118 protein-coding genes, 4 tRNA genes and 1 pseudogene (1 of these 123 only partly in view) are annotated in these 112,104 nt (G+C 69.8%); 86 read left to right on the forward strand and 37 right to left on the reverse strand.

All coding sequences use genetic code 11. From position 1 onward, the window contains the following. The 4 genes from ABZ862_RS03300 to ABZ862_RS03315 form a co-directional block, all read right to left on the reverse strand. A partial coding sequence (locus ABZ862_RS03300; protein WP_360951461.1) for a 2-oxoacid:acceptor oxidoreductase family protein occupies positions 1-764 on the reverse strand: 764 nt, incomplete at its 3' end. 272 nt (positions 765-1,036) lie between these two features. Beyond that, entirely contained in the window at positions 1,037-1,696 is a 660-nt protein-coding gene (locus ABZ862_RS03305; RefSeq protein ID WP_360953033.1) for a response regulator transcription factor, read from the reverse strand. Between the two features lie 235 nt (positions 1,697-1,931). Next, entirely contained in the window at positions 1,932-3,353 is a 1,422-nt protein-coding gene (locus tag ABZ862_RS03310; protein WP_360951464.1) for a sensor domain-containing protein, read from the reverse strand. Positions 3,354-3,480: 127 nt separating this feature from the next. Then, positions 3,481-4,794: a sensor domain-containing protein gene (locus ABZ862_RS03315; RefSeq protein ID WP_360951466.1), complete on the reverse strand. Its 1,314-nt coding sequence runs from the start codon at positions 4,792-4,794 to the stop codon at positions 3,481-3,483. Between the two features lie 376 nt (positions 4,795-5,170). On the opposite strand from ABZ862_RS03315, the gene ABZ862_RS03320 reads away from it, so the two are divergent. The 12 genes from ABZ862_RS03320 to ABZ862_RS03375 all read left to right on the forward strand — a co-directional run bounded on the left by ABZ862_RS03320 (position 5,171) and on the right by ABZ862_RS03375 (position 17,208). Then, complete coding sequence (locus ABZ862_RS03320; RefSeq protein ID WP_360953036.1) at positions 5,171-5,575, forward strand: NADH-quinone oxidoreductase subunit A; 405 nt, start codon at positions 5,171-5,173, stop codon at positions 5,573-5,575. Next, positions 5,566-6,279, forward strand: a complete 714-nt coding sequence (locus ABZ862_RS03325; protein ID WP_360951469.1) for an NADH-quinone oxidoreductase subunit B family protein — start codon at positions 5,566-5,568, stop codon at positions 6,277-6,279. Before ABZ862_RS03320 ends, ABZ862_RS03325 begins: the two co-directional genes overlap by 10 nt. After that, positions 6,276-7,934: an NADH-quinone oxidoreductase subunit C gene (locus ABZ862_RS03330; protein ID WP_360951472.1), complete on the forward strand. Its 1,659-nt coding sequence runs from the start codon at positions 6,276-6,278 to the stop codon at positions 7,932-7,934. Before ABZ862_RS03325 ends, ABZ862_RS03330 begins: the two co-directional genes overlap by 4 nt. Next, positions 7,931-8,899: a complex I subunit 1 family protein gene (locus tag ABZ862_RS03335; RefSeq protein WP_360951475.1), complete on the forward strand. Its 969-nt coding sequence runs from the start codon at positions 7,931-7,933 to the stop codon at positions 8,897-8,899. The genes ABZ862_RS03330 and ABZ862_RS03335 overlap by 4 nt, the downstream gene beginning before the upstream one ends. Beyond that, positions 8,899-9,525 carry an NADH-quinone oxidoreductase subunit I gene (locus tag ABZ862_RS03340; RefSeq protein WP_360951478.1) on the forward strand — a complete coding sequence of 209 codons (627 nt, stop codon included), beginning with the start codon at positions 8,899-8,901 and terminating at the stop codon, positions 9,523-9,525. The genes ABZ862_RS03335 and ABZ862_RS03340 overlap by 1 nt, the downstream gene beginning before the upstream one ends. After that, a complete protein-coding gene (locus ABZ862_RS03345; RefSeq protein WP_360951481.1) occupies positions 9,522-10,214 on the forward strand; it encodes an NADH-quinone oxidoreductase subunit J in 693 nt (230 codons plus the stop codon). Before ABZ862_RS03340 ends, ABZ862_RS03345 begins: the two co-directional genes overlap by 4 nt. Beyond that, complete coding sequence (nuoK, locus tag ABZ862_RS03350; protein ID WP_360951484.1) at positions 10,214-10,594, forward strand: NADH-quinone oxidoreductase subunit NuoK; 381 nt, start codon at positions 10,214-10,216, stop codon at positions 10,592-10,594. The genes ABZ862_RS03345 and nuoK overlap by 1 nt, the downstream gene beginning before the upstream one ends. Then, the gene (locus tag ABZ862_RS03355; RefSeq protein WP_360951486.1) at positions 10,591-12,585 is read left to right on the forward strand and encodes an NADH-quinone oxidoreductase subunit L; all 1,995 of its coding nucleotides are present in this window, start codon (positions 10,591-10,593) and stop codon (positions 12,583-12,585) included. Before nuoK ends, ABZ862_RS03355 begins: the two co-directional genes overlap by 4 nt. A 6-nt stretch (positions 12,586-12,591) precedes the next feature. Next, a complete protein-coding gene (locus ABZ862_RS03360; RefSeq protein WP_360951489.1) occupies positions 12,592-14,166 on the forward strand; it encodes an NADH-quinone oxidoreductase subunit M in 1,575 nt (524 codons plus the stop codon). Then, positions 14,163-15,662 (forward strand): NADH-quinone oxidoreductase subunit N, encoded by a 1,500-nt coding sequence (locus ABZ862_RS03365; RefSeq protein ID WP_360951492.1) that lies wholly within the window; start codon positions 14,163-14,165, stop codon positions 15,660-15,662. Before ABZ862_RS03360 ends, ABZ862_RS03365 begins: the two co-directional genes overlap by 4 nt. A gap of 293 nt (positions 15,663-15,955) precedes the next feature. Continuing rightward, positions 15,956-16,819 (forward strand): zinc metalloprotease HtpX, encoded by an 864-nt coding sequence (htpX, locus tag ABZ862_RS03370; protein ID WP_360951495.1) that lies wholly within the window; start codon positions 15,956-15,958, stop codon positions 16,817-16,819. Next, positions 16,816-17,208, forward strand: a complete 393-nt coding sequence (locus tag ABZ862_RS03375; RefSeq protein WP_360951498.1) for a YccF domain-containing protein — start codon at positions 16,816-16,818, stop codon at positions 17,206-17,208. The genes htpX and ABZ862_RS03375 overlap by 4 nt, the downstream gene beginning before the upstream one ends. Positions 17,209-17,455: 247 nt before the next feature. On the opposite strand, the gene ABZ862_RS03380 is transcribed toward ABZ862_RS03375, so the two are convergent. After that, a complete protein-coding gene (locus tag ABZ862_RS03380) occupies positions 17,456-18,700 on the reverse strand; it encodes an APC family permease (protein WP_360951501.1) in 1,245 nt (414 codons plus the stop codon). Between the two features lie 188 nt (positions 18,701-18,888). Between ABZ862_RS03380 and ABZ862_RS03385 the strand changes: the two genes are divergently transcribed. Beyond that, complete coding sequence (locus ABZ862_RS03385) at positions 18,889-19,155, forward strand: GlsB/YeaQ/YmgE family stress response membrane protein (RefSeq protein WP_360951504.1); 267 nt, start codon at positions 18,889-18,891, stop codon at positions 19,153-19,155. An 87-nt stretch (positions 19,156-19,242) separates the two neighbouring features. Here ABZ862_RS03385 and ABZ862_RS03390 read toward each other — a convergent pair whose 3' ends face one another. Then, complete coding sequence (locus tag ABZ862_RS03390) at positions 19,243-19,731, reverse strand: YajQ family cyclic di-GMP-binding protein (RefSeq protein WP_360951507.1); 489 nt, start codon at positions 19,729-19,731, stop codon at positions 19,243-19,245. A 222-nt stretch (positions 19,732-19,953) separates the two neighbouring features. On the opposite strand from ABZ862_RS03390, the gene ABZ862_RS03395 reads away from it, so the two are divergent. After that, positions 19,954-20,035 (forward strand) — tRNA-Tyr (locus tag ABZ862_RS03395). A gap of 174 nt (positions 20,036-20,209) precedes the next feature. Here the strand turns inward: ABZ862_RS03395 and ABZ862_RS03400 are convergent. From ABZ862_RS03400 to ABZ862_RS03475, 16 genes are all read right to left on the reverse strand, one after another. Continuing rightward, positions 20,210-21,589, reverse strand: a complete 1,380-nt coding sequence (locus ABZ862_RS03400; protein ID WP_360951510.1) for a site-specific integrase — start codon at positions 21,587-21,589, stop codon at positions 20,210-20,212. Between the two features lie 59 nt (positions 21,590-21,648). Then, entirely contained in the window at positions 21,649-21,834 is a 186-nt protein-coding gene (locus ABZ862_RS03405) for a helix-turn-helix domain-containing protein (RefSeq protein ID WP_360953039.1), read from the reverse strand. 165 nt (positions 21,835-21,999) lie between these two features. Next, complete coding sequence (locus ABZ862_RS03410) at positions 22,000-23,229, reverse strand: DUF3631 domain-containing protein (RefSeq protein ID WP_360951513.1); 1,230 nt, start codon at positions 23,227-23,229, stop codon at positions 22,000-22,002. Continuing rightward, on the reverse strand, positions 23,226-23,567 hold the full coding sequence (locus ABZ862_RS03415) for a hypothetical protein (RefSeq protein ID WP_360951516.1): 342 nt from the start codon (positions 23,565-23,567) through the stop codon (positions 23,226-23,228). Before ABZ862_RS03415 ends, ABZ862_RS03410 begins: the two co-directional genes overlap by 4 nt. An 86-nt stretch (positions 23,568-23,653) precedes the next feature. After that, the gene (locus ABZ862_RS03420; protein ID WP_360951519.1) at positions 23,654-24,544 is read right to left on the reverse strand and encodes a bifunctional DNA primase/polymerase; all 891 of its coding nucleotides are present in this window, start codon (positions 24,542-24,544) and stop codon (positions 23,654-23,656) included. Then, positions 24,541-24,888, reverse strand: a complete 348-nt coding sequence (locus ABZ862_RS03425; RefSeq protein WP_360951522.1) for a hypothetical protein — start codon at positions 24,886-24,888, stop codon at positions 24,541-24,543. Before ABZ862_RS03425 ends, ABZ862_RS03420 begins: the two co-directional genes overlap by 4 nt. Positions 24,889-24,978: 90 nt before the next feature. Then, positions 24,979-25,278 (reverse strand): hypothetical protein, encoded by a 300-nt coding sequence (locus ABZ862_RS03430; RefSeq protein ID WP_360951525.1) that lies wholly within the window; start codon positions 25,276-25,278, stop codon positions 24,979-24,981. A 13-nt stretch (positions 25,279-25,291) separates the two neighbouring features. Beyond that, complete coding sequence (locus ABZ862_RS03435) at positions 25,292-25,603, reverse strand: hypothetical protein (RefSeq protein WP_360951528.1); 312 nt, start codon at positions 25,601-25,603, stop codon at positions 25,292-25,294. A 175-nt stretch (positions 25,604-25,778) separates the two neighbouring features. Then, the gene (gene traB, locus ABZ862_RS03440) at positions 25,779-27,848 is read right to left on the reverse strand and encodes a plasmid transfer protein TraB (protein WP_360951531.1); all 2,070 of its coding nucleotides are present in this window, start codon (positions 27,846-27,848) and stop codon (positions 25,779-25,781) included. An 18-nt stretch (positions 27,849-27,866) separates the two neighbouring features. Beyond that, positions 27,867-28,478 carry a plasmid transfer protein TraA gene (traA, locus tag ABZ862_RS03445; protein ID WP_360951534.1) on the reverse strand — a complete coding sequence of 204 codons (612 nt, stop codon included), beginning with the start codon at positions 28,476-28,478 and terminating at the stop codon, positions 27,867-27,869. A gap of 17 nt (positions 28,479-28,495) precedes the next feature. Next, entirely contained in the window at positions 28,496-28,993 is a 498-nt protein-coding gene (locus ABZ862_RS03450) for a hypothetical protein (RefSeq protein ID WP_360951537.1), read from the reverse strand. 59 nt (positions 28,994-29,052) lie between these two features. Continuing rightward, entirely contained in the window at positions 29,053-29,394 is a 342-nt protein-coding gene (locus tag ABZ862_RS03455; protein WP_360951540.1) for an RRQRL motif-containing zinc-binding protein, read from the reverse strand. Then, positions 29,394-30,335: a DUF2637 domain-containing protein gene (locus ABZ862_RS03460; RefSeq protein ID WP_360951543.1), complete on the reverse strand. Its 942-nt coding sequence runs from the start codon at positions 30,333-30,335 to the stop codon at positions 29,394-29,396. The genes ABZ862_RS03455 and ABZ862_RS03460 overlap by 1 nt, the downstream gene beginning before the upstream one ends. Further along, a complete protein-coding gene (locus ABZ862_RS03465) occupies positions 30,332-30,619 on the reverse strand; it encodes a DUF6303 family protein (RefSeq protein ID WP_360951546.1) in 288 nt (95 codons plus the stop codon). The genes ABZ862_RS03460 and ABZ862_RS03465 overlap by 4 nt, the downstream gene beginning before the upstream one ends. Beyond that, positions 30,619-30,924: a hypothetical protein gene (locus ABZ862_RS03470; RefSeq protein ID WP_360951549.1), complete on the reverse strand. Its 306-nt coding sequence runs from the start codon at positions 30,922-30,924 to the stop codon at positions 30,619-30,621. Before ABZ862_RS03470 ends, ABZ862_RS03465 begins: the two co-directional genes overlap by 1 nt. Next, positions 30,921-31,187, reverse strand: a complete 267-nt coding sequence (locus tag ABZ862_RS03475; RefSeq protein WP_360951552.1) for a DUF6284 family protein — start codon at positions 31,185-31,187, stop codon at positions 30,921-30,923. Before ABZ862_RS03475 ends, ABZ862_RS03470 begins: the two co-directional genes overlap by 4 nt. Before the next feature lie 946 nt (positions 31,188-32,133). Here ABZ862_RS03475 and ABZ862_RS03480 point away from each other — a divergent pair. Together ABZ862_RS03480 and ABZ862_RS03485 are read left to right on the forward strand one after the other, a co-directional pair. Beyond that, positions 32,134-32,979: a sigma-70 region 4 domain-containing protein gene (locus ABZ862_RS03480; RefSeq protein WP_360951555.1), complete on the forward strand. Its 846-nt coding sequence runs from the start codon at positions 32,134-32,136 to the stop codon at positions 32,977-32,979. A 2-nt stretch (positions 32,980-32,981) separates the two neighbouring features. Then, a complete protein-coding gene (locus ABZ862_RS03485) occupies positions 32,982-33,788 on the forward strand; it encodes a hypothetical protein (RefSeq protein WP_360951558.1) in 807 nt (268 codons plus the stop codon). Between the two features lie 309 nt (positions 33,789-34,097). Here ABZ862_RS03485 and ABZ862_RS03490 read toward each other — a convergent pair whose 3' ends face one another. The 3 genes from ABZ862_RS03490 to ABZ862_RS03500 form a co-directional block, all read right to left on the reverse strand. Continuing rightward, complete coding sequence (locus ABZ862_RS03490; protein ID WP_360951561.1) at positions 34,098-36,170, reverse strand: hypothetical protein; 2,073 nt, start codon at positions 36,168-36,170, stop codon at positions 34,098-34,100. A 300-nt stretch (positions 36,171-36,470) separates the two neighbouring features. Further along, positions 36,471-37,127: an NAD(P)H-binding protein gene (locus ABZ862_RS03495; protein WP_360951564.1), complete on the reverse strand. Its 657-nt coding sequence runs from the start codon at positions 37,125-37,127 to the stop codon at positions 36,471-36,473. 226 nt (positions 37,128-37,353) lie between these two features. Further along, a complete protein-coding gene (locus ABZ862_RS03500) occupies positions 37,354-38,637 on the reverse strand; it encodes an amidohydrolase family protein (protein WP_360951567.1) in 1,284 nt (427 codons plus the stop codon). Between the two features lie 312 nt (positions 38,638-38,949). On the opposite strand from ABZ862_RS03500, the gene ABZ862_RS03505 reads away from it, so the two are divergent. The 8 genes from ABZ862_RS03505 to ABZ862_RS03540 all read left to right on the forward strand — a co-directional run bounded on the left by ABZ862_RS03505 (position 38,950) and on the right by ABZ862_RS03540 (position 43,961). Continuing rightward, positions 38,950-39,022 (forward strand) — tRNA-Thr (locus ABZ862_RS03505). A gap of 46 nt (positions 39,023-39,068) precedes the next feature. Then, positions 39,069-39,141 (forward strand) — tRNA-Met (locus ABZ862_RS03510). Between the two features lie 88 nt (positions 39,142-39,229). Beyond that, positions 39,230-39,394 (forward strand): 50S ribosomal protein L33, encoded by a 165-nt coding sequence (gene rpmG / locus ABZ862_RS03515; RefSeq protein WP_003948671.1) that lies wholly within the window; start codon positions 39,230-39,232, stop codon positions 39,392-39,394. 127 nt (positions 39,395-39,521) lie between these two features. Continuing rightward, positions 39,522-39,977, forward strand: coding sequence for a MaoC family dehydratase N-terminal domain-containing protein (locus ABZ862_RS03520; protein WP_360951570.1), 456 nt, complete (start codon positions 39,522-39,524; stop codon positions 39,975-39,977). Positions 39,978-39,984: 7 nt separating this feature from the next. Then, a complete protein-coding gene (locus ABZ862_RS03525; protein ID WP_360951573.1) occupies positions 39,985-40,413 on the forward strand; it encodes a MaoC family dehydratase in 429 nt (142 codons plus the stop codon). Positions 40,414-40,538: 125 nt separating this feature from the next. Continuing rightward, complete coding sequence (locus ABZ862_RS03530; RefSeq protein ID WP_360951576.1) at positions 40,539-41,108, forward strand: TetR/AcrR family transcriptional regulator; 570 nt, start codon at positions 40,539-40,541, stop codon at positions 41,106-41,108. A gap of 149 nt (positions 41,109-41,257) precedes the next feature. Continuing rightward, positions 41,258-42,709 (forward strand): DHA2 family efflux MFS transporter permease subunit, encoded by a 1,452-nt coding sequence (locus ABZ862_RS03535; protein WP_360951579.1) that lies wholly within the window; start codon positions 41,258-41,260, stop codon positions 42,707-42,709. 196 nt (positions 42,710-42,905) lie between these two features. Next, the gene (locus tag ABZ862_RS03540; protein WP_360951582.1) at positions 42,906-43,961 is read left to right on the forward strand and encodes a UDP-N-acetylmuramate dehydrogenase; all 1,056 of its coding nucleotides are present in this window, start codon (positions 42,906-42,908) and stop codon (positions 43,959-43,961) included. On the opposite strand, the gene ABZ862_RS03545 is transcribed toward ABZ862_RS03540, so the two are convergent. Together ABZ862_RS03545 and ABZ862_RS03550 are read right to left on the reverse strand one after the other, a co-directional pair. After that, positions 43,951-45,018: an adenosine deaminase gene (locus tag ABZ862_RS03545; protein ID WP_360951585.1), complete on the reverse strand. Its 1,068-nt coding sequence runs from the start codon at positions 45,016-45,018 to the stop codon at positions 43,951-43,953. The genes ABZ862_RS03540 and ABZ862_RS03545 overlap by 11 nt on opposite strands. A 315-nt stretch (positions 45,019-45,333) precedes the next feature. Continuing rightward, entirely contained in the window at positions 45,334-46,560 is a 1,227-nt protein-coding gene (locus ABZ862_RS03550) for a pyridoxal phosphate-dependent aminotransferase (RefSeq protein WP_360951588.1), read from the reverse strand. A 257-nt stretch (positions 46,561-46,817) separates the two neighbouring features. Here ABZ862_RS03550 and ABZ862_RS03555 point away from each other — a divergent pair. From ABZ862_RS03555 to ABZ862_RS03645, 19 genes are all read left to right on the forward strand, one after another. Then, positions 46,818-46,890, forward strand: a tRNA-Trp gene (locus ABZ862_RS03555). Positions 46,891-46,998: 108 nt separating this feature from the next. After that, positions 46,999-47,289: a preprotein translocase subunit SecE gene (gene secE, locus ABZ862_RS03560; protein ID WP_360951591.1), complete on the forward strand. Its 291-nt coding sequence runs from the start codon at positions 46,999-47,001 to the stop codon at positions 47,287-47,289. Positions 47,290-47,367: 78 nt separating this feature from the next. After that, entirely contained in the window at positions 47,368-48,291 is a 924-nt protein-coding gene (gene nusG / locus ABZ862_RS03565) for a transcription termination/antitermination protein NusG (RefSeq protein ID WP_360951594.1), read from the forward strand. A 201-nt stretch (positions 48,292-48,492) separates the two neighbouring features. Next, complete coding sequence (gene rplK, locus ABZ862_RS03570) at positions 48,493-48,927, forward strand: 50S ribosomal protein L11 (protein ID WP_031167035.1); 435 nt, start codon at positions 48,493-48,495, stop codon at positions 48,925-48,927. 109 nt (positions 48,928-49,036) lie between these two features. Beyond that, positions 49,037-49,762, forward strand: a complete 726-nt coding sequence (gene rplA / locus ABZ862_RS03575; RefSeq protein WP_360951598.1) for a 50S ribosomal protein L1 — start codon at positions 49,037-49,039, stop codon at positions 49,760-49,762. A 176-nt stretch (positions 49,763-49,938) separates the two neighbouring features. Further along, positions 49,939-50,859 carry a hypothetical protein gene (locus tag ABZ862_RS03580; RefSeq protein WP_360951601.1) on the forward strand — a complete coding sequence of 307 codons (921 nt, stop codon included), beginning with the start codon at positions 49,939-49,941 and terminating at the stop codon, positions 50,857-50,859. Positions 50,860-51,300: 441 nt separating this feature from the next. After that, positions 51,301-51,831 (forward strand): 50S ribosomal protein L10, encoded by a 531-nt coding sequence (rplJ, locus tag ABZ862_RS03585; protein WP_360951604.1) that lies wholly within the window; start codon positions 51,301-51,303, stop codon positions 51,829-51,831. A gap of 114 nt (positions 51,832-51,945) precedes the next feature. Next, positions 51,946-52,326, forward strand: coding sequence for a 50S ribosomal protein L7/L12 (gene rplL / locus ABZ862_RS03590; RefSeq protein WP_360951607.1), 381 nt, complete (start codon positions 51,946-51,948; stop codon positions 52,324-52,326). Positions 52,327-52,604: 278 nt separating this feature from the next. After that, complete coding sequence (locus tag ABZ862_RS03595; protein ID WP_360951610.1) at positions 52,605-52,790, forward strand: hypothetical protein; 186 nt, start codon at positions 52,605-52,607, stop codon at positions 52,788-52,790. 263 nt (positions 52,791-53,053) lie between these two features. After that, entirely contained in the window at positions 53,054-56,539 is a 3,486-nt protein-coding gene (gene rpoB, locus ABZ862_RS03600; RefSeq protein WP_360951614.1) for a DNA-directed RNA polymerase subunit beta, read from the forward strand. 94 nt (positions 56,540-56,633) lie between these two features. Further along, the gene (locus tag ABZ862_RS03605; protein WP_360951617.1) at positions 56,634-60,557 is read left to right on the forward strand and encodes a DNA-directed RNA polymerase subunit beta'; all 3,924 of its coding nucleotides are present in this window, start codon (positions 56,634-56,636) and stop codon (positions 60,555-60,557) included. Positions 60,558-60,816: 259 nt separating this feature from the next. After that, a complete protein-coding gene (locus tag ABZ862_RS03610; protein ID WP_360951620.1) occupies positions 60,817-61,401 on the forward strand; it encodes a DUF1707 and DUF4190 domain-containing protein in 585 nt (194 codons plus the stop codon). A 370-nt stretch (positions 61,402-61,771) separates the two neighbouring features. After that, entirely contained in the window at positions 61,772-62,143 is a 372-nt protein-coding gene (gene rpsL / locus ABZ862_RS03615; protein ID WP_003948652.1) for a 30S ribosomal protein S12, read from the forward strand. Positions 62,144-62,145: 2 nt separating this feature from the next. Then, the gene (gene rpsG / locus ABZ862_RS03620) at positions 62,146-62,616 is read left to right on the forward strand and encodes a 30S ribosomal protein S7 (RefSeq protein WP_073792897.1); all 471 of its coding nucleotides are present in this window, start codon (positions 62,146-62,148) and stop codon (positions 62,614-62,616) included. A gap of 39 nt (positions 62,617-62,655) precedes the next feature. Further along, on the forward strand, positions 62,656-64,782 hold the full coding sequence (gene fusA, locus ABZ862_RS03625) for an elongation factor G (RefSeq protein ID WP_360951623.1): 2,127 nt from the start codon (positions 62,656-62,658) through the stop codon (positions 64,780-64,782). Between the two features lie 156 nt (positions 64,783-64,938). Beyond that, positions 64,939-66,132: an elongation factor Tu gene (tuf, locus tag ABZ862_RS03630; RefSeq protein ID WP_360951626.1), complete on the forward strand. Its 1,194-nt coding sequence runs from the start codon at positions 64,939-64,941 to the stop codon at positions 66,130-66,132. 193 nt (positions 66,133-66,325) lie between these two features. Next, a complete protein-coding gene (locus ABZ862_RS03635; protein WP_360951629.1) occupies positions 66,326-66,676 on the forward strand; it encodes a hypothetical protein in 351 nt (116 codons plus the stop codon). A 40-nt stretch (positions 66,677-66,716) separates the two neighbouring features. Continuing rightward, positions 66,717-68,756, forward strand: coding sequence for a hypothetical protein (locus tag ABZ862_RS03640; protein ID WP_360951631.1), 2,040 nt, complete (start codon positions 66,717-66,719; stop codon positions 68,754-68,756). Then, complete coding sequence (locus tag ABZ862_RS03645; protein ID WP_360951633.1) at positions 68,753-69,319, forward strand: hypothetical protein; 567 nt, start codon at positions 68,753-68,755, stop codon at positions 69,317-69,319. Before ABZ862_RS03640 ends, ABZ862_RS03645 begins: the two co-directional genes overlap by 4 nt. On the opposite strand, the gene ABZ862_RS03650 is transcribed toward ABZ862_RS03645, so the two are convergent. Next, positions 69,298-70,236: a hypothetical protein gene (locus tag ABZ862_RS03650; RefSeq protein WP_360951636.1), complete on the reverse strand. Its 939-nt coding sequence runs from the start codon at positions 70,234-70,236 to the stop codon at positions 69,298-69,300. The genes ABZ862_RS03645 and ABZ862_RS03650 overlap by 22 nt on opposite strands. A 141-nt stretch (positions 70,237-70,377) precedes the next feature. Further along, on the reverse strand, positions 70,378-72,396 hold the full coding sequence (locus ABZ862_RS03655) for a hypothetical protein (protein WP_360951639.1): 2,019 nt from the start codon (positions 72,394-72,396) through the stop codon (positions 70,378-70,380). Positions 72,397-72,884: 488 nt separating this feature from the next. Between ABZ862_RS03655 and rpsJ the strand changes: the two genes are divergently transcribed. The 35 genes and pseudogenes from rpsJ to ABZ862_RS03830 all read left to right on the forward strand — a co-directional run bounded on the left by rpsJ (position 72,885) and on the right by ABZ862_RS03830 (position 96,745). Further along, the gene (gene rpsJ, locus ABZ862_RS03660; RefSeq protein ID WP_003948644.1) at positions 72,885-73,193 is read left to right on the forward strand and encodes a 30S ribosomal protein S10; all 309 of its coding nucleotides are present in this window, start codon (positions 72,885-72,887) and stop codon (positions 73,191-73,193) included. A 17-nt stretch (positions 73,194-73,210) separates the two neighbouring features. Next, a complete protein-coding gene (gene rplC, locus ABZ862_RS03665) occupies positions 73,211-73,855 on the forward strand; it encodes a 50S ribosomal protein L3 (RefSeq protein WP_360951642.1) in 645 nt (214 codons plus the stop codon). An 8-nt stretch (positions 73,856-73,863) separates the two neighbouring features. Beyond that, the gene (gene rplD / locus ABZ862_RS03670) at positions 73,864-74,517 is read left to right on the forward strand and encodes a 50S ribosomal protein L4 (protein ID WP_360951645.1); all 654 of its coding nucleotides are present in this window, start codon (positions 73,864-73,866) and stop codon (positions 74,515-74,517) included. After that, positions 74,517-74,936: a 50S ribosomal protein L23 gene (gene rplW / locus ABZ862_RS03675; protein ID WP_360951648.1), complete on the forward strand. Its 420-nt coding sequence runs from the start codon at positions 74,517-74,519 to the stop codon at positions 74,934-74,936. The genes rplD and rplW overlap by 1 nt, the downstream gene beginning before the upstream one ends. 50 nt (positions 74,937-74,986) lie before the next feature. Further along, the gene (gene rplB / locus ABZ862_RS03680; RefSeq protein WP_360951651.1) at positions 74,987-75,823 is read left to right on the forward strand and encodes a 50S ribosomal protein L2; all 837 of its coding nucleotides are present in this window, start codon (positions 74,987-74,989) and stop codon (positions 75,821-75,823) included. A gap of 12 nt (positions 75,824-75,835) precedes the next feature. Continuing rightward, the gene (gene rpsS / locus ABZ862_RS03685; RefSeq protein WP_030619138.1) at positions 75,836-76,117 is read left to right on the forward strand and encodes a 30S ribosomal protein S19; all 282 of its coding nucleotides are present in this window, start codon (positions 75,836-75,838) and stop codon (positions 76,115-76,117) included. A 39-nt stretch (positions 76,118-76,156) separates the two neighbouring features. After that, on the forward strand, positions 76,157-76,504 hold the full coding sequence (rplV, locus tag ABZ862_RS03690) for a 50S ribosomal protein L22 (protein ID WP_307128872.1): 348 nt from the start codon (positions 76,157-76,159) through the stop codon (positions 76,502-76,504). Next, on the forward strand, positions 76,504-77,334 hold the full coding sequence (rpsC, locus tag ABZ862_RS03695; RefSeq protein WP_030317320.1) for a 30S ribosomal protein S3: 831 nt from the start codon (positions 76,504-76,506) through the stop codon (positions 77,332-77,334). The genes rplV and rpsC overlap by 1 nt, the downstream gene beginning before the upstream one ends. A 5-nt stretch (positions 77,335-77,339) precedes the next feature. Then, on the forward strand, positions 77,340-77,759 hold the full coding sequence (gene rplP / locus ABZ862_RS03700; RefSeq protein ID WP_360951656.1) for a 50S ribosomal protein L16: 420 nt from the start codon (positions 77,340-77,342) through the stop codon (positions 77,757-77,759). Next, positions 77,759-77,983 carry a 50S ribosomal protein L29 gene (gene rpmC, locus ABZ862_RS03705; RefSeq protein ID WP_018564811.1) on the forward strand — a complete coding sequence of 75 codons (225 nt, stop codon included), beginning with the start codon at positions 77,759-77,761 and terminating at the stop codon, positions 77,981-77,983. Before rplP ends, rpmC begins: the two co-directional genes overlap by 1 nt. After that, positions 77,983-78,270 carry a 30S ribosomal protein S17 gene (rpsQ, locus tag ABZ862_RS03710; RefSeq protein ID WP_131564577.1) on the forward strand — a complete coding sequence of 96 codons (288 nt, stop codon included), beginning with the start codon at positions 77,983-77,985 and terminating at the stop codon, positions 78,268-78,270. The genes rpmC and rpsQ overlap by 1 nt, the downstream gene beginning before the upstream one ends. A 160-nt stretch (positions 78,271-78,430) precedes the next feature. Further along, positions 78,431-78,799: a 50S ribosomal protein L14 gene (gene rplN / locus ABZ862_RS03715; protein ID WP_003998823.1), complete on the forward strand. Its 369-nt coding sequence runs from the start codon at positions 78,431-78,433 to the stop codon at positions 78,797-78,799. Positions 78,800-78,801: 2 nt separating this feature from the next. Continuing rightward, positions 78,802-79,125 (forward strand): 50S ribosomal protein L24, encoded by a 324-nt coding sequence (rplX, locus tag ABZ862_RS03720; protein WP_360951661.1) that lies wholly within the window; start codon positions 78,802-78,804, stop codon positions 79,123-79,125. After that, positions 79,125-79,682 (forward strand): 50S ribosomal protein L5, encoded by a 558-nt coding sequence (gene rplE / locus ABZ862_RS03725; protein WP_360951664.1) that lies wholly within the window; start codon positions 79,125-79,127, stop codon positions 79,680-79,682. The genes rplX and rplE overlap by 1 nt, the downstream gene beginning before the upstream one ends. 5 nt (positions 79,683-79,687) lie before the next feature. Then, complete coding sequence (locus tag ABZ862_RS03730) at positions 79,688-79,873, forward strand: type Z 30S ribosomal protein S14 (protein ID WP_003948630.1); 186 nt, start codon at positions 79,688-79,690, stop codon at positions 79,871-79,873. Positions 79,874-80,117: 244 nt separating this feature from the next. After that, a complete protein-coding gene (rpsH, locus tag ABZ862_RS03735) occupies positions 80,118-80,516 on the forward strand; it encodes a 30S ribosomal protein S8 (RefSeq protein WP_360951667.1) in 399 nt (132 codons plus the stop codon). 24 nt (positions 80,517-80,540) lie between these two features. After that, the gene (gene rplF / locus ABZ862_RS03740) at positions 80,541-81,080 is read left to right on the forward strand and encodes a 50S ribosomal protein L6 (protein WP_360951669.1); all 540 of its coding nucleotides are present in this window, start codon (positions 80,541-80,543) and stop codon (positions 81,078-81,080) included. Positions 81,081-81,083: 3 nt separating this feature from the next. After that, positions 81,084-81,467: a 50S ribosomal protein L18 gene (gene rplR / locus ABZ862_RS03745; RefSeq protein WP_360951672.1), complete on the forward strand. Its 384-nt coding sequence runs from the start codon at positions 81,084-81,086 to the stop codon at positions 81,465-81,467. A gap of 36 nt (positions 81,468-81,503) precedes the next feature. Next, positions 81,504-82,109 (forward strand): 30S ribosomal protein S5, encoded by a 606-nt coding sequence (gene rpsE / locus ABZ862_RS03750; protein ID WP_003992370.1) that lies wholly within the window; start codon positions 81,504-81,506, stop codon positions 82,107-82,109. A 2-nt stretch (positions 82,110-82,111) separates the two neighbouring features. Continuing rightward, complete coding sequence (gene rpmD / locus ABZ862_RS03755; protein ID WP_360951675.1) at positions 82,112-82,294, forward strand: 50S ribosomal protein L30; 183 nt, start codon at positions 82,112-82,114, stop codon at positions 82,292-82,294. A 2-nt stretch (positions 82,295-82,296) separates the two neighbouring features. Next, positions 82,297-82,752: a 50S ribosomal protein L15 gene (gene rplO, locus ABZ862_RS03760; RefSeq protein ID WP_360951678.1), complete on the forward strand. Its 456-nt coding sequence runs from the start codon at positions 82,297-82,299 to the stop codon at positions 82,750-82,752. 256 nt (positions 82,753-83,008) lie between these two features. Further along, positions 83,009-84,322 (forward strand): preprotein translocase subunit SecY, encoded by a 1,314-nt coding sequence (gene secY, locus ABZ862_RS03765; protein ID WP_360951681.1) that lies wholly within the window; start codon positions 83,009-83,011, stop codon positions 84,320-84,322. After that, a complete protein-coding gene (locus ABZ862_RS03770; protein WP_360951684.1) occupies positions 84,322-85,005 on the forward strand; it encodes an adenylate kinase in 684 nt (227 codons plus the stop codon). The genes secY and ABZ862_RS03770 overlap by 1 nt, the downstream gene beginning before the upstream one ends. Before the next feature lie 172 nt (positions 85,006-85,177). Next, positions 85,178-86,014: a type I methionyl aminopeptidase gene (map, locus tag ABZ862_RS03775; RefSeq protein WP_360951687.1), complete on the forward strand. Its 837-nt coding sequence runs from the start codon at positions 85,178-85,180 to the stop codon at positions 86,012-86,014. 187 nt (positions 86,015-86,201) lie between these two features. After that, positions 86,202-86,423 (forward strand): translation initiation factor IF-1, encoded by a 222-nt coding sequence (gene infA, locus ABZ862_RS03780; protein ID WP_003948620.1) that lies wholly within the window; start codon positions 86,202-86,204, stop codon positions 86,421-86,423. Between the two features lie 61 nt (positions 86,424-86,484). Further along, entirely contained in the window at positions 86,485-86,598 is a 114-nt protein-coding gene (gene rpmJ / locus ABZ862_RS03785) for a 50S ribosomal protein L36 (protein ID WP_003998809.1), read from the forward strand. Between the two features lie 190 nt (positions 86,599-86,788). After that, positions 86,789-87,169, forward strand: coding sequence for a 30S ribosomal protein S13 (gene rpsM, locus ABZ862_RS03790; RefSeq protein ID WP_143627879.1), 381 nt, complete (start codon positions 86,789-86,791; stop codon positions 87,167-87,169). 67 nt (positions 87,170-87,236) lie between these two features. Next, complete coding sequence (gene rpsK / locus ABZ862_RS03795; RefSeq protein WP_003956432.1) at positions 87,237-87,641, forward strand: 30S ribosomal protein S11; 405 nt, start codon at positions 87,237-87,239, stop codon at positions 87,639-87,641. Between the two features lie 172 nt (positions 87,642-87,813). Further along, on the forward strand, positions 87,814-88,836 hold the full coding sequence (locus tag ABZ862_RS03800; RefSeq protein WP_003966937.1) for a DNA-directed RNA polymerase subunit alpha: 1,023 nt from the start codon (positions 87,814-87,816) through the stop codon (positions 88,834-88,836). A gap of 162 nt (positions 88,837-88,998) precedes the next feature. Then, positions 88,999-89,496 (forward strand): 50S ribosomal protein L17, encoded by a 498-nt coding sequence (rplQ, locus tag ABZ862_RS03805; RefSeq protein WP_360951691.1) that lies wholly within the window; start codon positions 88,999-89,001, stop codon positions 89,494-89,496. A 167-nt stretch (positions 89,497-89,663) separates the two neighbouring features. Then, positions 89,664-90,518, forward strand: a complete 855-nt coding sequence (gene truA / locus ABZ862_RS03810; protein ID WP_360951694.1) for a tRNA pseudouridine(38-40) synthase TruA — start codon at positions 89,664-89,666, stop codon at positions 90,516-90,518. 144 nt (positions 90,519-90,662) lie between these two features. After that, positions 90,663-92,245, forward strand: a pseudogene (locus tag ABZ862_RS03815) (glycosyltransferase family 2 protein). 77 nt (positions 92,246-92,322) lie between these two features. Continuing rightward, positions 92,323-93,303, forward strand: coding sequence for a glycosyl hydrolase (locus ABZ862_RS03820; protein WP_360953042.1), 981 nt, complete (start codon positions 92,323-92,325; stop codon positions 93,301-93,303). Beyond that, on the forward strand, positions 93,300-95,141 hold the full coding sequence (locus ABZ862_RS03825) for a glycosyltransferase family 39 protein (RefSeq protein ID WP_360951697.1): 1,842 nt from the start codon (positions 93,300-93,302) through the stop codon (positions 95,139-95,141). The genes ABZ862_RS03820 and ABZ862_RS03825 overlap by 4 nt, the downstream gene beginning before the upstream one ends. After that, positions 95,138-96,745, forward strand: coding sequence for a glycosyltransferase family 39 protein (locus ABZ862_RS03830; protein WP_360951700.1), 1,608 nt, complete (start codon positions 95,138-95,140; stop codon positions 96,743-96,745). The genes ABZ862_RS03825 and ABZ862_RS03830 overlap by 4 nt, the downstream gene beginning before the upstream one ends. Positions 96,746-96,852: 107 nt before the next feature. On the opposite strand, the gene ABZ862_RS03835 is transcribed toward ABZ862_RS03830, so the two are convergent. Then, on the reverse strand, positions 96,853-97,731 hold the full coding sequence (locus tag ABZ862_RS03835; RefSeq protein WP_360951703.1) for a hypothetical protein: 879 nt from the start codon (positions 97,729-97,731) through the stop codon (positions 96,853-96,855). 557 nt (positions 97,732-98,288) lie between these two features. On the opposite strand from ABZ862_RS03835, the gene rplM reads away from it, so the two are divergent. From rplM to glmM, 3 genes are all read left to right on the forward strand, one after another. Then, entirely contained in the window at positions 98,289-98,732 is a 444-nt protein-coding gene (gene rplM, locus ABZ862_RS03840) for a 50S ribosomal protein L13 (protein WP_360951706.1), read from the forward strand. Between the two features lie 42 nt (positions 98,733-98,774). Next, positions 98,775-99,287, forward strand: coding sequence for a 30S ribosomal protein S9 (rpsI, locus tag ABZ862_RS03845; RefSeq protein ID WP_360951709.1), 513 nt, complete (start codon positions 98,775-98,777; stop codon positions 99,285-99,287). A gap of 250 nt (positions 99,288-99,537) precedes the next feature. Next, positions 99,538-100,896 (forward strand): phosphoglucosamine mutase, encoded by a 1,359-nt coding sequence (glmM, locus tag ABZ862_RS03850; RefSeq protein ID WP_360951712.1) that lies wholly within the window; start codon positions 99,538-99,540, stop codon positions 100,894-100,896. Positions 100,897-101,221: 325 nt separating this feature from the next. Here the strand turns inward: glmM and ABZ862_RS03855 are convergent, their stop codons facing one another. Next, entirely contained in the window at positions 101,222-102,160 is a 939-nt protein-coding gene (locus tag ABZ862_RS03855) for a DUF389 domain-containing protein (RefSeq protein ID WP_360951715.1), read from the reverse strand. Positions 102,161-102,197: 37 nt separating this feature from the next. Beyond that, on the reverse strand, positions 102,198-103,187 hold the full coding sequence (gene coaA, locus ABZ862_RS03860; RefSeq protein WP_360951718.1) for a type I pantothenate kinase: 990 nt from the start codon (positions 103,185-103,187) through the stop codon (positions 102,198-102,200). Positions 103,188-103,440: 253 nt separating this feature from the next. Between coaA and glmS the strand changes: the two genes are divergently transcribed. Next, positions 103,441-105,288 (forward strand): glutamine--fructose-6-phosphate transaminase (isomerizing), encoded by a 1,848-nt coding sequence (glmS, locus tag ABZ862_RS03865; RefSeq protein ID WP_360951721.1) that lies wholly within the window; start codon positions 103,441-103,443, stop codon positions 105,286-105,288. A 73-nt stretch (positions 105,289-105,361) separates the two neighbouring features. Here the strand turns inward: glmS and ABZ862_RS03870 are convergent, their stop codons facing one another. The 5 genes from ABZ862_RS03870 to ABZ862_RS03890 all read right to left on the reverse strand — a co-directional run bounded on the left by ABZ862_RS03870 (position 105,362) and on the right by ABZ862_RS03890 (position 109,684). Then, positions 105,362-107,152, reverse strand: a complete 1,791-nt coding sequence (locus tag ABZ862_RS03870) for an insulinase family protein (RefSeq protein ID WP_360951724.1) — start codon at positions 107,150-107,152, stop codon at positions 105,362-105,364. A 17-nt stretch (positions 107,153-107,169) separates the two neighbouring features. Further along, positions 107,170-108,087 carry a hypothetical protein gene (locus ABZ862_RS03875; protein WP_360951727.1) on the reverse strand — a complete coding sequence of 306 codons (918 nt, stop codon included), beginning with the start codon at positions 108,085-108,087 and terminating at the stop codon, positions 107,170-107,172. Between the two features lie 348 nt (positions 108,088-108,435). Beyond that, positions 108,436-108,630, reverse strand: coding sequence for a DUF397 domain-containing protein (locus ABZ862_RS03880; RefSeq protein ID WP_360951730.1), 195 nt, complete (start codon positions 108,628-108,630; stop codon positions 108,436-108,438). Next, entirely contained in the window at positions 108,627-108,824 is a 198-nt protein-coding gene (locus ABZ862_RS03885; RefSeq protein ID WP_360951733.1) for a DUF397 domain-containing protein, read from the reverse strand. Before ABZ862_RS03885 ends, ABZ862_RS03880 begins: the two co-directional genes overlap by 4 nt. 8 nt (positions 108,825-108,832) lie before the next feature. Continuing rightward, complete coding sequence (locus ABZ862_RS03890; RefSeq protein ID WP_360951736.1) at positions 108,833-109,684, reverse strand: helix-turn-helix transcriptional regulator; 852 nt, start codon at positions 109,682-109,684, stop codon at positions 108,833-108,835. Between the two features lie 232 nt (positions 109,685-109,916). Here ABZ862_RS03890 and ABZ862_RS03895 point away from each other — a divergent pair, with 232 nt between their 5' ends. The 4 genes in view from ABZ862_RS03895 to ABZ862_RS03910 are tightly spaced (at most 43 nt apart) and all read left to right on the forward strand, a layout consistent with a single transcriptional unit that may run on beyond the window. After that, positions 109,917-110,408, forward strand: coding sequence for an ATP-binding protein (locus ABZ862_RS03895; RefSeq protein WP_360951739.1), 492 nt, complete (start codon positions 109,917-109,919; stop codon positions 110,406-110,408). Between the two features lie 24 nt (positions 110,409-110,432). Beyond that, complete coding sequence (locus ABZ862_RS03900; RefSeq protein ID WP_360951742.1) at positions 110,433-111,368, forward strand: hypothetical protein; 936 nt, start codon at positions 110,433-110,435, stop codon at positions 111,366-111,368. A gap of 10 nt (positions 111,369-111,378) precedes the next feature. Continuing rightward, the gene (locus ABZ862_RS03905) at positions 111,379-111,750 is read left to right on the forward strand and encodes a holo-ACP synthase (protein ID WP_360951745.1); all 372 of its coding nucleotides are present in this window, start codon (positions 111,379-111,381) and stop codon (positions 111,748-111,750) included. Positions 111,751-111,793: 43 nt separating this feature from the next. After that, positions 111,794-112,104, forward strand: partial view of an NAD(P)H-hydrate dehydratase gene (locus ABZ862_RS03910; protein WP_360951748.1) — the start only. The gene runs 1,129 nt beyond the window's last position; 311 of the gene's 1,440 nt are visible here — the first part of the coding sequence; it begins with the start codon at positions 111,794-111,796; its stop codon lies off the right edge, out of view.

A 112,104-nucleotide genomic window follows, 5' to 3' on the forward strand; every position in this document is an offset into this window, starting at 1 on the left:
GGAAACGCGGATGCGGCCGGCGCCACCTCGTAGGAGACCGCGAAGTCCTCGGTCGTCTCCCCGAAGTTCCAGCCCGCCCGGAACGCCGTGACGTTCGCCTCCGCCAGCTGAGGCTTCTTGGCGAACTTCGACCTCAGGAACTTGAGCGTCCCCTCCGTCGGCCGGTGGTACATCCAGCTCAGCAGGCCCAGCGCGAACATGTTCTTGCAGCGCTCGGCCTCTTTACGGGTGAGGTCGAACTCCTTCAGCGCCTCGACGGTCAGCGTGGTCAGCGGCACCGGATGGATGCTGTATCCGTCCAGCGAGCCGTCCTCGAGCGGACTGGCCGCGTAGCCGACCTTCTGCATCGCCCGCTTGGTGAACTCGTCCGTGTTGGCGATGATCTCCGCGCCGCGCGGCAGATCGCCGATGTTGGCCTTCAGCGCGGCCGGGTTCATCGCGACGAGCACGTTCGGCGCGTCGCCCGGCGTGAGGATGTCGTGGTCGGCGAAGTGCAGCTGGAACGACGAGACGCCGGGGAGGGTACCGGCAGGGGCGCGGATCTCGGCCGGGAAGTTCGGCAGGGTGGACAGATCGTTCCCGAACGACGCCGTCTCGGAGGTGAAACGGTCGCCCGTGAGCTGCATGCCGTCACCGGAGTCACCGGCGAACCGGATGATCACCCGGTCGAGCCGCCGGACGTCCTTCGGCCGCACCGATGCGCGCTGTTCTCCTGGCACGGCTCCGTCGGCCTGCTCCGCTGGGCTGCTGACCTGGCTGGTCACTGAACTGGACCTCCCTCGAGGCGGGTGTCTGGGAGCGGCCTTCCCGCAGGCGTTCCCAGCCCCAACCCTACGTCCGTTAGGGTCGCCTTCCCTCGGCCGTTCGGATGATGGACGACACACTGAGACGACACGCCGAGACGGGCGCCCGGACGCCGCTCCCGGCGGGTACCGGACGCCGCTCCCGGCGGGTACCCCGGGCGCGGCGGGTGGAGCCGGGCGCCGCCGGGTGCCGCCGGGTGTCCATGCCCGTTATCTGACACAGTGTCAGATCATCAGGAGTTCAGGTAGGTCAGCACCGCCAGGACACGCCGGTGGTCGCCGTCACTGGGCGACAGGCCGAGCTTCAGGAAGATGTTGCTGACGTGCTTCTCGACCGCCCCGTCGCTCACCACGAGCTGCCTGGCGATCGCGGAGTTCGTACGGCCCTCGGCCATCAGCCCCAGCACCTCCCGCTCCCGCGGGGTGAGCCCGGCCAGCACGTCCTGCTTGCGGCTGCGCCCGAGCAGCTGCGCCACCACCTCCGGGTCCAGCGCCGTACCGCCCGACGCCACCCGGACCACCGCGTCCACGAACTCCCGGACCTCCGCCACCCGGTCCTTGAGCAGATAGCCGACACCATGACTCGATCCGGCGAGCAGCTCGGTGGCGTACCGCTCCTCCACATACTGCGACAGCACCAGCACCCCGAGCCCCGGATGCGCCTTCCGCAGCTGGACCGCCGCCCGCACGCCTTCGTCGGTGTGCGTGGGCGGCATCCGTACGTCGGCCACCACCACGTCCGGCAGCTCACCCTGCGCGTGCAGGTCCGTCACGGTCTTGATCAGCGCGTCCCCGTCGCCGACACCCGCCACGACGTCATGTCCCCGGTCGGTCAGCAACCGGGTCAGGCCCTCCCTGAGCAGCACCGAGTCCTCGGCGATGACGACCTGCACCCTGTCCTCCACGATCTACGGCCCCCCAGCCAGGTTTCGCGCGCCCCGGCCTTCTCACAGCGGCCGCGGGGCAGTCCGCAGGGCCAGCATCCCAGCATCGGGGCGGGTGCGCGCCGATCGTGGGGGAGTACGGGCGCCGAGGTGCGCGATTTTCGGCCGCGCGGGGCCGGGGGCCGGGGGCGGACGGGCTGTCGTCGAGGGCAGGGGAGGGGAGGGGGCGGACCGCTCGGGCGGTTCAGCCCCGCCAGGGAAGTTCCGCCGTGATCCGGGTGGGGCCGCCGGCCGGTGAGTCCACCACCAGGACACCGTCCACCGCGTCCAGCCGCTCGGCGAGACCCGCGAGTCCCGATCCCCCGGTCGCACCGGCGCCGCCGTGCCCGTCGTCCTCGACCTGGAGCAGCAGCCGGTCGTCGGACCGCCACACGTCGACCGAGGCGTTCCGCGCCCCGCTGTGCTTGCTGACGTTCTGCAACAGCTCGGAGACCGTGAAGTACGCGATCCCCTCGATCGCCGCCGCCGGCCGCCGCGTCAGATCCACGTCCACCCGTACCGGGACGGTGCAGCGGGAGGCGACGGCGGAGAGGGCGGCGTCGAGCCCGCGGTCGGTGAGGACGGCGGGGTGGATGCCGCGGGCGAGGTCGCGCAGTTCCTGTAGCGCGAGCTTCACCTCGCCGTGCGCCTCGGTCACCATGCTCGCCGCCGCGTCCGGGTCCTCGAGCAGCTTCTCCTTCGCCAGGCCCAGATCCATGGCGAGGGCGACGAGGCGGGCCTGTGCGCCGTCGTGCAGATCGCGCTCGATGCGCCGCAGGTCCGCCGCCGCCGTGTCCACGACCACGCCCCGGTCCGACTCCAGCTCCACCACCCGCGCCGACAGCCTCGACGGCCCGAGCAGCCCGTGCACCATCAGCCGGTCCACCATCGTCAGCGCCCGCACGATCCACGGCGTGGCCAGCGTGAACAGCAGCCCCACCAGCGCCGTCACGGTGACCTCGAAGGGGTTGTCCAGGTAGATCTGGTGGTGTGCGTCACCGTAGAGCTGCATTCCGTCCTGCCCGCCGAACACCGGGTACGTCCAGAACCACAGCGGATACGTCAGGAGCCCCCAGCCGCACGTCCAGAAGGTCACCGCGACGGAGAACGAGAACACCGACCACGGGAACTGCAACACCGCGTACGACAGCGCCCGCCACGACGTGCCGCTCTTCAGCACCGCCCCCATCCACCCCAGCGGCCCCGCCTTGCGCACGCGCAGCGGCTCGGGGGCGCCCACCTCGAGCCGCAGCAGGTGCCGGGCCCGCGCCCGCTCCAGCGCACCCAGACCCCGGCAGCCCGCCAGCGCGGCCGCCAGCACCGGGACGCCGAGGAAGGTGATCAGCAGGCCCGCTCCGAGCGACACCATCGTCACCGCGTAGACGAACAGGGTGATGCCGAGGGGCAGGCTGAGGAGGACGTAGCACAGCTCACGCCAGCCGCGCGCCTCGAACGGCGCCCGCACCACGGCCGGCAGCCGCCGCCACCAGCCGTGGCCCCCGCGGTGATCGCCGTACTCCCCGTAGCCCCTGGAGCCCCGGTGACTCCCGTAGTCCCCGAAGTCTCCGTGGTTTCCGAAGTCCCCATAGTCCCCGTAGTCCCCGTAGTCCCCGAAGCGCGTGGCCATCGCCGTCGTCCGTTCTGCTCGTCCCGCGGTGCTGCCGCCCGCGGTTGCCGTGACCTTGGTTCCACCCTGCTCGTCCGCGCGGCGCCGGACCATGGAGTCCGTGGGCCTCTTCGTGCGGGGGTTTTCCCTACCTCGGAGCGGCGGAGCCCCTGCCCGGGGACGACGTGCCGCCGGGCTCGGGCACCCGGTTCCGCCAGGGCAGCTCCGCCGTGATCGTGGTGGGGCCGCCCTGCGGGGACTCGACGGCGAACAGCCCGTCCACCGCGTCCAGCCGGTCGGCGAGCCCGCGTATGCCGGAACCACCGTCGAGACGCGCACCGCCCCGGCCGTCGTCCCACACCTGGATCAGCAGCCGGTCGTCGGTCCGCCACACGTCGACGGAGGCGTTTCGTGCCCCGCTGTGCTTGCTGACGTTCTGCAGCAGCTCGGAGACCGTGAAATAGGCGATGCCCTCGATGGCGGCGGCCGGTCTCTCGTCCAGCTCCGCCGTCACCTGCACGGGGACGGTGCAGCGGGAGGCGACGGCGGAGAGGGCGGCGTCGAGCCCGCGGTCGGTGAGGACGGCGGGGTGGATGCCGCGGGCGAGGTCGCGCAGTTCCTGTAGCGCGAGCTTCACCTCGCCGTGCGCCTCGGCGACCATGGTCGCCGCCGCGTCCGGGTCCTCGAGCAGCTTCTCCTTCGCCAGACCGAGACCCATGGCGAGGGCGACGAGGCGGGCCTGTGCGCCGTCGTGCAGATCGCGCTCGATGCGCCGCAGGTCCGCCGCCGCCGTGTCCACGACCACGCCCCGGTCCGACTCCAGCTCCGCGATCCGCTGCTCCAGCTCGTCCGAGGGCGACAGCAGAGCCTGCACCATCGCCCGGTCCGCGTTGGCCAGCCCCCGCGCCAGGAACGGCAGCACCGGCCACAGCACGAACAGCGACGTCAGGGTCACCGTGAAGGTCAGCACACCCCAGGGCAGCCGGATGAGGTCGTACAGCACCGTGCGCCAGGCCACCGGGTCCTTCAGCGCCATCCACAGCCGCTGGAAGACCCCTTGTCCGTCCTGCCCCCGTTGTCCCGTCCGGCCCTTCTTCCGGGCCCTCGGTCCCTTTCCCCAGGGCAGCGGGCTCGGCTCGTCGATCCGCACGCCGAGCAGCGCTCTTGCCCTCGCCCGCTCCAGCCGCCCCAGCTGCCGCGCACCCCACAGCGCCGTCGCGAGCAGCGGGAACCCGACCACCGTCACCGTCAGCCCGCCGCTCACCGACAGCGCCGTCACCGCGTACACGAACCCCAGCAGCGCCGTCGGGAGATTCGTCAGCAGATGCGCGATCTCCTTCCAGGTGTGGGCGTCGTAGGCGAGGCGGGGCGGCGGCACCGGGTCGTCACCGTCACCCGGTCGAGCGGTGCGGCCCGCCGTGTACGGGCGTGCCGGGCCCGGGGCGGGGATACGTTCGGTCATGGGGGCCAGCCTGCCGTGCCGCACGCCCCCGCGCCATGAGGTCCCCCGCCGTGCACGACGGGGGAAAACCCCACTACCGGGTTCTCTCTGCCGCAGGACTGCCGACCATCCCTTTATCAGGGCCTAGACTCCCGTGCGTACAGATCGTCGAACACGGGGTTCACAGGAGTCACACGGCGTACGCCGACCAGGCCGTCCAGGCCTACCAAGTCGTCCGAGCCGTTGAGGCCGTCCGGCAGGCCCGTCGGCCTGACACGGCGGAGGCGGCGGGCGCGACGGGCGTGGCTCCGCCGGGACCCCCACGAGACCAGGGAGCGAGGGACCCACGGTGCGGGAGACGTTGCCGAACACGCTGCCGGACGGGCTGCCGGACGCGCTGCACGGTTCGACCGTCGTCGTCGCGGCCGATCCGGCGGGCTACTTCCGGTCCTACTCGGTGCTCGGGCTGCTCGCGGTCGTCGGCGTGCTGTTCGTCGCCGTGGCCTTCGGCGCCGGACGGCTGCTGCGGCCCGTGGTCCCCACCCCCGAGAAACTCCTGACCTACGAGTGCGGCGTCGACCCCGTCGGCGAGGGCTGGGCCCACACCCAGGTCCGCTACTACGTCTACGCCTTCCTGTATGTGATCTTCGCAGTCGACTCGATCTTCCTCTTCCCCTGGGCGACGGTCTTCGCCGCCCCCGGCTACGGCGCCACGACCCTCGTCGAGATGTTCGTCTTCCTCGGCTTCCTGGCCGTCGGTCTGCTGTACGCGTACAAGAAGGGCGTCCTGACATGGACGTGACCCCGAACACCGGCGGGCGGCAGCCCGTGGCACTGCCGGCGCCCGGGACCGCCCCCGCCGGTGACAGGGGGAAGCTGGGCGTGCTCTCCCGGCTCGCCCCCGAGCCGATGAAGGTGGTCCTCAACTGGGGCCGCCGCTACTCCCTGTGGGTCTTCAACTTCGGCCTCGCCTGCTGCGCGATCGAGTTCATCGCCGCGTCGATGGCCCGCCACGACTTCATCCGCCTCGGCGTCATCCCCTTCGCCCCGGGGCCGCGCCAGGCCGACCTGATGATCGTCTCCGGCACGGTCACCGACAAGATGGCCCCCGCGGTCAAGCGTCTGTACGAGCAGATGCCCGAGCCGAAGTACGTCATCTCCTTCGGCGCCTGCTCCAACTGCGGCGGCCCCTACTGGGACTCCTACTCCGTCACCAAGGGCGTCGACCAGATCATCCCGGTCGACGTCTACGTCCCCGGCTGCCCGCCCCGCCCCGAGGCCCTCCTCCAGGGGATCCTCAAGCTCCAGGAGAAGATCGCCGCCGAGTCGCTCGGCGAGCGGTACGGCGACGGCGGCGCCCGGACGCGCACGGCCGCACGGCCGTCGGCGGCAGCGTTGCAGAGCGGGCTGGTGACCCCGCCGCCGGCGCCCGACCTGCCCGACCGGTCCTCCCAGCCGGGCCGGGCTCCTCAGCAGGGCGGGACCACGGAGGACGGACGACGATGACGACGCCGCCGCCCTCCGGCCCCGGCTGGCTGCCCGCCCCCGCCGGGGAACTCTTCGGCCCCGAGGCCACGGCCGAGGAGTCCTACGAGATCCTGACCGTCGACGTCCCGCCCAGCGCCTGGCTCACCGCCCTGGAGACGGCCCGCGACCGGCTGGGCTGCACCTATTTCGACTGGCTCAGCGCCGTCGACGAGCCGGCCACCGGCTTCCGGATCTGTGCCCACGTCGTCGCCCTGTCCCCGGTCCGCCGCCTCCTCGTCCGGACGACCGTCCCGCACGAGGCACCCGTCCTTCCCACCGCCGTCGCGGTCTACGCCGGCGCCGGCTGGCACGAGCGCGAGACCCACGAGATGTTCGGCGTCGTCTTCGAGGGCCACCCCGGTCTCGGTCACCTCCTCCTTCCCGAGGGCTTCGAGGGCCACCCGCTGCGCAAGGACTTCGTCCTCGCGGCCCGCGTCGCCAAGTCCTGGCCGGGCGCCAAGGAACCGGGCGAGTCCGACCACGGCGGGCCCAAGCGCCGCCAGATGCTTCCCCCGGGCGTCCCCGACCCCAACGAGTGGGGCCCCCTGAAGGGCCAGCTCCCCCCTGCCCCGACCCGCCCCGCCCGTGCCCGCGCCACCGGCGACCGCCCGGTACGCCGCTCCCGCACGGCCGCCGAAGGCTCGGCCGGCCAGCCGGGCCCGGCAGCGGCGGCGACGTCCTCTGCCGCCGCGGACAGCGCCACCGGCGTGGACAGTGCCGCCGCAGCGGCTTCGGGACCCGGCACGACCGGTGGTGCCCCGGCCCCGGCCGGCCCCCGCCGCGCCCGCAGCGCCGCCGGAGGCTCAGCCTCCCAGCGGCCCCCGGCCCCGGACACGACGCCCGGCACCGCCACCCCGCCGGCTCCACAGCCGCTGCCGGCCGCACCGGCCCCCGGACCCCGAGACGCCCAGGCACCGAAGCCGTCCCAGGCACCCGTGGCACCCGGCAGCGACGAGCGACCCGGCGACCTGGAGGGCCCGCACGACACCGCGGGCCCGCACCGCACCGAGGGCAGCCAGGGTGCCGAAGGGATCCAGGACGCCGAGGGCCAGGTGCCCCACGGCGCCGCTCCCGCTCCCGGGACCCCCGCACCCCGCCGGTCACGCAGCGCGAGCCAGGGCTCGGCCTCGCAGCGCACCCCGCACCCCGCGGCGGACGAGCCGGGCTCCCCGCCGCCGCCCGCCGACGCGCCCCGCAGCTCGGACGCCCCGTGGCACCACCCCCGCCCGGCCTTCGACGACGCCGCACCCGCGTCCGCGCCACCCCGGTCACCGTCCGAGGAACCCCGGTCACCGTCCGAGGAACCCGGGAACGAAGGGTCCGCGAGCGAGGCGTTCGGGGGTGAGAAGTCCGCGAGCGAGACGTCCAGGAGCGAGAAGTCCAGGGGCAAGGGGCCCGCGAGCGAGGAGCCCATGGGCGAGGAACCCCGGCCCGAGGAACCAGGGACCGACGGCACCCCGGCAGAGGAAATCCCCGCAGAGGACCTGCCGGCCGACGAGAACCCCTCCGCCGAGGCTCCGGCCACCGGCGCCCCGGACACCCCACGCCCCGCCGCGGACTCCGCATCTCCCGGCAACCACGGCACCCCCGGCACGCCCCGCACCCCCGAAGACCCCGCAGGAGGCCCGCAGTGAACGACGTGCTCGACGTCGCCCTGCGACTCGTGGTCGTCTTCGTCGTCTTCCTCACCTTCCCCCTGATCGTCGGCCAGACCGAGCACAAGGTGATGGCCCATATGCAGGGCCGCGTCGGTCCGATGTACGCCGGCGGTTTCCACGGCTGGGCCCAGCTCGTCGCCGACGGCGTGAAGTTCGCGCAGAAGGAGGACGTGGTCCCCGCCGGCGCGGACCGCCGCATCTTCCAGCTCGCCCCGGCCGTCGCCCTCCTGCCGTATCTGCTCGTCCTGCTCGCCGTCCCGATCGGCCCCGGCGAGGGCGCCGTCGGTCAGGTCCTGGACGCCGGCATCTTCTTCGTGCTCGCCGTCATGGGCGTCGGCGTCCTCGGCTCACTCATGGCCGGATGGGCCAGCGCCAACAAGTTCTCCCTCCTCGGCGGCCTGCGCACCGCCGCTCAGCTCCTCGCCTACGAACTGCCGATGCTCCTGACCGCCGCCTCCGTCGCGATGGCGGCCGGCACGGTCTCCCTCCCCGGCATCGTCGACGCCTTCCACTGGTGGTGGCTGCCGTGGCAGATCACCGGCGCGGTCGTCTTCTTCGTGGCGGGCCTCGCCGAACTCCAGCGCCCGCCCTTCGACATGCCCGTCGCCGACTCGGAGATCATCTTCGGCGCGTACACCGAGTACACCGGGCTGCGTTTCGCTCTGTTCCTCCTCGCCGAGTACGCGGGGATCGTGGTGCTCAGCGGCCTGACCACCGTCCTCTTCCTGGGCGGCTGGCACGGCCCCTGGGGCGCCGACGGCCTCGGCTGGCTGTGGACCCTGCTGAAGACCGCGCTCCTCTCCTTCGTCGTCATCTGGCTGCGCGTCACCTATCCCCGGCTGCGCGAGGACCAGCTGCAGAAACTCTCCTGGACCCTCCTCATCCCCCTCTCCCTCGCTCAGATCGCCCTCACCGGCATCGTCAAGGTGGTGATCTCCTGATGGCCGAGCCAGTGCCGTCCACCCGGCCCCGCATCCCCGGCGCCGGCCTCGCCAAGGGACTGGCCGTCACCTTCCGCACCATGACGAGGAAGACGGTCACCCAGCAGTACCCGGAGGTCCAGCCCGACCTCCCGCCCCGCACCCGCGGGGTCATCGGGCTGTTCGAGGAGAACTGCACCGTCTGCATGCTGTGCGCCCGCGAGTGCCCCGACTGGTGCATCTACATCGACTCCCACAAGGAGACGATCCCCGCGGCCGCCCCCGGCGGCCGGGAACGCAGCCGTAACGTCCTCGACCGCTTCGCCATCGACTTCTCCCTCTGCATGTACTGCGGTATCTGTATCGAGGTCTGTCCTTTCGACGCGCTGTTCTGGTCCCCGGAGTTCGAGTACGCCGAGACCGACATCCGCGACCTCACGCACGAACGCGACAAGCTCCGCGAGTGGATGTGGACCGTCCCGGCCCCGCCCGCCCTCGACCCCGGTGCGGAGGAGCCCAAGGAGATCGCCGCCGCCCGCAAGACCGCGGAGAAACTGTCGGCCGCCGCCCAGCCCGAGCCGGCACCCGAACCCCGGCCCCGCACCGCACCGCGAACCCGCCCCGAGCCACAGGAGGGAGACGAGTGAGCCTCGCCGCAGCCGCCACCACGGCCACCGCGACAGCCTCGCAGGCCACGGCCGCCACCGGGACCCACGGCTTCCTCTCCCCGACCGGCGTGGAGATCGCCTTCCTCCTCGTCGGCCTGGTCACCTTCGGCGCCGCCCTCATCACCGTCACCACCCGTCAACTGGTGCACGCCGCCCTCTGGCTGGTGGTCGCCCTCGGCGGCCTCGCCGTCGAATACCTGCTGCTCACCGCCGAGTTCATCGCCTGGGTACAGGTCCTCATCTACGTCGGTTCCGTGGTCGTCCTCCTTCTCTTCGGACTGATGCTCACCAAGGCCCCCATCGGCCGCTCCCCGGACGCCGACTCCGGGAACCGCTGGGCCGCCCTCACCGTGGCCGTGGCCGCCGCGGCCGCCCTGATCTGGGTGGTCACCGACGCCTTCCGCGCCACCTGGATCGATCTCGACGGCCCGGCCGCCGGCTCGACCCAGGTCACCGGAGCGAGCCTCTTCCAGAACTGGGTACTGCCCTTCGAGGCGCTCTCCGTCCTCCTCCTCGCCGCGCTGGTCGGCGCCATCGTCCTGTCCCGCAAGGCCAGGGCGGAGGCGGAGAACAACTCTCCCCCCTTGAACTCCCGACCCGTCCCCGAGAGTTCCCCGTCCGTCCCGGATGTCCGGAAAAATCCGGCCGAGCAGGAAGGGGCCCGCTGATGCACCTCGCCTATCCCGCCGTGCTCTCCGCCCTCCTGTTCTGCACCGGTCTGTACGGCGTACTCGCCCGCCGCAACGCGATCCTCGTCCTGATGTCCGTCGAGCTGATGCTCAACGCCGTCAACCTCAACCTGGTCGCCTTCGACGTGTGGCTCAGCAAGGCCGCCCACGAGACCCTGCACTCCGGCCAGGCCCTCACCCTCTTCACCATCACCGTCGCCGCCGCCGAGATCGGCATCGGCCTGGCGATCGTCCTCGCCGTGTACCGCAACCGCGGCACCTCGGACATCGACCGGCTCCGCGACACCGCCGAGGGCCATGAGCCCGACGGCACCGACAGCGAGGCCTCCGCGGCCGAGAAGGCCGAGGCCACCGCGTGACCACCACCACCCTCGCCGTCCTCGTCCCCCTCCTCCCGTTCCTGGGCGCGGTCGCCGGCCTGCTCCTCGGCCGCACCGCCCCCGGCTTCGTCCGACCGCTCGCCGTCCTGCCGGTCCTCACCTCCTTCGTGCTGGCCGTCCTGGTCGCGGCCCGCCAGGGCGGCGGACACGCGGTCGACGCCGCCACCGAACTCACCCCGACCGGCTCGGTCCCCATCGAACTGGCCCTGCACATCGACGGCTTCGCCGCCCTGGTCGCCGTCGTGGTCGGCGTCGTCGCCACCTGCGTGCAGATCTACTCGACCGCCTATCTGCACGACGACCCGCGCTACCCCTCCTACGCCGCCCTCGTCTCCCTGTTCACCTCCGCGATGCTGCTCGTCGTCTACTCGGGCGACCTGATCGTGCTGCTGGTCGGCTGGGAGGTCATGGGCATCTGCTCCTACTTCCTGGTCGGCCACTACTGGGAGACCCCGGAGGCCCGCGCCGCCTCCATGAAGGCATTCCTCGTCACCAAGCTCGGCGACGTGCCGTTCCTGATCGGTCTGTTCGCCCTCGCCACCGACGCCGGCTCCTTCCGCATCACCCGCGTCCTCGCCGCGGTCGCCGACGGCCGCCTCGGCCACCCGACGCTGATCGCCCTGCTGCTCCTGGCCGGTGTGGCGGGCAAGTCCGCGCAGTTCCCGCTGCACACCTGGCTCCCTGACGCGATGGCGGGCCCGACCCCCGTCTCCGCCCTGATCCACGCCGCGACGATGGTCGCCGCCGGTGTCTACTTCGTCGCCCGCCTCCTCCCGGTCTTCGAGGCATCCTCGGCCGCCATGGTCGTCCTGTCAGTGATGGCGGGGATCACGATGGTCGGCTCCGGGCTCGCCGCACTCGCCCAGGACGACATCAAACGCGTCCTCGCCTACTCGACGATCGGCCAGCTCGGCTACATGACCGGCGCCCTCGCCGTCGGCGACCGCGGGGCCGCCGTCTTCCACCTCCTCACCCACGGCGCCTTCAAAGCGCTGCTGTTCCTCGCGGCCGGCGCCGTCATCCACGCCTCCGGGACCAACTCGCTCAGTGCCATGTCCCGCATGGGCCGGCTGCGCGACCGCGTCCCCGACGCCTACTGGACGATGACCGTGGCCCTCCTCGCGCTCGCCGCGATCCCGCCGTTCAGCGGGTTCTTCTCCAAGGAGTCCGTGCTCGGCGCCGCCGAGCACGTCGCCACCGGCCACACCGGGCACGTACCCGGCGCCACCGGCTGGATCGTCCTGATCACCGGCCTCACCGCCGCCCTGCTCACCGCCGCGTACGCGACCCGGCTGTGGCTGCTTGCCTTCCGCGGCCAGGGCACCGAGGCGCCCGACCACGGCCGCCAGCCGCTCGCCATGACCGCCGTGCTGTGGGTGCTCGCCGTCCCCTCCCTGGCCCTGGGCGGACTCGCCTACCGCACGCTGCCCGACTGGTTCGACGGCCAGGACCTCACCCCGACCCTCACCACCTCCGTCCTCGGCACGGGCCTCGCCCTGGCAGGCGGCGTCATCACCTACGGAGCCTGGCGCCACGCCACCGCGCTCAGGTCCGCCGTCCCGCTCGGCGCGGTCGCCGCCCACCCCGGGGCCGACGCCGCTCAGGTGGAGGCCGAAGCCATCGCCTCCCACGCCCCCGCCTACGGCGACATCGCCTCCGCACCCGACCCGGCAGACCCGGGACGGCTGCTGCTCGGCCCGCTGCACCGCCCCGCGGCCGCCGGCTTCCGCCTCGACGCCCTCTACACGGCGGCGTTCGTCCGCCCGGTCCAGGCCGGAGCGGAACTCGTCCGGTTCCTCGACCGCGAGGTCGTCGACACCTACGTACGCGGCACGGCCGCCCTGCCCCGCTGGCTGGGCACCGCCGTACGACGTGCCCAGACCGGCAATGTGCAGACCTATGTGAGCGCGCTGCTCGCCGGCACCGTCGTCCTCACGGTCGCCGTCGTCCTCGTCGCCACGGGAGCGTGAGCAGACGTGATCGATATCAACGAGTCCGTGATGCAGTTCCTTCTGGCGTTCGTCGTCGTCGGCCCGCTCATCGGCGCCGCCGCGGCCCTGCTGCCCGCCCCGCCCGGGCTGAAGGGGAAGTCGCCCGAGCAGGCCGTACTGCGGCACGGCGTCACCGTGACCGGCGTCGTCCTCGCCGCCGCGATCGTCCTCGCGCTCGGCTTCGACCACGACCGTCCGTCGAAGATGCAGGCCACGACCGACATCAGCTGGATCCCCGCACTCGACGTGCGCATCCACCTCGGCATCGACGGCATCTCCCTCCCCCTTCTGGTCCTGACCGCGCTGCTGACCTTCCTCTGCGCGCTCTACACGTACTTCAAGCCGCCGGCGGGACCCTCCCCGAAGGCACTCGTCGCGCTGCTCCTCCTTCTCGAGACCGGCACCCTCGCGACCTTCGCCGTCCTCGACCTGCTGCTGTTCTTCCTCGCCTTCGAGACCGTGCTCATCCCGATGTACTTCCTCATCGCCCGCTGGGGCGGTGCGGGACGGGACCGCGCCGCGTGGAAATTCATCCTCTACACGGTCCTCGGCTCCGTCGTCATGCTGCTCGGCCTGCTCCTGATCGGAATCAAGGCGGGCACGTTCGACATGATGGCACTCGCCACTGACAACGGTCGGTCGCTCACCACATCCGTGCAGGTCATCGCCGTTCTGGCCATCGGGATCGGGCTCGCCGTCAAGACCCCGATGTGGCCGCTGCACAGCTGGCTGCCCGACGCCCACACCTCCGCGCCGACCGTCGGCTCGGTCCTGCTGGCCGGTGTGCTGCTGAAGATGGGCACGTACGGGTTCGTCCGCATCCTGCTCCCGGTCGCACCCGACGGCTTCCGCACGTTCGCGCCGTACCTCGCGGCCTTCGCCGTCGTCGGGATCGTCTACGGATCCCTGGCCTGCCTCGCCCTCGTCAGGCAGGGCGCGAAGGGCGACCTCAAACGGCTCATCGCCTACTCCTCCGTCGGCCACATGGGGTTCGTGCTGCTCGGCATCGCCACCATGACCCCGACCGGCGTCAACGGCGCGCTGTTCGCCAACATCGCCCACGGACTCATCACCGGCCTCCTCTTCTTCCTGGTAGGCGCCCTCAAGGACCGCACCGGCAGCACCGACCTCGACACCCTCGCCGAGACCACGGGCGCTGCCCTCTACGGCCGGGCACCGCGCCTCGGCGGCCTGCTCGCCTTCGGTGCCGTCGCCTCCCTCGGCCTGCCCGGCCTCGCCGGATTCTGGGGCGAGATGCTCGCCCTGTTCGGCGCGTTCACACCCGGTGCCGGTCTCGACCGCGGGGCCTTCCTCACCTTCATGGCGGTCGCCGCGTTCGGCACCCTGCTGACGGCCGCGTACATGCTCGCCGTCGTCCGCCGCGTCTGCATGGGCCCCGTACCGGCCCAGGCCCCCGAACTCGCCGATGTCCACACCTACGAGTTCGCGGCCTGGAGCCCGCTCGTCGCCCTCACCGTCGTGGCCGGGCTGTGGCCGAAGGCCCTCCTGGGCCTGACCGACCCGGCCGTGCAGCAGCTCCTCGCAGGAGGCACCCGATGAGCTCCCTCGTCCAGTCCGTCGACTGGCTCGCCGTCGCGCCGCCCGTCATCGCCGCCGCGACCGGCCTCGCCGTCCTCGTCGCCGACCTCTTCCTGAGCGAGGCGCGCAAACCGCTCCTCGGCTGGGTCTCCGTCACCGGCCTGGCCGTCGCCGCCGCCTTCCTGCTGCCCCTCCTCGACGGCGACCGCAGTACCTTCTGCCTCACCGGGCAGCCTCAGGCCTGCAGCTACACGGCGGACCGTTTCACCCTCGTCATCCAGCTCCTCGCCCTGGGCGGAGCCCTCCTGGCAGCACTCCTGTCGGTCACCGGGCTCAAGGACGCGCGCGGCGGCATCCCCGAGGGGGAGTTCTGGTTCCTGCTGCTCTCCTCCGCCGCCGGCGCCGCCCTCCTGCCCGCCTCCCGTGACCTGGCGACCCTGATCGTCGCCCTGGAGGTCGCCTCCCTGCCCGCCTTCGCCCTGGTCGGCATGCGGCACGGCGACCGGAAGTCCTCCGAGGCGGCACTCAAGTTCTTCCTCTCCTCGGTCACCGCCACCGCTGTCAGCCTGATGGGCATCAGCTTCGTCTACGCCACCACCGGCTCCCTGTACCTCACCCAGGTCGCCGACCGCCTCCCGCACGTCGACGGACAGTTCCACACCCTCGCCCAGACCGGCGTCGTCCTCACCCTCATCGGCTTCGCCTTCAAGACGGCCGCCGTCCCCTTCCATTTCTGGGTGCCCGACACCTACGTCGGCGCGCCCCTGCCGATCGCCGCCTATCTGTCGGTCGTCGGCAAGGCCGTCGGTTTCTCCGGCCTGATCCTCGTCACGGTCGTCGCTTTCCCGTCGTACGCCGACGTGTGGGGCCCGGCGCTCGCCGTACTGGCCGCGCTCACCATGACCGTCGGCAACCTCGGAGCCTTCCGGCAGCAGACCACGCGCGCGTACAGCGCGGTACGGCTGCTCGCCTGGTCGTCGGTCGGCCAGGCCGGCTACCTCCTGGTGCCGATCGCCGCCGCCGGATACTCCGGCGACGCCGAGAAGTCGATCGGCTCCACCGTCGCGTACGCCCTCATGTACGCCGCCGTGAACCTCGGCGCCTTCGCCGTGGCCGCACTCGTCGGCCGTACGAAGTCCCTCAACCGTGTCGCCGACTACCGCGGGCTGTACGCGTCCAACCCCCTGGCCGCCCTTCTGCTGGCCTTCTTCCTGCTCTGCCTGGCCGGGCTGCCGCCCGGGGTCATCGGCCTGTTCGCCAAGGTCACCGTCTTCTCGGCCGCCGTCGACGCCGGTCTCGGCTGGCTCGCCGTCGTCATGGCCGTCAACGTCGCGATCGCTCTCTTCTACTACCTCCAGTGGACGGCCCTGCTGTTCCGCTCCCCTGAGGGCGAGCCGCAGAGACACCGCGTCCCCGCGCCCCTCACCGCCGCGATCGCCCTGACCGGGGTCCTCGGCATCGCCCTCTCGGGCGCCCCCCAACTGGTCCTGCGTTTCACCGCGACCGGTCTCTTCTGACCCACGGACACACGACACGCGCGCGTGCGGCAAAGCAGGCCTGCACGCGCGCGTGCCGTCGTGTGCCCCTCACCCGGACGGCGGAAGCCGCGGCGGACAGGCCCGGGGAACTAGTGACCCCCGCCTGGCGTTGACCAGTGCGGAAGGGTCCACTGGACGTGGCACCACAGCGCCGGTGGCACCGCGGCACCACGAGAACGATGAACACGACGAAGCAGAGCTGACCAGCCACGCGACCAGCAAGCCACACCCAGGCAAAGGGTTCCCCTGCTGCACGACTTGGAGGGCGTACCGTGCACCGCCGGCACAACGGGCTCAGGACCGCAGTACTCCTCGGGGGTCTGTCGGCACTCATCATCCTCATCGGCAGCCTCTTCGGCCGCACGGGCCTGGTCGTAGCGGTCCTCGTCGCCCTCGGCACCAACGCGTACGCCTACTGGAACAGCGACAAGCTGGCACTGCGCGCCATGCGCGCCCGTCCGGTCAGCGAGTTCGAGGCCCCCGCCCTCTACCGCATGGTCCGCGACCTCTCCACCCAGGCCCGCCAGCCCATGCCGCGCCTGTACATCTCCCCGACCGAGGCACCCAACGCCTTCGCGACGGGCCGCAACCCGCGCAACGCCGCGGTGTGCTGCACCGAAGGCATCCTGCGCATCCTCGACGAACGCGAGCTGCGCGGCGTCATCGGCCATGAGCTCAGCCACGTCTACAACCGCGACATCCTGATCTCGTCGGTCGCCGGAGCCCTCGCCTCGGTGATCATGTTCCTGGTCAACTTCGCCTGGCTGATCCCCATCGGCCGCTCGGACGACGACGACGGCCCCGGAATCCTCGGCTTCCTGCTGATCATGCTTCTGGGCCCCCTCGCGGCCACCCTCATCCAGCTCGCCATCAGCCGCTCCCGGGAGTACGAGGCCGACGCGTCCGGCGCCCAGATCACCGGCGACCCGCTTGCCCTCGCCAGCGCACTGCGCAAGCTGGAGACAGGTACCCAACAGCTCCCGCTGCCCCCGGAACCACGGATCGAGACCGCCAGCCACATGATGATCGCGAACCCGTTCCGCCCGGGCCAGGGACTGTCCAAGATGTTCTCGACCCACCCGCCGATGGCGGACCGCATCGCCCGGCTCGAGCAGATGGCAGGTCGTCAGCAGTGAAGACAATCCTCAACATCATCTGGCTGATCCTCAGTGGCTTCTGGCTGTTCCTCGGCTACCTCCTCGCCGGAGTGCTGCTGTGCATCACGATCATCGGAATTCCATTTGGCGTTGCTGCTTTTCGTATCGGGCTCTACGCCCTGTGGCCCTTCGGGTACACCACCGTCGAGCGCCGTGACGCCGGGGCGCCGTCCTACATCGGCAACGTCCTGTGGCTGGTGCTGGCCGGATGGTGGCTGGCCCTCACCCACCTCGTCACCGGTCTGGCCCTCTGCCTGACGATCATCGGCATCCCGTTCGGCATCGCCAACTTCAAGCTGATCCCCGTCTCGCTGTTCCCGCTGGGCCGCGAGATCGTCCCGACCGACCAGCCGTTCGCGACCCGCTGACAGCCTGACAGCCTGACGGCGCGGGTGCGGCCGTAGGGCGGAGGCTGTCCGCACCCCATGACCGCCGGCCGGTCCTCCTCAGGTCCGGCCGGTTGTCCACAGGCCCGGCCGGTTGTCGGCGGCGGAGTGCATCATGGACCCGTGACCGGCTCCCCGGCCGCCGTACGACCCCTCAAACGGTGACCCGGCGTCCGCGGCGTCCCCTGCGGCACCGCCCACGCCGTACGGCCACACGGGTCCTACGACGTCAGGCCGCCGCCCACCGCCGTACGCCGTAGGCCGCCGCACCCACCGCCAGCACACCCGCGCCCACGATCACCGAGACCCACGGCAGGGCGAACGCCAGCGTCGCACAGCCGAGCAGCCCCACGACGGGGACCACCCGCGACAGCGGAGCACCCTCCAGCGTCCACGCGGAGGCGTTGGCCACCGCGTAGTAGGCCAGTACACCGAAGGAGGAGAACCCGATCGCGCCCCGCACATCCACCGTTGCGGCCAGGACGGCGACCACCGCGCCCACGGCCAGCTCCGCCCGGTGCGGTACCCGGAAACGGGGGTGCACGGCCGCCAGCGCACCCGGCAGATACCGGTCGCGGGCCATCGCCAGCGCCGTCCGCGACACCCCCAGGATCAGCGCGAGCAACGACCCGAGAGAGGCCACGGCCGCACCCGCCCGCACCACGGGCACCAGACCCGGCACCCCGGCCGCCCGCACCGCGTCCGCCAGTGGCGCGGCGGCACGCCCTAGGCCTGTCGGCCCCAGCACGGAAAGGACGGAGAGCGCCACACACGCGTACACCACCAGGGTGATGCCCAGCGCCAGCGGGATCGCGCGGGGGATCGTGCGCGCCGGATCCCGCACCTCCTCGCCGAGCGTCGCGATCCGCGCGTAGCCGGCGAACGCGAAGAACAGCAGCCCCGCCGCCTCCAGCACGCCCCCCGCCGCCCCCGAGGACCGGCTGAGGCCCAGCCGCCCGGCGTCCGAGGCGTCGGATCCCAGACACACCACCACCACGGAAGCGAGGACCGCCAGCACCACCGCCACGATCACCCGCGTCAGCCAGGCCGACTTCTGCACACCGCGGTAGTTCACCGCGGTCAGCGCCACGACGGCCGCCACGGCCACGGCGTGTGCCTGCCCCGGCCAGACGTACGCCCCCACGGTGAGCGCCATCGCGGCGCACGAGGCCGTCTTGCCGACGACGAACGCCCAGCCCGCCAGATATCCCCAGAACGGTCCGAGCCGCTCCCGCCCGTACACGTACGTTCCGCCCGACTGCGGATACCGCGCGGCCAGCCGGGCCGAGGAATCCGCGTTGCAGTACGCCACGACGGCCGCCACCGCGAGGCCCAGCGGCAGCGCCGGCCCCGCCGCACGCGCCGCCGGACCGAGGGCGGCGAAGACGCCCGCCCCGATCATCGAGCCGAGCCCGATCACGACGGCGTCGCGGACACCCAGGCTGCGGCGCAGTGAGCTGTCGGACCGTGTCATGGCCCGCACCTTACTGACCTGTGCAACCACCGGGTGCCGCCATGACGTCCTCCCCGGCAACACGGCACGAACACATGCGAGACCACCGTAAGCGGGACGCCGTACGCACAACGGGGCACAGCCTGTCCAGGACGGAGATCACAGCGCCGGGACAGTGCGTGCACAGCACGGAAGGGCAGGTTCACGGCATGACCGTCATAGGCTGGATCATCCTGGGGCTGTTGGCCGGAGCCATCGCCAAACTCTTGCTGCCGGGCCGCGATCCGGGCGGCTTCATCGGCACGACCCTCATCGGCATAGCGGGAGCGTTCATCGGCGGCTGGATATCGGCCCGCTGGCTGGACCACCCGGTCACCAAGCACTTCTACGACACCGCGACCTGGGCCTCGGCGATCGGCGGCGCGCTCGTCCTGCTGATCCTCTACCGCATCCTCTTCGGCAACTCCCGCGACTGACCGCCCCGGACCCCGTTCCGCGGACGGGAAGGGCGGGCGCCGCACCCGGCGCCCGCCCGCCCTGCTGCCGTCCCGAGGACCGGTGCTCTACCGGTAGTTGACGAACTGCAGGGCGAACTCGAAGTCCTTGCCCTTCAGAAGCGCGATCACGGCCTGGAGGTCGTCGCGGTTCTTGGAGCTGACGCGGAGTTCGTCACCCTGCACCTGGGCCTTGACGCCCTTCGGCCCCTCGTCACGGATGATCTTCGCCACTTTCTTCGCGTTCTCCTGGGAGATGCCCTCCTCGATCGTCGCGAAGATCTTGTACTCCTTGCCGGACAGCTGCGGCTCACCGGCGTCCAGCGCCTTCAGTGAGATACCGCGCTTGACCAGCTTGGACTGGAAGACGTCGAGGACCGCCTTGACCCGGTCCTCGGAGTTCGCCTCCATCAGGATCTTCTCGCCGGACCACGAGATCGAGGCACCCACGCCCTTGAAGTCGTAGCGCTGCGAGATCTCCTTGCCGGCCTGGTTGAGGGCGTTGTCGACCTCCTGCCGCTCTACCTTCGAGACGATGTCGAAACTGGAGTCGGCCATGTCCTGTGGCTCCTTGTATCCGGGTGCTGTCGGGGTGCGTGTCGGCGCGCGTGGGGAGCCGCCGAACCCGGTGTGATCCCGGGCCGCATCCGCACAAGCCTAGCCACCCGGGGCCGCCCGGGCGCAGCTCAATCGGGTGGCGAAGCACCCCTCGACATCGGGTATTGTTTACGTCGTTGCCAGGGAGGACCACCGCAAGGCGGTTCGAACGGCAACACCCCCGGCGGTGTGCCCGAGCGGCCAAAGGGAGCAGACTGTAAATCTGCCGGCTTCGCCTTCCCAGGTTCGAATCCTGGCGCCGCCACTTTGGGGAAAACCCCCTCCGGCCAGCCATCACGGCAGGTCGGAGGGGGTTTCTCGTTGTCGGACCCCGTTCGATTCGCCGTGGACGAAACGCGGACGTGTCTCACTTGATGCCGCTCATATCCCACCGTCGATCAGCACGTCTCCCCCAGGTGTCCCCCGGGGGAAGGCATGATCACGTCGGTTCGTTCCACTCCTGCAAGGCCGCTTCGATCCGCCCGTTCGCGCGCTCCCTGCTCTGGTCGAGAACCTTGGCGTACACCTTGTGCAGCACCGCGACACTGTGGCCGGCGCGGCGGGCGCACTCCATCGCGTCCACGCCGGAGCTGAGCCAGAACGACACTCCGGCGTGCCGTAGGTCGTAGGGGCGGCGTGCCAGCAGTGAGGCCGTCTCAGCCTCACTCAGCACGTGCAGGCGTGCCCTCGCCCATACCTCCCCGTAGCCGGTCTCCTGTAGCAAGCCGTTGCGGTTGGTACGGAACAGCCGACCGTCCGGCGCCGTGCCGTGCGTGGCGATGTGCTGCCGCAGCATGCGGACAAAGTGCGGCGGGATGGGCACCGGCCGGGAGTCCTTCTCCGCGCGGGCCTTCAGGTGCCGCGCCTCGTGCGCGGTCCCGTCGTCCGTCCAATTACGTCCGGCCCGGACGATGCCCTGTCGCAGCGTGAGCATGCCCCATCCGGATTCCGGGAGGTGGCATTGTGCCTCACGCAGCGCGGAGGCTTCCGCCGGTCGCATGGCCGCGTAGTACAGGCACCCGAAGAACGCTTCCAGATGCCGCCCGCGCGGCCCCTGCTCCCGTACCCCGGCCAGGAGCGCACGCACCTGGCGCGGATTGGCGACACTCTCCGGGTCCACCTGCTCCACCGACTTCGGGGCGGTCCACTTCACGGTCGTGAGCGGGTTGACCGGGATGCTGAAGTACTTCTCTTCCACGGCGATCCCCAGAACGTCGCTCAGGCATGCGCGCTTCCTTTTCGCGGTACGCGGTGAAGCAGCCTTCCCGTCCAGCCGCAGCGACAAGGCGTCCAGGGCGAGACGCACGGTCGCGGGATCTTCCAGCGCGGACACTGGCACGGAGTGCTTGGCGATCCACGCGAGGGCGCGGGCAACGTCGTCCGGCGGCGTCTCGTCCCAGCGGTTCCGGTTGTAAGCCCACCCGTAGAGCGCCCGCCGCAGCAGGGCGGCGTCGGGCATGCCCGACTTCGTCTTGACGAGCGAGGGCGTGATGGTGGCCAACGCGTCGGCGTAGTTCTTCCGCGACTTCGCGGGGGCCGACGCCCACTTGCGGTCGACGTACGTGCGGCTGTGCTCGTACCAGGTGATGGAACCCTGCTTCGCGCGCAACTCGGAGACAGGCAGTCCCGTTTCCTCGTCGAACTGGTCGCCGCGGCGCACAGCCGACATGAGTTCCGAGCGGCGCCCCTCAGCCTGCACCTTGAGCGTGTAGCTCTTGGAGTGCTTGTGCTCCCCGACCAGCCAACGGAGGCGGTAGGGCTTAGGGCGGTCCCTGCGTACTTCGATGGAGTAGAGACGGACGTCATAGGTCAGTGACATGCAAACTCCTGAGGGGCCCGCCGGAAGCGGGCCCCTCATGTCTCGTGTGCCGGGGGAGATCAGGCAGCGTCTTCCATGGACGACCACCAGGCGTCAAGGTCGGTGCGGCGGCAGCGAAGCTGACCGTTGGGAAGCTTGATCAGCTTCGGGGCCTTGCCCCGGGCGCGCATGCGGTAGAAGGCGGCGCGGCTCATCTCGATCTCTTCGAGGACTTCAGGGAGCTTGAGCATCTTGGGGCGTGCCACGGTGCGACTCCTTGTCACGGCTTCCTTCTTCTGGAGGATCCGCCACGTCCGCCACGCCGCCACATCGCAGGTCAGCGCCTTGATCATGTGGCGGATAGCGGTTTTGTGGCGGATAGGTGCCGCCACACCCCGCAGGGTGCGGCGGCATCGGGGGCGCCGGTGCGGTCAGCCGGTGAGGGCGGGCTGTGTGGCGGTTTCCGTAGCCGTGTGGCGGATGGCTGTGGCGGTATCCGCCACGGATTCACCCCCGCTGACCTGCGGTGTGGCGGACGTGGCGGACGTGGCGGATTCCTCGGGGGACGGGGGACAGTAGCGGGTCCAGGCGTCCGTGAGGTCTTCCGCGTAGTACCCCTTGGGGAAGCCGGATGGGGTGCGGATGCCGCGCGGCTTGATCGGCTTGTTGCCGGGGGTGACGTACTGGCTGAGCAGCCGGGCGAGGCTGCGGGCGTTGATCGGTTTGTCGTCCAGGTCGCCCCACGGGCTTTCGTCCATGCGCAACAGGCATTCGATGATTGCGGCGGTCGGCATCCGGTCGCTGCCGCAGAACACCTTGTCGCGCAGGTCGGTCAGCAGCCGGACCCCCAACGATGCTTCGTCGTTGTCGTGGGCGGCGTTGATCAGTTCCAGGCAGGCGATGCGGGCCCGCTCGGGCCACTCCCCGCCAGCTGCGTCCGCGACGGCGAGGAGGGGTTCCCACACGTCTGCCGGGCGGTCTGTGACCCCGTCGGGCATGTCGGGCCAGGCTTGGGCGACCTGGTCGCGGACGGTGTCGGCCCACTTGGCGAGCCGCTCGCGCAGGGCGTGACCCTGCTTTTCGTGGGTGCGCTGCCGGTAGGGCTCGACCTTCTCGTTCGGGGCGCGCTTGCGCATCCGGACGATGACCGCGCGGGTCAGTACGGTGTCGGGCAGCGAGCCGAGTCCGGCCATGGCGACGGCGCAGTAGGAGTTGAAGACCTGTGCGCTCTGGTTGGAGCCGTCGCCGACGCAGCGCAGGGCGCCGCCGATGCGCCGGTATCCGGCGTTCAGGAAGCCGCGCAGGGCCTCGTCCGCCCCGGCCTTCGGGCCGAAGATGGTGTCCACCTCGTCGAACAGCACCGTGGGCAGACCCTCGGCGGCGTCGACCAGCCGATAGAGGGCGTTGGCGGACGCGGACACCGTGGCGACCGGGCGGGGCGTGAGGAGTTCCACGATCTCCAGGGCCCGGGACTTGCCCGACCCCGGTTCCGGGGACAGGAACGCGATCCGGGGCGTGGTCTCGAAGCAGTCGATGAGGTGGGCGTGAGCGTCCCACAGGGCTACGGCGACGTAGGCGGCTTCGGTGGGGAAGACGTTGAAGCGCCGGTGGAAGGCTTCCACCTCGTCGAGCAGCGCGGCCCCGTCGATGATGGGGGTCATGCGGCGTTCCTCCGTTCGGTGCGTGCGGCCGGCACCCCGGTGCAGGCGGCTTTGTGAGCGGCGTACTCCCGAGCGAGCGCGGTCACGGCGTCGGCTCCGGTGGCGGCGTTGGTCTGTCCGCAGCCGCACACGTAGGCGGCGGTGGGGGTGTCGCCGGGGCGGGTGGACCAGCGGGCACCGTCCCCGTGGTGGCGGTAGACCGGTGGGGCGTAGATGCGGATACCGGGCCGCTCCGGGGTGGGCTCGTCGGTGTTGTGGCGTGCCTCGTTGCTGCGGAAGCGGTCACGGCGAAGGGCAGTGACGACGCCCTTGCGGGCGGCGCCTGTCGGCTCGCCCACGGCCGTCGGGGGCGTATCCGGTCGGGCGGGGTGCGGGCCGGTGGGGTGTGGGGGTTGGCCTTCCAAGCGGGGGCGGGGTGGGGTGGTCATGCGGTGGTCCGGGGGCGTGCGGTGCGCTGCGAGGCGTCCAGGGCGCTGCGGATGGTGGCGCGGCACTCGGCCGCGGTGAGTCCGGCCGCCTCCCCCTCCTCTTGGAAGGCCACCTCTGCCACGTGCCGGGGGAGGTCGCCCCATGCGACGAAGCGCCCCACCTTGAACGCGGACCGGTTCAGCGTGGTGTTGCGCAGCCCGTCCGGGGCCGCGGCCACGCTCGCGCACTCCGCGTCCAGCGCGGCGAGGGCAGCGCGGCTTCCGTCGACCGCGGGCAGCCGCAGCACGCCCACCGGCCGGCGGGGCGCCGGTTGCAGGAGCGTGTGCAGCCATACGGGCAGCGCGGCCACCGGGTGCGAGCCGAGCGCCTCGTACGGCCCGGCGGGGGTGATGCTCCCGGCGGCGACGACGTAACCGCCCCACGCGCGGGTGTCGACCGAAGCGGCGACGGTGCCCGCGGTATTGGCGAGCCGGACCCCGGCCGGGGCGGTGAAGTACAGGTGCGTCCCGCCGCTCGCGGTCCGCACCCGGTGGGTGGTGGGCACGGCGTGTCCGGCGCGCTCGCAGAGCGCTGCGAAGGTCACCGCGCCGCAAGGCGCGTCCGAACTGCCCTTGTGCTCCGGGGTGTCCAGATCGACGACCAGCAGCCCGGACGGGCCGGTCGCGATACCGACGTTGAACGGCGCCCGGGACCAGGCGGCGCGGATGCGGCCGGGGTCGACGGTGGCGCGCTGCTCCCACTTGCGGTGCCCGTGCTCGCACGGCCCGGTGCCGGTGCAGGACTGCTCACCGTGCAGCGCGGGCCGCTTGGTGCCGGGGCGCAGGGGGAAGACGTGCCGGCCGCGTTCGGCGGCGTCCAGGGCAGCGTGCAACAGGTGCTCGCTCATGCGGCCGTGTCTCCGTCCGTCCACAGGCTGAGGATGCGGTCGTTGAGGCTGTTGCCAGCAGCGGTGACGGCGGTGGGGTCGCCGGTGCGGACGGCGTCGAGCAGGGCGGCGAACTCGGGGGTGGGACCGGGGTCCTCGATGCCGTCCAGGTCGCGGGCCAGGGTGCGCAGCAGGGACCAGGTGAGGTAGCGGTCGAGGAACATGCGGTGCTCGGTGAGTTCGAGCGGGGCGCCGACGGTGACCAGGGTGAGGATCAGGCTCCCGTCGGGGCGTGGCTCGATGCCGGTGCTGACGACCCGTTTGGTGTCGTCGGGCAATGGCGGATGGATGCCGTGGTCGGTCATGCTGGAGACCTCCAACAGGTCTGTAGTGGACGGGTTGGGCAAGGGCGGCCCCGGATCTTTGGCGAGACGAGGGGGCCGCCCTTGGCGTGGTCAGGGGTGGGCGGGGAGCGGGGGCGTGTCGGGGGTGAAGGTGACGGTCATGGCGCCGCCGGTGGGGTGCCAGCCGTGGACGGTGATGCGCAGTTCGTCGTGGGCCTGGTCGCGGCGGTCGCAGATCAGCCGTCCGTCGTCCAGCAGGGCCCAGGGGGTGGTGTCACAGCCGTAGTCGGTGGTGAGGTCGGCCAGGGCGTCGCCGGGGTCGTCGTAGTGGTGGCCGTATTCGTTGTCGGTGTTCTGCGCGCGGCACAGGTCGCAGATGGCGACGACGCAGGTCAGGGTGATGAAGGCCATCGGTGGTGTCCTGTCAGGTCTTGTCGCGGGTGAGTTTGAGGGTGATGCCGCCGACGCCGACGGGTCCGGCGGTCTGGGCGATGTCGGCGGCGAGGTGGGTGCCGAAGTCGAGCAGGGCCATGAACATGGCGACCATGCCCCAGCAGCCGACGGCTCCGGCTCCGGCGAGGGCGAGGGGGATGAGGTAGCGGTGCAGGGGGCGTCCGGGGGTGGGGGTGGTGGTGTGGACGACGATGACGACCGGGTGTCCGGTGTCCTGTGCGCGGCGGTAGGCGTCGGCGGGGATGTGCGGGGCGATGATCCCCGGCGGCTCGTGGTCGGGCATGACGGAGGCTCCCTTTCCGGGTGGGCCGCGGGCCCGCGTGTCGTGGTGTGACACGGGGCGCGGGCGGGTGTGACGGGTGGGTGTGACGCGGGTGTGACGGGGTGGTGTGAGGGCGCGTCACACCCGCGTCTGCCTAGGGGTTTGGGTGTGACGGGGCCGTCACGTGTGACGGGTGTCAGGCGGCGGCGAGGGCGGGCACGATGCGCCACCGGCCGGCCGCACTGGTCGCCTCCAGCCGGCCGTCCAGGGCGGCTTCCTTCAGCCGCTTGGACACCCATGAGCGGGAGAGGCTGTGTGCGTCGCACCAGTCCATGAAGTCGACCGGGCCCACGACCATCCGGCCGTCCCGCTCGAACTCCTCCAGCGCGAGGGCGAACAGTTCCCGTGCCTCGTCGGGCGAGGGCTTGTGGCCGTTCTCCTGTCCGAAGATCGGCGCGTCGTCGCCCGTCTCGTCGCCCGGCAGGTCGGCTTCCGGGTCGATGCCGGCGTCCTCGGTGTCGATGAAGAGTCCGTGCGTGTGCTGCATGTCGTCCTCCTCGTCGACGGCCCGCAGCACGGCGGCGGGCGGGGCGGTGTGGTCGGGGGTGGTGCGGCCGGTGTAGGCGCGTCCGGCGACCGCGGCGACCGCCCCGGCGGTGACCGGGTCCGCGGTGGCGCCCTCCCGCAGCGCCCACGCGGCGAGCCGTTCCATGACCGGCACCGCGCGGGCGGGGAAGGCGAGGGTGCGGCCCGGCGAGGGGTAGCGGTCCTCCGGGATGCCCGGGGAGACGGTGTAGCAGTAGCCGGGGCGCCGGTTGCCCCACGCCCCCGGGTGCGCCCCGGCGTCGATGACCGCCTCCGGCAGGGAGAATCCCTCGTCGCGGGGGTCGCAGCCGAGCGCGATCACGGACGGCAGAGACGCCCGCGTGGAGGTGGACATCTGGTCGTACGAGGGGCGCTGAAGCGACACGATGAGGGAGACGCCGGCGGAGCGGGCTTCCTGCGCGATGCCGGTGAACGTGTCGTCGCCGAGGTTGCGCAGGGTGTTGGCGGCTTCCTCGAACCAGGCGACCAGGAACGGCATTCCCGCGCAGCCGCACGCCCGCCCGCTCCGGCAGGAGTGCTTGCGGTCGGTCTGCTGCTCGGCTGCGGCGGGGACCCACTGGCGGTAGCCGTGGGCGCCGAGCCAGCGGGTGCGGGCGGGGATGACGGCCTTGACGGCTTCCACCATGACTTCGGTGTCCGCGCCGCCCTCCGCCGACCAGTCCATCCCCGGCCGCAGCGGAGCGAAGTCCTGGAACGCTTTGGGGTCGGACACCCACAGCAGCGCGTCCCGGCGGGAGAGGATCTCCGTCATCAGGTTCAGCGCGGTCTCGCCCTTGCCGGACCCGGTACCACCGGCGATCAGGACGTGCGTGCTGTTCCGCTTGGTCTCCGGGTCGCCCGGAAGCCAGATCACCAGCGGTGAGCCGTCGTCGTAGCGGCCGATGACCAGCGGCTCGGCGATCGAACCACCCAGGTCGGACGGACCTTCCCACTCCATCGGCTGGGACAGCATGTCCTCGGGCACGATGACCAGCTCACCGCGGCGCGAGGAGTCGGGGGAGGGCAGGTAGCGCACCGCGGACACGGGGAGGTCGAGCGCGGACGCGATCCGGGCCAGGGCTTTGGACACGTCCTCGTTGGTCTGCTCGCCCGGCTCCAGCGCCACGGGCGCGGTGACCCGGTTGGGTTCCACCTTCGCCTGGCCGATCTGCGCACGGGCCAGCCCGACCTTCTCCAGCAGACCCTTGTCGCCGCTCGCGCCCTGGGCGTCGGTGTCGTTGCGGCGCAGGACCATGCGGACGTTCCAGGACAGGGCCACGACCGGCCCGCCCATCAGGTACAGGTCGTCCAGAGGTCCGGCGGTCGGTCCGGCCAGGCAGGCGGCGGTGACCCACGCGGATCCGGCGGCGACGGTGATGGCGGAGTGCAGGCGGCGCTGCTGACTCGTCGACTTCCCCGCCCACCAGGTGGCGCCGGTGAGGGCGACGGAGGCGAGGGTGAGGCCGACGCCGGCCGGTGCGGAGGCTTCCCACCGCACCGAGCCGAGCGCCCCGGCCAGGCCGGTACCGGCCCAGCCGATCCACGGGGGAAGGTGCGGCTTGACCCTGTGCAGGAGGTAGGCGCCCACGCTTCCGCCCGTGCCGTGGGCGTACGGGTCGGGCAGGTAGGCGGCGGTGCCGTCGTGGCCGTAACCGGCGGAACGGCTGTGGTGACGTGCCATGGTGGTTGCTCCCTCCCCTTACTGCTGGGACCAGTTGATGACGGGCTGCTGGGGCTTGCGGGCGCGGTGGCGCACCCGGTTGATCTCCTCCTCGAACTCCTGCTGAAAGGCCGCGTAGGTGGCAGCAGCGTTCTTCGCCGCGTCCCGCAGCGAGTCCGCCGACCGCTGCATCTTCCGGGCCACCTTCTGCGCCCGGATACGCGAGCCGAACGCGCGACCCTGCGGGTCGGGGACGGTGCCGAGCACGCTCTTCAAAATCTCCGCGCCCATCGACACCTCGATGGACAGCGTCACCGCGGCAGCCCGCAGCGTGTTGCAGTACTGCCGCACCTGCGCCGGAGAGGTGAACTCCGGCGGAGGCAGCAACGTCTGCCCGGCCGACCCGCCCCGGGCCCCGCCGCGGGAGCCGGGGCCGTGATGGTTCGTGGTCTTGTTGACGGTGATGTTCAGGGGCGGGGCGAATGAGCTGCCCAGCCCTCCGACGAAGCCGCCGGCGGCGGCCCCGGCGTTGGCGAACTTGTTGCCCTTGTCCCCGCTCCGGCGCGGGGGGTTGGGCCCGCGGAACGGCTGCTGGGCCTGCCGGTCGGCGAAGTCGCGGGCCTGGCGGGCGGAACTGCGGTTGTCACTCATCGGTCGGTCTCCTCAGGTCAGTGGGTGCGGCGGACGACGAGCCAGATGCTCTGAGCAGCGACCAGGACCAGCAGCCACAGGATTTCGAGCGGTCCGGCGAGGGGGCCGAATCCGGCGGCGGCGGCGAACCAGGCGCCGGTGAGGGTGGCGAGCAGGGCGAGTCCGATCCGCCAGGCGAGGGCGGTGCCGGTGCCGGGGCGGCGGCGCTGCATGACCAGCACCCCCACCGTCGGGGTGGCGGCGAGGGCGGCGAGAATTGCGCCGGTCCACGGGGCGAGGGCGTGCAGGATGCCGGCCGTGGCGAGGGCGAGTAGGGCCAGGACGGTGGGGGCCAGCGTGCGGCGCGAGCGCCATAGCAGGCGGCCGACCCATCCGGCGATCTCCCGGCTGAGGGAGGGCTGTTCGGGGACGACGATGAGGAAGGGCTGCGCGCGGTGCCCGCGGCGGCCGGGGATGTGGACGGTGTGGATGCCCGCGGCCGTCTTCACAGCGTGGGCACGGGTACGGCTGGACACAGCAGGAACTCCACTTCGGGAGGCGGACGGGTTGGGGTGGCTGTGCTGTGCTGTGTGGTTCAGGCCGCAGCGGCCTCGTCGTCCGGGTAGGCGCACCCGCCGCACATGCCGAGCGACGGCGGGATGACGTACCCGGCATCCGCCCGGCAGCGCGGGCAGGTGCGGCGCGCGAGGTTGGCCCTGGCCAGCGCCGCCCACCTGGCCGGGGTCATGGGACGGACCGGCAGGGCGAGGTCGACGCGGTAGAGGTAGGCGACCAGCGGGCCGCGACGGCGGCGCGGCCGTTCGAGCTGAGCGGCCACGTCCTGGCCACCGGGCCGGAGCCCGGCCGCTCTCAGCTGGCGGCGGGTGGCCAGGCCGTCGGGGGCCAGATGCCACCGGTAGACAGGGACGGCACCCATCAGCGGCTCGCGATCGCGAGTTCAGCCCCACCGGCGGCGGGGGTGCGGTGTTCGGCGTAGCGGGCGGACACCCATCCCACCGACCAGCCGCACAACTCGGCCGCGGCCCGCACCGGCAGACCGGCATCGAACGCCGCCCGCACCGTCACCCGGGCCGTCTCCTCGCCCTGCTTCTGCGCGGCGGGCCCGGCGGCGAGTAGGGCGGCGCGTTCACGCTCGCGCCACTCGGCCTCCGTACGTTCAGCGCGTTCACGCTCCAGCCGGAGCCGTTCACGCTCGCGCTCGGCGCGTTCACGGTCCTCCCGCTCGGCCCGCTCGCGGGCCTCTTCCCGCTCGCGTTCCTCGCGGCGGGCGCGCTCGGCACGCTCGGCCTGTTCGCGGGCCAGACGGGCTTCGTGTTCACGCTGTTCACGCGCTAACAGGGCGGCATGCTCGCGTTCTTCGCGGGCCCGCCGCTCCGCCTGCTCGCGCCGCTCCACGGCGGCCCGCTCCCGGGTCTCCCGTTCGGCCTGCCGGCGGGCTTCCAACTCGGTCGCGGCCCGCGCGATCGCACGCCGGTAGGCCAGCCCGGTTTCTGCTGTCACGATCAGCAGGAGCGGGGCGACCGCGTGCACGGCCACCCCGACCATGTCCCGGTCCAGGGCGGACGCTGCGACGTTCAGGGCCAGCGTCATGCAGCCGGTCATCCAGCGCAGCGCCACCGGCCAGCGTCCGCCGTGCCCGCCCAGCCGGGCCAGCACGGCATCCAGCCGGACGACGATGACCACGGCCGCGTCGACCACGAGCGGCAGGATCGGAGCCGTCCACCGCCACCGCTCCGGCGTGTGTGCCGCCGCGAGCGGGGTCACGGTGAGGATGGAGTAGAGCATGGCGCCCGCCACGATCAGCCATGTCCCGGCCGACAGAGCGCGCTCCGCTGAACGGATCTGTTCGGTGTTCACGCGGGCACCCCCGTCCGTGAACGCACCCGCACCGCGGCGATCAGCACGATCGGGGAGGCAGGGTCGGCGGGGTCCGTGCTGCCCTCCGCCCACTCCCACAGCGCGCCGGGCACCTGCTCGAAGCCGAGCACGGTGAGCGCGTCCGTGCGCTGCGTGAACGTCGGGACCGCGCCACCCTCGGTGAACCAGTGCTGCGGCCACCCACCGACGCGACCCCGCAGGATCACGTACAGGCACCACCGGCCGCCGCGCTCGGACATCTGCGCCGTGAACGTCTGCCCCATCACATCCACCCCCGGCGGCGGTTCTCGGCGCGGCTGCACTGCTCCGGGCGGGTGCGCGGGCCGGTGTGCCAGCAGAACGGCGGAAGGGCGTCGGCGGCGTAGAACACGCGGATGGCGGCGCCCTCCGGCGCGTCCGGCAGCGGGTAGACCCTGCCGTCCTTGAGGGAGCCCAGCAGCCGGGCGCCGTGGTGCTCGCAGCCGTCCGCACCGCCGCCGACCGCGTCCAGCACCCTCACCACGACCGGACCGCCGCACGGCGTCGGGTCGTCCGGGTGAGCGGCCGGACACCGGACGGTGCCGCTCATGCCGCACCGTCCGACAGGATCACCGATGCGGTGTTCGCCAGGTCCCGACGCGCGGCCAGCACCCGCCGGCGCGCCCGCCGCAGCCGCCGGGCGTCCAGCTCGGACGGGATGCGGTCCAGGGTGATGATCTGCGCGTCCAGCAGCTCGACACCCGCCAGGATCAGCGGCATCTCCTGCTCGATCGCGTCCAGCTTCGCGGCCGTCGGCTCGCGGTCGTGACCGTCGGCGGTAACAACCGCCTGAACAGCACCGATGTGCTTCATGGGTCGTGGTTCCTCTCACAGGGGACGGCCCAAAAGGCACCCCCCGGAGTAGGCGCTCCGGGGGGTGCGTGCCGTCATGGGTGGGATGCCGCAGGTTGCGGCGGGTTCAGCGTTCGCTCACACCCGGTACGGGCGCGGGCGAGGGGGACGGACCGGCAGCGGCGGCTTCGTCTTCTCGTGCTCCGCGCCGGCCATCAGCGGCCACCGCGCACACGGGCGTTGTCCTCGCTGCGCTTGTTCGCCGCGGCGTTCCTGCGCGACAGTTCCTCGCGCTCCGCGTCTGTCAGACTCGTCATGCAGATGCCTCCAACTAGGCGTCTGTACGCGGGTCCCGGGGTGCCACCCGGGACCCGCTCCCGTATCCGGGGCCAGGGGGTTCCGGCTCCCCGCCTCCCGTCCGGACGACCACCGCGCAGGGCGCGGGCCGCACGGACGGGAAGAGGCAACCGCCCGCAGCGTCCAGCGCTGCGGGGCCAGGAAGAGGCGGACCGGCAAGAGCACAGGCGCCGCCGGCCGGTCCTCGCGGCGGCGCCCCAGATATGTCGTCGGTACACACCGACCTCCCGCAAGTAGCAGGGACACGGCTTCACCGGCACACCGTTGCCACGGAGTACCGGCCCCGAGCCGGGAACATCGGGCGCGTCAACGCAACTGCGCTGACGTCGGCGGCATTCACCCGGCCGCCACGGGGACGGGGAGTCGTGTCCCCGTCGAACTAGGCACTCTGTTCAGTTCTCAAGTAACTGGCGCTTCCTTCGTACTCACCCCCGCGGGCTTTCCTCCGGGCACTGTTAATGCAGGTCAAACGGCCGTGACAGCACCTTCCCCGTCTTGCTTAGGGGGGGTTGCGGTCTTGCCTGTTAGGTACCGTAGGCAAACTCGAAGCTGTGCGCAACCCCCTCTCGCGGTAGAGTTGCTAGGCCCCCTAGGCGGCGATGGGAGAGACGTGCAAGACGACATGGATCGGGTCACGGGGATCACGGACCCCGTTGACCGTGCCAAGACTGCAATCGACCTGATGGCGCGGTATCAGAGCCGAGTGAACGAGCTGTCCCGCATCCGGCGGGAAGCGATCGAAGAAGCTCAGGCGTCCGGCATGACGCAAGCCGAGATCGCGAAGCGACTGGGTGTCAGCCGCGGCAGGGTCGGTCAACTCGCCGCGTCGGGTCCCCCGCCGGAGCGTGCTTTCTTCGGCACGGACCTGGTCACCGTGTCGCTCGGAGGCAAGTACGAGGCAGGCAAGGGGCCCGACCAGCACCCCAGCGAGGTAGTCACCCGTGAGGACCTCAACAACTTCGAGCACCTGCGGAAGTTGCTGGGGGGCATGAAGTTGGACACGCAGTATGAGGTGATTCCGCCCACGGGAATCGTCAACCTCAACCGGGACAACCATGTCGTCATCTGCGGCCCCCGTCTGTCCCCGATCGTGGCGCAGGTACTCGAAGGTGACGACAACCTTCGGTTCGCCAAAGACAGCGCATGGCACCTGGTCGACCAGGTGGCCGGGAGGGAATTCCGGTCACCCCAGGACGAAGACGGGTCGGCTGGCGACGTCGGATACCTGGGGCGACTTCCCCGCCTGGACGGGAAGGGGACGTTCATCTACATCGCAGGCGTCCACGCCATCGGAGCGAACGGGGTCGTTCACTTCCTGGAGAACAACCTCGCAGAGCTGTACCGCGAGGTTCGTACACGGCGCTTCTCCACCCTGGTTTCGTGCCGTTATGACCCGAAGACGCTCGAAGTGTTGGAGAGTCGACGCGTCACCCCGTTGTACCGACATGAGGGCTGATCATGCGCGTCGCCATCGACACCCAACCCGGCGGAACCGCTCCCAACGAAGACTGGGCGGCCGGTACGCCAACACTTGCCGTTGTGCTGGACGGGCTCAGTACGGCGGGTCTGGATACGGGGTGCCGGCACGGCGTTCCCTGGTATGTGACCCGCCTAGGCAGTCAGCTTGTCGCCGCACTCGCCGACCCGGCACTTTCGCTCGTGACCGGTCTGGCGAGGGCGCTCGAACAGGTGGCGGCGATGCATCCTGAGTGCGACCTTGGCAACCCCGGCACTCCCTCGGCAACGGTCGCGGTCCTGCGAGAACGGGAAGGGTTCCTTGACCACCTTGTCCTGGCCGACTCCCCGGTCGTCCTCGAAGGGCATCAGGACTTCACCGTGATCACAGACCTTCGCGTCGACGAAGTGCTTCCTGAGCTGCGGGCCGAAGTCGAGCAGCACGAGACCCATACGGCAGAGCACAGAGCGGCCCTACAGCGATTCGTGACCGCGCAACGACAGACCCGGAACACACCTGCCGGCTACTGGGTGGCCGCAGCCGGTCCGGCGGCGGCAGACCACGCGCTTGTGGGCAGCACCCCCATCACGGAAGTGCGCGCCGCAGCGGTCCTGTCCGACGGTGTGTCTCGTCTCGTCACGGAGTACTCCATGGCGACCTGGTCCGAGGTCTTCTCGACTCTGCGGGCCGGGGGTCCACGGCAGCTGATCGAAGCCGTCCGGAAGGTCGAAGCCACGGACCCGACCGGGCTGCGGTGGCCGCGCTACAAGTCGGGTGACGACGCAACGGTTGTCTTCTGTCAGTGGTGATCTGGCCGGAGACGGGGAGGTCGCTTCCCCCAGGTGTCCCCCGACCGTACAACGCCAGCGCAACCACGCAGGTCACGGGCGGGGGACACGGCCCGCTGTAAATCTGCCGGCTTCGCCTTCCCAGGTTCGAATCCTGGCGCCGCCACACGACCGAAAGGGTCTGTGACCAGCAGCAATGCTGATCACGGGCCCTTTTGGCGTTTGTGGGGCGGTGGTGGGGCAGGCCGACGGTGTTGTCCGAAGCGCGGAACGCGCGGCCGGTGCACCGGTGGGTGCGGTGGCCGCGCGTTCCAGGGACGTCGGAGGTGCTCAGTTCTTGACGCGCTCGTCGTCGGCGGCCGAGGCGTCCCGCTGGGTCGGGATCGCCGCCAGGGAGCGTGCCGCGGCGCTCGTCCGGCGGTCGTCGGCCGCCGCGCACAGCGCCTGGGCCGCCTCGTCGAAGCGGACCGCGGACGGCGGGTCGGAGGGGCCCAGCAGGTGCAGCTTGAGCTCGGTGCGCGCCGCGCTGTAGGTGTCCTTCTCGGGGTGTCGCACGGAGTCCAGCAGGGCCGGCATGCCGGAGGCGTCCGGCGTGAGGACGGCACCGGCCCGGACGGTGGGAAAGGCGTCGCGGAAGTCCTGCTCGTCAAGGCCGCTGGTGTTGGCGACGGCGTACGGCTTCTCGCTCGCCAGGTAGTCGGATATCACGCTGGAGACATCGCTGATCAGCAGGTCCGCCACGTTGAAGCAGGCGTAGACGGTCGGCCGCGCCTCGACGACGATGCGGTGCTCCCAGGCGGGGAACGAGGCCCAGTAGGCGCCTTCCCAGGCGCTGGTGGCGGTGGCCACGGCAGCGGCCCGGCCGGGCTCCGGTACGGGCTGGAGCAGCATCCGCTCGACGTCGTCCGCGCCGGACCGGAACGAGGACGTGGTCAGCCGTTCGAGTTCGGCGGTCCGCCGGGCCAGTTCCGCCGCCGCGGCGGGCGCGGGCCGCTCATCGGGGTGTTCCGCGGCACGCGCGGCGTTCGCGGCGTGGATCATCTCCTGGATCCGGGCGTTCGCCAGTCCCGCCCGGCGGTCGACCGAGCCGGTCAGCGGGTGCGGCTTGTACAGGAGCCGGACCCCGGGGTCGGCCAGCAGGGAGCGGACGATGTTCTCGCCGGCCTCGATGACCGACGTGTTGCCCGGGTTGCCGTCCCAGCCCTCCCAGGTGGGGGCGTAGAGAACCGTGGTGTACCGCCCCTTGGGCGCGCCGGCGTACGGCGCGATCGCGTCCAGCTGCGGGCGGCCGATCTCCACGATGTCCCTGTCGTCCACGCCGACGTCCGCCGCGGCGTACCGCTCGCGTGCCGCGGGGCCGGCCACCCACACCTCGTCGTACGCCTTGGCGTACGGGTTGCAGCTGGACAGCTTGTCACTCTCGCCGTGGTTGACGAACGCGTGTTTGATGGTGGGGATCCGCAGCACCTGCGAGGTCTTGCCCGAGTTCGACGGGTGGATCAGCACCTTCAGCGTCGAGTGCTCCAGCCGCATCAGGTCGGCGACCTTCGGCAGGCACACGATCGGGATGTCGGTGGAAGCGATCTTGCTCACCATGAACCGCTCACGCAGCACGATCAGCGGACGGCCCTCCAGCCGGGCCAGCGGCTCCAGCCACATGTTCGCCTGGTAGACCGAGCTGGTGCCGCCGGAGAAGTACATGCCCACCGTCGGCCGGTACTCGGCGAGCCATGCGTCCAACCACTCCAGCGCCTGCTCGCCGGTGACCGGCCTGCGGGCCGGCCGCAGCCGCAGCAGCAGCGTCACGACGGCCGTCAGCGTGAGCACGGCGGACAGGGCGATCCCCGCGGCGGACCAGCGGACCGAGTCCGTCGCCGCGGTGACCAGCATTCCCGCCGTCGCGGGCAGGCCGAAGACGAGGAGGCGCTGTCCGGAGCGCTGCATCAGCAGCGCCGGGGAAGCGGGGCTCAGCCGTAGCGGCGAGGCGTCGATGTTCCGGGTCAGCACGGGCAGCATGCGGGTGCGGCGTACGAGGATCGCGGCCCCCTGGCACGCGAAGTGCAGGGTGTAGAGGAGCAGCAGGCCGAGGACGACGACCACGTACCTCCGCTCGTAGTCCTGCACCTCGAGGCGGAGCAGGCTGATCACCAGCAGAAGGTCCCGGACGGCTTGTCGCACCAGAACGGTCGCATGCAGCTTCCCGAGGGCGGAGACCGTCGGCCGCTGCCACCGGTGAAGGGCGAGGTCCGCTGCGAGTCCGACGGCGCTGGCCGCCACGAGCAGCGGGAGGCTGGGGAGAAAAGCACCCACCGCCTGCGCGGCGAACGACAGACCGAGCACCGCGGGGAGGGCGAGGCGTGCCGCTGCGGTGCGCAACCGAGCGAGCAGGAACGATGCTGACACTTCGTGAGCTCCAGGCGACTCAACATGCTCGGGCACGGACTCGCCTGCCGGTGCGATCGGAGGCCGCGGACGGGAAGTCGGTGCGCACGAGTGTTCCCTCTGCGAGAGAATGGCCGAACTTTACCCGCGATGGTCAGAAAGTTCGCTGTCAGTTCGCTGAGAATTAACTGTGCCGTTGAATTGCGGCCCGGTTGAGCCTGGTTGACCCGGCCCCTCGACGGTCGTTGACGGTACGCCGTGAGACGTACCGGCCCGTCCGACCGGGCGGACGGGGGATTCCGCCCGGTCGGACGGCCGGGTTCAGTTGCCGGCCACCGACTTCACCGCCACCGGCACCGGGGTGGACCCACCGATCAGTTCCAGCCTCAGCCCGGCCGTCGCCGACGATTCCACCAGTTCGGCCAGTACGGCCGCCACATCGTCGCGCGGTACGGAACCGCGGCCGGTATGCGCCTCCAGACGCACCAGACCGGTACCGGCGTCGTCCGTCAGGGCACCGGGGCACAGGATCGTCCAGTCCAGGGCGTCCAGGCCGCTGACGTAGGCGTCCGCCTCGCCCTTGGCGCGCAGATAGACGTCGAACACGTCGTCCCCCGAGTGGGCCGGGTCCGCGCCCATCGAGGAGACGACGACCATACGGCGTACGCCCGCGCGCACCGCCGCGTCGGCGAACAGCACCGCCGCCGCCCGGTCCACCGTGTCCTTGCGCGCCACGCCGCTGCCCGGACCCGCGCCCGCCGCGAAGACCGCCGCGTCCGCTCCGCGCAGCCGCTCCGCGACCTCGTCCACCGACGCCGACTCCAGGTCCAGTACGACGGGTTCGGCCCCGGCATCCCGCAGGTCAGCGGCCTGCTCCGGTTTGCGGACGATGCCCGCCACCTCGTATCCGCGCGCCGCGAGCAGCCGCTCCAGCCGCAGCGCGATCTGACCATGACCTCCAGCGATGACTGTGCGCATGTCTTCGACCGTACGCCGGGAGTGCCCCTGCCGCCGCCGCATCCGTCAGGCCGCGCCGCTCCCGGACCGGACTCCGGGCGCCCGCGACCGGCGTGCACGACGGGTAGCCGCGACGGCAGCGGCGGTGCCGGGCAGCACCGACGGGCAGCCGCCGTGGGCAGCCGCCACGACGGCCCGCCACGACGGCCCGCCTCGGCGGTGCACCATGACTGCTCCTGGCCGTCCGTCACGACAGTTCGCCCCGCCCCTGCCGCGGCAGCCCCAGTTCCGCCGCGACCGCCGAGTCGCAGTACTCCCGTACCGCGCTCGTCCGCGCCACGACCCGGCCCCGGTGCACGACGATCCGGCTGTACGCCAGCGACAGCGCCGCGTCCAGCCGGTCCCCGCGTACGGCCAGCAGCTCCGCCGGGAAGCCCGCCTCCACCCGCACCTCGGGCAGTCCGAGCACCGTGCGCGCCGACGCGCCGACGGCGTCGTACGCGTCCTCGGCCCGCAGACCGTGCCGGGAGGCGAGCAGATAGGCCGCCTCCAGCGGGTCGCCCCGGCCCACCGGATTGGAGACGTCCCGCAGGGCACCGCTGCCCGCCGCGACGCGTACCCCGGCCGCCCGCAGCAGCCGTACCGGAGCCGTGCCCCGCCCGTCGACGGCGCCGCAGCTGCCCTGCGGCAGGCACAGCACCGCCACACCGGCGGCCGCCAGCTGGTCCGCCGTACGGGCCGCCACCTCGGCCGGAAGGCGGCCGAGGCCGCCGCACGGGCTCAGTGTCACCCCGGGCCGCAGGCCGCCCGCCATGGCGGCGAGCCGGGCGAGCCGCGCCGGATCGGTGGCGTCGGTGTGCAGGTCGACGGGGCGGCCGTACTCGGCGGCCACCTCCAGGACCGCCTCCGCGTAGCCCGTCGGATCGGGGTCCGCGTCCGGGCAGCCGCCCACCACGGCCGCGCCCATCTTCACCGCGTCCCGCAGCACGGCGAGGCCGTCGGCCCCGGCCAGCCCGGTCAGCAGGCGGGGCATGGCCACCGCGGTCAGCTCGGTCAGGCCGCGCAGCGAGCGCCGCGCGCGCAGTACGGCGCCCAGCGCGCCGAGCCCCTGGACGTCGCCCACGCGCACATGCGCCCGCATCGCCGTCGCGCCGTGGCCCAGCTGCAGCAGAGCGGCCTCCGTCGCCCGGCGCTGGACGTCGTCGGGGTCGTACGAGACGGGGCCGTCGTGCTCGGCGGTCAGGGCGGTGTCGCCGTGGGCGTGCGGTTCGGCGGGGGCGGGCAGCAGGAGATAGCCCGTCAGGTCGATCCGGCCGCCCGGGGCGCCGGTGTCGTCCGAGGTCAGGCTGCCCGCCGTGCCGACCGCTTCGATCCGCCCGCCGCCCAGCCGTACGTCCACGGTCCTGCCGTCCGTGAGGCGCGCCCCGCACAGCAGCAGCACCGGCGGGTCCGCCGAACCGGCCTCCCCGGCGGCGTCGACCGCGCCGGCCGAGCCGGACGCGGCGGCCGCACCGGTTGTGCGGAAAGACACAGGAGGGGACACGTGAGGGGACGCCGGGGAGGACGCATGGGGGGACATATGGGGTGGCCGAGGCTGCGGCCGGCTGTCGGGCATCGCACTCCAAGGGATCACCGCGCAAGATCACGCAGAGTGAGTCGAGCCTAGGACGGTGATCCGTCCCCGGCGCGGAAGAGCGCAATAGTCGTACCGGTGTGGTCCTCTGCGAGGGGCGGCTCACGGCATGGCGCGAGGTGCCCGGGAACGCTGCCGTACGACCCCGGCGAGACGGCGCGAAACGGATTTGGGTGAACGGCTGCCGAGCGTGTAATGTCTTCATCGCTCGCCCCAATAGCTCAGTCGGCAGAGCGTCTCCATGGTAAGGAGAAGGTCTACGGTTCGATTCCGTATTGGGGCTCTGGTGTGTGAGGTTCCCGCCGTCAGGCGGGGCCCGATCGCATCACAGCGGTGTAGCTCAGTCGGTAGAGCAAGCGGCTCATAATCGCTGTGTCACCGGTTCAAGTCCGGTCACCGCTACACACAGTAGCCGATTGCGGGGTCGGTCCTCCGATCGGCTACTCTTTCTTGCGTTGAACAACCTACCCGTTCGTCAAGGAGCACTCACGTGGCTGCCACCGACGTCCGCCCGAAGATCACGCTGGCCTGCGTGGAGTGCAAGGAGCGGAACTACATCACCAAGAAGAACCGGCGTAACAACCCGGACCGTCTTGAGATGAAGAAGCACTGCCCGCGTTGCAATGCGCACACCGCGCACCGCGAGACGCGATAAATCAGGCTCGTACACGAGGCCGTCCCCACTCCGGGGGCGGCCTCGTGTCGTTTCGGCCATGGCTCCGGCATGTGCCGGACCCTGGCCGTGGACACGCAGACCCGATGACACCAGGAGGTACCGGGCCATGGCGCTCGACCAGTCCTTCGTGGGGCGGACCTACCCGCCCACCGAGCCCTACGAGGTGGGCCGGGAGAAGATCCGTGAGTTCGCTGAGGCCGTGGGGGACACCAACCCCGCGTACACGGACCCGGAGGGCGCCAAGGCGCTCGGGCACCCCGATGTGATCGCCCCGCCGACCTTCGTGTTCTCGATCACCTTCAAGGCCGCCCGCGACGTCATCGCCGACCCGCAGCTCGGTCTCGACTACAGCCGCGTGGTGCACGGCGACCAGAAGTTCGCCTACAGCCGGCCGGTGCGCGCCGGTGACCGGCTGCGGGTCACCTCGACGATCGAGGCGGTCAGATCCATGGCGGGCAACGACATCCTGGACGTCCGGGGCGAGGTGCACGACGAGGCGGGCGAGCACGTCGTGACCGCCTGGACGAAGCTCGTGGCCCGTGCGGCCGACCAGGAGGCGTGAGGAACCGATGACCGCGAAGATCTCCTACGACGAGGTCGAGGCCGGCACCGAGCTGCCCGCCCGGACCTTCCCCGTGACCCGCGCCATGCTCGTCCAGTACGCGGGCGCCTCCGGTGACTTCAACCCCATCCACTGGAACGAGAAGTTCGCCAGGGAGGTCGGGCTGCCGGACGTCATCGCGCACGGCATGTTCACCATGGCCGAGGCGATCCGTGTCGTCACCGACTGGGTGGGCGACCCGGGGGCGGTCGTCGAGTACGGCGTCCGCTTCACCAAGCCCGTCGTCGTCCCGAACGACGACCAGGGCGCCGTGATCGAGGTCAGCGGCAAGGTCGCCGCCAAGCTCGACGACAACACGGTGCGCGTGGACCTCACGGCGACCAGCGCGGGCCAGAAGGTGCTGGGCATGTCGCGGGCGGTCGTGCGACTGGCCTGACGGCGGGGGCGGGGCCGCCGGCGGCGCGTGAGGAGCGTTCCTCGGCGCGGGCGGCCCTCACCTTGCCGGAACGCCGTCGGGTGTGCCGCTTGACGTAGTTAGTGATTGAGTACTAACTTACTCGCATGGTCAGGATGAGCGCAGCGGAGAGGCGCGAGAGCGTCATCCGCGCGGCGATGACGGAATTCGCCCGCGGCGGCTATCACGGGACGTCCACCGAGGCGATCGCCAGGCGTGTCGGGGTCTCGCAGCCGTATCTCTTCCGGCTCTTCCCGGGCAAGAAGGCGATCTTCCTCGCGGCGTCGGAGCGGTGCGTGGAGGACATCATCCGGACCTTCGAGGAGGCCGCGGACGGGCTGGAGGGCGAGGAAGCCCATCAGGCCATGGGGCACGCCTACGGCAAGGTCATCGTGGAGCAGCCCGAGCGGCTGATGATGCAGATGCAGATGTACCTCGCGGTCGCCGCCGCCGAGCAGGAGGGCGACCGGGAGTTCGGCGAGGCCGTGCGCGCCGGCTGGACGCGGCTGTGGGACAGCCTGCACCTGCGGCTCGGCGCGGACATCGAGCAGACCACGGTCTTCATGGCGTACGGCATGCTCATCAACTGCCTGGTGGCCATGGGGTTCCCCCCGGAGCACCGGGTCTGGCAGGGGGTCTACCCGGAGGTCCGGGCCGCCGGCCAGGTGGAACGGTAGGCGTACCGGAGGAGCGCGACGCGCCACGAGAAGTGACGCGCCACGAGAAGCGACGTGCCACGGGAGAAGGGCAGGCGATCGTCCGCCCTTTTTTCTTCGGCGCGAAAGTTAGTCAGCAATTACTAACCGAAGATCTCCGTGGGGGAGACATGTCACAGCAGACCACCACCACCCGTCGCGGGGGCGCCGCCTGGGCCCTCGTCATCACCAGCGTCGCCGGATTCATGGCGTCCCTCGACAACCTCGTCGTCACCACCGCCCTGCCCTCCATCCGCGAGGACCTCGGCGGAGCCCTGGACGACCTCGAATGGACCGTGAGCGCCTACACGCTCACCTTCGCCGTCCTGCTGATGTTCGGCGCCGCCCTCGGCGACCGCTTCGGCCGCCGCCGCCTCTTCCTCGCCGGACTCACCGTCTTCACCGGCGCCTCCGCCGCCGCGGCCATGTCGTCGGGCATAGACGCCCTCATCGCGGCCCGCGCCGTGCAGGGCGTCGGCGCCGCGATCATGATGCCGCTGACGCTGACCCTGCTCACCGCAGCCGTGCCCGCCGCCCGGCGGGGCATGGCCTACGGCATCTGGGGCGCCGTCAACGGACTCGCCGTCGCCTCCGGACCCCTCATCGGCGGCAGCCTCACCGAGCACGTCTCCTGGCACTGGATCTTCTGGCTCAACGTCCCGCTGGGCGTCGCCCTCCTCCCGCTCGCCCGGCTGCGGCTCGCCGAGTCCCGCGGCACCGGCGCCCCGCTCGACCTCCCCGGCACCCTGCTCGCCAGCGGCGGACTCTTCGGCATCGTCTACGGCCTGGTCCGCGGGCCCGCCGACGGCTGGAGCAGCTCCCTCGTGCTGACCGGCCTGTTCGCCGGGGCCGCGCTGCTGACCGGGTTCGTCGTCTACAGCACCCGCGCCGAGAACCCGATGCTCCCCATGCGGCTGTTCCGCTCCCGCGCCTTCTCCGGCATCAACGCGGCCAGCCTGCTGATGTTCCTCGGGATGTTCGGGTCGATTTTCCTGCTCAGCCAGTACATGCAGGGCGTCCTCGGCTACTCGCCCACCGAGGCCGGGCTCCGGATGCTGCCCTGGACCGGTATGCCGATGCTCGTCGCGCCGGTCGCCGGAATCCTGTCCGACCGCATCGGCGGCCGCCCGGTCGTCGCCGCCGGACTGTTCCTCCAGGCCGCCGGGCTCGCCTACACGGCCGCGGTCGTCACCGCCGACGCCTCCTACGGCGTTCAGCTGCCCGGTCTGATCATCAGCGGTATCGGCATGGGCCTGTACTTCGCTCCCGCCGCCAACCTGGTGATGTCCAGCGTCCGCCCGCAGGAACAGGGCATCGCCTCCGGCGCCAACAACGCCCTGCGCGAGGTCGGCGGCGCCCTCGGCATCGCCGTCATGTCCTCGATCTTCTCCGCCCGGGGCGGCTACGAGTCCGGCCAGGCCTTCGTCGACGGACTGCGGCCCGCGCTGGTCACCGGCGCCGCAGTGGTCGCCGTCGCCGGTGTCGCGGCCCTGTTCATCCCGACCGGCCGCCGCATCGCGCAGTCGGTCACCGCAGGGGAGCGGGAACCGGCCGCCACGGTCCTCCAGGACGCCGGGCACTGACGGGACACGCCGGCAGGACACCCGTGACGAACGGGCACGCGCGCGCAGGGCCACGCCACCACCGGCGTGGCCCTGCACGCGCGCATCCGCATCCGCACCCGTCGCAGTCCCCAGGGCCCCGGCCCCGTACGCGGACCTGGGCCGTGCGACCGCGCGACGAACCGGGCTGTCGGCGCGATCTCGTAGTCTTGGGCGCGTGCAGGAACTCCACGACGCCCCCCTCGCCCCGCTGACCACCTTCAGGCTGGGCGGCCCCGCCGACCGGCTCGTCACCGCGACCACCGACGCCCAGGTGATCGACGCCGTCCGCGAGGCCGACGACAGCGGGAACCCGCTGCTGCTCATCGGCGGCGGCTCCAACCTCGTCATCGCGGACAAGGGCTTCGCGGGCACCGCCGTCGTCGTCGCCACCAAGGGCTTCACCCTCGACGGCACCCGGCTGGAGCTCGCCGCGGGCGAGGTGTGGACCGACGCCGTCGCACGCACCGTGGAGGCCGGACTCGCCGGTATCGAATGCCTGGCCGGCATCCCCGGCTCGGCGGGCGCGACCCCCGTCCAGAACGTCGGTGCGTACGGCCAGGAGGTCTCCGCCACGATCACCGAGGTGGTCGCCTACGACCGCAGGACCCGCGAGACGGTGGTCCTCACCGGCGAGGAGTGCGGTTTCTCCTACCGCCACAGCCGTTTCAAGGCCGACCCCGACCGGCATGTCGTGCTCCGCGTCCGCTTCGGACTCGAGGACGCGGGCGGTCTCTCGGCTCCCGTCAAGTACGCCGAGACGGCGCGTGTCCTCGGCGTGTCGCCCGGCGACCGGGTCCCGCTCGCCGACGCGCGCGAGACCGTCCTCGAGCTGCGTGCCGGGAAGGGCATGGTCCTCGATCCCGAGGACCACGACACCTGGTCGGCCGGGTCGTTCTTCACCAACCCCGTCCTCACCGACGACGAGTTCGCCGCCTTCCACGCGCGCGTGCGGCAGCACCTCGGCGACGGCACGGAACCGCCCGCCTACCCCGCGGGGGAGGGCCACACCAAGACGTCGGCCGCCTGGCTGATCGACAAGGCGGGCTTCACCAAGGGATACGGCACCGGCCCCGCCCGCATCTCCACCAAGCACACCCTCGCGCTCACCAACCGCGGGGACGCCACCACCGAGGACCTGCTGGCACTCGCCCGCGAGGTCGTCGCAGGCGTCCACCGCGCCTTCGGGGTCACCCTCGTCAACGAACCGGTGACGGTCGGCGTCAGCCTGTAGAGACGCCGGCTCGCGTCAGCCCCGTCGGCGTGGCGAGCCAGTCGTCCACCCCCGACAGCAGCGTCGCCTTCGTCTCCTCCGGCGCCGCCGACGCGCGGACCGACTGCCGGGCCAGCTCGGCCAGCTCCGCGTCCGTGAAGCCGTGATGGTGCCGTGCGATCTCGTACTGTGCCGCCAGCCGCGAACCGAACAGCAGCGGATCGTCCGCGCCGAGCGCCACCGGGACCCCGGCGTCGTAGAACGTGCGCAGCGGCACGTCCCCGGGCTTGTCGTACACCCCGAGCGCCACGTTCGACGCCGGGCACACCTCGCAGGTCACCCCGCGTTCCGCGAGCCGTGCGAGCAGCGCGGGGTCCTCCGCCGCGCGCACCCCGTGGCCGATCCGGTTCGCGGCCAGGTCGTCCAGGCAGTCGCGGACCGAGGACGGGCCGGTCAGCTCGCCGCCGTGCGGGGCCGACAGCAGACCGCCCTCGCGCGCGATGTGGAACGCGCGGTCGAAGTCCCGTGCCATGCCGCGCCGCTCGTCGTTCGACAGACCGAAACCGATCACCCCGCGGTCCGCGTAGCGCACCGCGAGCCGGGCCAGTGTGCGGGCGTCCAGCGGATGCTTCATCCGGTTGGCGGCCAGCAGCACACGCATCCCCAGACCGGTGTCCCGTGACGCGCTCTCGACGGCGTCCAGGATGACCTCCAGCGTCGGGATCAGACCGCCGAGCCGGGGCGCGTAGGACGTCGGGTCCACCTGGATCTCCAGCCACCCCGAGCCGTCCCGCACGTCCTCCTGCGCCGCCTCACGGACCAGCCGCTGTATGTCCTCCGGCGTCCGCAGGCACGAGCGCGCCGCGTCGTACAGCCGCTGGAAGCGGAACCAGCCCCGCTCGTCCGTCGCCCGCAGTCTCGGCGGCTCCCCGCTCGTCAGCGCGTCGGTCAGCGCGTCGGGCAGCCGTACGCCGTGCTTGTCGGCGAGCTCCAGGACGGTGTCCGGCCGCATCGAGCCGGTGAAGTGCAGATGCAGATGGGCTTTGGGCAGTTCAGCGACATCACGTACACGCTCCATCCGAGGATCCTGCCGTACGCGACCGCCATCCCGGTAGCCGTTTCACCGTCCGTGGGATTGCTCGCACACCCGCTCGTATACCCGCCCGCGTACGTGTCCCCCGTGTACGCACCGGCCCGCGTACGTGCCCGCCGGTGCCCGCGTCTGTGCCTGTGCCCGTAGGGACACGCGCCCGTGGCCGCACACGCGCGCGGGCCGTCTGTCCCGGCTCGTCGAACCCGTCCGCGAAGGGCCCGTGGCCGCACACGCGCGCGGGCCGTCTCCCCGGAAGGACCTGGGGAGACGGCCCGCACGTGTACGTGTGCCGGACCCGTGTCAGTCCCGCGCCTCCGCCAGCAGCTTCTGGACGCGGCTCACGCCCTCGACGAGGTCCTCGTCACCGAGGGCGTAGGACAGCCGCAGATAGCCCGGCGTGCCGAAGGCCTCACCCGGGACGACCGCCACCTCGACCTCCTCCAGGATCAGCGCGGCCAGCTCGACCGTGTCCTGCGGGCGCCTGCCGCGGATCTCCTTGCCGAGCAGGGCCTTCACGGACGGGTACGCGTAGAACGCGCCCTCGGGCTCCGGGCAGATCACGCCGTCGATCTCGTTGAGCATCCGCACGATCGTCCGGCGGCGCCGGTCGAACGCCTCGCGCATCGTCGCGACGGCCTCCAGGTCACCGGAGACGGCGGCCAGGGCGGCGACCTGTGCGACGTTCGACACGTTCGACGTGGCGTGCGACTGGAGGTTCGTGGCGGCCTTGACGACGTCCTTCGGGCCGATGAGCCAGCCCACCCGCCAGCCGGTCATCGCGTACGTCTTCGCCACACCGTTGACCACGATGCACCTGTCGCGCAGCTCGGGCAGCAGGGCGGGCAGCGAGGTGAACGTCGCGTCGCCGTAGACCAGGTGCTCGTAGATCTCGTCCGTCAGCACCCACAGGCCGTGCTCCACGGCCCAGCGGCCGATCGCCTCGGCCTCCTCGGCGCCGTAGACCGCGCCGGTCGGGTTGGACGGCGACACGAACAGCAGGACCTTGGTCCTCTCGGTGCGTGCGGCCTCCAGCTGCTCCACGGACACGCGGTAGCCGGTCGTCTCGTCGGCGACCACCTCGACCGGCACGCCGCCGGCCAGCCGGATCGACTCCGGGTACGTCGTCCAGTACGGCGCCGGGACGATGACCTCGTCACCCGGGTCGAGGATCGCGGCGAACGCCTCGTAGATGGCCTGCTTGCCGCCGTTGGTCACCAGGACCTGCGCCGGGTCGACCTCGTAGCCGGAGTCGCGCAGCGTCTTCGCGGCGATCGCGGCCTTCAGCTCGGGCAGGCCGCCCGCCGGGGTGTAGCGGTGGTACTTGGGGTTCTTGCACGCCTCGACGGCGGCCTCGACGATGTAGTCCGGGGTCGGGAAGTCGGGCTCGCCGGCACCGAAGCCGATCACCGGACGCCCGGCGGCCTTGAGGGCCTTGGCCTTGGCGTCCACGGCGAGGGTGGCGGACTCGGAGATCGCGCCGATGCGCGCGGACACCCGGCGCTCGGTCGGAGGGTTTGCAGCGCTCATGGGGTCCATCGTTCCAGACCCGAAACGTCACCGGCACACAGGTTTCACGGACCGAACAGTTCGGGCAAAGGTTGAACATCCGTCCGGATCGGCGGCCCGGCCGGGGCGGTGTCCGGCTGTCCAGGGCCGGACCGGCACTTTCTGTTCGACGACCGGCGCCGGAGCACGTACACTCTCACCTCGTTGGCCTCCGACGGCCGAGATCGTCCGGTGCACACCGAGCACCCGGTCGGATGCGGTACGTTGGGGGAGCACAAAGGGTCGTAGCTCAATTGGTAGAGCACCGGTCTCCAAAACCGGCGGTTGGGGGTTCAAGTCCCTCCGGCCCTGCTACACACACCGCCAGGATGTGTGCACAAGGTACGTACTAGCGATGCACCGCCGTGCGGCTCCGACCGGGCGCGGCACGGCCACGACCCGGAATCAGGTGAGGACGTTATGACGGACGCCGTGGGCTCCATCGATACGCCTGATGCCCAGGACGAGCTCTCCGAGTCGACGCGGAAGAAGGCCCGCAAGGGCGGCAAGCGCGGCAAGAAGGGCCCGCTGAAGCGCCTCGGCACCTTCTACCGGCAGATCATCGCGGAGCTTCGCAAGGTCGTCTGGCCCACGCGTCATCAGCTCACGTCGTACACCACAGTGGTGATCTTCTTCGTCGCCATCATGATCGCCCTGGTGACCGTGATTGACTATGGGCTCAACCACGCGGCCAAGTACGTCTTCGGCTGAGTCCAGAGCGAAGGGCGCCGTGGTACCGGCGCCCCTTTTCGCATGTTCCATCTCTGTATCCAGGAAGAAGCAGCCATCGTGTCTGACCCGAACCTGAACCACGCCATCGAGCCGGACGAAACGGTCGATGACGAGCTCGACATCGTCGAGGGCTCGGACGAGCAGGACGAGTTCGAGGCTGCTGACGCCGAGGCGGGCAAGCCGGCCGAGGAGGACGCGCTGCACGTCGAGGGCGACGACGAGGACGAGGCGCTCACCGCCGAGGAGACGGACGAGGCCGCCGAGGAAATCGGCGAATCGGACGCCGACGAGAGCGAGATCGACGAGACCGAGACCGAGGCCGACGAGGTCGAGGCTGCCGAGACCGAGGAGCCGGCGGAGCCCGTCGACCCGGTCGCGGCGCTGCGCGACGAACTGCGCGCCCTGCCCGGCGAGTGGTACGTGATCCACACGTACGCCGGTTACGAGAACCGGGTGAAGACCAACCTGGAGCAGCGCGCCGTCTCGCTGAACGTCGAGGACTACATCTTCCAGGCCGAGGTGCCGCAGGAAGAGGTCGTCCAGATCAAGAACGGCGACCGCAAGACCATCCGCCAGAACAAGCTCCCCGGTTATGTCCTGGTGCGCATGGACCTGACGAACGAGTCCTGGGGCGTCGTGCGCAACACGCCCGGCGTCACCGGCTTCGTGGGCAACGCCTACGACCCCTACCCGCTGACGCTGGACGAGATCGTCAAGATGCTCGCCCCGGAGGCCGAGGAGAAGGCCGCCCGTGAGGCCGCCGAGGCCGAGGGCAAGCCGGTGCCGCAGCGCAAGGTCGAGGTCCAGGTGCTGGACTTCGAGGTCGGCGACTCGGTCACCGTCACCGACGGCCCCTTCGCCACCCTCCAGGCGACCATCAACGAGATCAACGCCGACTCCAAGAAGGTCAAGGGCCTGGTGGAGATCTTCGGCCGCGAGACCCCGGTCGAGCTGAGCTTCGACCAGATCCAGAAGAACTAGCTTCGCGGGCCCGTCGCCGGGCCTGCCGCAGCCGTCCTTCTGGACCCCTTGCTTCCGCGCAGGTCAGGTGTCGCTCACGCGTTCGCCTGACCTGCGCGGTTTTTGGCCGCGCATCCGTACCCGTTATCGTTGTGCGGTATGCCTGCGTCCGGGTGGTTCCCGGAAGCCGGCAGGACCCGAATGGAAAGGACCCGGAGAGCTATGCCTCCCAAGAAGAAGAAGGTCACGGGGCTCATCAAGCTCCAGATCAACGCCGGTGCGGCGAACCCGGCTCCGCCGGTCGGCCCCGCGCTGGGCCAGCACGGCGTCAACATCATGGAGTTCTGCAAGGCCTACAACGCCGCGACCGAGTCGCAGCGCGGTTGGGTCATCCCGGTGGAGATCACGGTCTACGAGGACCGTTCCTTCACCTTCGTGACCAAGACGCCGCCGGCCGCCAAGATGATCCTCAAGGCCGCGGGTGTCGAGAAGGGCTCCGGCGAGCCGCACAAGACCAAGGTCGCCAAGATCACCGAGGCGCAGGTCCGCGAGATCGCCCAGACCAAGATGCCCGACCTCAACGCCAACGACCTGGACGCCGCGTCGAAGATCATCGCCGGCACCGCCCGCTCCATGGGCATCACGGTCGAGGGCTGACCTCACCCCGTAGCAGTGACGCGGTGGTGACCGAAGCGCACCGCCGCACGTGGCAGGGCCTGCTCGGCCCGTACACCACGACTCCTCACAGAACACACAGGAGCAAGTTGTGAGCAAGCGCAGCAAGGCTCTCCGCGCTGCGGACGCCAAGATCGACCGGGAGAAGCAGTACGCCCCGCTCGAGGCCGTCCGTCTCGCCAAGGAGACCTCCACGACCAAGTTCGACGGCACCGTCGAGGTCGCCTTCCGCCTGGGTGTCGACCCGCGCAAGGCCGACCAGATGGTCCGTGGCACCGTGAACCTTCCGCACGGCACCGGTAAGACCGCCCGGGTCCTGGTCTTCGCGACCGGTGACCGTGCCGAGGCCGCGCGTGCCGCGGGCGCCGACATCGTCGGTGCCGACGAGCTGATCGACGAGGTGTCGAAGGGCCGTCTGGACTTCGACGCCGTCGTCGCCACCCCGGACCTCATGGGCAAGGTCGGCCGCCTCGGCCGCGTCCTCGGCCCGCGTGGTCTGATGCCGAACCCGAAGACCGGCACCGTCACCCCCGACGTCGCCAAGGCCGTCACCGAGATCAAGGGCGGCAAGATCGAGTTCCGCGTCGACAAGCACTCGAACCTGCACTTCATCATCGGCAAGACGTCCTTCGAGGACGCCCAGCTGGTGGAGAACTACGCCGCGGCGCTGGAAGAGATCACGCGTCTCAAGCCGTCCGCCGCCAAGGGCCGGTACATCAAGAAGGCCGCCATCAGCACCACCATGGGCCCCGGTATCCCGGTGGACTCGAACCGCACCCGCAACCTCCTCGTCGAGGAGGACCCGGCCGCCGTCTGAGCCCCGCGCTCCGACCGGTAGCCGCGTCAGGGACGCGACAAAAAGGGACGGGCCCCGCAACCTTCCGAGGTGCGGGGCCCGTCTTTTCCTGTGTTCGCGTTGTCAGTGCCGGGTGCCAGGATGCACGGCACGGCAATCTCCCAGAGGTGGCAGGGATGACAGGGGCGGGAAGAAGCATGAACGGCACGGCAGCACGGCGCGCGGGTCTCTCGCTGGCGGTGGTGACCGCCCTGACGGGCGTGGCCGCCTGCTCCTCCGGAGCCGCCACGGGCTCCGCGGAGAACGGCAAGGCCGCTCACAAGGGCACCACGCACGTCAGCCCGATCAGCGCCCTCCGCTCCGCCGAGCGGTCCACGGACAAGGCCGACTCCGCCCGGGTCGAGTCGTCCGTCGTCATGGGCACCCTGATGTCCATGACGGGTCACGGCTCCCTCGCCTGGGGCGACGGCCTCACCGGCTCGCTGACCCTCACCTACACCGGCGGGACCACCGCCGAGACGATGCGCAGCCTCGGCAACACGACCATGGAGGCCCGGTACCTGCCGGACGCGTACTACGCGCACATGGGCGACGCCTTCGCCCGGCAGGCCGGCGGCAAGCACTGGATCCGGTACGCCTACCAGGACCTGGCGGACCTGGCCGGAGGCTCCGGGGCGTATCTGAAGGACCAGATCCAGAACACCACCCCGAACCAGTCGGTGAAGCTGCTGCTGGCCTCCGGCGACGTCAGGAAGACCGGTCAGGAGAAGGTGCGCGGCGTCGCCACCACGCACTACTCGGGCACCGTGAACCTCGCGGACCTCGCGGGCAGGACCTCCGACCTCACCGCCGCCCAGATGGAGAGTCTCAAGAAGCAGCTCACCCAGGCCGGTGTGGAGACCGAGCGGGTCGACATCTGGGTGAACGCGGACGATCTGCTGGTCAAGAAGACCGAGCAGGCCGACACGGCGAACGGACGGATGACCCAGACCGCGTACTACAGCGACTACGGCGTCAAGGTCGACGTCCGGAAACCGCCGGCGGGGGACACCGAGGACTTCAAGGCGCTGATCGGCAAGCAGGGCGGCACGGGCACCGGGACCGGCACAGGGCTGTGAGAGGGGCGGCTCCACCCGGCCCCGGAAACGGGACACCCCGGAAACGGGACACCCCGGAAACGGGACGTCCGCGGAAACGGGACACCCTGGAAACGGAACGCCGCCCGAAACGGAACGCCCCCGGCGCGGGAGCGCCCCCGCCTCCGGAGAGCACGCGAACGGATTTGCTTGACAGCGATTCGTTCGCGTACCCTCCTGAAGAAGCCAAAGACCGCTGGTCGTTGCCGCGTGCTCCCACGAGGACGCGGTGGCCGAAGGATCCGCTGACTGCGGACGACCCGCGCAGGTGACTGTGGATGTGCTCCCGGAGATCGCCACCGTAGAGGTGTGCGACCAGCCGGTCGAGCCACGCCCCGTGCGCCTGCGCCGGGGCGTTTCGTTTTCCCCAGACCTCCTTCGGGCCCGCGCGGTCAGAATCACCCGGAAGGAGGCCGAGGCTCTATGGCGAGGCCCGACAAGGCTGCCGCGGTGGCCGAGTTGACGGACCAGTTCCGCAACTCCAACGCCGCCATGCTGACCGAGTACCGCGGTCTCACCGTGGCGCAGCTCAAGACGCTGCGCCGGTCGCTCGGTGAGAACGCCCAGTACGCCGTGGTGAAGAACACGCTGACCAAGATTGCGGCCAACGAGGCCGGGATCACCACGCTGGACGACCTGTTCAACGGTCCGACGGCTGTCGCCTTCATCACCGGTGACCCGGTGGAGTCGGCGAAGGGTCTCCGTGACTTCGCCAAGGACAACCCGAATCTCGTCATCAAGGGCGGTGTCCTTGACGGCAAGGCGCTGTCCGCCGACGAGATCAAGAAGCTTGCGGACCTCGAGTCCCGTGAGGTTCTGCTCGCCAAGCTGGCGGGCGCGTTCAAGGGCAAGCAGACCCAGACTGCGCAGCTCTTCAAGGCGCTCCCCTCGAAGCTCGTCCGCACCGTGGACGCGCTCCGTGCCAAGCAGGACGAGCAGGGCGGTGCCGAGTAACTCGGCTCGCTTTCTGATCCTCGCCGCCTGAGGCGAGGGTCGGTGCGGGCCCGACGTACGCCCGCCACACCCCGTACACCCGGCACCTGCCGAATTAGTGGAAGGACCGCCATCATGGCGAAGCTCAGCCAGGACGACCTGCTCGCCCAGTTCGAGGAGATGACCCTCATCGAGCTCTCCGAGTTCGTGAAGGCCTTCGAGGAGAAGTTCGACGTCACCGCCGCCGCCGCGATCGCCGCCGCGCCCGTCGGCCCGGCCGTCGCCGCCGAGGCCGAGGAGGAGAAGGACGAGTTCGACGTCGTCCTCACCGGCGCCGGCGACAAGAAGATCCAGGTCATCAAGGTCGTGCGCGAGCTGACCTCCCTCGGCCTGAAGGAGGCCAAGGACCTGGTGGACGGCGCCCCGAAGCCCGTCCTCGAGAAGGTCAACAAGGAGCAGGCCGAGAAGGCCGCCGAGTCCCTCAAGGGCGCCGGCGCCTCCGTCGAGGTCAAGTAACACCTCCCGGGGTCCGGCAGGACCCCACGGGCTTCACCGAGGCCCGAACGGGGCCCGCTGGGGCTTCCGGGGTCCGCTGGGACCCACGGAGCCCCAGCGGGCCCCTCCGCATGCCGGGACCGGCTCGTGAGGGGTTTTCCCGAAGGGGCCCGGGAGCCTGTCCCGGGAAGCCTGTAACGCGGACGCACCGAGGAGCGATCATCCATCCGGGTGGTCGCTCCTCGGCATGTCCGGGGGCCGGTGGCGGCAGCCCAGGACGGGCGGTTTCGAGGGGTAGGGTGATCTTCGCCGGGCCCCCGGCCCCGCTGGTGGCGGCGGGGCACGTGACGAGCGCGGCAGCCGGTTCGGGCAAGGAGGGCCTTGACGAACCGCACGCGGCGCGCAATTCTCAGGACGCGTCGTCACAAGGATCCGAATCCGAGGCATGGATCGACGACGAAGAGGGCAGTATCACCGTGCATTGAGAGCGGCATGCCGAGGGCGTTGAGGACGACGAGGGTCTCGCGAAACCCGCACTGGACATCAGTGTGCCAAGTGGCTACACTGACCCTTTGCGCTGCCTGTTAGCTGTCCCCTGCCCGTCACCAGGGGCATGCCCTCCCTCGAGCATCGACGTCCGGACCGTATCCGACCTGGCCTTTCGGCTGATTCGGAAGAGGTCTCTGTGGTGCACGGGAGAGGGGCCGGTACGCGCGTAGTGAGTCCGAGCCCTCGGAAGGACCCCCTCTTGGCCGCCTCGCGCACTGCCTCGACCGCGAATACGAACAACGGCGCAAGCACCGCCCCGCTGCGCATCTCCTTTGCAAAGATCAAGGAGCCCCTCGAGGTTCCGAACCTTCTCGCGCTGCAAACCGAGAGCTTCGACTGGCTGCTCGGCAACGCGGTCTGGAAGGCTCGCGTCGAGGAGGCCCTGGACAACGGTCAGGACGTCCCCACCAAGTCCGGCCTCGAGGAGATCTTCGAGGAGATCTCCCCGATCGAGGACTTCTCCGGGTCGATGTCGCTGACGTTCCGCGACCACCGTTTCGAGCCGCCGAAGAACAGCATCGACGAGTGCAAGGAGCGCGACTTCACCTACGCCGCGCCCCTGTTCGTGACGGCCGAGTTCACCAACAACGAGACCGGCGAGATCAAGTCCCAGACCGTCTTCATGGGCGACTTCCCGCTCATGACGAACAAGGGCACCTTCGTCATCAACGGCACCGAGCGTGTCGTGGTGTCGCAGCTGGTCCGTTCCCCCGGCGTCTACTTCGACTCCACGATCGACAAGACGTCCGACAAGGACATCTTCTCCACCAAGATCATCCCGTCCCGGGGTGCCTGGCTGGAGATGGAGATCGACAAGCGCGACATGGTCGGCGTCCGCATCGACCGCAAGCGCAAGCAGTCGGTCACCGTCCTCCTGAAGGCGCTCGGCTGGACGAACGAGCAGATCCTCGAGGAGTTCGGCGAGTACGAGTCCATGCGCGCCACCCTGGAGAAGGACCACACCCAGGGCCAGGACGACGCGCTGCTCGACATCTACCGCAAGCTGCGCCCGGGCGAGCCCCCCACGCGTGAGGCCGCGCAGACGCTGCTCGACAACCTGTACTTCAACCCCAAGCGCTACGACCTCGCGAAGGTCGGCCGCTACAAGGTCAACAAGAAGCTGGGCACGGTCACCGGGCTCGACGCCGGCGTCCTGACGGTCGACGACATCATCGCCTCGATCAAGTACCTGGTGAAGCTGCACGCGGGCGAGACCGAGACGACCGGCGACAACGGCGACACGGTCGTCGTCGAGACCGACGACATCGACCACTTCGGCAACCGCCGTCTGCGCAGCGTCGGCGAGCTCATCCAGAACCAGGTCCGCACGGGTCTGGCGCGGATGGAGCGCGTCGTGCGCGAGCGCATGACCACGCAGGACGTCGAGGCGATCACGCCGCAGACCCTGATCAACATCCGGCCGGTCGTCGCCTCCATCAAGGAGTTCTTCGGCACCAGCCAGCTGTCGCAGTTCATGGACCAGAACAACCCGCTGTCGGGTCTGACGCACAAGCGGCGTCTGTCCGCGCTCGGCCCGGGTGGTCTGTCCCGTGAGCGGGCCGGCTTCGAGGTCCGTGACGTGCACCCGTCCCACTACGGACGCATGTGCCCGATCGAGACGCCCGAAGGCCCGAACATCGGTCTGATCGGCTCGCTCGCCTCCTACGGCCGCGTCAACGCGTTCGGCTTCGTCGAGACGCCGTACCGCAAGGTCGTCGACGGCCAGGTCACCGACGAGGTCGACTACCTGACCGCCGACGAGGAGGATCGCTTCGTCATCGCCCAGGCCAACGCCGGCCTGACCGAGGACATGCACTTCGCCGAGGCCCGCGTCCTGGTCCGCCGCCGCGGCGGCGAGGTCGACTACGTCGCGGGTGACGACGTCGACTACATGGACGTCTCGCCGCGCCAGATGGTGTCGGTCGCGACCGCCATGATCCCCTTCCTCGAGCACGACGACGCCAACCGTGCCCTCATGGGCGCGAACATGATGCGCCAGGCCGTGCCGCTGATCCGCTCCGAGGCCCCGCTCGTCGGCACCGGCATGGAGTACCGCTCCGCCGTCGACGCCGGTGACGTGGTCAAGGCCGAGAAGGACGGTGTGGTCCAGGAGGTCTCCGCGGACTACATCACCACCGCCAACGACGACGGCACGTACATCACGTACCGCCTCGCCAAGTTCTCGCGCTCCAACCAGGGCACCTCGGTCAACCAGAAGGTCGTCGTCAACGAGGGCGACCGGATCATCGTGGGCCAGGTCCTGGCCGACGGTCCGGCCACCGAGAACGGCGAGATGGCCCTCGGCAAGAACCTGCTCGTGGCGTTCATGCCGTGGGAGGGTCACAACTACGAGGACGCGATCATCCTGTCGCAGCGCCTCGTGCAGGACGACGTCCTCTCCTCGATCCACATCGAGGAGCACGAGGTCGACGCCCGTGACACCAAGCTCGGCCCCGAGGAGATCACCCGGGACATCCCGAACGTCTCCGAGGAGGTCCTCGCCGACCTCGACGAGCGCGGCATCATCCGTATCGGTGCCGAGGTCGTCGCCGGTGACATCCTCGTCGGCAAGGTCACCCCCAAGGGCGAGACCGAGCTGACGCCCGAGGAGCGCCTGCTGCGCGCGATCTTCGGTGAGAAGGCCCGTGAGGTCCGTGACACCTCGCTGAAGGTGCCGCACGGCGAGATCGGCAAGATCATCGGCGTACGCGTCTTCGACCGCGAGGAGGGCGACGAGCTGCCGCCGGGCGTGAACCAGCTGGTCCGCGTCTACGTCGCGCAGAAGCGCAAGATCACCGACGGTGACAAGCTCGCCGGCCGGCACGGCAACAAGGGTGTCATCTCCAAGATCCTGCCGATCGAGGACATGCCGTTCCTGGAGGACGGCACCCCGGTCGACATCATCCTCAACCCGCTGGGCGTGCCGTCCCGGATGAACCCGGGACAGGTCCTGGAGATCCACCTCGGCTGGCTCGCCAGCCGCGGCTGGGACGTCTCCGGTCTCGCCGAGGACTGGGCGCAGCGCCTCCAGGCGATCGGCGCCGACCAGGTCGCCCCGGGCACCAACGTCGCGACCCCCGTCTTCGACGGCGCGCGCGAGGACGAGCTCGCGGGTCTGCTGCAGCACACCATCCCGAACCGGGACGGCGAGCGCATGGTGCTCCCGTCCGGCAAGGCGCGGCTGTTCGACGGCCGCAGCGGTGAGCCGTTCCCGCAGCCGATCTCGGTCGGCTACATGTACATCCTGAAGCTGCACCACCTGGTGGACGACAAGCTCCACGCCCGCTCCACCGGCCCCTACTCGATGATCACCCAGCAGCCGCTGGGTGGTAAGGCGCAGTTCGGCGGTCAGCGCTTCGGCGAGATGGAGGTGTGGGCCCTCGAGGCCTACGGCGCCGCGTACGCCCTCCAGGAACTGCTGACCATCAAGTCCGACGACGTGACCGGCCGCGTGAAGGTCTACGAGGCCATCGTCAAGGGGGAGAACATCCCCGAGCCCGGCATCCCCGAGTCCTTCAAGGTGCTCATCAAGGAGATGCAGTCGCTCTGCCTGAACGTGGAGGTGCTGTCCAGCGACGGTATGTCCATCGAGATGCGTGACACCGACGAGGACGTCTTCCGCGCGGCGGAGGAGCTCGGCATCGACCTGTCCCGGCGCGAGCCGAGCAGCGTCGAAGAGGTCTGACGGGAGTCCGGGAGCCTTCCCCGTGAAGGCTCCCGGCCCCAGGACCCCCGTATCAGACCCCAAGACTCACAACCCTGAGAGGGATTGACGCATAGTGCTCGACGTCAACTTCTTCGACGAGCTCCGAATCGGCCTCGCCACCGCTGACGACATCCGCCAGTGGAGCCACGGAGAGGTCAAGAAGCCGGAGACCATCAACTACCGCACGCTCAAGCCCGAGAAGGACGGACTCTTCTGCGAGAAGATCTTCGGTCCGACCCGGGACTGGGAGTGCTACTGCGGCAAGTACAAGCGTGTCCGCTTCAAGGGCATCATCTGTGAGCGCTGTGGCGTCGAGGTCACCCGCGCCAAGGTGCGCCGTGAGCGGATGGGCCACATCGAGCTGGCCGCGCCCGTCACGCACATCTGGTACTTCAAGGGCGTCCCGTCGCGTCTGGGCTACCTGCTCGACCTGGCCCCGAAGGACCTGGAGAAGGTCATCTACTTCGCGGCGTACATGATCACGTACGTCGACGAGGAGCGCCGCACCCGCGACCTGCCCTCCCTGGAGGCGCACGTCTCCGTGGAGCGCCAGCAGATCGAGAACCGCCGCGACGCCGACCTGGAAGGCCGGGCCAAGAAGCTCGAGACCGACCTGGCCGAGCTGGAGGCCGAGGGCGCCAAGGCCGATGTGCGCCGCAAGGTGCGCGAGGGCGCCGAGCGCGAGATGAAGCAGCTGCGCGACCGCGCGCAGCGCGAGATCGACCGTCTCGACGAGGTGTGGACCCGGTTCAAGAACCTCAAGGTCCAGGACCTCGAGGGCGACGAGCTGCTCTACCGCGAGCTGCGCGACCGCTTCGGCACGTACTTCGACGGCTCGATGGGTGCCGCGGCGCTGCAGAAGCGCCTGGAGTCCTTCGACCTCGACGAGGAGGCCGAGAGGCTCCGCGAGATCATCCGCACCGGCAAGGGCCAGAAGAAGACCCGCGCCCTGAAGCGGCTGAAGGTCGTCTCCGCGTTCCTGCAGACCTCCAACAGCCCCAAGGGCATGGTCCTGGACTGCGTGCCGGTCATCCCGCCGGACCTGCGTCCGATGGTGCAGCTGGACGGCGGCCGCTTCGCGACCTCCGACCTGAACGACCTGTACCGCCGTGTCATCAACCGCAACAACCGCCTGAAGCGGCTTCTCGACCTCGGCGCGCCCGAGATCATCGTGAACAACGAGAAGCGCATGCTCCAGGAGGCCGTCGACGCGCTCTTCGACAACGGCCGCCGCGGCCGCCCGGTCACGGGCCCCGGCAACCGTCCGCTGAAGTCGCTGTCCGACATGCTCAAGGGCAAGCAGGGCCGCTTCCGCCAGAACCTGCTCGGCAAGCGTGTCGACTACTCGGCGCGTTCCGTGATCGTCGTCGGTCCGCAGCTCAAGCTGCACCAGTGCGGTCTGCCGAAGGCGATGGCGCTGGAGCTGTTCAAGCCGTTCGTGATGAAGCGCCTGGTCGACCTGAACCACGCGCAGAACATCAAGAGCGCCAAGCGCATGGTGGAGCGCGGCCGCACCGTCGTGTACGACGTCCTCGAAGAGGTCATCGCCGAGCACCCGGTGCTGCTCAACCGTGCCCCCACCCTGCACCGCCTCGGCATCCAGGCCTTCGAGCCGCAGCTGGTCGAGGGCAAGGCCATCCAGATCCACCCGCTCGTGTGCACCGCGTTCAACGCGGACTTCGACGGCGACCAGATGGCCGTGCACCTGCCGCTGTCCGCGGAGGCGCAGGCCGAGGCCCGCATCCTGATGCTGTCCTCGAACAACATCCTCAAGCCCGCCGACGGCCGTCCGGTGACGATGCCGACCCAGGACATGGTCCTCGGTCTGTTCTTCCTCACCACCGACGGCGAGCTGCGCAACGTCAAGGGCGAGGGCCGTTCGTTCGCGTCCGTCGCCGAGGCGATCATGGCGTTCGACTCCGGTGAGCTCTCGCTGCAGTCGCGCGTGGACATGCGCTTCCCGGTGGGCACCATGCCGCCGCGCGGCTGGACCCCGCCGGTCCGTGAGGAGGGCGCCGCGTCCGACGGCGGCTCCGCCGCGGGCGAGTGGCAGCAGGGTGACCCCTTCCGGCTGAACACCACCCTGGGCCGCGCGCTCTTCAACGAGCTGCTGCCCGAGGACTACCCGTTCGTCGACTACGAGGTCGGCAAGAAGCAGCTCTCCGAGATCGTCAACGACCTCGCCGAGCGCTACCCGAAGGTCATCGTGGCGGCGACGCTCGACAACCTGAAGGCGGCCGGCTTCTTCTGGGCGACCCGTTCCGGCGTCACCGTGGCCATCTCCGACGTCGTCGTCCCCGAGGCGAAGAAGGCGATCGTCAAGGGCTACGAGGCACAGGACGAGAGGGTCCAGAAGCAGTACGAGCGCGGTCTGATCACCAAGGAAGAGCGCACCCAGGAGCTCATCGCGATCTGGACCAAGGCGACCAACGAGGTCGCCGAGGCGATGAACGCGAACTTCCCGAAGACCAACCCGGTCTCCATGATGGTCAACTCCGGCGCGCGCGGAAACATGATGCAGATGCGTCAGATCGCCGGTATGCGCGGTCTGGTGTCGAACGCCAAGAACGAGACGATCCCGCGTCCGATCAAGGCGTCGTTCCGTGAGGGCCTGTCCGTGCTGGAGTACTTCATCTCCACGCACGGTGCCCGAAAGGGTCTGGCGGACACCGCCCTGCGTACGGCCGACTCGGGTTACCTCACCCGTCGTCTGGTCGACGTCTCGCAGGACGTCATCATCCGCGAGGAGGACTGCGGCACCGAGCGCGGCCTCAAGCTGCACATCGCGGAGCGCGGTGCGGACGGCGTGCTGCGCAAGGCGGAGAACGTCGAGACGTCCGTGTACGCGCGCTGCCTCGCCGAGGAGATCGTGGTCGACGGCAGGGTGCTCGCCCCGGCCGGCACCGACCTCGGTGACGTGCTCATCGACGAGCTGGTCCGCCACGGTGTCGCGGAGGTCAAGACCCGCTCGGTCCTGACCTGCGAGTCCGCCGTCGGTACCTGCGCCATGTGCTACGGCCGTTCGCTGGCCACCGGCAAGCTGGTCGACATCGGTGAGGCGGTCGGCATCATCGCCGCCCAGTCCATCGGTGAGCCCGGCACCCAGCTGACGATGCGTACCTTCCACACCGGTGGTGTGGCCGGTGACGACATCACCCAGGGTCTGCCGCGTGTCGTCGAGCTCTTCGAGGCCCGTACCCCGAAGGGTGTCGCCCCGATCTCCGAGGCCCTGGGCCGCGTGCGGATCGAGGAGACGGAGAAGACCAAGAAGGTCGTCATCACCCCGGACGACGGCAGCGACGAGATGGCGTACCCGATCTCGAAGCGCGCCCGTCTGCTGGTCAGCGAGGGCGAGCACGTCGAGGTGGGCCAGAAGCTCACCGTGGGTGCCACCAACCCGCACGACGTGCTGCGCATCCTGGGCCAGCGCGCCGTCCAGGTCCACCTGGTCGGCGAGGTCCAGAAGGTCTACAACTCGCAGGGTGTGTCGATCCACGACAAGCACATCGAGATCATCATCCGGCAGATGCTGCGCCGTGTGACGATCATCGAGTCCGGTGACGCCGAGCTGCTGCCCGGCGAGCTGGTCGAGCGCTCGAAGTTCGAGCAGGAGAACCGTCGTGTGGTCCAGGAGGGCGGTCACCCGGCCTCCGGTCGTCCGCAGCTCATGGGTATCACCAAGGCCTCGCTGGCCACGGAGTCCTGGCTGTCGGCGGCGTCCTTCCAGGAGACGACCAGGGTCCTGACGGACGCGGCGATCAACGCCAAGTCCGACAGCCTGATCGGCCTCAAGGAGAACGTCATCATCGGTAAGCTCATCCCGGCCGGTACGGGTCTGTCCCGCTACCGCAACATCCGGGTGGAGCCGACCGAGGAGGCCAAGGCCGCGATGTACTCGGCCGTCGGCTACGACGACATCGACTACTCGCCGTTCGGCACCGGCTCCGGCCAGGCCGTCCCGCTGGAGGACTACGACTACGGTCCGTACAACCAGTAAGCTCGGGCGAGCAGCGTGAACTGAGGGGCGGTCACCTTCACGGGTGACCGCCCTTCGGCGTTGCCGGGGTCACGGGTGCTCCCGGTGTCTTCCCGGCCCGCGGGGTCCGCGGGATGTGCGGGGTCCCCGGGGCCTTTTGGGCCCCCGGGATTCTTCACGGTCTTGTCCCAATGTCGTGTTTCACCGTCGTGGGGGCTGTGCCTGAATTGACCGCTTGGCGCATCATGGAGGGACTCGGGGGTTGTGGGGGAGGTGCTCCGTGTCCGATCAGTCGTCGCGGCCCTGGCAGCAGGGGTCGGGCGTGCCGCAGCCGTGGGCCGGCCAGGGCGTGCCGCAGCCGTGGGCAGGACAGGCCGTGCCGTCGTCGGCGGCGCCGTCGATGCTCGCCTCGCACGCCGACCGGGAGCGGACCGTGGACGTGCTCAGAGCCGGGTTCGGCGAAGGCCGTCTGGAACAGCCGGAGTTCGAGAAACGGGTGGCACGTGCCTACGGGGCCCGCACGGTCGGGGAGCTGGCCCTGCTCGTCGCCGACCTGCCGCACGGTCCCATGCCGCTGACGACGGCCCCGGTGCCCCTGCCGGGCACGTTCCTGCCGGTGCCCCCGGTGCGCACCAACGGGAAGGCCGTGGGCGCCTTCGTGTGCGGTCTGCTGTGCGTGCCGACGATGGGCTTCACCGGCATCCCGGCGCTCGTCCTGGGCCACACCGCCCGCACCGAGATCCGGCGTACCGGCGAGCCCGGCGACGGCCTCGCCCTGACCGGCGTGATCCTCGGCTGGCTCTCCACCGGCTTCTGGGCCCTGCTGCTGGCGGTGGCGATGGTGTCGGCGGCCGTGTCGGGGTGAGGGACGGCGGGCGGATCTTCCCGGCCGGACGAGCGGATCACGGCTGTGAAGTGACCGGATCAAGGCTGTGAAGAAAGATGTGAAGATCGACAATGGCCGACGGCCTTGACAAGGGCCCCCGCCCGATCCGGCCCGACTGCATTTGTTTTGACCACAGCGAATGAGGTAGGTACGCTCAGACCTTGTGCCTGGGGTGTGCCCTGGCCCTCGTGCGTGCCCATCACACCGCGCCGGGGCTGTGACCGGCCACCGCGATCCGCGCCCTTCCCGCCTCACGGCGGGATGCTGCGGGATCCGACACACCCGACCGCGTGGGTCGGAGGCGTTCCAGGTTAGCTGTACCTATCGGCACACAGAAACCGGAGAAGTAGTGCCTACGATCCAGCAGTTGGTCCGCAAGGGCCGGCAGGACAAGGTCGAGAAGAACAAGACGCCCGCACTCGAGGGTTCGCCCCAGCGTCGCGGCGTCTGCACGCGTGTGTTCACGACCACCCCGAAGAAGCCGAACTCGGCCCTGCGTAAGGTCGCGCGTGTGCGTCTGACCAGCGGGATCGAGGTCACCGCTTACATTCCGGGTGAGGGACACAACCTGCAGGAGCACTCCATCGTGCTCGTGCGCGGCGGCCGTGTGAAGGACCTGCCGGGTGTTCGCTACAAGATCATCCGTGGCTCGCTCGACACCCAGGGTGTCAAGAACCGCAAGCAGGCCCGCAGCCGCTACGGCGCCAAGAAGGAGAAGTAAGAATGCCTCGTAAGGGCCCCGCCCCGAAGCGCCCGGTCATCATCGACCCGGTCTACGGTTCTCCTCTGGTGACCTCCCTGATCAACAAGGTGCTGCTGAACGGCAAGCGCTCCACCGCCGAGCGCATCGTCTACGGCGCCATGGAGGGCCTGCGCGACAAGACCGGCAACGACCCGGTCATCACGCTGAAGCGCGCTCTCGAGAACATCAAGCCGACCCTCGAGGTCAAGTCCCGCCGTGTCGGTGGTGCGACGTACCAGGTGCCGATCGAGGTCAAGCCCGGTCGTGCCAACACCCTGGCGCTGCGCTGGCTCGTCGGTTACTCCCGCGCCCGTCGCGAGAAGACCATGACCGAGCGCCTCCTCAACGAGCTCCTCGACGCCTCCAACGGCCTCGGTGCCGCGGTGAAGAAGCGCGAGGACACGCACAAGATGGCCGAGTCCAACAAGGCCTTCGCGCACTACCGCTGGTAGTCGCAGTCCACATCGAGACCGAGAGAAGACTGAAGCCTCATGGCTACCACTTCGCTTGACCTGGCCAGGGTGCGCAACATCGGCATCATGGCCCACATCGACGCGGGCAAGACGACCACCACCGAGCGGATCCTGTTCTACACCGGCGTTTCCTACAAGATCGGTGAGGTCCACGACGGCGCCGCCACCATGGACTGGATGGAGCAGGAGCAGGAGCGTGGCATCACGATCACCTCTGCTGCCACCACCTGTCACTGGCCGCTGGAAGACGTCGACCACACCATCAACATCATCGACACGCCGGGCCACGTCGACTTCACCGTCGAGGTGGAGCGCTCCCTGCGTGTGCTCGACGGTGCCGTGACGGTGTTCGACGGCGTCGCTGGCGTGGAGCCCCAGTCCGAGACGGTGTGGCGTCAGGCGGACCGCTACGGCGTTCCGCGTATCTGCTTCGTCAACAAGCTCGACCGCACCGGCGCCGAGTTCCACCGCTGTGTCGACATGATCAGCGACCGCCTCGGCGCGCAGCCGATCGTCATGCAGCTCCCGATCGGTGCCGAGGCCGACTTCAAGGGCGTCGTGGACCTGGTCCGCATGAAGGCGCTCGTGTGGTCCGCCGAGGCGACCAAGGGCGAGATGTACGACGTCGTCGACATCCCGGCCACGCACACCGAGGCTGCCGAGGAATGGCGCGGCAAGCTCCTCGAGGCCGTGGCCGAGAACGACGAAGAGATCATGGAGCTGTACCTGGAGGGCGAGGAGCCCTCCGAGGAGCAGCTGTACGCCGCGATCCGTCGTATCACCATCGCGTCCGGCAAGTCCACGGACACCACGGTCACCCCGGTGTTCTGCGGCACCGCGTTCAAGAACAAGGGCGTCCAGCCCCTGCTCGACGCGGTCGTGCGCTACCTCCCCTCCCCGCTCGACGTCGAGGCCATCGAGGGCCACGCCGTCAACAACGCGGAGGAGATCGTCAAGCGCAGGCCGTCCGACGACGAGCCGCTGTCGGCGCTGGCGTTCAAGATCATGAGCGACCCGCACCTCGGCAAGCTCACCTTCGTCCGGGTCTACTCGGGCCGCCTGGAGTCCGGCACCGCCGTGCTGAACTCCGTCAAGGGCAAGAAGGAGCGCATCGGCAAGATCTACCGCATGCACGCGAACAAGCGTGAGGAGATCGACTCGGTGGGCGCCGGCGACATCATCGCCGTCATGGGTCTGAAGCAGACCACGACCGGTGAGACGCTGTGCGACGACAAGAAGCCGGTGATCCTGGAGTCCATGGACTTCCCGGCGCCGGTCATCCAGGTCGCCATCGAGCCCAAGTCGAAGGGCGACCAGGAGAAGCTGGGCGTCGCGATCCAGCGCCTCGCCGAGGAGGACCCCTCCTTCCAGGTCCACTCCGACGAGGAGACCGGCCAGACCATCATCGGCGGCATGGGCGAACTGCACCTCGAGGTGCTGGTCGACCGTATGCGCCGTGAGTTCAAGGTCGAGGCCAACGTCGGCAAGCCGCAGGTCGCGTACCGCGAGACGATCCGCAAGGCCGTCGAGCGCGTCGACTACACGCACAAGAAGCAGACCGGTGGTACCGGCCAGTTCGCCAAGGTGCAGATCGGCATCGAGCCCCTCGAGGGCGGCGACACGTCGTACGAGTTCGTCAACAAGGTGACCGGTGGTCGCATCCCGAAGGAATACATCCCTTCGGTGGACGCCGGCTGCCAGGAGGCCATGCAGTTCGGCATCCTCGCGGGCTACGAGATGACCGGCGTCCGCGTCATCCTGATCGACGGTGGCTACCACGAGGTCGACTCCTCCGAGCTCGCGTTCAAGATCGCCGGTTCGCAGGCGTTCAAGGAGGCCGCGCGCAAGGCTTCGCCCGTGCTGCTCGAGCCGATGATGGCCGTCGAGGTCACGACGCCCGAGGACTACATGGGTGACGTCATCGGCGACATCAACTCCCGCCGTGGCCAGATCCAGGCCATGGAGGAGCGGATGGGGGCCCGCATCGTGAAGGGCCTCGTCCCCCTGTCGGAGATGTTCGGCTACGTCGGCGACCTCCGCAGCAAGACATCGGGTCGCGCCAGCTACTCGATGCAGTTCGACTCCTACGCCGAGGTTCCGCGGAACGTCGCCGAGGAGATCATCGCGAAGGCCAAGGGCGAGTAACGCACTCCGTTTGCACGCCGTAGGCTTGACTCCGGAGCCTCGCGGGACAAACAGCCGCAATCCGCGGCGTTTGTCCCGGGTTCCGGGCCTTTACAGCAAAGATCACCTGGCGCCGATGAAGTAAGGCGTACAGAACCACTCCACAGGAGGACCCCAGTGGCGAAGGCGAAGTTCGAGCGGACTAAGCCGCACGTCAACATCGGCACCATCGGTCACATCGACCACGGTAAGACGACCCTCACGGCCGCCATTACCAAGGTGCTGCACGACGCGTACCCGGACCTGAACGAGGCCACCCCGTTCGACAACATCGACAAGGCGCCCGAGGAGCGCCAGCGCGGTATCACCATCTCCATCGCGCACGTCGAGTACCAGACCGAGGCGCGTCACTACGCCCACGTCGACTGCCCGGGTCACGCGGACTACATCAAGAACATGATCACCGGTGCCGCGCAGATGGACGGCGCGATCCTGGTGGTCGCCGCCACCGACGGCCCGATGCCGCAGACCAAGGAGCACGTGCTCCTGGCCCGCCAGGTCGGCGTCCCGTACATCGTCGTCGCCCTGAACAAGGCCGACATGGTGGACGACGAGGAGATCATGGAGCTCGTCGAGCTCGAGGTCCGTGAGCTCCTCTCCGAGTACGAGTTCCCGGGCGACGACCTGCCGGTCGTGCGTGTCTCCGCGCTGAAGGCGCTCGAGGGCGACCCGGAGTGGACCCAGTCCGTCCTGGACCTCATGAACGCCGTCGACACCTCCATCCCGGAGCCCGAGCGTGACGTCGACAAGCCGTTCCTGATGCCGATCGAGGACGTCTTCACGATCACCGGTCGCGGTACGGTCGTCACCGGCCGTATCGAGCGTGGCATCCTCAAGGTCAACGAGACCGTGGACATCATCGGTATCAAGCAGGAGAAGACCAGCACCACGGTCACCGGCATCGAGATGTTCCGCAAGCTGCTCGACGAGGGCCAGGCCGGTGAGAACGTCGGTCTGCTGCTCCGCGGCATCAAGCGCGAGGACGTCGAGCGCGGCCAGGTCATCATCAAGCCGGGCTCGGTCACCCCGCACACCGAGTTCGAGGCGCAGGCCTACATCCTGTCCAAGGACGAGGGTGGCCGCCACACGCCGTTCTTCAACAACTACCGCCCGCAGTTCTACTTCCGCACGACGGACGTGACCGGCGTGGTGACCCTCCCCGAGGGCACCGAGATGGTCATGCCGGGTGACAACACCGAGATGCTGGTGTCGCTCATCCAGCCCATCGCGATGGAGGAGGGCCTGAAGTTCGCCATCCGCGAGGGTGGCCGCACGGTGGGCGCCGGCCAGGTCACCAAGATCAACAAGTGATCTCGCTCTGAGACCCGGGACTCCGGTCCCCGATCTCACGAGAGGCCCGCACGACTTCGGTCGTGCGGGCCTTTTCGTGTGTCCGGGGACGGGCGGTCAACCTGGTGGGGGTGAACGCCACCGTGACCGAACCCCGCGCGCAACCGTTGAAGTGCCGACGGGTGATGCGGTGGCAGGGCGAGAGGTGGCGAGGATGCCGGGTGACGCGGTCGATGTCTCCGGACGGCCCGATCTGGTGTCCTCGCCCGCCGAGAAACGGGCGGCGGCACGGTCGCTGGAGCGGCACATCGAGCCGGACACCGCGAAGGCGGGCCGCTGGGCGGAAGAGGAGACGGCGGCGGCCGTGAAGGCGCTCGCCGACGGCTGGGCGACCGCGTCCGCGCTCCGCAAGGCCCACGACACCTGGTCGGACCAGGTACGGAACCTGCTGGACCGCCTCGGCTCGGAGCGCGACGCGCTGGGCGCCGGCAACCGGGTCCTGACGAGCGCGGACCTGGCGGCGGGTTCGGCGCTGCGGGAGACGTCGGCGCTGGACCGGTACTGAAGCCGGTGCTGAAGCCGGTACTGGAGGGGGACGATCTCGGATGCTCACCTACCACGAGGTGATGACTGCCCGTCTGACCGCGCTCACCACGGCCGCGGAGCGCTGGGACGGCATGGCGGCCGAGTTCGCGAAGCAGGAGACGGCCTACCGCCGCGATGTGCACGGCGTCTCGACGGGCCCCGGCTGGACCGGCCTGAGCGCCACGGCGGCGCACGCACGCTTCGACGCGACGCTGAAGGAGTACGGATACGCGCAGACGGAGGCGAAGGCGATCGCCTCGCTGCTACGGGACGCGCACGCGCAGTTCACGGGTCTCCGGGGGCGGGTGGAGGCGGCCCGGACGGACGCGGTGGCGGCGGGAATGCGGGTGTCGGAACGGGGAGCGGTGAGCCTCGGCGAGGGCAGAGGCCAGGACTGGGACGAGGGCGAGGGGCACGAGGCCGTCGCCCGCTGGCAGGAGCGGCTGGACAGGGCGGTCCGGGATGTCGCTGATGCGGACGACGGGGTACGGATCGCGCTGACGGCGGCCGTCGTGGACTCGGACGTCCTGGTCGGCGGCCGGGGATTCAACGGGCGGGCGCTGGGCGACGTCGAGAAGTACGAGGCGGCGGAGACGGAGGGACTGCTCGGCCGGGTGTCCCGGGGCTGTCACCTCTCGCACCGCGAACTCGCAGAGTTGCGGCGCCTGTTCAGGGACAACGAGGACGACGGGACGTTCTCCCGCACACTTCTCGACGACTTGGGCGCGAGCGGCACGATCCGGCTGACGAACGAGCTGAACGACGTGATCCACGGGAGTGGCGGCACCGGCGGTGACTACGCGTCCGTCGAGAGGGGCCTGGCGGACACCCTGGCGACGGCGACCAGGGACACGGGGTCGGCCTGGTACCGGCACTGGCGTGCGCAGATGAGGAAGGCGGGGATCGCGCACTTCGCCACGCAGGCCCAGGGCGCGTACCTGGACAAGGCGGTGGGATACCAGTCGCTGGTGACTCTCATGGAGAAGGGACACGGCTATTCCCCCGCCATGCTGGGCGACCTGACCGACGACATGATCAGGGCGGAGCGGGAGAACCCCGGTGTCTGGCGTCTGAAAGGCGACTACAGCGGAAAACGGGGAGGCTGGTTCGCGAACGACCCCGTGGACGGAATGCTGGGCATCATGAGCCACGACCCGGCCGGTGCGGCACATTACCTGAATTCCGGCGACCACCTGCGATACCTGATGAAGGACCGCGACTGGAACGTCGCCCTTCACACCCAGGAAGGGCCGAAGGTGGCGACGTACACCCCGGGACCGGACGGCGACGACCGCACCGGCTTCGGGGCGGCATTGCAGGCGGCGGCCACGGGAATCGACCCCGCGGACAGACACGGCCACTACGTCGCCCACACACCGGAGAACGACGCGGTCTTCAAGAACTCACTGAAATATCTGGCGGACAGCGAGGACGAGTTCCCGCCGTCACTCCGGAAACCGGTGGCCGCGATGCTCGTCAATCACGGGGGAGCGGTACACGCGGGGATGAGTGAAGTGGCCATCTCCGAGTCGCCGCTGGACCAGCATGAACTGTTCGAGGTGGCCAAACAGGTGTCCAAGGACAAGGACGCTTACGGCACGCTGAACGGGGGGTTGAACCAGGCGATGGTGGCCGGCATCCACGGCGACCACTCCCACTCCACGGAGTCCCTGGTCCGCGCCGGCCGCACGGTGGGTTTCCTGGAGGAGGCCCGCATCCAGGCCCAGGGCGACCCGAAGACGGCAGAATTCACCACCAAGCCTATCTTCGACAAGGCGATTGGTTATATTCCGGTGGTGGGGGGTGATGTGCAGGAGGGGTTTGATTATGTGACGGATCAGTGGTTGGCTGATGAGCAGGAAAGGATCGATGATAGTCAAACTAAGGAGAGTGTAGACGCCTACGATCGGAGGAATGGTCAATTGATGGCTCTCGCAGCAGAATGGTCTAAGGGTCCTCGTGAGAATAGTTCAAACTTCGATTCTCGCGCTGAGATCGGCAGGTCGGCTGAGGATGGGGTTGCTCATGCTGCGGGTGTGTCTGGGGTGCGACCAAAGTGACGTCGACCTACCGTAGTATCGGCCTATTTATTGCTGTGTTTATGGCCGGTGCTTCAGTGGCATCGTGTGCTGGCGGATATGAGATTCCCCAAACGATCTGTGGTGTGAAAGTCGACCGCAATTTGACGCGTCATCTCGTTTCATCCGATGCCGGATTCCGCGAATATGATCGCGTCGACCGCTCCAGTGCTATTTCCGCACCATGTCTGCTAATTGCGGAAAATGATGCGGTTCTCCGCTTCAGATTTTCCTGGGATGAAGTACCGATGAACCTGATGTACTTGGCTACGGGCACTGGGTCAGTGTCAGGTGTTACCGATCCGCGCAGTATCGACTTCGTTTACAAGACGGTACTTGGAACCGACGGAGCCATCTCCACCGCTCCCTGCAAAACCAAGGGTGGCAACTACTTCACCCTCACCCTCCAACTCCCGCAGGTGCGGCAGCAGGACTACACACACCGGAAGGATATCGAGAGGTTCATGAGGGCCTACTTCCCGGCCACCCTCAAGACCCTGGGTTGTGAGAAGGGCACCAGGCCTCAGAAGGCGTCGTCGTCGTGACCCGACTCGGCGAAGACCTCGTCGCTCGACGTTGCCGTGATGGCCCGGTCGAACCAGCGGCCGAGGAGGTCGAGGTCCTCGCAGGACGTGACGCGCTCCCGTTCCTCGTCCGAGAACTCGATACCCCGGCGGTCCAGGAGAAGTGTGATGTCCTCGGCCTTTCCCTGGGCTACGCCCTTGGCCACACCTTCGGCTACGCCTGCGGCCCGGCCCTCGTCGCGCAGCTCGTCGGCGACGGAGGACTGGAAGAATGAGAGGTCGACGGCCATGAGTTCCCTCCAAAGGTCTGCGGCCGGGGTCTTGTCCAGGCCTTGCAGGGTCAGTTCGATGAGTTTCTCGGCGGTGTCTTCGTCGCGGTCCTGCAGGGCGCGCAGGGCAGGAGCCATCGCGTCCAGTATGGCCTTGATCTCCGGATCGCGGCGGTGGACCACGGCCGAAAGGACCGACATCGACGGGTCCTGCGCCACCTTGTCCGGTGTGGTGAAGACGGGGATGTTGTTCGGCCCGAGCACCATCGGGCGCAGGGTGAGCGCGGGCCAGTGTGCCGGTCCGATGTCCACGTGACGGGCCGCCCACCTGGCGGTGGCGCGGTCCTGGCAGACGACTGCGAGCACGGGGGGCAGTCGGTACTTGGCGTAGAGGTAAGCGAGGTAGTAGGTCCAGCTCGCCGGCTTGTCCGGGTCCTGTTTGCCCTGAGCCTCGATCGCGAGAATGTAGTGCTCCGAGCGGGCGGTCTTGATGCTCAGCACGGTGTCCACGCGCCGTTCGAGCGGATAGATCTCGGTGACGTCGGTCGGAAGCAGCTCGCTGGAGACCGGGTCGGCGAACGGGATGCCGAGGGTCCTGGCGGTGCGGGCGAAGAGTCCTGGGTCCTCCTGGAAGATCCGGTGCATCACTTCGTGCGGGGAACTGACCATGGTGGTGCTCGGCCTCTCGTCGGGGTGAAACGGTCGTAGCAGGCTGCGTACGAACGTTCACCCACTGCTGTTGCCAGGAGCATATGTAGATCAATCACCGGAAAAGCCAGCTGAGTTGCGGAAAGTCACCCGTCTGAGTGATCAGCGAGAGCTGGAAGGGGACGGCGCTGTGACATGAGGGCGCGGTGCGGGTGTGTGCGGCGCTACGGGGCGGCTGCGGTCGTGGGTCGTGATCGCTTGGCGCAGACCGGCTAGCAACGGGCGCCGGCCCGTACCGAGTTGAGGGGCCGTACCGGGTGGGGCCTCCGCGATGGCCGAGTCGAGAGCGATACGGGTCTTCTCGGGGGCCAGGCGGTAGCGCACGCCGGAGAGCTTGGTGCGGTTGGATACGCGTATCAACGTCACGTCCCTGCCGCTGTGTTCGATCTTTTCGACCTTCGCGAACAGCCATTCCCGCCGGGTGCCGCCGATGAACAGCATCCGCTGTGCGGTGATTATCACCGTGCCAGAGTCCCGTACGTCGACACCCCTGCCGTCGCGTGCAGGCTGCACCAGATCGGCGCCGGTCAGCCACCACGCCGACTCGCCGCGCTTCCGCTTGCCCCAGGAGGGCTGCCATCCGCCGTCCACATGCTCCTCCTCGCCCAGTTCCGCGGCGAACTCGGCGAGTCCGACCAGCCTGTCGTGCTCGCGCTGCCATGTGCCGAGGTCGCGTTCGTAGCGTGCCGCTGCCTGCCTCGCCTTGAAAGCCTCGCGGGCCGGGCGGGTGCGACGGTGGGCGACGACGGCCAGCATGAGGACGGCCAGACCGACCACGGACTTCAACACCACTGCCAGCCACTCGACAGGGGTCCGACGGTCGTCCACGGGCACGGACAGCAGCTTGGTGGAGGTATTGCCGTAGGCATCCGTCGCCGTCACCTTCACGTGGTAGGTGCCGGGGTCGAGCGCTCTGGTCACGGTGGATGTGCGGCCCGAGGAGACGAAGTCCTCGTGGATGCCGTGGCCGTAGAGCACGGTCACCCTGGTGCGGGGTGTCGTGGCCACGGTCAGGGCCAGGTCTCCGTGGGAGGCGCGGTCGATGTCCGGAATGACCTTCAGTGCGGGCGCCGCAGTGTCCACGATCAGCGGACTGCCCTTCGCGCTTCCGGACCGGCCGTAGGCGTCCGTGACCGTGACGGCGGGCGCCGGGTGCCGTCCGTCGGGCAGCCGGACGGCGACGGTGGCCAGGCCGCTGCCATCGGTGGTGAAGCGCTTCTCCGGGGCCTCGCCGATGGTGAGTGCCCCCTTGCTGTGCGGCGGCGCCGTGATCGTGAAAGCCACGGCGCCGGAACCGCGTGCCCGGTCGGCGGTCACCCGCGGGGCGAGCCTGCCGAGCGCCACCCTCAGCTTGCGCTCCTTCTGCCGCGCATTGCCGGTGTCGTCCGTCACCGTGACCCGAACCGTGTAGCTGCCGTCGGGCAGGACGAGGGCGGCGTCGGTGACCTCGGCGTCCGCCCCCACGGTGCCGGTGACCCGGTCCTTCCGGCCGACGACGGTCGCCACGTACGTCGCCCCGGGCGCCGAGGCGAATGCCAGGTGCGCCGTGGCTGTCGTCGTGTCGGGGTCGGTCACAGACAGGCCGGTGAGGGGCGGGGCGTCTGCGTCCACGTCAAGGGATATCTCGTCCGATACGTCACTGACGTTGCCGGCGGAGTCCGTGGCGGTGACGGTGTAGGTGTGCGAGCCAGTTGCGGCCCTGAACGTGATGGTCTGCGCGCCCCCGGTCGCCGTGGCCTTCGCGACGGTGTTTCCTGCGTCCCCGTACTCGTCGTTCTCCGCGACCTCGAGGTGCGCGCCCTGTTCCGCGGTGACGGTGAGGCTCACCTTGCCGCCCCGGCCCGAGTGGGACCTGGCCACGTTCGGTTGTCGGGGAGCGGTGACGTCGACGGACTTGGTCGGAGCGTCGCCGGCGTCAGCCGTCCCTCCGCAGTAGGTGTCGTAGCCGAGGTCGCCGCATACGTAGGAGCCGGTGTCGGACGGGCACGAATGCCAGCGGTGACAGCCGTCGCGATGGGCTTCCGCGGTCGTCGGCAGCAGGCCCACCAGCAACAGCGCGGCAGTGGCGGCCAGAGCGGTGCGCGGCAGCAGAGCCCTCGGTCTTCGTGGCCTGGACGTCATGGTGAACCCCCCTCACCCGGTGCCGTGTGTGCGCGTTCCGCAGCCGGCCGGTGGCACAGCGTAGAACAAGGGGAAGCGGTGGGTGGCGCGGGTTTGACCGTTGTCGTCCCGGGGGTACTCTCTACGCCCCGATTGGCCAGCCCCCCGTCTCGTATGGCAGACTGTCCGAGTTGCTCGGTCGAGTGTTGATGCTGCGCGCCTCCCGCCGGGGGGACCGGAAGCGAGTCCCACAGTACTCGTCAACCCCATGTGGGTTGGACGTACGGGAATCTTCCGGGAAGTGTCAGTGCAGCACCGGCCAGGCGCCCGGTGGGCCTTTTGTCCCCGGTCCGCGGTTCTGGTAGGGCCGTGCGCAGTCCCCGCAGGGATGTTCGATCAAGGGACATCTGTGTCGGCGAGAGTGCGACACACCCGACCGCGTGGGTCGGAGAACGACAGAGGGCGTCCGGGTTCCGGAGCGTTTACAGAGACAGGACTACGGAGTAGCCATGGCGGGACAGAAGATCCGCATCCGGCTCAAGGCCTACGACCACGAAGTCATCGACTCCTCGGCGAAGAAGATCGTCGAGACGGTGACGCGTACTGGTGCGTCGGTCGCGGGCCCGGTGCCGCTGCCCACTGAGAAGAACGTGTACTGCGTCATCAAGTCGCCGCACAAGTACAAGGACTCGCGCGAGCACTTCGAGATGCGCACGCACAAGCGCCTGATCGACATCCTCGACCCGACCCCCAAGACCGTTGACTCTCTGATGCGACTCGACCTCCCGGCCGGTGTCGACATCGAGATCAAGCTCTGAGGGCCGGTGAGCTGAGAATGACCAAGCAGATCAAGGGCATCCTGGGCGAGAAGCTCGGCATGACGCAGGTGTGGGACGAGAACAACCGTGTTGTTCCGGTCACCGTCGTCAAGGCCGGCCCCAACGTCGTCACCCAGGTCCGTACGAACGACGTCGACGGCTACGAGTCCGTCCAGCTCGCCTTCGGCGAGATCGACCCGCGCAAGGTGAACAAGCCCCTCAAGGGCCACTTCGCGAAGGCCGACGTCACCCCTCGCCGCCACCTCGTCGAGATCCGCACGGCTGACGCCGCCGAGTACACGCTCGGCCAGGAAGTCACCGCCGAGGTCTTCGAGGCCGGCGTCAAGGTCGACGTGACCGGCAAGAGCAAGGGCAAGGGCTTCGCCGGTGTCATGAAGCGTCACAACTTCAAGGGCCTCGGCGCCGGACACGGCACCCAGCGCAAGCACCGCTCCCCGGGCTCCATCGGCGGCTGCGCCACCCCGGGCCGTGTGTTCAAGGGCCTCCGCATGGCGGGTCGTATGGGCAACGAGCGGGTCACCACCCAGAACCTGACCGTCCACGCCGTTGACGCGGAGAAGGGTCTGCTGCTCATCAAGGGCGCGGTTCCCGGTCCGAACGGCGGCCTCGTCCTGGTCCGCACCGCGGCCAAGGGGGCCTGAGGTAACCGATGAGCACTGTTGACATCCTTTCGCCGGCGGGCGAGAAGGCCGGTACCGTCGAGCTCCCCGCGGAGATCTTCGACGCCAAGGTCAGCGTTCCGCTGCTCCACCAGGTCGTCGTCGCGCAGCTGGCCGCTGCCCGCCAGGGCACGCACAAGACCAAGACGCGCGGCGAGGTCCGTGGTGGCGGCAAGAAGCCGTACCGCCAGAAGGGCACCGGCCGCGCCCGTCAGGGTTCGACCCGCGCCCCGCAGTTCGCCGGCGGTGGCGTCGTCCACGGCCCGCAGCCGCGTGACTACTCGCAGCGCACCCCGAAGAAGATGAAGGCCGCCGCCCTGCGCGGTGCCCTCACCGACCGGGCGCGCCACGACCGCATCCACGTCGTCTCCGGCGTGGTCGAGGGCGACAACCCCAGCACCAAGGCCGCGAAGAGCCTGTTCGGCAAGATCAGCGAGCGCAAGAACCTGCTCCTGGTCATCGACCGCGCCGACGAGGCCGCGTGGCTGTCCGCCCGCAACCTGCCCCAGGTCCACATCCTGGAGCCGGGCCAGCTGAACACGTACGACGTTCTCGTCTCGGACGACGTGGTCTTCACCCAGGCCGCTTTCGAGTCCTTCGTGTCCGGCCCGAAGGCCAATGACACCGAAGGGAGCGAGGTCTGATGGCCATCCGTCACCCGAGCATCGCCTCCAAGGCCGCCAAGGCGGCCAAGGCCGCGCGCGTCGCCAAGGCACGCCGCCACGCCACCGAGGGCAAGAACACCGTCGAGACGCCGCTCAGCAAGTCGTACACGGACCCCCGTGACGTCCTGCTGAAGCCGGTCGTGTCGGAGAAGAGCTACGCGCTCCTCGACGAGAACAAGTACACGTTCATCGTCGACCCGAACGCCAACAAGACCCAGATCAAGCAGGCCGTCCAGGCGGTCTTCTCGGTCAAGGTCACCGGGGTCAACACGATCAACCGCCAGGGCAAGCGCAAGCGCACGAAGACCGGTTTCGGTCAGCGCGCGGGCAGCAAGCGGGCGATCGTGACCCTTGCCGAGGGCGACCGCATCGACATCTTCGGCGGTCCGACCGCGTAAGCGGCTCGGAGCGTCCAGATAATCGGGAAATTTCCGAGGACTGAGAGACAATGGGAATCCGCAAGTACAAGCCGACTACGCCGGGCCGTCGTGGCGCCAGCGTCGCCGACTTCGTCGAGGTCACGCGGTCCACGCCGGAGAAGTCGCTGGTCCGTCCCCTGCACAGCAAGGGCGGCCGTAACAACGCCGGTCGTGTGACCGTTCGCCACCAGGGTGGCGGACACAAGCGCGCCTACCGAGTGATCGACTTCCGTCGTCACGACAAGGACGGCGTGCCGGCGAAGGTCGCGCACATCGAGTACGACCCCAACCGCACCGCGCGCATCGCGCTGCTGCACTACGCCGACGGCGAGAAGCGCTACATCCTCGCGCCGCGCGGCCTGGTCCAGGGCGACCGCGTCGAGAACGGTCCCGGGGCCGACATCAAGCCGGGCAACAACCTGGCTCTCCGCAACATCCCCGTCGGTACCACGGTCCACGCGATCGAGCTCCGTCCCGGCGGTGGCGCCAAGTTCGCCCGTTCCGCGGGTGCCTCGGTGCAGCTGCTCGCGCGTGAGGGCGCCATGGCGACCCTCCGTATGCCGTCCGGCGAGATCCGCATGGTGGACGCGCGCTGCCGCGCCACCGTCGGTGAGGTCGGCAACGCCGAGCAGAGCAACATCAACTGGGGCAAGGCGGGCCGCAAGCGGTGGCTGGGCGTCCGCCCGACCGTCCGTGGTGTGGTCATGAACCCGGTCGACCACCCGCACGGTGGTGGTGAGGGCCGGACCTCCGGTGGCCGTCACCCCGTGTCCCCGTGGGGCCAGAAGGAAGGCCGTACTCGTTCGCCCAAGAAGGCGTCGAACAAGTACATCGTCCGCCGCCGCAAGACGAACAAGAAGCGCTAAGGACGGGTTGAGATGCCGCGTAGCCTGAAGAAGGGGCCCTTCGTCGACGACCACCTGATCAAGAAGGTGGACGTACAGAACGAAGCCGGTTCCAAGAACGTCATCAAGACCTGGTCCCGCCGCTCGATGATCGTCCCGGCCATGCTGGGCCACACGATCGCGGTGCACAACGGCAAGACCCACATCCCGGTGTTCGTCACCGAGTCGATGGTCGGCCACAAGCTCGGCGAGTTCTCGCCGACGCGCACCTTCCGGGGTCACGTCAAGGACGACCGCAAGTCGAAGCGCCGCTAAGCGGATCGCATTCAGACGTAAGAAACTGAAGGGACAACCATGGAAGCCAGGGCCCAGGCGCGGTACATCCGCGTCACGCCCATGAAGGCCCGCCGCGTGGTGGACCTCATCCGTGGCATGGACGCCACGGAGGCCCAGGCCGTCCTGCGATTCGCTCCGCAGGCTGCCTCGGTTCCTGTTGGCAAGGTGCTCGACAGCGCCATCGCCAACGCCGCGCACAACTACGACCACACCGACGCGACGAGCCTGGTCATCTCCGAGGCCTACGTCGACGAGGGCCCGACCCTGAAGCGGTTCCGGCCGCGCGCCCAGGGCCGTGCCTACCGGATCCGCAAGCGGACCAGCCACATCACCGTGGTCGTCAGCAGCAAGGAAGGAACCCGGTAATGGGCCAGAAGGTTAACCCGCATGGGTTCCGGCTCGGTGTCACCACCGACTTCAAGTCGCGCTGGTACGCCGACAAGCTGTACAAGGACTACGTCAAGGAAGACGTCGCCATCCGCCGGATGATGACGTCCGGCATGGAGCGCGCCGGCATCTCCAAGGTGGAGATCGAGCGCACCCGTGACCGCGTGCGGGTGGACATCCACACCGCTCGTCCGGGCATCGTCATCGGCCGCCGCGGCGCCGAGGCCGACCGCATCCGCGGCGACCTCGAGAAGCTCACCGGCAAGCAGGTCCAGCTGAACATCCTCGAGGTCAAGAACCCCGAGACGGACGCTCAGCTCGTGGCCCAGGCCGTCGCCGAGCAGCTCTCCTCCCGCGTCTCCTTCCGCCGGGCCATGCGCAAGAGCATGCAGTCCGCCATGAAGGCCGGCGCCAAGGGCATCAAGATCCAGTGCGGTGGCCGCCTCGGCGGCGCCGAGATGTCCCGCTCGGAGTTCTACCGCGAGGGCCGTGTGCCCCTGCACACGCTCCGCGCGAACGTGGACTACGGCTTCTTCGAGGCCAAGACGACCTTCGGCCGTATCGGTGTGAAGGTCTGGATCTACAAGGGCGACGTCAAGAACATCGCCGAGGTCCGCGCCGAGAACGCCGCTGCCCGTGCCGGCAACCGCCCGGCCCGTGGCGGCGCTGACCGCCCGGCCCGCGGTGGCCGCGGTGGCGAGCGTGGCGGGCGCGGTCGCAAGCCGCAGCAGGCTGCCGGCGCCGAGGCCCCCAAGGCCGAGGCTCCCGCCGCCGCCGCTCCGGCTGAGAGCACCGGAACGGAGGCCTGACCGTCATGCTGATCCCCCGTAGGGTCAAGCACCGCAAGCAGCACCACCCCACGCGCAGCGGCGCGGCCAAGGGCGGCACCACGGTCGCGTTCGGCGAGTACGGTATCCAGGCGCTCACCCCGGCGTATGTGACCAACCGTCAGATCGAGGCCGCTCGTATCGCCATGACGCGTCACATCAAGCGTGGTGGCAAGGTCTGGATCAACATCTACCCGGACCGTCCCCTCACCAAGAAGCCCGCCGAGACCCGCATGGGTTCCGGTAAGGGTTCCCCGGAGTGGTGGATCGCCAACGTCAAGCCCGGACGCGTGATGTTCGAGCTGTCGTACCCCAACGAGAAGATCGCCCGTGAGGCGCTGACCCGTGCGGCCCACAAGCTGCCGATGAAGTGCCGGATCGTCAAGCGCGAGGCAGGTGAAGCGTGATGTCGGCCGGTACCAAGGCGTCCGAGCTGCGCGAGCTGGGCAACGAGGAGCTGCTGGGCAAGCTCCGCGAGGCCAAGGAAGAGCTGTTCAATCTCCGCTTCCAGGCGGCGACCGGTCAGCTCGAGAACCACGGCCGTCTCAAGGCGGTCCGCAAGGACATCGCGCGGATCTACACCCTGATGCGCGAGCGTGAGCTGGGCATCGAAACGGTGGAGAACGCCTGATGAGCGAGAGCAATGTGACTGCTGAGAAGACCGAGGCGCGTGGCTTCCGCAAGACCCGCGAGGGTCTCGTCGTCAGCGACAAGATGGACAAGACCGTCGTCGTCGCCGTCGAGGACCGCGTGAAGCACGCCCTGTACGGCAAGGTCATCCGCCGTACGAACAAGCTCAAGGCGCACGACGAGCAGAACGCCGCGGGTGTCGGCGACCGTGTCCTCCTCATGGAGACCCGGCCGCTGTCCGCGACGAAGCGCTGGCGCGTCGTCGAGATCCTCGAGAAGGCCAAGTAGTCCCCTCCAGGGGATTCGGCAGGTTGCGGAGTCCCCTCGGGGAGTCCGCACCATGCAGCATTTTCCTGCGGGGCACCCCTCGCAGGACAGTTCCGCCAGGCTCCGGGAGCCGCTCCGCTGAGCGGCTCCCGGGGAACCGGCAGACATTCAGGAGATAGACGTGATCCAGCAGGAGTCGCGACTGCGCGTCGCCGACAACACGGGTGCGAAGGAAATTCTTTGCATCCGTGTGCTCGGTGGCTCCGGTCGCCGCTACGCGGGCATCGGTGACGTCATCGTCGCCACCGTCAAGGACGCGATCCCCGGTGGCAACGTGAAGAAGGGTGACGTCGTCAAGGCGGTCATCGTTCGCACCGTCAAGGAGCGCCGCCGTCCGGACGGCTCGTACATCCGCTTCGACGAGAACGCCGCCGTCATTCTCAAGAACGACGGCGACCCTCGCGGCACCCGCATCTTCGGCCCGGTCGGCCGGGAGCTGCGCGAGAAGAAGTTCATGAAGATCATCTCGCTCGCGCCGGAGGTGCTGTAAGCATGAAGATCAAGAAGGGTGACCTGGTCCAGGTCGTCACCGGCAAGGACAAGGGCAAGCAGGGCAAGGTCATCGCGGCCTTCCCCCGCGAGGACCGGGTCCTGGTCGAGGGCGTCAACCGGGTCAAGAAGCACACCAAGGCCGGTCCGACCGCTCGCGGTTCGCAGGCCGGCGGCATCGTCACCACCGAGGCGCCGATCCACGTCTCCAACGTCCAGCTGGTCGTGGAGAAGGACGGCAAGAAGGTCGTCACGCGTGTCGGTTACCGCTTCGACGATGAGGGCAACAAGATCCGCGTTGCCAAGCGGACGGGTGAGGACATCTGATGGCTACCACCACCACGCCGCGTCTCAAGACGAAGTACCGCGAGGAGATCGCGGGCAAGCTGCGCGACGAGTTCAAGTACGCGAACGTCATGCAGATCCCCGGCCTCGTCAAGATCGTGGTCAACATGGGTGTGGGCGACGCCGCCCGCGACTCCAAGCTGATCGAGGGCGCCATCCGCGACCTCACCACGATCACCGGTCAGAAGCCGGCCGTCACCAAGGCCCGCAAGTCCATCGCGCAGTTCAAGCTGCGTGAGGGCCAGCCGATCGGTGCCCACGTCACGCTTCGTGGCGACCGCATGTGGGAGTTCCTGGACCGCACCCTGTCGCTCGCGCTGCCGCGCATCCGCGACTTCCGCGGTCTGTCCCCCAAGCAGTTCGACGGCCGTGGCAACTACACCTTCGGTCTCACGGAGCAGGTCATGTTCCACGAGATCGACCAGGACAAGATCGACCGCGTCCGGGGTATGGACATCACCGTGGTGACCACGGCGACCAACGACGCTGAGGGCCGCGCGCTCCTTCGTCACCTCGGCTTCCCGTTCAAGGAGGCGTGAGCGAGATGGCGAAGAAGGCTCTGATCGCTAAGGCTGCTCGCAAGCCCAAGTTCGGTGTGCGTGGCTACACCCGCTGCCAGCGCTGCGGCCGCCCGCACTCCGTGTACCGCAAGTTCGGCCTCTGCCGTGTGTGCCTTCGTGAGATGGCTCACCGCGGCGAGCTGCCGGGCGTGACCAAGAGCTCCTGGTAATCCCGTACTTCGGGATTCTGGGACCTCTCGGTAAGCAACCGGGTCGGCGAAGGCCACCCCCTTCCATGCCGTAGGCTTGGAGGGTTGGGCCTTCGCCGCCCTGGATCACCTGCGGACAGCCGTCCGCTGAACGATTGCTTACTACGCCGTAGGTCCCCGCGCCGCACCCGTCCCGTCTTCATGAGTACGGGGAGAGGGATGGCGCATATAGGAAACCCCGGCGAGAAAGGCCACAGGCCAATTCATGACCATGACTGATCCGATCGCAGACATGTTGACGCGTCTGCGGAATGCGAACTCGGCTTACCACGATGCGGTGTCGATGCCGCACTCGAAGATCAAGTCGCACATCGCGGAGATCCTCCAGCAGGAGGGCTTCATCACGGGCTGGAAGACCGAGGACGCCGAGGTCGGCAAGAACCTCGTCCTCGAGCTGAAGTTCGGCCCGAACCGTGAGCGCTCCATCGCGGGCATCAAGCGGATCTCCAAGCCCGGTCTCCGGGTGTACGCGAAGTCCACCAACCTGCCGAAGGTGCTGGGCGGCCTCGGCGTGGCGATCATCTCCACGTCGTACGGGCTCCTCACCGACAAGCAGGCCGGCAAGAAGGGCGTGGGCGGGGAAGTCCTCGCCTACGTCTGGTAACGGAAGGGAACGGAGGAAACAGCTATGTCGCGCATCGGCAAGCTCCCCATCGCGGTTCCCGCCGGCGTGGACGTCACCATCGACGGCCGGACGGTCTCGGTCAAGGGCCCCAAGGGCTCGCTGACCCACACCGTCGTGGCGCCGATCGAGATCGCCAAGGGCGAGGACGGCACCCTGCAGGTGACCCGCCCCAACGACGAGCGTCAGAGCAAGGCCCTGCACGGCCTGTCCCGCACGCTGGTGGCGAACATGATCACCGGCGTGACCCAGGGTTACGTGAAGAAGCTCGAGATCAGCGGTGTCGGTTACCGCGTGGCCGCCAAGGGCTCGAACCTCGAGTTCGCGCTCGGTTACAGCCACCCGATCACGGTCGAGGCCCCCGAGGGAATCACCTTCAAGGTGGAGAACCCGACCCACTTCCAGGTCGAGGGCATCGACAAGCAGAAGGTCGGCGAGGTTGCGGCCAACATCCGCAAGCTGCGCAAGCCCGACCCGTACAAGGCCAAGGGTGTCAAGTACGAGGGCGAAGTCATCCGCCGCAAGGTCGGAAAGGCGGGTAAGTAAGCCATGGCATACGGGCAGAAGATCCTCAAGGGCGACGCCTACAAGCGCGCCGCGATCAAGCGCCGCCACATCCGGATCCGCAAGCGGATCGCCGGTACGGCGGAGCGCCCCCGTCTGGTCGTGACCCGCTCCAACCGCCACATCGTGGCGCAGGTGATCGACGACCTCAAGGGCCACACCCTGGCATCGGCGTCCACTCTGGACACCTCGATCCGCGGTGGCGAGGGCGACAAGTCCACGCAGGCCAAGCAGGTCGGCGCCCTGGTCGCCGAGCGTGCCAAGGCCGCCGGCGTCGAGGCTGTCGTGTTCGACCGTGGTGGCAACCAGTACGCGGGGCGCATCGCCGCCCTGGCGGACGCCGCCCGCGAAGCCGGGCTCAGGTTCTGAGCAGCCGTAGCTAGCGGAAAAGAGAGAGGTAATCCAATGGCTGGACCCCAGCGCCGCGGTGGCGGTGCCGGTGGCGGCGAGCGGCGGGACCGGAAGGGCCGTGACGGCGGCGCTGCTGCCGCCGAGAAGACCGCGTACGTCGAGCGCGTCGTCGCGATCAACCGTGTCGCCAAGGTTGTGAAGGGTGGTCGTCGCTTCAGCTTCACCGCGCTGGTCGTGGTGGGCGACGGTGACGGCACCGTGGGTGTCGGATACGGCAAGGCCAAGGAGGTGCCGGCCGCCATCGCCAAGGGCGTTGAGGAGGCCAAGAAGCACTTCTTCAAGGTCCCCCGGATCCAGGGCACCATCCCGCACCCCATCCAGGGTGAGAAGGCGGCCGGCGTCGTACTGCTGAAGCCCGCGTCGCCCGGTACCGGCGTCATCGCCGGTGGTCCGGTGCGTGCCGTGCTCGAGTGCGCCGGTATCCACGACGTGCTGTCGAAGTCGCTCGGCTCCGACAACGCGATCAACATCGTGCACGCGACCGTGGCGGCCCTCAAGGGCCTGCAGCGTCCCGAGGAGATCGCGGCCCGCCGCGGTCTGCCGCTCGAGGACGTCGCCCCCGCGGCCCTGCTGCGCGCGCGTGCCGGGGCGGGTGCGTAATCATGGCTCAGCTCAAGATCACGCAGGTCAAGTCCTACATCGGCAGCAAGCAGAACCACCGTGACACCCTGCGGTCCCTCGGTCTCAAGGGGATCAACTCGCAGGTCGTCAAGGAGGACCGCCCCGAGTTCCGCGGCATGGTGCGCCATGTCCGTCACCTCGTGACGGTCGAGGAGGTCGACTGATCATGGCGGAGACGAACCCGCTCAAGATCCACAACCTCCGTCCCGCCCCGGGTGCCAAGACCGCCAAGACCCGTGTCGGTCGTGGTGAGGCGTCGAAGGGCAAGACGGCCGGTCGTGGTACCAAGGGCACCAAGGCCCGCTACCAGGTTCCGGAGCGCTTCGAGGGCGGCCAGATGCCGCTGCACATGCGCCTCCCGAAGCTGAAGGGCTTCAAGAACCCGTTCAAGACCGAGTACCAGGTCGTGAACCTCGACAAGCTGGCCACGCTCTACCCCGAGGGTGGCGAGGTCACCGTCGAGGGTCTGGTGGCCAAGGGCGCCGTTCGCAAGAACTCGCTCGTCAAGGTTCTCGGCCAGGGCGAGGTCTCCGTGGCGCTGCAGGTGACGGTCGACGCCGTCTCCGGCTCCGCCAAGGAGAAGATCACCGCCGCCGGCGGCACGGTCACCGAGCTCGTCTGAGTCCTTCAGGCGCTTCGATGACATGAGCGATCCCGACCGGGGATACCCCACAAAAGGGGTATCCCCGGTCGGTCGTTCCTAGGGAACCCGTCGCGCCGGTATGGTGGCCAGCACTGCCCACTTTCACGGGCGCCTCACATGGGGCACCCTGAACGGCAGCCGACCGTTGGTCATTCGTCACCTTGTTTTTGTCTTATTCGTCGCACCTCACGACCGTCACCCTTGACGCACTTGCGCGGGGGTCGCAGGAGGCACCGTGCTCACCGCGTTCGCCCGGGCGTTCAGGACGCCCGACCTGCGCAAGAAGCTCCTCTTCACGCTGGGCATCATCGTGGTCTACCGGGTCGGTACCCACGTCCCGATCCCCGGCGTCAACTACAAGGCCGTCCAGACCTGTGTGAACGAGGCGTCCGGCAACCAGGGCCTCTTCGGCCTGGTCAACATGTTCAGCGGCGGCGCGCTCCTCCAGATCACGATCTTCGCGCTCGGCATCATGCCGTACATCACGGCCAGCATCATCCTTCAGCTGCTGACCGTCGTCATCCCGCGTCTGGAAGCCCTCAAGAAGGAGGGCCAGGCCGGTACGACGAAGATCACGCAGTACACCCGCTACCTGACCGTGGCGCTCGCCATCCTGCAGGGCACCGGCCTGGTGGCCACCGCCCGCAGCGGCGCGCTGTTCTCCGGCTGCACGGTGGCGAGCAGCATCGTCCCGGACCGCGCGATCTTCTCGACGATCACCATGGTGGTCTGCATGACCGCCGGTACGGCCGTGGTCATGTGGCTCGGCGAGCTCATCACCGACCGGGGCATCGGCAACGGCATGTCGATCCTGATGTTCATCTCGATCGCCGCGACGTTCCCGTCCTCGCTGTGGGCCATCAAGAAGCAGGGCACCCTGGCGGGCGGCTGGATCGAGTTCACCACCGTCATCGCGGTCGGCCTGGTCATGGTCGGTCTGGTGGTCTTCGTGGAGCAGGCCCAGCGCCGCATCCCCGTGCAGTACGCCAAGCGCATGATCGGCCGCCGGTCCTACGGCGGCACCTCGACCTACATCCCCCTGAAGGTCAACCAGGCGGGTGTGATCCCGGTCATCTTCGCGTCCTCGCTGCTCTACATCCCGGCGCTGGTCGCCCAGTTCTCCGGCGGGAACTCGGGCTGGAAGGCGTGGGTGCAGCAGAACCTGACCAAGGGCGACCACCCGATCTACATCACCCTCTACTTCTTGCTGATCGTTTTCTTCGCGTTCTTCTACGTGGCGATCTCCTTCAACCCCGAGGAAGTCGCCGACAACATGAAGAAGTATGGTGGCTTCATCCCGGGCATCCGGGCTGGCCGACCGACCGCTGAGTATCTGTCGTACGTACTCAACCGGATCACCTGGCCGGGTTCGCTGTACTTGGGTCTGATCGCTCTCGTGCCGACGATGGCGTTGGTCGGCTTCGGGGCAAGCCAGAACTTCCCCTTCGGAGGGACGAGCATCCTGATCATCGTGGGTGTGGGTCTCGAGACGGTGAAGCAGATCGAGAGCCAGCTCCAGCAGCGCAATTACGAAGGGTTCCTCCGCTGATGCGAATCGTCCTCGTCGGGCCGCCGGGCGCCGGAAAAGGGACGCAAGCCGCGTACCTCGCAAAGAACCTCTCCATTCCGCACATCTCCACGGGCGATCTGTTCCGCGCCAACATCAGCCGCCAGACCGAACTGGGCAAGCTCGCGAAGTCCTACATGGACGCGGGCAATCTGGTGCCGGACGAGGTCACCATCGCGATGGCCAAGGACCGTATGGAGCAGCCGGACGCCGTGAACGGCTTCCTGCTGGACGGGTTCCCGCGCAACGTGTCGCAGGCCGAGGCGCTCGACGAGCTGCTGCGGACCGAGACCATCGGTCTCGACGCCGTACTCGACCTGGAAGTCCCCGAGGACGAGGTGGTCCGGCGCATCGCCGGCCGCCGCATCTGCCGCAACGACTCGGCGCACGTGTTCCACGTGGCCTACAAGCAGCCCGCGCAGGACGGCGTCTGCGACGAGTGCGCCGGCGAGCTCTACCAGCGTGACGACGACTCCGAGGACACGGTCCGCAAGCGTCTGGAGGTCTACCACACCCAGACCGAGCCGATCATCGACTACTACAGGGCCCAGGACCTGGTGGTCACGATCAGCGCGCTCGGCAAGGTGGAGGAGGTCACCGGACGGGCCATGGAGGCCCTGAAGGCGACCAAGGCCCAGACGAAGACCGAGGCCGAGGCCCGCTAGGGCCCGGCCCGACAGCCGTCGGTGGAAGGTCCGGCCGTGGCGCCCGTGAGGGTGTCACGGCCGTACTGTTGTACAGATGACCAGCTAACCGGGTGACCAGTGACCGGGTGACCAGTGACCGGTTGACGTGAGTGACACCGGTTGACGTGAGTGACGGAGAGCGCAGGGCCCCATGGTGCAGATCAAGACTCCCCAGCAGATCGCCACGATGCGTGAGGCGGGGCTGGTCGTCGCCGCCGTCCACGCGGCCACGCGCGAGGCCGCGGTGCCCGGGGCGTCCACCAAGGATCTCGATCAGGTCGCCCGCAAGGTCCTCGCCGAGCACAACGCCAAGCCCAATTTCCTGGGCTACGGCGGCTTCCCGGCCACCATCTGCACCTCCGTGAACGACGTCGTGGTCCACGGCATCCCGTCCGACGAGGTCGTCCTCAAGGACGGCGACATCATCTCCATCGACTGCGGGGCGATCGTCGACGGCTGGCACGGCGACGCCGCCTACACGGCCTTCGTCGGCTCCGGCCACGCCCCCGAGCTGATCGAGCTCTCCCGGGTCACCGAGGAGTCGATGTGGGCGGGCATCGCGGCCATGAAGCAGGGCAACCGCCTGGTCGACGTCTCCCGCGCCATCGAGACCTACATCCGCCGTCAGCCGAAGCCGGGCGGCGGCAGGTACGGCATCATCGAGGACTACGGCGGCCACGGCATCGGCACCGAGATGCACATGGACCCGCATCTGCTGAACTACGTCGACCGGCGCCGCGGCAAGGGTCCCAAGCTGGTCCCCGGCATCTGCCTGGCTATCGAGCCGATGGTGTCCCTGGGCACCCCGCGCACCCGGGTGCTGCAGGACGAGTGGACGGTCGTCACCACGGACGGCACCTGGTCCTCGCACTGGGAGCACTCGATCGCGCTGACCGAGCAGGGCCCGCTGGTGCTCACGGCCCCCGACGGCGGCCGGGCGAAGCTGGCGGAGCTGGGCATCACGGCGGCTCCGGACCCGCTGGGCTGAGGCGGCGCCGGGGCTCCGCCGGACCGGGCGGCATAATGATCTTCACAGTGGGGCAGACTCACCCGATTCGTGTTTCCGGGTGCGCTTGACGTAGACTGACTCGTCGGCTTCCTTGCACCCGCATGTCCGCATGCACTCGAGCGGTGCGCTGGAGTCGATCAAGGTAGTCGATTCCGAAGGGCGAAGCGTGGCCAAGAAGCAAGGTGCCATCGAGATCGAGGGCACTGTCGTCGAGTCTCTGCCGAACGCCATGTTCAAGGTCGAGCTCCAGAACGGCCACCAGGTCCTGGCACACATCAGCGGCAAGATGCGTATGCACTACATCCGCATCCTCCCTGACGACCGGGTCGTGGTGGAGCTGTCTCCGTACGACCTGACGCGTGGCCGGATCGTCTACCGGTACAAGTAGATCTTGCCCACGTCCCGTGTGAGCGGGGCTGCCGGCAACTGACCCGGAGAACCTCAATCCCATGAAGGTCAAGCCGAGCGTCAAGAAGATCTGCGACAAGTGCAGGGTGATCCGCCGTCACGGCCGGGTCATGGTCATCTGCGAGAACCCGCGCCACAAGCAGCGCCAGGGCTGACGCAGGACCGATCCCTCTGCTTCGATCCGCAGAGATTCGCGCGACGCAAGCTGAACATGTTCATACGCGGAGCCCGAGCCGACATGGCTCGACACCCCCGGCTCGGAGGCCGGGGACCCGGTCCGTACCTCGTACGGCGGACGGGGAGCCGGTTCTGCGGAAGACCTCCGAAGACAACTGGAGCCATTGAATGGCACGCGTTTCCGGTGTCGACATCCCGCGCGAGAAGCGTGTGGAGGTCGCCCTCACCTACGTGTTCGGGATCGGCCGGACCCTCTCCCAGCAGACGCTGGCCGAGACCGGTATCGACCCGAACACCCGCGTCCGCGACCTGACGGAAGAGCAGCTCGTCGCGATCCGCGAGTACGTCGACAGCAACATCAAGACCGAGGGTGACCTCCGTCGCGAGATCCAGGCCGACATCCGCCGCAAGGTCGAGATCGGCTGCTACCAGGGTCTGCGGCACCGCCGCGGTCTGCCCGTCCGTGGTCAGCGCACCAGCACCAACGCCCGTACCCGCAAGGGCCCGCGTCGCGCGATCGCCGGCAAGAAGAAGCCGGGCAAGAAGTAGTCCGCAGCGGACACCCGTCCACGGTCTTCGCTGTAGGACCGACCACCTCCCCCGTAGGAGTTAAAGGATGCCCCCCAAGGGTCGTCAGGGCGCTGCCAAGAAGGTGCGCCGCAAGGAAAAGAAGAACGTCGCTCACGGTCACGCGCACATCAAGAGCACGTTCAACAACACGATCGTCTCCATCACGGACCCGTCCGGCAACGTGATCTCCTGGGCCTCCGCCGGCCACGTCGGCTTCAAGGGCTCCCGGAAGTCCACGCCGTTCGCCGCGCAGATGGCCGCCGAGTCGGCTGCCCGCCGCGCCCAGGAGCACGGCATGCGCAAGGTCGACGTGTTCGTGAAGGGCCCGGGTTCCGGCCGCGAGACCGCGATCCGCTCCCTGCAGGCCACGGGCCTCGAGGTCGGCTCCATCCAGGACGTCACCCCGACCCCGCACAACGGCTGCCGCCCGCCGAAGCGTCGCCGCGTCTGACGCTCGTCGCGTCCGTCGCCCGTCGCTGCACCGGCAGGCCGGTTCCGGGCGGTACGTCCCGTGTTCGGGGCGTGCCGCCCGTACCCTTGCAGTACCCGCGCCTTCTGTCACGGGCGCGGCTTTGTCGGACGTCAAATAGCGGGCGTCCACGAATGAAGGAACTGATCACCTCATGCTGATCGCTCAGCGTCCCTCGTTGACCGAAGAGGTCGTCGACGAGTTCCGCTCCCGGTTCGTGATCGAGCCGCTGGAGCCGGGCTTCGGCTACACCCTCGGCAACTCCCTGCGCCGTACGCTCCTCTCCTCGATCCCGGGTGCGGCGGTCACGTCCATCCGCATCGACGGTGTCCTGCACGAGTTCACCACCGTGCCGGGCGTCAAGGAGGACGTCACCGACCTCATCCTCAACATCAAGCAGCTGGTCGTGTCCAGCGAGCACGACGAGCCCGTCGTGATGTACCTGCGCAAGCAGGGCCCGGGCCTCGTGACCGCCGCCGACATCGCCCCGCCCGCCGGTGTCGAGGTCCACAACCCCGACCTGGTCCTCGCCACGCTCAACGGCAAGGGCAAGCTGGAGATGGAGCTGACCGTCGAGCGCGGTCGCGGCTACGTCTCCGCCGTGCAGAACAAGCAGGTGGGCCAGGAGATCGGCCGTATCCCGGTCGACTCCATCTACAGCCCCGTGCTCAAGGTCACGTACAAGGTCGAGGCCACGCGTGTCGAGCAGCGCACCGACTTCGACAAGCTGATCGTCGACGTCGAGACCAAGCAGGCGATGCGTCCCCGTGACGCCATGGCCTCCGCCGGCAAGACCCTGGTCGAGCTGTTCGGTCTCGCCCGCGAGCTGAACATCGACGCCGAGGGCATCGACATGGGCCCGTCCCCCACGGACGCCGCCCTGGCCGCCGACCTCGCGCTGCCGATCGAGGAGCTGGAGCTCACGGTCCGCTCCTACAACTGCCTCAAGCGTGAGGGCATCCACTCCGTGGGTGAGCTGGTCGCACGCTCCGAGGCCGACCTGCTGGACATCCGCAACTTCGGTGCGAAGTCCATCGACGAGGTCAAGGCGAAGCTGGCCGGCATGGGCCTGGCGCTCAAGGACAGCCCGCCCGGATTCGACCCCACCGCCGCGGCGGACGCGTTCGGCGCGGACGACGACGCGGACGCCGGGTTCGTGGAGACCGAGCAGTACTGAGCGCTCCGTGAGGAGGGCCGTACTGCGGCTGCGGGCCGGTTGTGGCCGGTCGCGCGGTTCCCCGCGTCCCTGAGGGGCGCGGGGTCTCCGACAGGCAACCGTCTGCTCGGACACTGACCTCGGTACCTGATACGGCCGGGGCAGACACACAGGAGAAGAACCATGCCGAAGCCCACCAAGGGTGCCCGTCTGGGCGGCAGCGCCGCGCACGAGAAGCTGCTCCTCGCGAACCTCGCGAAGGCGCTCTTCGAGCACGGCCGTATCACCACCACCGAGGCGAAGGCCCGCCGGCTGCGGCCGTACGCCGAGCGTCTGGTCACCAAGGCGAAGAAGGGCGACCTTCACAACCGCCGTCAGGTGCTCCAGGTGATCACGGACAAGAGCGTCGTCCACACGCTCTTCACCGAGATCGGCCCGCGCTACGAGAACCGTCCGGGTGGCTACACCCGTATCACCAAGATCGGCAACCGCCGTGGCGACAACGCGCCCATGGCCGTGATCGAGCTGGTCGAGGCGCTGACGGTGCAGCAGAACGCCGTGGGCGAGGCCGAGGCGGCGACGAAGCGTGCCGCCAAGGACGCGGAGACGGCGCCGGTCGAGGAGACCAAGGCCCCCGAGGCCGAGGGCACCGAGGCCGCCGAGGAGTCGAAGGACGCGTAAGCGTCCGCCGGAGGCTCTGTGTCTTGCGGCTGCGGCTTCGCCGTGGTGGGTCGCGCCCACGCGGCGGAGCCGCGGTTCGACACAGTCCCGCGCCCCTTGGGGGCGCCTTGCGGGTCCGTTCCTTTCGAGGGGCGGGCCCGCTTTCGTGTTGCTGAGAGGATCTTCTGGTGAGTGACGAAGCACAGCCCGGGTTCGTACGTGTCCGCCTCGACCTGTCCTACGACGGCACCGCCTTTCACGGCTGGGCCAAGCAGGCCGGCGGGAAGCGCACCGTGCAGGGGGAGATCGAGGACGCCCTGCGCACCGTGACCCGGTCCCGGGAGACGTACGAGCTGACCGTCGCCGGGCGCACCGACGCCGGAGTGCACGCCCGCGGCCAGGTGGCGCACGTGGATCTGCCCGGGACGGTGTGGCGGGAGCACCACGAGAAGTTGCTGAAGCGGCTCGCCGGCCGGCTGCCGAAGGACGTACGGGTCTGGGCCCTCCGGCCGGCCCCGCAGGGCTTCGACGCCCGCTTCTCCGCGGTCTGGCGGCGCTACGCCTACCGCGTCACCGACAACCCCGGGGGAGTGGACCCGCTGCTGCGCGGCCACGTCCTCTGGCACGACTGGCCGCTCGACGTGGCCGCCATGAACGAGGCCGCCGGCGCGCTGCTGGGCGAGCACGACTTCGCCGCGTACTGCAAGAAGCGGGAGGGCGCCACGACCATCCGCACCCTTCAGGAGCTGAGCCTGGTCAGGGACGCGGACGGGATCGTCACGGCCACGGTGCGCGCGGACGCGTTCTGCCACAACATGGTGCGTTCGCTGATCGGCGCCCTGCTGTTCGTCGGGGACGGCCACCGCGGCCCCGACTGGCCGGGCAAGGTGCTCGCCGCCGGAGTGCGCGACTCGGCGGTGCACGTCGTACGGCCGCACGGGCTGACGCTGGAGGAGGTCGGCTACCCGGCCGACGAACTGCTGGCGGCGCGCAGCAGGGAGGCGCGCAACAAGCGGACGCTGCCGGGCGCGGGGTGCTGCTGAGAGCGGGACAACTCTCCAGTAATGCACCCGATCGGATGATCTTGTCGTAAGCCGGTTATGCTTTCACGGCCTGGTCAAAGGTTCACATAAGTGCCGTCCGGGCTCTTGTGGGGGCAACACGCCCCACTGTCCCGGGAGTTCGACATGAGCAGTGCCGTGGAGGCGGATTCCGCACCGCATCGCCGCAGGCGCGGACGGATCGCCGAGAGTCCTGGGCTGCTGCCGCAGCCGCCGGACGACGGCGAGAAGTACTCGTACACGCGCCGTCATCTGTGGATGCTGACTCTCGGTTCGCTGGTCAGTTTCGCCTGTCTCTCGGTGAGTCAGCTCTACTTCACGGCGTCGAGCCCCTGGTTCTGGCTGCTGACCCCGCTGCTCGCGTTCGTCGTCGCCGACTACCTGGTCTCCCTCTACCTCGACGCGCGCAGCAAGGACTTCGACCTCAAGACGCACAAGACCCTGGTGCGCGACTGGCGGCCCGGCGTGTATCCGAGCGTCGACGTCTTCCTGCCGGTGTGCGGTGAGCCGCTGGAGGTCCTGCACAACACCTGGGTGCATGTGAACCGGCTCGCCGATACCTACCGGGGCGTCACGCGGGTGTACGTGCTCGACGACGCGGCGGACACGGAGGTCGGCGCCATGGCGCACGACTTCGGTTTCGCGTACGTGGTGCGGCCCGACCGGGGCTGGTTCAAGAAGGCGGGCAATCTGCATCACGCCTTCGGGATCACCGGTGGCGACCACATCCTCATCCTGGACGCCGACTTCGCGCCGCGCCCCGACCTGCTCGACGAACTGCTGCCGTACATGGACGCCGACGAGCGCACCGGGATCGTGCAGTCCCCGCAGTTCTTCCGGATCACCGACCGGCAGAACTGGATCGAGCGCGGCGCGGGTGCGGTGCAGGAGCAGTTCTACCGCTCGGTGCAGACCTCCCGGGAGGACAAGGACGGCTCCATCTGCGTCGGTTCCTGCGCGGTCTACCGGCGCTCCGCCCTCGCCCGGATCGGCGGCATCACGCTGATCGAACACTCCGAGGACATTACACCGGCTTCGACCTGCGGGCGCTCGGCTGGCGGCTGCGCTACGTCCCCGTCGCCCTGTCGGCGGGGGTGTGCCCGGACACCGCGGGCGCCTTCCACAACCAGCAGTACCGCTGGTGCATGGGCTCGCTGGAGCTGATCACCGGCAGGCGCTTCTGGGAACTGGACCTCCCCTTCCAGACCCGGCTCTGCTACCTCTCGGGCTTCCTGTACTACGTGCAGACGGCCCTCGCGACCTTCGTCACCCCGCTCGTCCCGCTCGCCCTGATGCTGCTGCGTCCCGATCTGCTGCGTGCCGAGGCCTCGGCGTGGGTGCTGCCGAGCGTGGCCTACGTGACCCTGCTGCTGCCGCTGTGGCACCGGGCGCCGTACCGGCTGGAGGCGTGGGCGGTGCGGGTGATGTACGGCTGGTCGCACGTCTTCGCGGTGTGGGACCTGCTGCGCGGCCGCCCGATGGGCTGGAAGCCCACCGGTTCGCAGGGCGCCAAGAAGAACGGGATGCGCCGTTACTGGACCGGCATGACCGTGTGGACCGGCGGCACCGCCGTGCTGTGGGTGGGCGTGGCCGCCTGGCGGATGCTGACCCTCTATCCGCCGGACTTCGCGCTGATGCTGTCCGCGGGCCTCTTCTACGCGCTGGTCGTCGGCCGCGTCCTCGTCCGGCCCAGGGAGCGCACCGTATGACGCGGCAGGTCCGTACGGCGGTGCGGCAGGTCCGTACGGCGCGGCGTGTCCGGCTGGTGGGGGCCGCTCTCCTCGCCATGCTGCTCCTGGCGGGCTGCGCCACGTTCTCCGGCAAGGGCAGGGCCGAGTACGCCCACGCCCGGGGGGCGGTGGCGGGCCCCAGCCTGGCCGCCGCCGAGCCTGCCGCGACGGAGCCCCCGTACGACGTACGGCCGCTGCTGAGACCCTCCGGCGGGAAGAAGTTCCTGGGGCTGGCCGCGAACGGCGCCCCCGCCGCGATGACCGGGGTCGAGGCGTTCGCGAGGACCGCGGGCAAGAAGCCCGACCTGATCGAGTTCTACTCCGCGTGGGGCGACCGCTACGAGGCACCGTCCGTGCGCAACGCCTGGAAGTACGGGGCGCTGGCGTACATCGCCTGGGAGCCCTTCGACAGGAGCCTGAAGACGATCGCGTCGGGCAAGGACGACACGTACCTGCGCGGGTACGCCCGCTCGGTCAAGGAGCTCAACCTGCCCGTCGCGATCAGCTTCGCGCACGAGATGAACGGCTTCTGGTACCCGTGGGGCACGCGCAAGAGCACCGCCGCGCAGTTCGTCGCCGCGTACCGGCACGTCCACGACGTCTTCGAGCAGGAGGGCGCGACCCAGGTGATCTGGGTGTGGAGCCCGAACGTCGTCAACCCGATGCCGGACGTGCGGCTGAAGGCGTACTGGCCCGGTGACGACTACGTCGACTGGGTCGGGGTCGTCGGCTACTACGCCCAGCACGGCCCCGCCCGCTTCGACGCGCTGTACGGACCGACCTTCGACGAGGTGCGTGCCTTCACGCGGCGGCCGCTGATCATCGCGGAGACGGCCGCCGAGGCCGGGCCGCGCAAGCCCGCCGACATCACCGACCTCTTCCGGGGCGTGGCCGCGCACGACGACGTGCTCGGTTTCGTGTGGTTCGACTTCGACAAGGAGGCCGACTGGCGCGTCAACAGCGGCCCGGCCTCCGCAGAAACGTTTCGGCGGAACGCCGCCGGCCCTCGCTTCGGATTCGATGTGACCAAGCCATGAGCAGCCCGCCTCCCCGCCCCCGGGCGGACGCCCCGCCCCCGCCCGAGCCGTACGACGCCGAGCCGTACGACCGCGAGGCGTACCAGCAGATGTACGAGCACCAGATGCACCCGTGGCCGCAGCAGTCCTACGCGGAGTCCTACGGCGGGCCGGACGCCTCTCCCGCACAGCCGGACGCCCCGTACTACGAGACGTACGCCTACGACCCGTACGCGGAGCCACCCCAGCGGCCCCTCCCGCAGCCCGTCCCCGTCGACCCCGCTCTCGTCGACCCGGCCCCCGTCGACCCCGGGCCGGAGCCCGGTCCCGGCTACACGCTGCCCGCCGTCCCCGAGTCCTCCTGGGCCCTGGACACCCGGCGGGGCAGACTGCTCGGGCGCGGTGTGCTGCTGTTCCTGCTCCTGGTGCAGGCCGGGCTCTCCCTCCGGCTGGGCGGCACCGCCTTCCAGGACGAGGCCCTCTATGTCGCCTCCGGCCACTACGAACTGGCCAACCTGCTGCACGGCACCCCGTTGCCCGCGGACTTCGCCGGCTACTTCTCGGGCCACCCCAAGCTGTACCCGGTGCTCGCGGCCGTGGTGGACTCCCGGTTCGGCCTGGACGGGGTCCGCGCGGTCGGCCTGCTGTTCATGCTGGGCACCACCGGACTGCTCTACGCCACGACACGGCGGCTGTTCAACCTGCGGGCCGCCCTCGGTGCCGCCGCGCTGTTCTCCGTCACCGAGCCGACGACGGTGCTCGGCTACTTCGCCACCTACGACGCGCCCGCCGTCTTCCTGCTGGCGCTGGCGATGTACGCCGTGGTGCGCACCGACCGCATGAACGCCCTCGCCGTCCTGCTGGCCGCACCGCCCGCCGCGCTGGCCGTCGGCGTGAAGTACGCCTCAGGGCTGTACCTGCCCACCCTGGTCGTCCTCGCCGTGGTCACCGCCCACCGCCACCGCGGCCCCCGGGCGCTGCTGCGCGGCCTGGTCCTGGGCACCGGCACCGCCGCCCTGCTCGGCGTCGGCTACCGGCTGTCCGGGCCGCTCGGCGGGATCAGCTCCACGACCACCGGCCGGGCGCACGGCACCGACTCCGCCCTGACGCTGTTCCACGACAGCGCCCAGTGGGGCGGTCTCCTCTTCGTCACCGCGCTCGGCGGCTCGGTGGCGTACGCGCTGCGCGGGCGGATGGGCGAGATGCCGTGGATCGCCGGGTCGACCCCGGGCCGCTGGCGGCGCACCGCGCTCGGACTGCTGCTCACCGGGACCGCGCTGCTGGCGCCCGCCTACCAGGCCCATCTGCAGACCGAGGTCTCGCTGTTCAAGCATGTCGGCTTCGGCCTGCTGTTCGCCGCGCCGATGGCGGGCCTGGGCACGGCCCGGCTGGTCGGTCCGCACTTCCGGCACCCGCAGCTGGGGATCATGCTCTACGTCCTCGCCCTGGTCTTCGGCATGGTGCAGGCGCGGCAGATCCACAGCTTCTTCCCCGACTCCTCCCGGCTGACCGCCTACCTGCGCACGGTCGTCGACCGCAAGGGCACCTACCTGGCCACCGAGCAGGAGGTGCCCGCCTACTACCTGCGTGACGTCACCGGCTGGCGGCAGTGGCAGAACGCCTACTACATGGACTACACGGCCGAGGACGGCAGACGGTACGCGGGCCCCGACGCCTTCCGGCAGGCGGTGCGCGACGCACGCTTCGACGTCATCGTCATGCGGGACGGCGTCGTCCCCGACACCTACCGGGCCGTCGAGGAAGGGCTCAAGGACAACGCCCGCTACCGCCTCACCGCCGTACTGCCGTACACGGCGAGCATCGGCGACGGCACCTACCGGGTCTGGGTGAGGCGATGAGCGAGACGACCGCGGCCCCCTCCGCACCCGGCGCCCGCGACACGGCGCCGGGCGGCCGCCGGGCCCGCCGCGCGGCACGGCAGCGTACGAGGACCGGAACCGGCGGACGCCTCGCCGCCCTGCCGCTGTTCCTGCTGCCCGCGGCGGTCGCGCTGGCCGCCGCGCTGCACGGCATCGGCACACGGCAGCCGTGGCGCGACGAGCACGCCACCTGGTGGGCGGCGACGCTCTCCTTCCACGACCTGAGCCTGCTGATCCGCCACACCGACGTGGCGTTCACGCCGTACTACGTCCTGATGCACGCCTGGATCGCGGTCGCCGGCGACTCGCCGACCGCCCTGCGGCTGCCCGCCGCACTGGCCATGGGCGCCTCGGCCGGGCTGCTCGCCCTGCTCGGTCGGCGGATCTTCACGGCGCGCACCGGACTTGTCGCGGGCCTCGCCCTCGCTCTCCTGCCCACGGTGACCCGCTACGGGCAGGAGAGCGGCCCGTACGCCTTCGCCGTGGCCGCCGTGCTGCTGTCCACGCTGCTCCTGGTCAGAGCCCTTCAGCGGCCCGGCTTCAAGGTGTGGGTGGGGTACACGCTCTCGGTGCCGCTGATCGGCTGGAGCGACCTCGTGGCGGTCACCGTGCTCGCCGCGCATCTGACGGCGGTGCTCCTGGCCCGGCGCTCGGGCGACCGGATCGCCGGATGGGCGTTCACGGCGGCCGGCACGCTCGGTCTGTGCTTCGTGGTCCCGGCGGCCGTGCAGGCGGTGGTGCAGAACGGCGCCTCCACCGGGACCGGCGTGGCGGCGGACCTGGCGGCGTTCCCCGGGGACCTCTTCGGCTCGTGGGCGGTGGCCGTGCCGGTACTGGTCCTTGCCGTCCTCGGGCTGTGCTGCGCGGGGCGCCGGGCGTTGCCGCTCGCCGTGTGGATCGCGCTGCCGCTGCCCGTGGCCCTCGCGGCGGGCCTCTTCAGCCCCGCGCATCTGCTGTTCACGACGCCCGCGTGGGCGCTGCTCGCGGCGGTCGCGCTGAGCAGGCTCGCCTGGCCGGTCGCCGGGGCCCGCGCCGGGGCGGGCGGCCCGGTCCTGCGGGTCCTGGGCGGAGTCCTCGCCGCGGCGGCGCTGGCGGGCCTGGCCTGGCAGGCTCTGCCGGCCCTCCGCCAGACCGGCCGGAACGTACCGGGAGAGCCCGACTACCGGGCAGCCGCACGTCTCGTCGAGACCGGGCAGCGCAAGGGCGACGGCATCGCGTTCAGCGGTGCGGGGCCGGAACGGCGGGCCATGGCCTACGAGCTGCGCGACGACCCGTCCCGCCCCCGCGACGTCCTCATGTACCGCACACCGCAGCGGCGGGGCGCGTTCGAGGCCCGCGAATGCCCGCAGCCCGCGTCGTGCCTGGCGAAGACGGACCGGCTGTGGCTGGTGTCGACCGTGCGGGGCGGCGCCGCACCGGAGGACGGGATGCCCGAGGCGACGGCCCGGATCCTCGACCGCTCGTTCCACGTGACCCGGATCACCCGCCTGACCGGCCTGCGGCTGGTCCTGCTGGACCGCGTCCGCGACACCTCCGGCACCAAGGGCGACGACGAGGCGGCACGGCGCAAGGTGCATGTGTGACGGTACGGCCGGTGGCTCCGTGCCCGGGTCCGTGAACGGTCGCGTCCCGGCGCCCCGGGACGGGTGCCGGGACGCCGGATCCGAAGGCGGAGGGGGAACCGTCCGGGTCAGGAACTCGCGGCTGCCGAGGCCTGGGCCTCGCCGCGGCGGTGGATCTGGCGGAAGGTGAACTCGGCCAGGTCGTCGCCGGTCGAGAAGACCTTGCTGTCCTTGGCGGTGACGTCCTTGCCGTTGGTGAAGCCCGCCAGGGTGAAGTAGGCGTAGCGGCCGTAGGAGTTGGTCGTCGAGCGGCAGACCGCGGAGTTGCAGAAGTCCTTGACGCCCTTGCCGGCCAGCGCCTTGACGATGCTCTTCTTGTCGGCCTGCGTCTTCGCCTTGCCGGCCGCGGCCTCCGTGTCGAAGAGGGCGACGCCGACCGTGACCGCGACGCCGTCCTTGAAATAGGTGACGCGCATCAGACGCGTGCAGCCGTTGGCGGTGAGGACCTTGGGAAGGGTGCCCGAGGCGACCGAGGCACAGTTCTTCGTGTCGGCCGTGGCGCCCTTCTTGTAGACGGTCTCGCCCATGGTCAGCTGCGTGCCCGGGAACAGGGTCTCCGCGCTGAGCGCCGCCGTGTCCTTCTTCACACTGGATATGAAGTCCTTCGGATCCAGCGGGGGCGGCGCGGTGGTCGGTGCGAAGGACGGCCCCGTCGCGGAGCCGCTCGGCAGGGCGGCACTGGCGGGCAGGTTCGTCGAGCCGCCCGACGCGTCGCTGTCGCCGTTCGCCGATACCACGGCCATGGCCACGGCCGCGGTGACCCCGAGAGTGGCGACGATGCCACCCCCGATGAACAGCAGCTTCTTGCGCTTGTTGCGCGTCTCCGACGCTTCCGCGAGCGCGGCCCAGTCCGGAGTCTGGCCGTCCCCGCCGTCGCTCCAGGGCTGCTGGGAATTCGGTTTCCAGGGATCCCACTGGGACTGGGAGCCCCCCTGCCCTTGATTCATGGGGCGCATCTTAGACGGGTCGTCGACATCGTCGATGCGGTCAAGTGTGCGACGGGGAGCGGTGATTACGGATTTTTCGGTGCAGTCCGTCGCAACTCGCCCCTGCGGGCTGCGCCCGGCTTGCCGTGACCCCGGGCCCCGAGTGGGTGTCCGGCGGCTTCGCCCCCTCGTTCTCCCGCCCGCCCGACCCGGTGGGCTGGAGGGGTGCCCTTTTGGTCTGCCGAGTCGGGTGGTGGGTGGGTGCAGGCCCGGGGGTCCAGGGGGTGGAGCCCCTTGGGACGGCACCGAGAGGGGCGGCGCCCTTCCGGTCCCCGGGGTCGAGCCCGCGGAGTGACACGGCGCCCCCGTTTTGACCCGCCACGCCGGGATCGGTATTCTGCTTGTTCGTTGTGTATTGGCTTGCTCATTCTCACGGGACGGGCCCTTACACCGGTCCACCGGGCCGATGACCAGCGACTCCACGAATGCGGTATGCGTCGCCGCCGTGCAGTCTGGGCTGTCGTGATCGTTTCGGTGACCTGTTCAGGACCATTCACTCGAAGCGAAGGCTACGAACCGTGCGTACGTACAGCCCCAAGCCCGGCGATGTGACGCGCCAGTGGCACGTCATCGACGCTCAGGACGTCGTCCTGGGTCGTCTCGCCAGCACTACGGCTGCCCTCCTCCGGGGCAAGCACAAGCCGATCTACGCCCCTCACGTCGACACCGGTGACTTCGTCATCATCATCAACGCCGACAAGGTGCACCTGTCCGGCAACAAGCGGACCCAGAAGATGGCCTACCGTCACTCCGGCTACCCGGGTGGTCTGCGCTCCGTCCGCTACGACGAGCTGCTGGACAAGAACCCGGAGAAGGCCATCGAGAAGGCCGTCAAGGGCATGCTCCCCAAGAACACTCTCGGCCGCCAGATGCTCTCCAAGCTGAAGGTCTACAAGGGTGACCAGCACCCGCACACGGCCCAGCAGCCGGTGCCGTTCGAGATCACCCAGGTCGCGCAGTAAGTCCGGCCACCCCCTAAGACCGAAAAGAATCTGAGGAGCATCGTGGCCGAGACCACTGCCGAGCAGCCGCTCGAAGAGCTTGACATCGACAGCTACACCACCGAGTCCGAGGTCCCCGTCGAGGGTGAGTACACCTCGGAGTCCCTGGCCTCCCGCTTCGGCGAGCCCCAGCCGGCCGCCGGCCTGGGCCGCCGCAAGAACGCCATCGCCCGCGTCCGGATCGTTCCGGGCTCCGGCAAGTGGAAGATCAACGGTCGCACCCTCGAGGACTACTTCCCGAACAAGGTGCACCAGCAGGAAGTGAACGAGCCCTTCAAGGTGCTCGAGCTCGAGGGCCGTTACGACGTCATCGCCCGTATCGCGGGTGGCGGTGTCTCCGGTCAGGCCGGTGCGCTCCGCCTCGGTGTCGCCCGTGCGCTGAACGAGGCGGACGTCGACAACAACCGCGGCGCGCTCAAGAAGGCCGGCTTCCTGCGCCGCGACGACCGTGCGGTCGAGCGGAAGAAGGCCGGTCTGAAGAAGGCCCGCAAGGCCCCGCAGTACAGCAAGCGTTAATCACGCGGCGACTGCAGGTACTCGGAACGCCCCGGCGGCACGCCTCTGTGCCGCCGGGGCGTTCTTTTATCACGCGAACTTGGGTCTAATGGCACAAGATGCTCAAAGACAAGTGTGATCAGATGTTCAGGTATGGAATGCCTGTGATGCGGAGCCGCATGGCCCGGCCTCGACACCCTCGAGTCGTCGGGCCATCGCCTTGTCGGATCATCGAGATATCGAACTGACTGATGCTTCCTCAGGAGGACAAGTGGGACGACTCTTCGGCACGGACGGCGTGCGCGGCGTCGCCAACGCGGACCTGACGGCCGAGCTGGCGCTCGGCCTCTCCGTCGCGGCGGCCCACGTACTGGCCGAGGCGGGCACCTTCGAGGGCCACCGCCCGACGGCGGTGGTCGGACGGGACCCGCGCGCGTCCGGGGAGTTCCTGGAAGCCGCCGTGGTGGCGGGTCTCGCGAGTGCGGGCGTGGACGTGCTGCGCGTCGGCGTGCTGCCGACGCCCGCGGTGGCGTATCTGACCGGCGTGCTCGGCGCCGACCTCGGCGTGATGCTGTCCGCCAGCCACAACGCCATGCCCGACAACGGCATCAAGTTCTTCGCCCGCGGCGGCCACAAACTGGCCGACGACCTGGAGGACCGGATCGAGGCCGTCTACGACGAGCACCGCACCGGCGCCCCCTGGGACCGCCCCACGGGGGCGGGCGTCGGCCGCGTACGGTCGTACGACGAGGGCTTCGACCAGTACGTCGCCCACCTCGTCGCCGTCCTGCCCAACCGCCTCGACGGCCTGCGCATCGTCCTGGACGAGGCGCACGGCGCGGCCGCCCGGGTCTCGCCCGAGGCGTTCTCCCGGGCCGGGGCCGAGGTCGTCACCATCGGTGCCGAGCCGGACGGCCTCAACATCAACGACGGCTGCGGCTCCACCCACCTCGACAAGCTGAAGGCCGCCGTCGTGGAGCACGGCGCCGACTTCGGCATCGCGCACGACGGCGACGCCGACCGCTGCCTGGCCGTGGACCACACCGGCGAGGAGGTGGACGGCGACCAGATCCTGGCCGTGCTCGCGCTGGCGATGCGGGAGCGTTCCGCACTGCGCTCCGACACCGTCGTCGCGACCGTGATGTCGAACCTCGGCTTCAAGCTGGCCATGCAGCGCGAGGGCATCCGGATGGTGGAGACCGGCGTGGGCGACCGCTACGTCCTGGAGGAGATGAAGGAGCACGGCTACGCCCTGGGCGGCGAGCAGTCCGGGCACGTCATCATCCTCGACCACGCCACCACCGGCGACGGCACGCTGACCGGTCTGATGCTGGCGGCGCGGGTCGTGCAGACCGGCCGCAGCCTCAAGGACCTCGCCTCGGTGATGGAACGGCTGCCGCAGGTCCTGATCAACGTGCCGGACGTCGACAGGTCGCGGGTGGCCACGTCGCCGGAACTGGCGGTCGCGGTGACCGAGGCGGAGCGGGAGCTGGGCTCCACCGGGCGGGTGCTGCTGCGCCCGTCGGGGACCGAGCCGCTGGTACGGGTGATGGTCGAGGCGGAGGACATCGACCAGGCCCGCTCGGTGGCCGGCCGCCTGGCCGACGCGGTGAAATCAGCCCTGGGCTGACCGACGGGCCCCTGCCCCGGGCTGACCCGCGGGCCCCTCAGGGGCCTTCGGGCTCTCCCGCCCGTGAGGCCCTGAGGGCAGGACCCCGGGCTCTCAGATCCCCGCGGGGGGCCTCACGGGCTCTCGGCCCCTTCACGCGTCCTCACAAGGACTCTTCGGCCCGCCGGGGCACCCGACGGCTTCAGGCCGCCCAACGTGCCCAACGGCTCGCGGGCCCGCCCGGGGTCCCCGACGGCTCGCGGGCCTGCCCGGGGCACCCGACGGTCGGCAGGTCCGCCCAGGGCACCCGACGGCTCGCGGGCCCGCCCGAAGCCCCCGACCGCTCTCAGACCCGTCGGGCGTGCTCGCGCTGCCTGCCCCAGAACCACTTCTGGGCGAGCAGGGTGAGCGTGCCCGCCAGCACGATGCCCAGCAGGTTCAGCAGCAGCTGCGCCGTCGATCCCCACGTCTGGCCGGTGTCGCCGTAGGCGAGGGCGACGGCCGCGTTGGCGGCGGCCGGGACCGTCGTCACGGAGATGGCGACGCCGACCAGCGCGCCCGACTTCGCGGACGTCAGCGACAGCGTCCCGGCGATGCCCGCGAGGACCGCCACCACGAAGGAGAACGCGTCGGGCGCGTAGACGAAGCTCGTGTTGGGCCGCGCCCCCTCCAGCTTCGCCTCGCTGAACAGGCCGGCCGCGTCCATGAACAGGCTGAAGCCCACCGTCACGGCCATCGCCGCCGCGAAGCCCACGAGCAGCGCGGCGGCCGAGCGCCCCGCCAGCCGCGGCTTGCGCTGCACCAGCGCCGTACTCAGTCCGGCCAGCGGCCCGAACTCGGGCCCGACGGCCATCGCGCCCACGATCAGGACCGCGTTGTCGAGCACCACACCGCACGCCGCGATCATGGTGGCCAGGGTGATGAACGCGAGGTAGGTGACCGACAGGGTCGACTCCTCGTGCGTCTCGTCCGTCAGGTGCTCCCACAGCACCGCGTCCGCGCCCTCGCCCGGCGCCTCCTCCTCCGCCCGGTCGGCCCGCCGGGACAGCGACAGGTCGATGGACTCCATGGCGATGGAGCCGCTCTCGTCGAGGCCCAGTTCCTGGAGCCCGGTGAGCAGCTCGTCGCCCGCCTCGCGGGCCACGTCGCACATCACGACGTCCCCGGCCGGGTTGCGGGCGGCGCCCGGGAAGACCGCGAGGTGGGCGGTGCCGACCGATTCCCCGATCAGACGCACCACGTCGTCGGTCCGGTCGGACGGTGTGATCAGACGCAGATGCAGCATGGCGGAAGCGTAGACGGCCGCCCAAAACGCCCCTCGGTCAGAGCTTGCGCAGCCGCAGGCGCTGCACCTTGTGGTCGGGGCCCTTGCGCACGACGAGCGTGGCGCGCCCGCGCGTGGGCGCGATGTTCTCGACGAGGTTGGGCTTGTTGATGGTGCGCCACAGCCCGCGGGCGTAGTCGAGCGCGTCCTCCTCCGAGACCTGCGTGTACTTGCGGAAGTACGACGACGGGTCCTGGAAGGCGGTCCGGCGCAGCTTCCTGAAGCGGCTGAGGTACCAGTGCTCGATGTCCTCGGCGCTCGCGTCGACGTAGACGCTGAAGTCGAAGTAGTCGGCGAGACCGACCCGGGTGCGGCCGTCGGTGCCGGGCAGGGCGGGTTGCAGCACGTTGAGCCCCTCGACGATGAGTATGTCGGGGCGGCGCACGACGAGCCGGTCGCCGGGGACGATGTCGTAGATGAGGTGGGAGTAGACGGGCGCGGACACCTCGTCCTTGCCGGCCTTGATGTCGGCGACGAACCGGGTGAGGGCCCGGCGGTCGTACGACTCGGGGAAGCCCTTGCGGGACATCAGCCCCCGCGCCTCCAGGTCCCGGGTGGGCAGCAGGAAGCCGTCCGTCGTCACCAGTTCCACGCGCGGATGCTCGGGCCAGCGCGACAGCAGCGCCTGAAGCAGGCGGGCCACGGTCGACTTGCCGACGGCGACGGAGCCGGCGACGCCGATCACGAACGGGGTGCCGGACTGGGACCCCTTCTCGCCGAGGAAGGTGTTGAGGGCCCCGCGCAGCCCGTCCGTGGCGCCGACGTAGAGATTGAGCAGGCGGGACAGCGGGAGGTAGATGTCCCGCACCTCGTCGAGGTCGATGACATCGCCGAGACCGCGCAGCTTCTCCACCTCCGCCGCGCTCAGCGGGAGCGGCGTCTTGTCGCGCAGCGCGCTCCACTCGGCGCGGGTGAGATCGACGTAGGGAGTCGCCTCCGGCCGCTGCCGGTGGGCGCTCCGGGGCATCGAGGAGACCGGAGAAATCACATTCCATTGTTAACGGAGTTTGAACGGACCAGGAGGTGGGGTGGGTCACGCCCGGCCGACGCCCAAGCGGGGCGCATGCGCGGCGCATCCGCGGGGGGAGGGCGCGCGGGCGGTGTGCGGGGTGGCGACGGGAGGCGCGCGGCGCGCCGAGGGTCGCGTTCGCTGCGCGCAAGGGCCGACAGGGCCCCATGATTTCCGATTTCGGGCACGCGGGGCGGGTTTGCGGGGACCTGGCGCCCGTAGGCTGCCGCCCATGTGTGGAATCGTGGGATACGTGGGGTCTCAGTCGGCGCTCGAGGTCGTCATGGCCGGGCTGAAGCGGCTGGAGTACCGGGGCTACGACTCGGCGGGGGTCGCCGTCCTCGCGGACGGCGGGCTCGCGGCGGCGAAGAAGGCCGGGAAGCTGGTCAATCTGGAGAAGGAACTCGTCGAGCGCCCGCTGCCCACGGGCACGACAGGCATCGGGCACACCCGGTGGGCCACGCACGGCGGCCCCACCGACGCCAACGCGCACCCGCACCTGGACAACGCGGGCCGGGTGTCGGTCGTGCACAACGGCATCATCGAGAACTTCGCCCTGCTGCGCGCCGAACTGGCCGAGCGCGGCCACGACCTGGCCTCCGAGACGGACACCGAGGTGGTCGCGCACCTGCTCGCGGAGGCGTACTCCGCCTGCGCCGACCTGGCGGAGTCGATGCGGCAGGTGTGCCGCCGCCTCGAAGGGGCGTTCACGCTGGTCGCGGTGCACGCGGACGAGCCCGACGTGGTCGTGGGGGCGCGGCGGAACTCCCCGCTCGTGGTGGGTGTCGGAGAGGGCGAGGCGTTCCTCGCCTCCGACGTCGCCGCGTTCATCGCCCACACGCGCTCGGCGATCGAACTGGGCCAGGACCAGGTGGTGGAGCTGCGCCGGGACGGCGTCACGGTGACCGGTTTCGACGGCACCCCGGCGGAGGTCCGCTCCTACCACATCGACTGGGACGCGTCGGCGGCGGAGAAGGGCGGTTACGACTACTTCATGCTGAAGGAGATCGCCGAGCAGCCGAAGGCGGTCGCCGACACCCTCCTCGGCCGGATCGACGCGTCGGGCTCGCTGACCCTGGACGAGGTCCGCATCGCGCCGGCCGAACTGCGCGAGGTCGACAAGGTCGTCATCGTCGCCTGCGGTACGGCCTTCCACGCGGGCCTCATCGCGAAGTACGCCATCGAGCACTGGACGCGCATCCCGTGCGAGGTGGAGCTGGCGAGCGAGTTCCGCTACCGGGACCCGATCCTGGACCCGCGGTCCCTGGTGATCGCCGTCTCCCAGTCCGGCGAGACGATGGACACCCTGATGGCGCTCAGGCACGCCCGGGAGCAGGGCTCGAAGGTGCTGGCCATCTGCAACACCAACGGCTCGACGATCCCGCGCGAGTCGGACGCGGTGCTCTACACCCACGCGGGCCCGGAGGTCGCGGTCGCCTCGACGAAGGCGTTCCTCACCCAACTGGTGGCGTGCTACCTGGTGGCCCTGTACCTGGGCCAGGTGCGGGGCACCAAGTGGGGCGACGAGATCCAGGCGGTCGTCCGGGACCTGTCGCGCATCTCGTGCGAGGTGGACCGGGTCCTGGAGACGATGGAACCGGTCCGCGCGCTGGCGCGGTCACTGGCCGGCAAGGACACGGTGCTGTTCCTGGGCCGGCACGTGGGCTACCCGGTGGCCCTGGAGGGTGCGCTGAAGCTCAAGGAGCTGGCGTACATGCACGCGGAGGGCTTCGCGGCGGGCGAGCTGAAGCACGGCCCGATCGCGCTGATCGAGGAGGACCTGCCGGTGGTCGTGGTCGTCCCGTCCCCGCGCGGCCGGTCGGTCATCCACGACAAGATCGTCTCCAACATCCAGGAGATCCGCGCCCGGGGCGCCCGTACGATCGTCATCGCGGAGGAGGGCGACGAGTCGGTGGCCCCGTACGCCGACCACCTGATCAGCATCCCGGCGACCCCGACCCTCCTCCAGCCCCTGGTGGCGACGGTCCCGCTCCAGGTCTTCGCCTGCGAGCTGGCGACCGCCCGGGGCAACGAGGTCGACCAGCCGCGCAACCTGGCGAAGTCGGTGACGGTGGAGTAACCGGCCTCCCCGCCCGGACCGTTGCCCGGACCTCCTGGCCGGGCGCCGGGTCCGGCCGGCGGACCGGCCGGGCTCAGTCGGGCAGGCCCTTGGAACGGCGGTACGCCCGGCGGGTGTAGTAGGTCAGCAGCACGCCGGGCAGGATGCCGCGGACGACATGGGCCCACTCCGGCCGGCCCGAGTCGGACGCGCCGAACACGACGATGAAGAGCACCAGGACGAACACCACGTCCACCGCCACCATGAGGGCGAACCCGAGGGACGGGGTGGGCGAGGCGGTCTTCGCGCGGGCCGTCTTGGCCGCCTTCGTGCCCGCCTCGGGCTCGCGCGGCCGGGGGATGCGCTCCGGGTCACGGGCCGGGAGGGCGACGACGGCTTCGGGGGGTACGGCCGCGTCCACTACGGCGATCCGCTCGGGGGCGACGTCCCGGAACATGGTCGGCTCGACGGCCACCCGGAAGCCGTCCCGGCCGGTCAGCGCGCGGGCGCCGTCGGGGCGGGTGGTCATCGCGACGCAGTCGTCGTACCGCACGGTGACCGGGCCGCCCGGCAGCAGCAGGCTGACGCCCTCGCCGCCGACGACCAGCGTGACGTCCTCTTTCTCCAGGGACGGATGCCGGGTACCGGTGACCTGGGAGGCGGAGAACTGCGGCGCGAGCGTGCACCCGGCCCAGTCGACACCGCGCCCGGGCACCTGGAACAGCCCGTTGTCCCAGGCCTCCCGGGCGACCTCGCGCAGGTCGTCGACCGTGACCGCCGCCAGCTCGGCCCGGTGCTGTTCGGGGGAGAGGATCCTGTGGCCGAGGAGCAGGCCGAGCGCGTACGACGGCAGCAGGGCGGCGCCGAGGTCGGGAGTGTCGTACTGCTTGAGCAGTTTGCCGCGCGCGGAGTCCAGTTCGGCCTGCTCGATGCGTCCGGCGCGCAGCCGGGCCAGCGCGTCGACGAACCCGCCGACCACCGCGTCCTGCTTCTTGGGCAGCGCGTCGGCATAGGCGGTGAGAGTGGCGAAGTCGGCGTCGCGGGGCGAGTAGTGGGCGTCGGCGGTGTAGGAGTACCCGCCGTCCATGCGCAGATCGCGGTACAGGGCGCGGCCCAGGACGTCGGCGAAGACGGCCGCCGCGGTGGAGCGGCGCAGCACGGCGTCGAAGACGATGTGTCCGTCGTCGCCGCGGATGTAGGCGGGCCGCTCGGGCAGTGCGTCGGACGCGGTGGGCGCGGGGACGCGGAATCCGGCGGGGAGGGCGAGGTCGAGGCCGTCGGGTACGTGGTCGGTGGTGATCCACAGGACGGCGTTGTCCCGGGTGAAGCGGGTCTCGGCCCAGTGCCGCACCTGGTCGGCGGTCAGGCTCCAGGTGCCGAGTTCGTCGTAGCTCGCCAGACCGTAGCCCTCGGCGCCGTAACGCCACAGCGGCATCTGGGAGTTGGGCCCGTTCGACCGCCCGGCGGCCTCGGTCCGGAGGATCTCCTTCTCCGTCTCCAGCCGCTCCAGCGGGAGGTCGCGCAGCGCGGCGCAGACGGAGTTGAGGTAGCCGACGACCTCGGCCTCGTCGCCGGTGACGTGGAACAGGGTGTAGGTGTTCGCCGTCGTGCCGTTGAAGTGCACGTCGGAGACGCCGAGCCGGTGCAGCGCGAGGTGCTCGACGAGGTGCGTGACACCGGACGTGGCGAGTGTCTCGTCGGCGCGGCCCACCCGGAAGAAGAGCCCGGCGGTGACCTCACCGGGGCTGGGGGCGTGCAGGACGGGGACGCCGTGGACGGTGGTGTGGCCGATGAGACCGTCGAGGGCGTCGAGCCTGTCGAGGGCGTCGATGGCACCGGGGGCATGGTTCTGGCCCGCGGTGACGGAGGTGTCGTGCGTGGTCATCTGTTTTCCCGTCCCCCTCAGAGCGTGTCGAGCGCGGCCGTGCGGTACTCGGCGAACCGGGTGCGCCACTTGGGCAGGTAGTACCAGGGGGACTCGGAGCCCTTGTCGCCCAGGGCGGCGAAGTGCGGGGCGGCGTCCTTGAGATGGCCACCCAGCGAGAAGGCGAACGCGAACGTGCTGTGCGCCATGATCCCGCGCCAGCCCGGCCGGTGGTCCGGGTGCAGCACGGACGACCGGGCGGCCTGGCGCAGGTCGTTCCGGACCGCCACATCGCGCAGGTACTCCTTCTCGGCGACGTCGGACAGGTCGAGCCAGTGCTCCACATGGGCCTCGGCGACCACCATCCCGGCGTACGAACCCGCTGGCGCGGAGTTCAGGCACTCCCCGGCGAACCCGTGCGCGTCCTCCCAGGAACCGCCCCACTTGGGGCACACCTGCTGCAACAACTGCAGTTGCGCGCGCACATCGTGGGGATGGTGCGCGGCCAGCCGGTCGTAGCGCCGCCGCGCCTCGGACTGCCCCAGTTCCAGGCCGCGGGCGGTGGTCAGCCGAGCGGTCCAGGCGGGCGCGTAGCCGGGGTGCTCCGCGCAGACCTCGATCAGGATCTGCTCCGACTTGCGCAGCCAGGCGTGGAACTGCTCGAACTGCTCGCGCGAGACGTTCTTGGCGCGGGCGCCGCTGCGGATCGCCCAGCCGACCCGGGTGTACCGCTCGGCCAGCAGCGTGCGCGCCAGCGGGTCTCCGGGCCGGTCCTGCACGGCCTTCTCCAGGTACTCCTCGGTCCCGTCGATCCCGGCGAGCGCCCCGACGGCGAACGACACCTCGTCCGCGGAGCCGAGCTGGGCGAAGAACGCCTCGGTCGCCGCCCAGTTCCCGTTGCCGGCGATGGCGCGCAGCGGGGTGAGCTCCGCTAACGCGTCGAACGGATCGGTCACCGGTCCCGGCGTGCCGCCGCCCCCGGTACCGCTGGATGTCCTGCTGATACGTCCGCCCCCTTTGGCGTGTCGGTATGCGCGGCGACGACGGGGCGGCCGGCCTTGTCCGAACTGCCGCCCGGGCGCGGGCGCGCGAGATGCCGATCCGGTGCGCCTCCGTGCTCCGCACGTGCGCACGCGTGATCGATTGTCTCCGCAGGCTAGCAGGGTGCTGTGACAGGGGGAGACCGAGTTGTTCGGGGGCGGGGGTGGGGCTCATCGGGTTTCTCGCCCCCGCCGCCCCTTCCCGTCCCGACCCCGGGGGCTGCGCCCCCGAACCCCGCTGCGGCTCGGTCCCGGCGCCGGGGTTCAGCCGGTGAACCGGGCGGCTTTGAGGGCGCCGAGGAAGGGGGCGAAGGCGATGGCGGGGAAGGTGAGGGTGGCCCGGGCGGGGGCCTTGGAGTCGCGGACGGCTATGTGGGAGGGCAGGGTGGCGATCTCGACGCAGGCGTTGCCGTCGCCGCCGCCTGAGTAGGACGACTTTGTCCATGTGCCGGGGATCATCGCGTGAACTGCGTCGACTTGAGGGTGTCGAGGAAGAGAGCGAAGACCGTGGCGGGGAAGGTGAGGGTTCCGCAGGAGCGGTTCTTGGTGTCGCGTATGCCTACGTGGGTGGGGCTGTCTGCTATCTCGACGCATGAGTCACCGTCACCGGGACCTGAGTGGGAGGACTTGCGCCAGTTGTCGAAGGTGTCCATGAAGGGCCTCACAGCTCTTTGGCCAGCCTGTGGATGAAGTCACCCGACCGGGCAGGGGTGAGCGATACGGCTTCTACCTTACGGAAAAGCGTTCGAAACGCCGCCAGTTGCGCTTCCGCGTGGACGACGGCCGCTCCGTGAGGGGCATCGCGGATGACAGTGTCCAGCCTGGGGACCGGGCCTCCGGCGTACGTCATCGCACTGGTGGCACCGGCGAACCCTTCGAGATCGAAGGGGATGACGCGGACCGTGATGTGATCGGTCTCGCACAGCTCGCGCAGGCGCAGCAACTGAGTTCTGGTGGCAGCACGGTCGCTCACCATGATGCGGAGGGCTGCTTCGTGGATGACGGCCTCGTATCGCACAGAGTCCGGGGCGTTCAGAATGACCTTGCGCTGCATCCGGTGCCGGATGCGTAGATTGATCTCCTCGCGCGGGAGTTCGGGAACCCGGTAGGAGTAGACGGCACGGGCGTATTGCTCGGTCTGGAACAACCCGGGGATGTACAGGAACTGGACCTCCTGCAAGGACGTGGCATGGTGTTCCAGTTCGGCGAGGTCCAGGAACGACGTGGGCAACAGCCCCCGGTACTCCTCCCACCAACCGTGCGTCTTTTCGGTGGCCATTGCCACCAGGGCATCGACGAACTGTCCGTCCGTGCAGGCGTAATGGGAGGCCAGTCGGCGCAGGCGCTCTTCGCTCACGCCCGTGAGGCCGGATTCGACGTGGGTGATCTGGACGCGGCCCGTTCCGATCAGCGCTGCCGCCTCGGCGGTGGTGAGTCCGGCCGCCTCGCGGAGTCTCCGCAACTCGATGCCCAGGCGCAGATGCCGTGCGGTGGGCTCTCGCCTCAGGACCATTGATGCTCCTCGGTTCAACAGATCGACCGCTGTGACTCGTTCGGGGGTACATCACGGGATCTGCTTGTTTTGGATGACATGTTAGCCATACCTTCGGTGACGCGACGCACACGCTGTGGAATCGCCGGGAGCTCGGAAGCGCACCGCCCGTCCTGCCATGACGGCTGCGGCAAGCCACCGCCCGTTGCCCCGTGAGCGCTTGAGCTCCCCACCACCGAAACGGAGTCGACGCATGCCCGGAAACGAGGGCGCCGAGCCCTGGGAGTACTGCCTCTACATCCCCAACGACCCACGCGCCGTGACGGTGTGCCGCCGCACCCTCCGTCTCATCCTCACGATGCACGGCCTGATCGGCCTGGTTGACGTTGCCAAGCTGCTGGCGAGCGAATTGGCCGGCAACGCCGTACGCCACACGAAGGGCCCGGCGGCGCTGCGCGTCCGCTGGTCCGGCGAGGTGCTGCGTGTCGGGGCGTGGGACGCGGACCCCGAACCGCCTCAGCCCCCGGCGGCGTTGGACCAGGTCACCGAGTCGGAGGACGGCCGCGGGCTGGGCCTGGTGCGGGCCTGCGCCGACGCGTGGGGCTGGTACCCGCTGACCCGGAACGGCAACAGGGGCAAGTTCGTGTGGTGCGAACTGACGGCAGCGGAAGAGGAGAAGCGGGACCGCACGCCCCGTGAATGCATTGGGGTGGCTTCCGTGACTTCCAGTGACACGTGTCGTTGATCAGTCCGTACGAAAGGAGAGCTGATGGTCAGCTCGTCGCACGAGGCCACGCACCGCATCTTCCAGGAGCGGCCCGAGATCCTCACCCCGGTCTTCAAGCTGCTCAACGTCGAGTTGCCCGAGAAGCCGGAGGTGGAAGTGATCACCTCGGACGTGACGGAACTGAGACCGCTGGCCCGCTACGTCGACACGGCCCTGAGGGTGAAGCCCGCCGATGGCGACGACTTTCTCCTGGTCGTGGAGACGCAGAGCGCGCGGAGCCAGAAGAAAGAGATCAGCTGGCCGTACTACGTCGCGTACCTCCAGTCGAAGCACGGACTTCCGGTGCTGCTGGTCGTGCTCTGCAAGGAGCGGGCCACCGCCAAGTGGGCCGCGGGCCCGTTCGACTGCACGGCACGCGGCTGGACGGCCCAGCGTACGTATCCTCTCGTCCTGGGCCCGGGCAACGTTCCGGTGATCGCTGACGAGCGTACCGTTGTCGACCAGCCTGCCCTGGCCGCGTTCTCCGCTCTCATCCACGCTGACGGTCCTGCCTCCGAGGCCATACTGGAGGCGGCGTGTCGCGGCTTCGCGAGGCTGGACCCTACGGATGAGCTCTTCTTTTTCCAGTTCGTCGAGGCCGGTCTTGGGGATACTCCAGCCGGAGTGAAATGGAGGCAGATCATGGAGTTTGTCAACTACTTCCCCGGCCGGGGCACGCTCTTGGAGCGTACTTACTGCAACGGCAAGGCCAACGGCAAGGCCGAGGGCAGGGCTGAGGGCAAGGCCGAGGGGATCCTGCGTGTGCTCGAAGTGCGCGGGCTGGACGTCTCCGACGACGTGCGGGAGCGCGTCACCGGCTGCACCGACCTGGACCGCCTCTCCGACTGGCTCGACCGGGCCGTGATCGTCGCGGAAGCGGAAGAGTTGTTCGCCGAACCGGAGGCGGAGCCGGACCCGGACGAGCAGCCCGAATCGTAAAGTGCCCCGCATGAGTGTCATCGGGGTCGGGATCGATGTTGCCGAGATCGAGCGGTTCGGGGCCGCGCTGGAGCGGACGCCGGGGCTGCTCGACCGGGTGTTCCTGCCCAGTGAGCAGCGGCTGCCCAGTGGGGAGGCCCGGGGGATCGCCTCCCTCGCGGCGCGGTTCGCGGCCAAGGAGGCGCTCGCCAAGGCGCTCGGCGCGCCGCCGGGACTGCTCTGGTCCGACGCCGAGGTCTACGTGGAGGACAGTGGGCGTCCCCGGCTGAGGGTCACCGGTACCGTCGCCGCCCGGGCCGCCGAACTCGGCGTCACCTCCTGGCATATCTCCCTCAGCCATGACGCCGGTGTCGCCTCGGCCGTCGTCATCGCCGAAGGGTGAGCCGATCTGGTGATCGTCCCGTGTGCGGGGCAGACTCGTGGTCATGCGTACCGCGTACAGCGTCGAAACCGTCAGGGCGGCCGAGCGCGAGCTCATGGCACGGCTTCCGGAGGGCACGCTCATGCAGCGGGCCGCCGCCGGGCTCGCCGCCGCCTGCGCCGATCTGCTGGGGCGGGTCTACGGCAGCAGGGTCGTCCTGCTCGTCGGTAGCGGGGACAACGGTGGTGACGCCCTGTATACGGGGGCCCGGCTCGCTCGGCGGGGGGCGGGTGTCGCCGCTGTGCTTCTTGCTCCCGAACACACCCATGCCGGGGGGCTCGCCGCGTTGAGGCGTGCGGGCGGGAGCGTCGTCAC

The sequence above is a fragment of the Streptomyces sp. NPDC047000 genome (genome assembly GCF_040644295.1).
Taxonomy (GTDB): Bacteria; Actinomycetota; Actinomycetes; order Streptomycetales; family Streptomycetaceae; genus Streptomyces.

Coding starts and splice junctions, on each gene's coding strand:
- ABZ862_RS03310 (WP_360951464.1), bottom strand. CDS start 3,353: ATGGCCACGCGCTTCGGGGACTACGGGGACTACGGGGACTATGGGGAC.
- ABZ862_RS03315 (WP_360951466.1), bottom strand. CDS start 4,794: ATGACCGAACGTATCCCCGCCCCGGGCCCGGCACGCCCGTACACGGCG.
- ABZ862_RS03325 (WP_360951469.1), top strand. CDS start 5,566: ATGGACGTGACCCCGAACACCGGCGGGCGGCAGCCCGTGGCACTGCCG.
- ABZ862_RS03330 (WP_360951472.1), top strand. CDS start 6,276: ATGACGACGCCGCCGCCCTCCGGCCCCGGCTGGCTGCCCGCCCCCGCC.
- ABZ862_RS03340 (WP_360951478.1), top strand. CDS start 8,899: ATGGCCGAGCCAGTGCCGTCCACCCGGCCCCGCATCCCCGGCGCCGGC.
- nuoK (WP_360951484.1), top strand. CDS start 10,214: ATGCACCTCGCCTATCCCGCCGTGCTCTCCGCCCTCCTGTTCTGCACC.
- ABZ862_RS03365 (WP_360951492.1), top strand. CDS start 14,163: ATGAGCTCCCTCGTCCAGTCCGTCGACTGGCTCGCCGTCGCGCCGCCC.
- ABZ862_RS03380 (WP_360951501.1), bottom strand. CDS start 18,700: ATGACACGGTCCGACAGCTCACTGCGCCGCAGCCTGGGTGTCCGCGAC.
- ABZ862_RS03385 (WP_360951504.1), top strand. CDS start 18,889: ATGACCGTCATAGGCTGGATCATCCTGGGGCTGTTGGCCGGAGCCATC.
- ABZ862_RS03390 (WP_360951507.1), bottom strand. CDS start 19,731: ATGGCCGACTCCAGTTTCGACATCGTCTCGAAGGTAGAGCGGCAGGAG.
- ABZ862_RS03400 (WP_360951510.1), bottom strand. CDS start 21,589: ATGTCACTGACCTATGACGTCCGTCTCTACTCCATCGAAGTACGCAGG.
- ABZ862_RS03410 (WP_360951513.1), bottom strand. CDS start 23,229: ATGACCCCCATCATCGACGGGGCCGCGCTGCTCGACGAGGTGGAAGCC.
- ABZ862_RS03420 (WP_360951519.1), bottom strand. CDS start 24,544: ATGAGCGAGCACCTGTTGCACGCTGCCCTGGACGCCGCCGAACGCGGC.
- ABZ862_RS03425 (WP_360951522.1), bottom strand. CDS start 24,888: ATGACCGACCACGGCATCCATCCGCCATTGCCCGACGACACCAAACGG.
- ABZ862_RS03430 (WP_360951525.1), bottom strand. CDS start 25,278: ATGGCCTTCATCACCCTGACCTGCGTCGTCGCCATCTGCGACCTGTGC.
- ABZ862_RS03435 (WP_360951528.1), bottom strand. CDS start 25,603: ATGCCCGACCACGAGCCGCCGGGGATCATCGCCCCGCACATCCCCGCC.
- traB (WP_360951531.1), bottom strand. CDS start 27,848: ATGGCACGTCACCACAGCCGTTCCGCCGGTTACGGCCACGACGGCACC.
- traA (WP_360951534.1), bottom strand. CDS start 28,478: ATGAGTGACAACCGCAGTTCCGCCCGCCAGGCCCGCGACTTCGCCGAC.
- ABZ862_RS03455 (WP_360951540.1), bottom strand. CDS start 29,394: ATGGGTGCCGTCCCTGTCTACCGGTGGCATCTGGCCCCCGACGGCCTG.
- ABZ862_RS03465 (WP_360951546.1), bottom strand. CDS start 30,619: ATGGGGCAGACGTTCACGGCGCAGATGTCCGAGCGCGGCGGCCGGTGG.
- ABZ862_RS03470 (WP_360951549.1), bottom strand. CDS start 30,924: ATGAGCGGCACCGTCCGGTGTCCGGCCGCTCACCCGGACGACCCGACG.
- ABZ862_RS03475 (WP_360951552.1), bottom strand. CDS start 31,187: ATGAAGCACATCGGTGCTGTTCAGGCGGTTGTTACCGCCGACGGTCAC.
- ABZ862_RS03485 (WP_360951558.1), top strand. CDS start 32,982: ATGCGCGTCGCCATCGACACCCAACCCGGCGGAACCGCTCCCAACGAA.
- ABZ862_RS03495 (WP_360951564.1), bottom strand. CDS start 37,127: ATGCGCACAGTCATCGCTGGAGGTCATGGTCAGATCGCGCTGCGGCTG.
- ABZ862_RS03520 (WP_360951570.1), top strand. CDS start 39,522: ATGGCGCTCGACCAGTCCTTCGTGGGGCGGACCTACCCGCCCACCGAG.
- ABZ862_RS03525 (WP_360951573.1), top strand. CDS start 39,985: ATGACCGCGAAGATCTCCTACGACGAGGTCGAGGCCGGCACCGAGCTG.
- ABZ862_RS03530 (WP_360951576.1), top strand. CDS start 40,539: ATGGTCAGGATGAGCGCAGCGGAGAGGCGCGAGAGCGTCATCCGCGCG.
- ABZ862_RS03535 (WP_360951579.1), top strand. CDS start 41,258: ATGTCACAGCAGACCACCACCACCCGTCGCGGGGGCGCCGCCTGGGCC.
- ABZ862_RS03545 (WP_360951585.1), bottom strand. CDS start 45,018: ATGGAGCGTGTACGTGATGTCGCTGAACTGCCCAAAGCCCATCTGCAT.
- ABZ862_RS03550 (WP_360951588.1), bottom strand. CDS start 46,560: ATGAGCGCTGCAAACCCTCCGACCGAGCGCCGGGTGTCCGCGCGCATC.
- secE (WP_360951591.1), top strand. CDS start 46,999: ATGACGGACGCCGTGGGCTCCATCGATACGCCTGATGCCCAGGACGAG.
- rplK (WP_031167035.1), top strand. CDS start 48,493: ATGCCTCCCAAGAAGAAGAAGGTCACGGGGCTCATCAAGCTCCAGATC.
- ABZ862_RS03580 (WP_360951601.1), top strand. CDS start 49,939: ATGAACGGCACGGCAGCACGGCGCGCGGGTCTCTCGCTGGCGGTGGTG.
- rplJ (WP_360951604.1), top strand. CDS start 51,301: ATGGCGAGGCCCGACAAGGCTGCCGCGGTGGCCGAGTTGACGGACCAG.
- rplL (WP_360951607.1), top strand. CDS start 51,946: ATGGCGAAGCTCAGCCAGGACGACCTGCTCGCCCAGTTCGAGGAGATG.
- rpsG (WP_073792897.1), top strand. CDS start 62,146: ATGCCTCGTAAGGGCCCCGCCCCGAAGCGCCCGGTCATCATCGACCCG.
- fusA (WP_360951623.1), top strand. CDS start 62,656: ATGGCTACCACTTCGCTTGACCTGGCCAGGGTGCGCAACATCGGCATC.
- ABZ862_RS03635 (WP_360951629.1), top strand. CDS start 66,326: ATGCCGGGTGACGCGGTCGATGTCTCCGGACGGCCCGATCTGGTGTCC.
- ABZ862_RS03640 (WP_360951631.1), top strand. CDS start 66,717: ATGCTCACCTACCACGAGGTGATGACTGCCCGTCTGACCGCGCTCACC.
- ABZ862_RS03650 (WP_360951636.1), bottom strand. CDS start 70,236: ATGGTCAGTTCCCCGCACGAAGTGATGCACCGGATCTTCCAGGAGGAC.
- ABZ862_RS03655 (WP_360951639.1), bottom strand. CDS start 72,396: ATGACGTCCAGGCCACGAAGACCGAGGGCTCTGCTGCCGCGCACCGCT.
- rpsJ (WP_003948644.1), top strand. CDS start 72,885: ATGGCGGGACAGAAGATCCGCATCCGGCTCAAGGCCTACGACCACGAA.
- rplC (WP_360951642.1), top strand. CDS start 73,211: ATGACCAAGCAGATCAAGGGCATCCTGGGCGAGAAGCTCGGCATGACG.
- rplD (WP_360951645.1), top strand. CDS start 73,864: ATGAGCACTGTTGACATCCTTTCGCCGGCGGGCGAGAAGGCCGGTACC.
- rplW (WP_360951648.1), top strand. CDS start 74,517: ATGGCCATCCGTCACCCGAGCATCGCCTCCAAGGCCGCCAAGGCGGCC.
- rplB (WP_360951651.1), top strand. CDS start 74,987: ATGGGAATCCGCAAGTACAAGCCGACTACGCCGGGCCGTCGTGGCGCC.
- rpsS (WP_030619138.1), top strand. CDS start 75,836: ATGCCGCGTAGCCTGAAGAAGGGGCCCTTCGTCGACGACCACCTGATC.
- rplV (WP_307128872.1), top strand. CDS start 76,157: ATGGAAGCCAGGGCCCAGGCGCGGTACATCCGCGTCACGCCCATGAAG.
- rpsC (WP_030317320.1), top strand. CDS start 76,504: ATGGGCCAGAAGGTTAACCCGCATGGGTTCCGGCTCGGTGTCACCACC.
- rplP (WP_360951656.1), top strand. CDS start 77,340: ATGCTGATCCCCCGTAGGGTCAAGCACCGCAAGCAGCACCACCCCACG.
- rpmC (WP_018564811.1), top strand. CDS start 77,759: ATGTCGGCCGGTACCAAGGCGTCCGAGCTGCGCGAGCTGGGCAACGAG.
- rpsQ (WP_131564577.1), top strand. CDS start 77,983: ATGAGCGAGAGCAATGTGACTGCTGAGAAGACCGAGGCGCGTGGCTTC.
- rplX (WP_360951661.1), top strand. CDS start 78,802: ATGAAGATCAAGAAGGGTGACCTGGTCCAGGTCGTCACCGGCAAGGAC.
- rplE (WP_360951664.1), top strand. CDS start 79,125: ATGGCTACCACCACCACGCCGCGTCTCAAGACGAAGTACCGCGAGGAG.
- ABZ862_RS03730 (WP_003948630.1), top strand. CDS start 79,688: ATGGCGAAGAAGGCTCTGATCGCTAAGGCTGCTCGCAAGCCCAAGTTC.
- rpsH (WP_360951667.1), top strand. CDS start 80,118: ATGACCATGACTGATCCGATCGCAGACATGTTGACGCGTCTGCGGAAT.
- rplF (WP_360951669.1), top strand. CDS start 80,541: ATGTCGCGCATCGGCAAGCTCCCCATCGCGGTTCCCGCCGGCGTGGAC.
- rplR (WP_360951672.1), top strand. CDS start 81,084: ATGGCATACGGGCAGAAGATCCTCAAGGGCGACGCCTACAAGCGCGCC.
- rpsE (WP_003992370.1), top strand. CDS start 81,504: ATGGCTGGACCCCAGCGCCGCGGTGGCGGTGCCGGTGGCGGCGAGCGG.
- rpmD (WP_360951675.1), top strand. CDS start 82,112: ATGGCTCAGCTCAAGATCACGCAGGTCAAGTCCTACATCGGCAGCAAG.
- rplO (WP_360951678.1), top strand. CDS start 82,297: ATGGCGGAGACGAACCCGCTCAAGATCCACAACCTCCGTCCCGCCCCG.
- ABZ862_RS03770 (WP_360951684.1), top strand. CDS start 84,322: ATGCGAATCGTCCTCGTCGGGCCGCCGGGCGCCGGAAAAGGGACGCAA.
- map (WP_360951687.1), top strand. CDS start 85,178: ATGGTGCAGATCAAGACTCCCCAGCAGATCGCCACGATGCGTGAGGCG.
- rpmJ (WP_003998809.1), top strand. CDS start 86,485: ATGAAGGTCAAGCCGAGCGTCAAGAAGATCTGCGACAAGTGCAGGGTG.
- rpsM (WP_143627879.1), top strand. CDS start 86,789: ATGGCACGCGTTTCCGGTGTCGACATCCCGCGCGAGAAGCGTGTGGAG.
- rpsK (WP_003956432.1), top strand. CDS start 87,237: ATGCCCCCCAAGGGTCGTCAGGGCGCTGCCAAGAAGGTGCGCCGCAAG.
- ABZ862_RS03800 (WP_003966937.1), top strand. CDS start 87,814: ATGCTGATCGCTCAGCGTCCCTCGTTGACCGAAGAGGTCGTCGACGAG.
- rplQ (WP_360951691.1), top strand. CDS start 88,999: ATGCCGAAGCCCACCAAGGGTGCCCGTCTGGGCGGCAGCGCCGCGCAC.
- ABZ862_RS03820 (WP_360953042.1), top strand. CDS start 92,323: ATGCTGCTCCTGGCGGGCTGCGCCACGTTCTCCGGCAAGGGCAGGGCC.
- ABZ862_RS03825 (WP_360951697.1), top strand. CDS start 93,300: ATGAGCAGCCCGCCTCCCCGCCCCCGGGCGGACGCCCCGCCCCCGCCC.
- ABZ862_RS03830 (WP_360951700.1), top strand. CDS start 95,138: ATGAGCGAGACGACCGCGGCCCCCTCCGCACCCGGCGCCCGCGACACG.
- ABZ862_RS03835 (WP_360951703.1), bottom strand. CDS start 97,731: ATGAATCAAGGGCAGGGGGGCTCCCAGTCCCAGTGGGATCCCTGGAAA.
- ABZ862_RS03855 (WP_360951715.1), bottom strand. CDS start 102,160: ATGCTGCATCTGCGTCTGATCACACCGTCCGACCGGACCGACGACGTG.
- glmS (WP_360951721.1), top strand. CDS start 103,441: ATGTGTGGAATCGTGGGATACGTGGGGTCTCAGTCGGCGCTCGAGGTC.
- ABZ862_RS03870 (WP_360951724.1), bottom strand. CDS start 107,152: ATGACCACGCACGACACCTCCGTCACCGCGGGCCAGAACCATGCCCCC.
- ABZ862_RS03880 (WP_360951730.1), bottom strand. CDS start 108,630: ATGATCCCCGGCACATGGACAAAGTCGTCCTACTCAGGCGGCGGCGAC.
- ABZ862_RS03885 (WP_360951733.1), bottom strand. CDS start 108,824: ATGGACACCTTCGACAACTGGCGCAAGTCCTCCCACTCAGGTCCCGGT.
- ABZ862_RS03890 (WP_360951736.1), bottom strand. CDS start 109,684: ATGGTCCTGAGGCGAGAGCCCACCGCACGGCATCTGCGCCTGGGCATC.
- ABZ862_RS03895 (WP_360951739.1), top strand. CDS start 109,917: ATGCCCGGAAACGAGGGCGCCGAGCCCTGGGAGTACTGCCTCTACATC.
- ABZ862_RS03900 (WP_360951742.1), top strand. CDS start 110,433: ATGGTCAGCTCGTCGCACGAGGCCACGCACCGCATCTTCCAGGAGCGG.
- ABZ862_RS03905 (WP_360951745.1), top strand. CDS start 111,379: ATGAGTGTCATCGGGGTCGGGATCGATGTTGCCGAGATCGAGCGGTTC.